The 115,343-nt window shown below is 45.5% G+C and carries 119 protein-coding genes (2 of these 119 only partly in view); 17 read left to right on the forward strand and 102 right to left on the reverse strand.

Features of this window, described 5'->3' with window-relative positions:
- The 5 genes from HFA01_RS14455 to HFA01_RS14475 form a co-directional block, all read right to left on the reverse strand.
- Positions 1-646, reverse strand: partial view of a sodium:solute symporter family protein gene (locus HFA01_RS14455; protein WP_146817466.1) — the 5' portion only. Its footprint begins 1,016 nt before the window's first position; only the first 646 of its 1,662 coding nucleotides appear in the window; the start codon lies at positions 644-646; its stop codon lies off the left edge, out of view.
- 15 nt (positions 647-661) lie between these two features.
- Positions 662-958, reverse strand: a complete 297-nt coding sequence (locus tag HFA01_RS14460) for a DUF4212 domain-containing protein (RefSeq protein WP_146817711.1) — start codon at positions 956-958, stop codon at positions 662-664.
- Between the two features lie 27 nt (positions 959-985).
- The gene (locus tag HFA01_RS14465) at positions 986-1,171 is read right to left on the reverse strand and encodes a hypothetical protein (RefSeq protein WP_146817468.1); all 186 of its coding nucleotides are present in this window, start codon (positions 1,169-1,171) and stop codon (positions 986-988) included.
- 220 nt (positions 1,172-1,391) lie between these two features.
- On the reverse strand, positions 1,392-2,213 hold the full coding sequence (locus tag HFA01_RS14470; RefSeq protein ID WP_146817470.1) for a peptidoglycan-binding protein: 822 nt from the start codon (positions 2,211-2,213) through the stop codon (positions 1,392-1,394).
- Positions 2,214-2,261: 48 nt separating this feature from the next.
- The gene (locus HFA01_RS14475) at positions 2,262-2,633 is read right to left on the reverse strand and encodes a cbb3-type cytochrome c oxidase subunit I (RefSeq protein ID WP_146817472.1); all 372 of its coding nucleotides are present in this window, start codon (positions 2,631-2,633) and stop codon (positions 2,262-2,264) included.
- A 116-nt stretch (positions 2,634-2,749) separates the two neighbouring features.
- Between HFA01_RS14475 and HFA01_RS14480 the strand changes: the two genes are divergently transcribed.
- Complete coding sequence (locus tag HFA01_RS14480; RefSeq protein ID WP_146817474.1) at positions 2,750-3,472, forward strand: DsbA family oxidoreductase; 723 nt, start codon at positions 2,750-2,752, stop codon at positions 3,470-3,472.
- A 68-nt stretch (positions 3,473-3,540) separates the two neighbouring features.
- Here the strand turns inward: HFA01_RS14480 and HFA01_RS14485 are convergent, their stop codons facing one another.
- Together HFA01_RS14485 and HFA01_RS14490 are read right to left on the reverse strand one after the other, a co-directional pair.
- Positions 3,541-3,993, reverse strand: coding sequence for a LysO family transporter (locus HFA01_RS14485; RefSeq protein WP_146817476.1), 453 nt, complete (start codon positions 3,991-3,993; stop codon positions 3,541-3,543).
- Between the two features lie 3 nt (positions 3,994-3,996).
- Entirely contained in the window at positions 3,997-4,806 is an 810-nt protein-coding gene (locus tag HFA01_RS14490) for a DUF3100 domain-containing protein (RefSeq protein WP_146817477.1), read from the reverse strand.
- A 149-nt stretch (positions 4,807-4,955) separates the two neighbouring features.
- On the opposite strand from HFA01_RS14490, the gene HFA01_RS14495 reads away from it, so the two are divergent.
- Positions 4,956-6,377 (forward strand): hypothetical protein, encoded by a 1,422-nt coding sequence (locus tag HFA01_RS14495; protein ID WP_146817479.1) that lies wholly within the window; start codon positions 4,956-4,958, stop codon positions 6,375-6,377.
- Between the two features lie 247 nt (positions 6,378-6,624).
- Entirely contained in the window at positions 6,625-7,995 is a 1,371-nt protein-coding gene (locus HFA01_RS14500; RefSeq protein WP_146817481.1) for an LVIVD repeat-containing protein, read from the forward strand.
- 158 nt (positions 7,996-8,153) lie between these two features.
- Here the strand turns inward: HFA01_RS14500 and HFA01_RS14505 are convergent, their stop codons facing one another.
- From HFA01_RS14505 to HFA01_RS14545, 9 genes are all read right to left on the reverse strand, one after another.
- The gene (locus tag HFA01_RS14505; RefSeq protein WP_146817483.1) at positions 8,154-10,106 is read right to left on the reverse strand and encodes a beta-galactosidase; all 1,953 of its coding nucleotides are present in this window, start codon (positions 10,104-10,106) and stop codon (positions 8,154-8,156) included.
- Positions 10,107-11,057 (reverse strand): aldose epimerase family protein, encoded by a 951-nt coding sequence (locus tag HFA01_RS14510; RefSeq protein ID WP_146817485.1) that lies wholly within the window; start codon positions 11,055-11,057, stop codon positions 10,107-10,109. It lies immediately after the preceding gene.
- A gap of 14 nt (positions 11,058-11,071) precedes the next feature.
- Positions 11,072-12,580: a UDP-glucose--hexose-1-phosphate uridylyltransferase gene (galT, locus tag HFA01_RS14515; protein ID WP_146817487.1), complete on the reverse strand. Its 1,509-nt coding sequence runs from the start codon at positions 12,578-12,580 to the stop codon at positions 11,072-11,074.
- 15 nt (positions 12,581-12,595) lie between these two features.
- On the reverse strand, positions 12,596-13,585 hold the full coding sequence (galE, locus tag HFA01_RS14520) for a UDP-glucose 4-epimerase GalE (protein WP_146817489.1): 990 nt from the start codon (positions 13,583-13,585) through the stop codon (positions 12,596-12,598).
- Positions 13,582-14,754, reverse strand: a complete 1,173-nt coding sequence (locus HFA01_RS14525; RefSeq protein WP_146817491.1) for a galactokinase — start codon at positions 14,752-14,754, stop codon at positions 13,582-13,584. The genes galE and HFA01_RS14525 overlap by 4 nt, the downstream gene beginning before the upstream one ends.
- Positions 14,755-14,771: 17 nt before the next feature.
- Positions 14,772-16,988, reverse strand: coding sequence for an alpha-galactosidase (locus HFA01_RS14530; RefSeq protein WP_246139340.1), 2,217 nt, complete (start codon positions 16,986-16,988; stop codon positions 14,772-14,774).
- Positions 16,989-17,003: 15 nt separating this feature from the next.
- Complete coding sequence (locus tag HFA01_RS14535; RefSeq protein ID WP_146817493.1) at positions 17,004-17,834, reverse strand: carbohydrate ABC transporter permease; 831 nt, start codon at positions 17,832-17,834, stop codon at positions 17,004-17,006.
- A complete protein-coding gene (locus HFA01_RS14540; RefSeq protein WP_246139341.1) occupies positions 17,831-18,796 on the reverse strand; it encodes a carbohydrate ABC transporter permease in 966 nt (321 codons plus the stop codon). Before HFA01_RS14540 ends, HFA01_RS14535 begins: the two co-directional genes overlap by 4 nt.
- A 457-nt stretch (positions 18,797-19,253) precedes the next feature.
- Positions 19,254-20,567: an ABC transporter substrate-binding protein gene (locus tag HFA01_RS14545; RefSeq protein WP_146817495.1), complete on the reverse strand. Its 1,314-nt coding sequence runs from the start codon at positions 20,565-20,567 to the stop codon at positions 19,254-19,256.
- A 249-nt stretch (positions 20,568-20,816) separates the two neighbouring features.
- On the opposite strand from HFA01_RS14545, the gene HFA01_RS14550 reads away from it, so the two are divergent.
- On the forward strand, positions 20,817-22,028 hold the full coding sequence (locus HFA01_RS14550) for an ROK family transcriptional regulator (protein ID WP_146817497.1): 1,212 nt from the start codon (positions 20,817-20,819) through the stop codon (positions 22,026-22,028).
- A gap of 42 nt (positions 22,029-22,070) precedes the next feature.
- On the opposite strand, the gene HFA01_RS14555 is transcribed toward HFA01_RS14550, so the two are convergent.
- Complete coding sequence (locus HFA01_RS14555; protein ID WP_146817499.1) at positions 22,071-22,442, reverse strand: hypothetical protein; 372 nt, start codon at positions 22,440-22,442, stop codon at positions 22,071-22,073.
- A 224-nt stretch (positions 22,443-22,666) separates the two neighbouring features.
- Here HFA01_RS14555 and HFA01_RS14560 point away from each other — a divergent pair, with 224 nt between their 5' ends.
- On the forward strand, positions 22,667-23,602 hold the full coding sequence (locus HFA01_RS14560) for an LCP family glycopolymer transferase (protein WP_146817501.1): 936 nt from the start codon (positions 22,667-22,669) through the stop codon (positions 23,600-23,602).
- Between the two features lie 62 nt (positions 23,603-23,664).
- Here the strand turns inward: HFA01_RS14560 and HFA01_RS14565 are convergent, their stop codons facing one another.
- The 15 genes from HFA01_RS14565 to HFA01_RS14635 form a co-directional block, all read right to left on the reverse strand.
- Positions 23,665-24,078, reverse strand: a complete 414-nt coding sequence (locus tag HFA01_RS14565) for a hypothetical protein (RefSeq protein ID WP_146817503.1) — start codon at positions 24,076-24,078, stop codon at positions 23,665-23,667.
- Positions 24,079-24,235: 157 nt separating this feature from the next.
- Positions 24,236-25,174 (reverse strand): formimidoylglutamase, encoded by a 939-nt coding sequence (gene hutG / locus HFA01_RS14570; protein ID WP_246139342.1) that lies wholly within the window; start codon positions 25,172-25,174, stop codon positions 24,236-24,238.
- The gene (hutI, locus tag HFA01_RS14575; RefSeq protein ID WP_146817507.1) at positions 25,137-26,417 is read right to left on the reverse strand and encodes an imidazolonepropionase; all 1,281 of its coding nucleotides are present in this window, start codon (positions 26,415-26,417) and stop codon (positions 25,137-25,139) included. Before hutI ends, hutG begins: the two co-directional genes overlap by 38 nt.
- The gene (gene hutU, locus HFA01_RS14580) at positions 26,417-28,081 is read right to left on the reverse strand and encodes a urocanate hydratase (RefSeq protein WP_146817509.1); all 1,665 of its coding nucleotides are present in this window, start codon (positions 28,079-28,081) and stop codon (positions 26,417-26,419) included. The genes hutI and hutU overlap by 1 nt, the downstream gene beginning before the upstream one ends.
- Positions 28,065-29,606, reverse strand: a complete 1,542-nt coding sequence (hutH, locus tag HFA01_RS14585) for a histidine ammonia-lyase (protein ID WP_146817512.1) — start codon at positions 29,604-29,606, stop codon at positions 28,065-28,067. Before hutH ends, hutU begins: the two co-directional genes overlap by 17 nt.
- Before the next feature lie 119 nt (positions 29,607-29,725).
- Positions 29,726-30,163, reverse strand: coding sequence for a histidine utilization transcription antiterminator HutP (gene hutP / locus HFA01_RS14590; protein ID WP_146817514.1), 438 nt, complete (start codon positions 30,161-30,163; stop codon positions 29,726-29,728).
- Between the two features lie 100 nt (positions 30,164-30,263).
- A complete protein-coding gene (locus tag HFA01_RS14595; protein ID WP_146817516.1) occupies positions 30,264-30,959 on the reverse strand; it encodes a YesL family protein in 696 nt (231 codons plus the stop codon).
- Positions 30,960-31,167: 208 nt separating this feature from the next.
- On the reverse strand, positions 31,168-32,136 hold the full coding sequence (locus HFA01_RS14600) for a sugar phosphate isomerase/epimerase family protein (protein ID WP_089652018.1): 969 nt from the start codon (positions 32,134-32,136) through the stop codon (positions 31,168-31,170).
- A gap of 22 nt (positions 32,137-32,158) precedes the next feature.
- Positions 32,159-33,196 carry a Gfo/Idh/MocA family protein gene (locus HFA01_RS14605; RefSeq protein WP_146817518.1) on the reverse strand — a complete coding sequence of 346 codons (1,038 nt, stop codon included), beginning with the start codon at positions 33,194-33,196 and terminating at the stop codon, positions 32,159-32,161.
- A complete protein-coding gene (locus HFA01_RS14610; RefSeq protein WP_146817520.1) occupies positions 33,193-34,233 on the reverse strand; it encodes a Gfo/Idh/MocA family protein in 1,041 nt (346 codons plus the stop codon). The genes HFA01_RS14605 and HFA01_RS14610 overlap by 4 nt, the downstream gene beginning before the upstream one ends.
- Before the next feature lie 14 nt (positions 34,234-34,247).
- Positions 34,248-34,970, reverse strand: a complete 723-nt coding sequence (locus HFA01_RS14615) for a ThuA domain-containing protein (RefSeq protein WP_146817522.1) — start codon at positions 34,968-34,970, stop codon at positions 34,248-34,250.
- A gap of 49 nt (positions 34,971-35,019) precedes the next feature.
- On the reverse strand, positions 35,020-36,060 hold the full coding sequence (locus HFA01_RS14620) for a LacI family DNA-binding transcriptional regulator (RefSeq protein WP_146817524.1): 1,041 nt from the start codon (positions 36,058-36,060) through the stop codon (positions 35,020-35,022).
- A 106-nt stretch (positions 36,061-36,166) separates the two neighbouring features.
- Entirely contained in the window at positions 36,167-36,991 is an 825-nt protein-coding gene (locus HFA01_RS14625; protein ID WP_146817526.1) for a carbohydrate ABC transporter permease, read from the reverse strand.
- Entirely contained in the window at positions 36,991-37,851 is an 861-nt protein-coding gene (locus HFA01_RS14630; protein WP_089652024.1) for a carbohydrate ABC transporter permease, read from the reverse strand. The genes HFA01_RS14625 and HFA01_RS14630 overlap by 1 nt, the downstream gene beginning before the upstream one ends.
- 176 nt (positions 37,852-38,027) lie before the next feature.
- Complete coding sequence (locus tag HFA01_RS14635) at positions 38,028-39,335, reverse strand: ABC transporter substrate-binding protein (RefSeq protein ID WP_146817528.1); 1,308 nt, start codon at positions 39,333-39,335, stop codon at positions 38,028-38,030.
- 365 nt (positions 39,336-39,700) lie between these two features.
- On the opposite strand from HFA01_RS14635, the gene HFA01_RS14640 reads away from it, so the two are divergent.
- Positions 39,701-40,138: an Hsp20/alpha crystallin family protein gene (locus HFA01_RS14640; RefSeq protein WP_146817530.1), complete on the forward strand. Its 438-nt coding sequence runs from the start codon at positions 39,701-39,703 to the stop codon at positions 40,136-40,138.
- Here HFA01_RS14640 and HFA01_RS14645 read toward each other — a convergent pair.
- Positions 40,132-40,548, reverse strand: a complete 417-nt coding sequence (locus tag HFA01_RS14645; RefSeq protein ID WP_146817532.1) for an Hsp20/alpha crystallin family protein — start codon at positions 40,546-40,548, stop codon at positions 40,132-40,134. The two genes, HFA01_RS14640 and HFA01_RS14645, sit on opposite strands and share 7 nt — an antisense overlap.
- A gap of 43 nt (positions 40,549-40,591) precedes the next feature.
- Here HFA01_RS14645 and HFA01_RS14650 point away from each other — a divergent pair, with 43 nt between their 5' ends.
- From HFA01_RS14650 to HFA01_RS14660, 3 genes are read left to right on the forward strand one after another with little or no spacing between them, the layout of a single operon-like run.
- A complete protein-coding gene (locus HFA01_RS14650; protein ID WP_146817534.1) occupies positions 40,592-40,789 on the forward strand; it encodes a hypothetical protein in 198 nt (65 codons plus the stop codon).
- Between the two features lie 5 nt (positions 40,790-40,794).
- Positions 40,795-41,118, forward strand: a complete 324-nt coding sequence (locus tag HFA01_RS14655; protein WP_146817536.1) for a hypothetical protein — start codon at positions 40,795-40,797, stop codon at positions 41,116-41,118.
- Between the two features lies 1 nt (position 41,119).
- Positions 41,120-41,410, forward strand: coding sequence for a hypothetical protein (locus HFA01_RS14660; protein WP_146817538.1), 291 nt, complete (start codon positions 41,120-41,122; stop codon positions 41,408-41,410).
- Here HFA01_RS14660 and HFA01_RS14665 read toward each other — a convergent pair.
- From HFA01_RS14665 to HFA01_RS14675, 3 genes are read right to left on the reverse strand one after another with little or no spacing between them, the layout of a single operon-like run.
- Positions 41,395-41,613 (reverse strand): hypothetical protein, encoded by a 219-nt coding sequence (locus tag HFA01_RS14665; RefSeq protein WP_146817540.1) that lies wholly within the window; start codon positions 41,611-41,613, stop codon positions 41,395-41,397. The genes HFA01_RS14660 and HFA01_RS14665 overlap by 16 nt on opposite strands.
- 47 nt (positions 41,614-41,660) lie before the next feature.
- Entirely contained in the window at positions 41,661-41,906 is a 246-nt protein-coding gene (locus HFA01_RS14670; RefSeq protein WP_146817542.1) for a hypothetical protein, read from the reverse strand.
- Between the two features lie 36 nt (positions 41,907-41,942).
- Entirely contained in the window at positions 41,943-42,140 is a 198-nt protein-coding gene (locus tag HFA01_RS14675) for a hypothetical protein (protein WP_146817544.1), read from the reverse strand.
- A 212-nt stretch (positions 42,141-42,352) separates the two neighbouring features.
- Here HFA01_RS14675 and HFA01_RS14680 point away from each other — a divergent pair, with 212 nt between their 5' ends.
- Both HFA01_RS14680 and HFA01_RS14685 read left to right on the forward strand, forming a co-directional pair.
- Complete coding sequence (locus tag HFA01_RS14680; RefSeq protein WP_146817546.1) at positions 42,353-43,117, forward strand: sugar phosphate isomerase/epimerase family protein; 765 nt, start codon at positions 42,353-42,355, stop codon at positions 43,115-43,117.
- 50 nt (positions 43,118-43,167) lie between these two features.
- Positions 43,168-43,701 (forward strand): phosphatase PAP2 family protein, encoded by a 534-nt coding sequence (locus HFA01_RS14685; protein WP_146817548.1) that lies wholly within the window; start codon positions 43,168-43,170, stop codon positions 43,699-43,701.
- Positions 43,702-43,716: 15 nt separating this feature from the next.
- On the opposite strand, the gene HFA01_RS14690 is transcribed toward HFA01_RS14685, so the two are convergent.
- Positions 43,717-44,046: a helix-turn-helix domain-containing protein gene (locus HFA01_RS14690; RefSeq protein WP_089652036.1), complete on the reverse strand. Its 330-nt coding sequence runs from the start codon at positions 44,044-44,046 to the stop codon at positions 43,717-43,719.
- A gap of 310 nt (positions 44,047-44,356) precedes the next feature.
- Between HFA01_RS14690 and HFA01_RS14695 the strand changes: the two genes are divergently transcribed.
- Positions 44,357-45,079, forward strand: coding sequence for a CBS domain-containing protein (locus HFA01_RS14695; protein WP_146817550.1), 723 nt, complete (start codon positions 44,357-44,359; stop codon positions 45,077-45,079).
- Positions 45,080-45,169: 90 nt separating this feature from the next.
- Positions 45,170-45,526, forward strand: coding sequence for a PilZ domain-containing protein (locus HFA01_RS14700; protein WP_146817552.1), 357 nt, complete (start codon positions 45,170-45,172; stop codon positions 45,524-45,526).
- Positions 45,527-45,668: 142 nt separating this feature from the next.
- Here the strand turns inward: HFA01_RS14700 and HFA01_RS14705 are convergent, their stop codons facing one another.
- The 3 genes from HFA01_RS14705 to HFA01_RS14715 all read right to left on the reverse strand — a co-directional run bounded on the left by HFA01_RS14705 (position 45,669) and on the right by HFA01_RS14715 (position 51,123).
- Positions 45,669-48,746: an efflux RND transporter permease subunit gene (locus HFA01_RS14705; RefSeq protein WP_146817554.1), complete on the reverse strand. Its 3,078-nt coding sequence runs from the start codon at positions 48,744-48,746 to the stop codon at positions 45,669-45,671.
- Entirely contained in the window at positions 48,746-50,080 is a 1,335-nt protein-coding gene (locus tag HFA01_RS14710) for an efflux RND transporter periplasmic adaptor subunit (RefSeq protein ID WP_146817556.1), read from the reverse strand. The genes HFA01_RS14705 and HFA01_RS14710 overlap by 1 nt, the downstream gene beginning before the upstream one ends.
- A 422-nt stretch (positions 50,081-50,502) precedes the next feature.
- Positions 50,503-51,123, reverse strand: coding sequence for a hypothetical protein (locus HFA01_RS14715; RefSeq protein WP_146817558.1), 621 nt, complete (start codon positions 51,121-51,123; stop codon positions 50,503-50,505).
- Between the two features lie 209 nt (positions 51,124-51,332).
- Here HFA01_RS14715 and HFA01_RS14720 point away from each other — a divergent pair, with 209 nt between their 5' ends.
- Complete coding sequence (locus HFA01_RS14720) at positions 51,333-51,512, forward strand: YjfB family protein (RefSeq protein WP_146817560.1); 180 nt, start codon at positions 51,333-51,335, stop codon at positions 51,510-51,512.
- 236 nt (positions 51,513-51,748) lie between these two features.
- On the opposite strand, the gene HFA01_RS14725 is transcribed toward HFA01_RS14720, so the two are convergent.
- Both HFA01_RS14725 and fabZ read right to left on the reverse strand, forming a co-directional pair.
- Positions 51,749-52,036 (reverse strand): hypothetical protein, encoded by a 288-nt coding sequence (locus HFA01_RS14725; protein ID WP_146817562.1) that lies wholly within the window; start codon positions 52,034-52,036, stop codon positions 51,749-51,751.
- Positions 52,037-52,343: 307 nt separating this feature from the next.
- Positions 52,344-52,766 (reverse strand): 3-hydroxyacyl-ACP dehydratase FabZ, encoded by a 423-nt coding sequence (gene fabZ, locus HFA01_RS14730; RefSeq protein ID WP_146817564.1) that lies wholly within the window; start codon positions 52,764-52,766, stop codon positions 52,344-52,346.
- A gap of 145 nt (positions 52,767-52,911) precedes the next feature.
- Between fabZ and HFA01_RS14735 the strand changes: the two genes are divergently transcribed.
- Positions 52,912-53,058 carry a lmo0937 family membrane protein gene (locus HFA01_RS14735; protein ID WP_115823967.1) on the forward strand — a complete coding sequence of 49 codons (147 nt, stop codon included), beginning with the start codon at positions 52,912-52,914 and terminating at the stop codon, positions 53,056-53,058.
- Between the two features lie 44 nt (positions 53,059-53,102).
- On the opposite strand, the gene HFA01_RS14740 is transcribed toward HFA01_RS14735, so the two are convergent.
- From HFA01_RS14740 to rpoE, 49 genes are all read right to left on the reverse strand, one after another.
- On the reverse strand, positions 53,103-54,197 hold the full coding sequence (locus HFA01_RS14740; protein ID WP_146817566.1) for a class I SAM-dependent methyltransferase: 1,095 nt from the start codon (positions 54,195-54,197) through the stop codon (positions 53,103-53,105).
- Positions 54,194-55,525, reverse strand: a complete 1,332-nt coding sequence (locus HFA01_RS14745) for an FAD-dependent oxidoreductase (protein ID WP_146817568.1) — start codon at positions 55,523-55,525, stop codon at positions 54,194-54,196. Before HFA01_RS14745 ends, HFA01_RS14740 begins: the two co-directional genes overlap by 4 nt.
- Before the next feature lie 283 nt (positions 55,526-55,808).
- Positions 55,809-56,144, reverse strand: a complete 336-nt coding sequence (locus HFA01_RS14750; RefSeq protein WP_146817570.1) for a DNA-directed RNA polymerase subunit beta — start codon at positions 56,142-56,144, stop codon at positions 55,809-55,811.
- Between the two features lie 21 nt (positions 56,145-56,165).
- Complete coding sequence (locus HFA01_RS14755; protein WP_146817572.1) at positions 56,166-56,987, reverse strand: flagellar hook-basal body protein; 822 nt, start codon at positions 56,985-56,987, stop codon at positions 56,166-56,168.
- 17 nt (positions 56,988-57,004) lie between these two features.
- Positions 57,005-57,829 (reverse strand): flagellar hook-basal body protein, encoded by an 825-nt coding sequence (locus HFA01_RS14760; RefSeq protein ID WP_146817574.1) that lies wholly within the window; start codon positions 57,827-57,829, stop codon positions 57,005-57,007.
- 30 nt (positions 57,830-57,859) lie between these two features.
- Positions 57,860-58,858, reverse strand: a complete 999-nt coding sequence (locus HFA01_RS14765; protein ID WP_146817576.1) for a rod shape-determining protein — start codon at positions 58,856-58,858, stop codon at positions 57,860-57,862.
- Between the two features lie 255 nt (positions 58,859-59,113).
- On the reverse strand, positions 59,114-59,395 hold the full coding sequence (spoIIID, locus tag HFA01_RS14770; RefSeq protein ID WP_146817578.1) for a sporulation transcriptional regulator SpoIIID: 282 nt from the start codon (positions 59,393-59,395) through the stop codon (positions 59,114-59,116).
- 342 nt (positions 59,396-59,737) lie between these two features.
- Positions 59,738-60,676 carry a stage II sporulation protein SpoIIQ gene (spoIIQ, locus tag HFA01_RS14775; RefSeq protein ID WP_146817581.1) on the reverse strand — a complete coding sequence of 313 codons (939 nt, stop codon included), beginning with the start codon at positions 60,674-60,676 and terminating at the stop codon, positions 59,738-59,740.
- A gap of 597 nt (positions 60,677-61,273) precedes the next feature.
- Positions 61,274-62,299 carry a stage II sporulation protein D gene (gene spoIID / locus HFA01_RS14780; RefSeq protein ID WP_146817583.1) on the reverse strand — a complete coding sequence of 342 codons (1,026 nt, stop codon included), beginning with the start codon at positions 62,297-62,299 and terminating at the stop codon, positions 61,274-61,276.
- A gap of 127 nt (positions 62,300-62,426) precedes the next feature.
- Positions 62,427-63,737, reverse strand: a complete 1,311-nt coding sequence (murA, locus tag HFA01_RS14785; RefSeq protein ID WP_146817585.1) for a UDP-N-acetylglucosamine 1-carboxyvinyltransferase — start codon at positions 63,735-63,737, stop codon at positions 62,427-62,429.
- A 34-nt stretch (positions 63,738-63,771) separates the two neighbouring features.
- Complete coding sequence (locus tag HFA01_RS14790) at positions 63,772-64,479, reverse strand: YwmB family TATA-box binding protein (protein WP_167506254.1); 708 nt, start codon at positions 64,477-64,479, stop codon at positions 63,772-63,774.
- Between the two features lie 102 nt (positions 64,480-64,581).
- Complete coding sequence (locus HFA01_RS14795) at positions 64,582-64,815, reverse strand: DUF1146 family protein (protein ID WP_146817589.1); 234 nt, start codon at positions 64,813-64,815, stop codon at positions 64,582-64,584.
- A 205-nt stretch (positions 64,816-65,020) separates the two neighbouring features.
- On the reverse strand, positions 65,021-65,425 hold the full coding sequence (locus HFA01_RS14800; protein WP_146817591.1) for a F0F1 ATP synthase subunit epsilon: 405 nt from the start codon (positions 65,423-65,425) through the stop codon (positions 65,021-65,023).
- Between the two features lie 72 nt (positions 65,426-65,497).
- Complete coding sequence (gene atpD, locus HFA01_RS14805; protein ID WP_146817593.1) at positions 65,498-66,907, reverse strand: F0F1 ATP synthase subunit beta; 1,410 nt, start codon at positions 66,905-66,907, stop codon at positions 65,498-65,500.
- A 41-nt stretch (positions 66,908-66,948) separates the two neighbouring features.
- Complete coding sequence (locus HFA01_RS14810; RefSeq protein WP_146817595.1) at positions 66,949-67,812, reverse strand: F0F1 ATP synthase subunit gamma; 864 nt, start codon at positions 67,810-67,812, stop codon at positions 66,949-66,951.
- A gap of 33 nt (positions 67,813-67,845) precedes the next feature.
- Positions 67,846-69,354 (reverse strand): F0F1 ATP synthase subunit alpha, encoded by a 1,509-nt coding sequence (gene atpA / locus HFA01_RS14815; protein WP_146817597.1) that lies wholly within the window; start codon positions 69,352-69,354, stop codon positions 67,846-67,848.
- Between the two features lie 15 nt (positions 69,355-69,369).
- Positions 69,370-69,918, reverse strand: a complete 549-nt coding sequence (locus tag HFA01_RS14820; protein WP_146817599.1) for a F0F1 ATP synthase subunit delta — start codon at positions 69,916-69,918, stop codon at positions 69,370-69,372.
- Positions 69,915-70,436 carry a F0F1 ATP synthase subunit B gene (atpF, locus tag HFA01_RS14825; protein ID WP_089652062.1) on the reverse strand — a complete coding sequence of 174 codons (522 nt, stop codon included), beginning with the start codon at positions 70,434-70,436 and terminating at the stop codon, positions 69,915-69,917. The genes HFA01_RS14820 and atpF overlap by 4 nt, the downstream gene beginning before the upstream one ends.
- Positions 70,437-70,667: 231 nt before the next feature.
- Positions 70,668-70,880 carry a F0F1 ATP synthase subunit C gene (atpE, locus tag HFA01_RS14830; RefSeq protein ID WP_014644824.1) on the reverse strand — a complete coding sequence of 71 codons (213 nt, stop codon included), beginning with the start codon at positions 70,878-70,880 and terminating at the stop codon, positions 70,668-70,670.
- 50 nt (positions 70,881-70,930) lie between these two features.
- Positions 70,931-71,653, reverse strand: a complete 723-nt coding sequence (gene atpB, locus HFA01_RS14835) for a F0F1 ATP synthase subunit A (RefSeq protein ID WP_089652063.1) — start codon at positions 71,651-71,653, stop codon at positions 70,931-70,933.
- Positions 71,654-71,677: 24 nt separating this feature from the next.
- Positions 71,678-72,046 (reverse strand): ATP synthase subunit I, encoded by a 369-nt coding sequence (locus tag HFA01_RS14840; RefSeq protein ID WP_146817601.1) that lies wholly within the window; start codon positions 72,044-72,046, stop codon positions 71,678-71,680.
- A gap of 1 nt (position 72,047) precedes the next feature.
- Positions 72,048-72,266 (reverse strand): AtpZ/AtpI family protein, encoded by a 219-nt coding sequence (locus HFA01_RS14845; RefSeq protein WP_146817603.1) that lies wholly within the window; start codon positions 72,264-72,266, stop codon positions 72,048-72,050.
- A 294-nt stretch (positions 72,267-72,560) separates the two neighbouring features.
- Complete coding sequence (locus HFA01_RS14850; RefSeq protein WP_146817605.1) at positions 72,561-74,720, reverse strand: S8 family serine peptidase; 2,160 nt, start codon at positions 74,718-74,720, stop codon at positions 72,561-72,563.
- Between the two features lie 60 nt (positions 74,721-74,780).
- Positions 74,781-74,915 carry a hypothetical protein gene (locus tag HFA01_RS19170; RefSeq protein ID WP_281290516.1) on the reverse strand — a complete coding sequence of 45 codons (135 nt, stop codon included), beginning with the start codon at positions 74,913-74,915 and terminating at the stop codon, positions 74,781-74,783.
- A gap of 111 nt (positions 74,916-75,026) precedes the next feature.
- Positions 75,027-76,175 carry a non-hydrolyzing UDP-N-acetylglucosamine 2-epimerase gene (wecB, locus tag HFA01_RS14855; RefSeq protein ID WP_146817607.1) on the reverse strand — a complete coding sequence of 383 codons (1,149 nt, stop codon included), beginning with the start codon at positions 76,173-76,175 and terminating at the stop codon, positions 75,027-75,029.
- A 30-nt stretch (positions 76,176-76,205) separates the two neighbouring features.
- Positions 76,206-76,838, reverse strand: coding sequence for a uracil phosphoribosyltransferase (upp, locus tag HFA01_RS14860; protein WP_146817609.1), 633 nt, complete (start codon positions 76,836-76,838; stop codon positions 76,206-76,208).
- A gap of 424 nt (positions 76,839-77,262) precedes the next feature.
- Positions 77,263-78,519, reverse strand: a complete 1,257-nt coding sequence (gene glyA / locus HFA01_RS14865) for a serine hydroxymethyltransferase (RefSeq protein WP_146817611.1) — start codon at positions 78,517-78,519, stop codon at positions 77,263-77,265.
- 23 nt (positions 78,520-78,542) lie between these two features.
- Complete coding sequence (locus HFA01_RS14870; protein WP_146817613.1) at positions 78,543-79,106, reverse strand: TIGR01440 family protein; 564 nt, start codon at positions 79,104-79,106, stop codon at positions 78,543-78,545.
- A gap of 157 nt (positions 79,107-79,263) precedes the next feature.
- Positions 79,264-79,704: a ribose 5-phosphate isomerase B gene (rpiB, locus tag HFA01_RS14875; RefSeq protein WP_146817615.1), complete on the reverse strand. Its 441-nt coding sequence runs from the start codon at positions 79,702-79,704 to the stop codon at positions 79,264-79,266.
- A gap of 266 nt (positions 79,705-79,970) precedes the next feature.
- A complete protein-coding gene (locus tag HFA01_RS14880) occupies positions 79,971-80,579 on the reverse strand; it encodes a low molecular weight protein arginine phosphatase (RefSeq protein WP_146817617.1) in 609 nt (202 codons plus the stop codon).
- 71 nt (positions 80,580-80,650) lie between these two features.
- Positions 80,651-81,178, reverse strand: a complete 528-nt coding sequence (locus HFA01_RS14885) for a manganese efflux pump MntP (protein ID WP_307725376.1) — start codon at positions 81,176-81,178, stop codon at positions 80,651-80,653.
- Positions 81,179-81,247: 69 nt separating this feature from the next.
- Entirely contained in the window at positions 81,248-82,288 is a 1,041-nt protein-coding gene (locus tag HFA01_RS14890) for an L-threonylcarbamoyladenylate synthase (protein ID WP_146817621.1), read from the reverse strand.
- Between the two features lie 223 nt (positions 82,289-82,511).
- On the reverse strand, positions 82,512-82,823 hold the full coding sequence (locus tag HFA01_RS14895) for a hypothetical protein (RefSeq protein ID WP_146817623.1): 312 nt from the start codon (positions 82,821-82,823) through the stop codon (positions 82,512-82,514).
- A gap of 54 nt (positions 82,824-82,877) precedes the next feature.
- Positions 82,878-83,474, reverse strand: a complete 597-nt coding sequence (spoIIR, locus tag HFA01_RS14900; RefSeq protein ID WP_146817625.1) for a stage II sporulation protein R — start codon at positions 83,472-83,474, stop codon at positions 82,878-82,880.
- 88 nt (positions 83,475-83,562) lie between these two features.
- Entirely contained in the window at positions 83,563-84,423 is an 861-nt protein-coding gene (prmC, locus tag HFA01_RS14905) for a peptide chain release factor N(5)-glutamine methyltransferase (protein WP_146817717.1), read from the reverse strand.
- A 1-nt stretch (position 84,424) separates the two neighbouring features.
- Positions 84,425-85,495 carry a peptide chain release factor 1 gene (prfA, locus tag HFA01_RS14910; RefSeq protein ID WP_146817628.1) on the reverse strand — a complete coding sequence of 357 codons (1,071 nt, stop codon included), beginning with the start codon at positions 85,493-85,495 and terminating at the stop codon, positions 84,425-84,427.
- A 207-nt stretch (positions 85,496-85,702) separates the two neighbouring features.
- A complete protein-coding gene (locus HFA01_RS14915; protein WP_146817630.1) occupies positions 85,703-86,104 on the reverse strand; it encodes an LptM family lipoprotein in 402 nt (133 codons plus the stop codon).
- 947 nt (positions 86,105-87,051) lie between these two features.
- Complete coding sequence (locus tag HFA01_RS14920) at positions 87,052-87,342, reverse strand: four-helix bundle copper-binding protein (RefSeq protein WP_146817632.1); 291 nt, start codon at positions 87,340-87,342, stop codon at positions 87,052-87,054.
- Positions 87,343-87,357: 15 nt separating this feature from the next.
- Positions 87,358-88,044 (reverse strand): Na-translocating system protein MpsC family protein, encoded by a 687-nt coding sequence (locus tag HFA01_RS14925; RefSeq protein ID WP_146817634.1) that lies wholly within the window; start codon positions 88,042-88,044, stop codon positions 87,358-87,360.
- A 705-nt stretch (positions 88,045-88,749) separates the two neighbouring features.
- Complete coding sequence (locus tag HFA01_RS14930) at positions 88,750-89,373, reverse strand: thymidine kinase (RefSeq protein ID WP_146817719.1); 624 nt, start codon at positions 89,371-89,373, stop codon at positions 88,750-88,752.
- A gap of 301 nt (positions 89,374-89,674) precedes the next feature.
- The gene (locus HFA01_RS14935; RefSeq protein ID WP_089654859.1) at positions 89,675-89,920 is read right to left on the reverse strand and encodes a type B 50S ribosomal protein L31; all 246 of its coding nucleotides are present in this window, start codon (positions 89,918-89,920) and stop codon (positions 89,675-89,677) included.
- A 177-nt stretch (positions 89,921-90,097) separates the two neighbouring features.
- Entirely contained in the window at positions 90,098-91,384 is a 1,287-nt protein-coding gene (rho, locus tag HFA01_RS14940) for a transcription termination factor Rho (protein ID WP_146817636.1), read from the reverse strand.
- 456 nt (positions 91,385-91,840) lie between these two features.
- Positions 91,841-92,809, reverse strand: coding sequence for a class II fructose-bisphosphatase (glpX, locus tag HFA01_RS14945; RefSeq protein ID WP_089654857.1), 969 nt, complete (start codon positions 92,807-92,809; stop codon positions 91,841-91,843).
- A gap of 57 nt (positions 92,810-92,866) precedes the next feature.
- Positions 92,867-94,153: a UDP-N-acetylglucosamine 1-carboxyvinyltransferase gene (gene murA / locus HFA01_RS14950; protein WP_146817638.1), complete on the reverse strand. Its 1,287-nt coding sequence runs from the start codon at positions 94,151-94,153 to the stop codon at positions 92,867-92,869.
- Between the two features lie 67 nt (positions 94,154-94,220).
- Positions 94,221-94,862: a fructose-6-phosphate aldolase gene (fsa, locus tag HFA01_RS14955; protein ID WP_146817640.1), complete on the reverse strand. Its 642-nt coding sequence runs from the start codon at positions 94,860-94,862 to the stop codon at positions 94,221-94,223.
- Between the two features lie 121 nt (positions 94,863-94,983).
- Positions 94,984-95,847, reverse strand: a complete 864-nt coding sequence (fba, locus tag HFA01_RS14960) for a class II fructose-1,6-bisphosphate aldolase (RefSeq protein WP_146817642.1) — start codon at positions 95,845-95,847, stop codon at positions 94,984-94,986.
- 158 nt (positions 95,848-96,005) lie between these two features.
- A complete protein-coding gene (locus HFA01_RS14965; protein WP_146817644.1) occupies positions 96,006-96,377 on the reverse strand; it encodes a response regulator in 372 nt (123 codons plus the stop codon).
- 392 nt (positions 96,378-96,769) lie between these two features.
- Entirely contained in the window at positions 96,770-98,374 is a 1,605-nt protein-coding gene (gene pyrG, locus HFA01_RS14970; RefSeq protein WP_146817646.1) for a CTP synthase, read from the reverse strand.
- Positions 98,375-98,684: 310 nt separating this feature from the next.
- A complete protein-coding gene (gene rpoE / locus HFA01_RS14975; RefSeq protein ID WP_146817648.1) occupies positions 98,685-99,224 on the reverse strand; it encodes a DNA-directed RNA polymerase subunit delta in 540 nt (179 codons plus the stop codon).
- 251 nt (positions 99,225-99,475) lie between these two features.
- On the opposite strand from rpoE, the gene HFA01_RS14980 reads away from it, so the two are divergent.
- Entirely contained in the window at positions 99,476-99,790 is a 315-nt protein-coding gene (locus tag HFA01_RS14980) for a hypothetical protein (protein WP_146817650.1), read from the forward strand.
- A 141-nt stretch (positions 99,791-99,931) separates the two neighbouring features.
- On the opposite strand, the gene icmF is transcribed toward HFA01_RS14980, so the two are convergent.
- The 8 genes from icmF to HFA01_RS15020 form a co-directional block, all read right to left on the reverse strand.
- Positions 99,932-103,177, reverse strand: a complete 3,246-nt coding sequence (icmF, locus tag HFA01_RS14985) for a fused isobutyryl-CoA mutase/GTPase IcmF (protein WP_146817652.1) — start codon at positions 103,175-103,177, stop codon at positions 99,932-99,934.
- A 15-nt stretch (positions 103,178-103,192) separates the two neighbouring features.
- On the reverse strand, positions 103,193-103,819 hold the full coding sequence (locus HFA01_RS14990; RefSeq protein WP_146817654.1) for a TetR/AcrR family transcriptional regulator: 627 nt from the start codon (positions 103,817-103,819) through the stop codon (positions 103,193-103,195).
- Between the two features lie 2 nt (positions 103,820-103,821).
- Positions 103,822-104,760 carry a methylmalonyl Co-A mutase-associated GTPase MeaB gene (gene meaB, locus HFA01_RS14995; RefSeq protein ID WP_146817657.1) on the reverse strand — a complete coding sequence of 313 codons (939 nt, stop codon included), beginning with the start codon at positions 104,758-104,760 and terminating at the stop codon, positions 103,822-103,824.
- 12 nt (positions 104,761-104,772) lie between these two features.
- Positions 104,773-105,912: an acyl-CoA dehydrogenase gene (locus HFA01_RS15000; protein ID WP_146817659.1), complete on the reverse strand. Its 1,140-nt coding sequence runs from the start codon at positions 105,910-105,912 to the stop codon at positions 104,773-104,775.
- 12 nt (positions 105,913-105,924) lie between these two features.
- The gene (locus tag HFA01_RS15005) at positions 105,925-107,070 is read right to left on the reverse strand and encodes an acyl-CoA dehydrogenase (protein ID WP_146817661.1); all 1,146 of its coding nucleotides are present in this window, start codon (positions 107,068-107,070) and stop codon (positions 105,925-105,927) included.
- A 21-nt stretch (positions 107,071-107,091) separates the two neighbouring features.
- Positions 107,092-107,943 carry a 3-hydroxybutyryl-CoA dehydrogenase gene (locus HFA01_RS15010; RefSeq protein WP_146817663.1) on the reverse strand — a complete coding sequence of 284 codons (852 nt, stop codon included), beginning with the start codon at positions 107,941-107,943 and terminating at the stop codon, positions 107,092-107,094.
- Positions 107,944-107,956: 13 nt separating this feature from the next.
- Positions 107,957-109,144 carry an acetyl-CoA C-acetyltransferase gene (locus HFA01_RS15015; protein WP_146817666.1) on the reverse strand — a complete coding sequence of 396 codons (1,188 nt, stop codon included), beginning with the start codon at positions 109,142-109,144 and terminating at the stop codon, positions 107,957-107,959.
- 172 nt (positions 109,145-109,316) lie between these two features.
- A complete protein-coding gene (locus HFA01_RS15020; RefSeq protein ID WP_146817668.1) occupies positions 109,317-111,449 on the reverse strand; it encodes a heterodisulfide reductase-related iron-sulfur binding cluster in 2,133 nt (710 codons plus the stop codon).
- A gap of 211 nt (positions 111,450-111,660) precedes the next feature.
- Here HFA01_RS15020 and cls point away from each other — a divergent pair, with 211 nt between their 5' ends.
- Positions 111,661-112,845, forward strand: a complete 1,185-nt coding sequence (cls, locus tag HFA01_RS15025) for a cardiolipin synthase (protein ID WP_146817670.1) — start codon at positions 111,661-111,663, stop codon at positions 112,843-112,845.
- A gap of 4 nt (positions 112,846-112,849) precedes the next feature.
- On the opposite strand, the gene HFA01_RS15030 is transcribed toward cls, so the two are convergent.
- From HFA01_RS15030 to HFA01_RS15040, 3 genes are all read right to left on the reverse strand, one after another.
- Positions 112,850-113,029 carry a XapX domain-containing protein gene (locus HFA01_RS15030; protein ID WP_146817672.1) on the reverse strand — a complete coding sequence of 60 codons (180 nt, stop codon included), beginning with the start codon at positions 113,027-113,029 and terminating at the stop codon, positions 112,850-112,852.
- 308 nt (positions 113,030-113,337) lie between these two features.
- Complete coding sequence (gene argS, locus HFA01_RS15035) at positions 113,338-115,005, reverse strand: arginine--tRNA ligase (RefSeq protein WP_146817675.1); 1,668 nt, start codon at positions 115,003-115,005, stop codon at positions 113,338-113,340.
- Positions 115,002-115,343 carry the 3' portion of a YwiB family protein gene (locus HFA01_RS15040; RefSeq protein WP_146817678.1) on the reverse strand. Its footprint extends 99 nt past the window's final position, so the window shows 342 of its 441 coding nt (coding positions 100-441); the start codon falls outside the window, past its right edge; its stop codon occupies positions 115,002-115,004. The genes argS and HFA01_RS15040 overlap by 4 nt, the downstream gene beginning before the upstream one ends.

Below are 115,343 nucleotides of genomic sequence, written 5' to 3' on the forward strand. Positions count from 1 at the left end.
AAACGACGTCTCCGTAAGAAATCCAAGGAACAGGATTCTGCGTCAGCTGCAGCGACATGAAGATGACCGGAATCAAATACGCGATGATCAAGACCAAGTATTGGGCGACCTGTGTCCAGGTGATCCCCTTCATTCCTCCCATCGCTGAGTAAAAGGCGATCAACACAACGCCGATTAACGTTCCGATCACGGTGTCCACTTCAAACAGACGTCCGATAACCACGCCCGATCCGGACAGTTGTCCTACCGAGTAGGTGAAACTGATGATGATTGTTGCTACAGCGGCAATCAATCGTGCGGTGTTGCTGCGGTAACGGTCACCAATGAATTCCGGCACCGTGTACCGTCCATATTTTCTTAACTGTGGAGCTAAAAGGAACGTAAGCAGCAAATACCCGCCTGTCCATCCCATAATGTATGCGAGTCCATCGTATCCAAGAATCATGACCGTACCGGCGAGGCCGATGAATGAAGCTGCACTCATCCAATCCGCTCCAATGGCCATCCCATTGTAAACGGGCGGCACCCCGCGGCCGGCAACGTAGAAATCTGATGTAGCCCTTGCTTTATTGTAGACAGCGATACCTATGTACAATGCAAAAGTAGCAACAATTAAAGCAAGGGAGACTATAAACTGTGCGTCCATATTTCTCCCCCTATCTTATTGGTTAACCGCTTGATTTTGATTGGAATCTTCTTTTGGTATTAAACCGAATTTTTTATCGACGACATCACTGATGAGGGCATTGAAGAAAAGAAGTGCGATAAACGTAATGATCGCGCCCTGTGCTCCCATGTAATAAGGAAGGGGGATGCCCATCACTGTAAAGGACTGAAGACTTTCGGCGAAAAGAACCACACCGAAAGAAACGATTGCCCCAATGGCAAGGTAGATGATAATCAAAGTCGTCCGTAGACGGAAATAGGCTTTCGCCTTCTGTGGATCCATCTTCTTCATATTCATAAACGTTCACCTCCCTTCGCATTATCCTCTTAAGTTAAAAATGAACTGCACGGTTTCCCAGAAAGGCATCGGTACCATCATGATTTTGACAAGAGCGACACCTAAGAGCGCAATGAACGGAACCGCCAGTAAAAACGGCTTCTTTTTTTTCAGTGCGAAAACGACAGAAAGTACGGTGATGACGGAAAGAATAATAGGAATCAGCAACGACTCTACCCTCCTTTTTGTAAGCGTTAACATAAGTGCGTAAAAATTTTTTAGAATATTTAGATTAAATTGAATATTACAACTTGTATTATTCTAAAATTCTCATAAATTGTCAACAGGTAAGATATGATTAGACAATCTTCGAGGATTTGTATGGTGTTTCCTTGCGTTCGGTCGATTTCCATCCACTTCTCAGCGATGTTATTAAAAAACCAGCACCCTAAGAAGGATGCTGATTTCCAAACAACTTCCGCCATGTGCGGGGCCCGACGACACCGTCAATTTCAAGACGATGCTGTTGCTGGAATGCGCAAACGGCCTCTTCTGTTAATGGACCAAAATGACCGTCATCCGTTGTTCCTACCGCCCCTTGGATTCGTTTGACCACTGATCCTTTCGCGCCGAAGTGAACGGGTGATCCGGGATAGGTGCGCGCGTGGAGCCTGTTTGTCGTTATCGGGCCTGCGCTGCCGTCCACTTCCAGTCCTTCCTGATGTTGAAAAGCGATGACCGCTTGTTTTGTTCGCGGCCCATAAATGCCATCAATCGGTCCTGGATTGTAGCCTAATTTCTGCAGCTTTCTTTGAAGGTCACGGACATCCTGGGATTTTTCCGTCCATTCGAGATGGGCATAATCTTTGAAGCTGGACCAGTCTCCGCCCCACTGAAAACCGAGTGACTTAGCGATACCCGCTACGTGGCGCCAATCCTTATTCACGGTCCAGAGCGCTTTTTTTCCATCTGAGCTGAGAAGGAAAAAGTCGACCGCTCTCCCGCTGTGATGATTGCTTTTCCCTGGTTTGGCGTAGGTGACGATGTTCCCGCTGTGTCCGTACCTTTTACCATTCCAGTAATAATCCGGGCGGCCTTGTCCATACAAGTGGGCCTGCTCCTCATACGTTCGGTAGCCGGAGGAAATTTGGACAAATATCCCTTCCGTATAGGCTTGGTCGATCATTTCCTCGACCTTTTCTTTCACAATCGGCTGGACGCTTCCCATTTTATTCAGACTTCGTTGTTTTAACGTTTCTACAGCGATCATTAAACATCCCTCCCTGCTTCTATAATCGAAGCGGAGAGGGATTTGGTGTCAGGAAGCTTTCAAGTTTTTCAACACATTGAATACAAAGAAAAAAATGCCGAGGGATGTCACCGTGGCACCGGTGGCCACTAGTGGCAGCAGGGCTTCATTTTTAAAAGCGATGACAAAAAACAGGCCGAGCATCATGATCGGAAGACCGACGTTATGAAGCCAGAAATGAATTTTTCCAGATAACGATTCCGCAAGTGCAGGAAAAAGGTGATATAAAATACCAGCTAGGGTGAGGGCGGTCCATCCGAGTAAATTGATATGGACGTGCACCGGTGTCAGCGCATAGTCATGCGCACTCGACATGTAGTAACCGACAGCGATTCCAATAGCAAAATAGACGGCTGAAATTTTGATCAACGTAATGCCCATAAAGTCCAACCTCCTTTTTTCCCATATATACGCTGGCTGTCTCTCAAACAGAATCATGGAATTCCGTCGGTAAGCATCGTAAAATGGAGGAGAATCTAATGAAGAGGTGAACGTCAATGAAAATAGAAATTTGGTCAGATTTCGTCTGTCCTTTTTGTTATATCGGAAAGCGCAGACTAGAAGAAGCACTGGAACATTTCCCTGGCAAACAGGTGGATGTCGTGTATAAAAGTTTTGAACTGGATCCGAATGCAGAGCGGAACACGGGGAGAAATATGCATGAGAAGCTTGCCGCTAAATACGGCCGGTCTCTGGAAGAGGCGCGTGAGATGACACAGAACATGACCGAGCAGGCGAAAATGGTCGGTCTCGATTTCCGTTTTGACTCAGTCGTGCCGACAAACACGTTCGATGCCCATCGCGTATCTCAACTCGCCAATGAAAAAGGATTAGGCAATGCCTTTGCTGAGCGCTTTTTCAAGGCGGTTCTGACAGACGGTAAAGATGTCGGGGATCATGAAACGATCACAGCACTTGCTGTCGAAGTCGGACTTGATCGTGATGCGGTGGTCTCTGTTCTTGAGGGATCTGCTTATACGGAAGCGGTTCGCCGCGAAGAAGCAGAAGCACAGCAGATTGGTGTACAAGGCGTACCGTTTTTCGTCATCAACCGGAAGTATGCCGTTTCCGGCGCTCAGCCGACGGAAGTATTCGTTCAGGGGCTTGAAAAAGCTTTTGCTGAAGAAGAAAAGACGCCTGCATTCGAGGATTTATCCAGTGAGAGCGGCGCGGCTTGTACAGAAGATGGTTGTGAAGTACCTGGGGAAGAAAATAAATAGAAGAAAAGCCGCGGGATTGTCTCCCGCGGCTTTTTTGTGATTTTATAAGGCGTTAGAGCACTATCTTTTTATATGATTCCCTGAAATTTCAATATCGCTTCTGCAATAAGTGCAGAGCCTAAGAACGTGCCTAGCATGACACAAACGGCAACCACGATGCTTCGCCAGCCAAGTTTGACAAAGTCTGTCCAGGAGCGGCCGATGGCGATTCCTGCATAAGCAAGGATCGGTGTCGTCAATGCAAGCAGCTCCACCTCACTTGTTGCGGTTACGATGTAGTCGGATCCCGGCATCCACGGCATCGAAAGGAGGACGCCAACGAGCGCAACATAAGCGATACTTGGCAGCGAACCTGGAAGCACGTCACCTAAAATTAACCCGGCGAGGCAGATGCCGATGAGAATCAGCATCCCCGGGATCGCAGCTGTTGGAAGAATTTCATAGCCAACCCAGTTTCCAATTAGTGCAACAACCCCGAAAATCCCCAGCATCAGTACCCATTCTTGTACATTTTTCAGCATCGTTTATGCCCCTTTCCTTACGCTTCTGCTGTGTTTCTTTTTTGTCATGAGTTGATACAAACGTTCTGTAAGCGGCAGTCCGATGAAGATGCTCATATACAGCCCTGTCGATAAGGATAAAAGGTTACTGGCCCCTGCAAAGGCGAGGATATCATTTTCCATCGCTGGAAAGGCCGCAACGAGCGAGCCACTGGCGGCAGCCATCATACTTCCACTCCCTATTCCAGAAGCCATGGCGAAAGACAACGGATGGAGCGGTGTCCAGGTGGCTAGAAAACCTGAGATCAACCCCATAAATACAGCTCCGAACACGGTACCGAATATGTAAATCGCCATGACTCCGCGCCCTTCAGGAGAGTTGAAACCATACTTGTCCATAATTAATCCTACGTTCGGTTCGCGTGCGACGGAGTGGGCCATCCCGATGCTTTCACGTTTCAACCCAAGCCAGACGGCTACAGGCAAGGCGATTAGAATCGTCCCGAGGTTCCCGAATTCCTGTAAAAGTAAAGCTGGTCCCGCTTCAATGATCTGCGGAAGTGAAGGACCGATAATGACACCGATTTTCGCAATGAGAACCGTGACGCCAAGCACGATGAGCGGTTCCGCATTTTTCGACTGTTTCTCTTTGATCACTGGTGTGAAGAATAAAACAAGACCAATAATGATGGCATAAAGCATCGGTAATAAAAGTACCACACCAGGACCGACATTGAAGGAGTGTGTGCCGATGATTTCCGTAACGAGAACGATCGCAAGCACCACCGCATGCAGCCTCCAATCTTTCCAAATGTTCGTCAGTTGTTGTTTCATTGGTGATCCCCCCTAAAAAATAAATAATACTAATCATTATAATGTTCAGAAAATTTATTTCAAGGTCAATTTTTGACAAAAACAGAGCTCCGCGTTTCACCCCTCTGGAACTGATTGAATAGCCTATGTAAAAAAGAGGAGGCATTTTTATGGAATTGACAATGTCTCATTGGATTTACGGGCTGTTCACCCTTCTCATCATCTTGACGATGATTTTTCGTAAAGGGGTGGTGCTCCCCACTTTACTTGGTACTTTTTTAGTCGCCTGGATGTTTAATGGGAGTTTGATCAGCGGGTTTGTCGGTGTTTTCAATGCCAACCTAGTGGCCGCCAAGGAACTGTTCAATATCTTTTTGATTATCACTTTTATGGTCGCCTTGTTGCGTTCTTTGAAAGATCTCGGGGCGGATACCCGCATGATTCAGCCGATTCAAAAAGTGATGGTCAACAGTCATGTATCGTTTTTCATTCTTGTTGCCGTCACCTATGTCATCTCTCTTTTCTTCTGGCCGACTCCTGCCGTTCCGCTCATTTGCGCCCTCCTTGTTCCTGCCGCAATCCGTACGGGACTACCTGCGATGGTGGCGGCCATGGCTGTGGCCCTTGCCGGACAGGGAATGGCGTTGTCTTCGGATTACATCATCCAGGTAGCCCCTGAGCTATCGGCAAAATCGGCAGGGATCGATACAGCAAGCGTCATGGATCAGGCACTGCTTTTATCAGTCGTGACAGGTGTCGTTGCCATTGGTCTCGCTTATCTTTTAAACAGGAAAAGCTTCCGTTCCAAAGATGACCCTCAAAACCAACAGGAAATCGTTCAAATGCAGGGACTGAAAGAAACAGGGGAAGCGAAAAGCTCACGCGTTCATGCCTGGAGCAAAATATTCGCCGTCCTCGTCCCACTATCCATGCTTGCTGTAATGATCTATATGGTCTCTACCAAGCTCAGTTCAGGAGGGATGGGCGGATTTGAAGGAGGAGACGGAGCGGCTTTTATCGGAGGCGTCGCTGTGGTTTTATTGTTGCTTTCCAGCTTGGCTTTCGGAATGCAGAAAGCGCTTGATGATGTGAGCACACACATTACGGAAGGTTTCGTATTCGCCTTTAAAGCGATGGGGCCTGTGATTCCGATCGCTGGTTTCTTTTTTCTTGGCAGTGGGGATTTCGCCAAAGATATTCTTGTCCTGCCAGCTGAAGCGACCCCTTCCTTCCTCTTTGATCTCGTCCAATCAAGTCAGGATTACTTGCCGCAAAGTGCTTTTTTGACCGCTTTTAGTATTTTGATTATCGGAATTATTACAGGATTAGACGGCTCCGGTTTCTCAGGACTTCCGCTTACCGGTGCTTTGTCTGCCTCGCTCGCTAACGGAACAATCGACGCTTCCACCCTTGCTGCCATCGGACAGATGGGGTCCATCTGGACAGGAGGCGGGACCATCATCGCCTGGTCCTCCTTGATTGCGATCGCCGGATTTTGCGGCGTACCCGTCATGGATCTCGTCCGGAAAAACTTCATCCCCGTCATCCTCGGATTAATCGTCTCCACCCTCGTTGCCTTGCTGCTGTTTTAACTTCCTTTTTATGGTGTACCAGGTCATCCAGAATCTGGATGACCTGGTACACCATTTTTTGTAAACCTAACTTTTTCCTTATATTGAATTTTTGTTTAGGTTTCTTTAGACACACGAAAGAATAATAATGCAGGATAAATATCCCATAGAACACCTGTCCTTATGATTCATTTTTCTGAATATTAGTGAAACCGATTTCCTTACATGTTATATTTTGGTAAGTCTTTTCATTAGAGGGGGAAATTTGATGAATAAAAAACACATCGTTCTCAGTTCGGCTATGGCTGGACTTCTAGTATTTTCTGCTACACCAACTACATTTGCCCACGACATGTTTGATGATGCCTTTGTGGAAAAAGGACAGGAAGGATCTCAAGCACTTAATGAGGTTCCTGTTTTGGAAGGATCTAAAAATGTGGGAAACTGGAAGGAAGTCGGTTCCGCGCAGTTAAAACAATACGATGGGGTCCAGAATAACACCGCTGATGTTTACGCCTATGACGGTTATGCTTATGTAGGTACACATACAAGGAACGGCGGTGAAGGCGGGGTCCGTATCTTTGATTTGAAAGATCCATCCAACCCTGTGGAAATCGCCAAGTTTGCTGATGACATTCCTGGCACATGGCAGGAAAAAGTCATTGTGAAAAAAGTGAACACTGAAGAGTTCAAAGGCGATCTTGCTGTGGTTAGTGTCCAACAACTTGATCGTACAGCTCCTGAATCCAAAGGTGGCTTTCTTTTGTATGACGTATCCAATCCTGAGTCACCTAAAAAACTAGGTTTTTGGGAAATGGACAAGCGCGTTCCGGGCACCCATGAACTTTACCTTACAGTAAAAGAAGGAAAGCCTTTCGTCTTAGCGGCAAACCCTTATGCGGACTTGTTAACCCACGGAGAAGAGAAGGATTTCGCATTAGTTGATGTTAGTGACCCTTCTGCTCCGGAAACGATTTATGAATTCGACCCGCGCACCTTACCTGATGTAGACGAAGACTTCGATGGATACAACTGGCATGCTCCTGATGGAAAGACACGTCCTGTCTTTAACCACAGTACGATGACGGACAACAACGGAGATACTGCTCTTCTATCCTTCTGGGATCTCGGTACGATCATTCTCGATATCTCTGATCCTTACAATGTGAAATTCGAAGGTCGGACAGACTATGCGCCTGATGTCCAGGGCTCCGCACACTCCGCTGCCCTTGCCAAAGGCGGCAATGTCCTGATTGAGACTCGCGAAGTTTATAATCCTACGAAGGCTGGCTATGAAGAGTCCTACGGCTATACTAGAATTTTTGATATTAAAGATAAGCAGAATCCGAAGCTTCTGAGCACATTCAAAACAGAGCTCGTCGATGACGTGGAAGATGGCGTCACTTTCGCTAATACCGTCCACGATCCAAAAGTTCACGGCAACACCTTGTATCTTTCCCACTACGCAGGAGGAATCCGTGCGGTGGACATCACCGACCCTAGCAACCCAGAGCAGGTAGGTGTCTATAATCCAGCAGGCGGTTATTTCTGGGGAACGTTCGTTGATCAGAACTACGTGCTTGGATCTGATATGAACCAAGGTTTGAAAGTGCTGCAAAAGAATAATAGCGACCAGTAAAGATAAAGCCTCCTGTTCATCCAGGAGGCTTTTATCGACCAAAAATTTTTTATATCAATTAAATGCTTGATCTATCAATTAAATCTCGAATATATCGACCAAATTAACAATATATCAATTAAACAAAAAAAGTGCAGGAGTTCTCTCCTGCACTTTCCTTATCCCTTCACAATTCTACTTTCAAATGGACCCAGCTTCTCCATCCCATACGACTTTTCCTTATCACTGTGATTCATCAAGAATAGGTACGAATCCCCACCGATATGACGGCGATACACTTCCACATCACGTTCAGACTCGATCGTATCGATTCCACAGTCATTCGTCACATCGGCAGCAATTTTCTCCAAAGCCTCTTCACTCAAACCACCGCCGACGTAATAGACGCTTCCTTTTCCAAACGAGTTCTTCGTCACGGCTGCGTACCCTTTGTAAAATTGATCCTGATACGAATAGAGCGTTTCTGCTTGTTCAGGAACGAGGAGGTCGCGCCACACGGAAATGTGAGCGGGAACTTCAGCAAACGATCCTTCTCCCTGCAGTTCAAGCTGGTGCGCGGCGGTTAAAGATTCAATTTCCTCCACGCGAGCACCGATCAACTCACGGACTGGGCCTGGCAGAACTTCGCCAAGTCGGATGTTGTTGTCCCTGCCTTTCAATCCGGCACGGTAGGAAAAGATGACCGTGCCGCCTTCGTCTGCAAAGGTTCGGAGACGACTGGCAAGCGTATCGTCCATCAGCTGCATGACAGGGACCAGTACGACTTTATATGTACTGAGATCACGGGTTGCCGGGATGACATCGATGTTCGTATTTTTCCGGTAAAACGGGCGGTATAATCGCAGCAATTCTGCGTTGAAATCGAAGTCTTTGCTCTGGATCTGCGAACGCCATGACCAGATGTTGTCATAATCATAGAGAACCGCAACGTCAGAGTTTATTTCCGCATTCAACAACTCTTCGTGCTCTTTGATTTCGTTGAAAAGAGATTGGACCTCTTTATATTTGCGGCCATATACGTTGTCATGATCCACCACACCGTAACAAAACTGCTCGGCACCTTTCGTCATGCCACGCCAGCGGAAGTAGAGCATATTGGAACAGCCATGTGCGAACGCTTGATAGGACCACATTTTCGCCTGGTTCGGACGTGGCAGGTAGCCGATGACATCATGACCCTGAGCTCCCATCAGTTCTTCGACAATCCAATAATTCTGGTCCAATAAACCACGGTTGAAATCGTGCGTCATGGCAATCGCTTCTGGAGGGATCGGTTTTTCGAGTCCGCCCCATACCGGATAGTTATCATAGGACACGAAATCCATTGGCTTCACATTTTCTTCGTGGTCGAACCACTTATCGAAAAACCCGCCGGACACGTTTGTGGTCACTGTCTGATGGCTTCCTTTATGTTCATTGACAATCGCCGTCATTTCGTGCGTAAATCCGTTGACAGAAGAGGAACGAAAACGTGCCCACTCCAGTTTCAATGTCGGATTGTGAGTCGTTACCGTCGGCTTTGGAATCGGGATTTCAGAGAAGTCGTTATACGTCTGTCCCCAGAAAATCGTTCCCCACTCGTCATTCAGCTGTCCTACACTGTCGTATTTGTTTTCCAAATACTGATGAAACGCGGCATAACACTGGTCACAGTAGCACATGTCGCTTCCTTCATGACCGAATTCGTTATCAATCTGCCAGGAGACGATGGCTTCTTCGTCTTTATAGTGCTGGACGAGTTGTTTCGTAATTCCTGCTGCGTACTGACGGTATTTGTCAGAGTTGAAGCAGTATTGGCGGCGACCGCCAAACACTCTCTTGTTACCGTTTTCATTTTCAGACAAAATGGATGGATGTTTCTGAGCGAGCCAGGCTGGGAATGTCGCTGTCGGTGTCCCGAACATGACATCAAGGCCGTGCTGTTTCGCTTTTTCAATCACATGATCGAAGTAGGAAAAGTCAAAGGCCCCTTCCTCTTTTTCCATGAGATGCCACGCAAATTCTCCAATCCGGATGATGTTGGCACCCATGTCTTTGATGCCTTGAAGGTCTTCCCCCATCATTTCTTCCGGCCAGTGTTCCGGATAGTAATCGACACCTAAATACGTCATTTATAAGCCTCCTGTCTCGATGTTCAATGTCCACGTATAAGAGCCGTGGGCCGGGATGTAGGATACTTTGCCGATTTTTTCAGCAAGATACACATCGTCGTACACGCCGGTGCATGGTTCCAATGCAATATTGTGCTCGCCACGGTAGCCGCCACGCGTTTTCCAAACGCCGAGATACGGCACCTTGTTCTCAGGGAAACGATACGTCAATTTCCTGTTCAAGTTGGGTTGGACGAGCGAGCACCATCCTTTAGAGAGCGGCTCTGTGAAATAAAATTTCTCTGCTGTCCCTTCCTCCATCGGCTCAAGTTCGCTCAGGTCAATTTTATTCCCTGTTTTCGCTGATTCCGTCTCCGGATAATCATGTGTTTTCCCCCAGTCACCGAGGTGCTGGGATCCTTTTTCAACATTCATCACCTGCTTCAAGTCTTCCGGGACTTCGATAGCTGTATGTTCATCCAGGTTGAGCAGCGCATGTGGTGTCCAAATGAATGGAAAAGGCTCATCACTCTTGTTGATTGCTTCATATTTGATTGTCACACCATCGCCATGAAGGCAGATTTTCTTTTTCAATACATAAGGAAATTCCGGACTGTGAACTTCCAGGGAAACACCGTCATGGGTGGCTTTGTATTCCCACGGCAGTGTCCATACTTCTCCGTGATCAGGGACCTCTTTCCAGTTGGTCGGGTGGGGACCTTTGTCGATTCCAGGAAACATTTCGTCAAATCCGCTGGAATCATAGTTGGAAAAATCCGCTCCATATGGCGGGATTTCGAGGTTCGGACGATCGGTCTGATACAGCCATTCATAATCGGATTCTTTATCAAAGAAACTGACCATCTTCCCCCCGTATCCCGGCAGGATTACCGCTCTTACACTCTCATTTTCCAGTACAACGGCATCCAGACTCTTGAATTTCGTCTTCTGGTACGTACACACATCGACCATTGGTCACCGCCTCCTTAACCTAATTGTTTCATGAAACGCTGGAACGCTTCCTTCCCTACTTCTGTACGTTTGAACACCCCTGCATGTTCCAAAACTGTTGAAAAACGTCGTCCGATTTCTTCTTGCAATTGTTCCCAGACAGCTTGTTCTGTCGTTGTATCCCATTCGATTTGCTTCGCCCATGGCACGTGTTTTTCGACTGCTCCATCTTTTGCTGCAGCGTCTAGTTTTTCTTCTTTGATGTATCGACTGAGCTGCTCCATTTCCTCGACTAACCGTCCAGGCAGTACGGCAAGTCCCATGACTTCAATGAGGCCGATATTTTCCTTTTTGATATGATGCACTTCTTCGTGTGGATGGAAGATGCCGAGCGGATGCGCTTCGTTCGTCCGGTTGTTTCTGAGGACGAGATCAAGCTCATATTGTCCATCTTTGTATCGGGCAATCGGGGTTACCGTGTTATGAGGATCCCCCTCCGTTTCTGCGAGAACCTCCACTTTTTTATCCGAGTAATTCCGCCACGACTGTAAAATGACATCTCCGAGTTCCGATACCCGGTGACGGTCCTCGCCTCGCAAGCGTATGACAGACATCGGCCAGCGGACAATTCCTGCCTCGATATCTTTGAATCTCGGAATATCGAAGGTTTCTTCCACTGGCGCTTTCGCCATCGGGAATTCATGGTGCCCCCCCTGGAAGTGGTCGTGACTCAGAATCGATCCGCCCACGATTGGTAAATCGGCATTGGAACCGACGAAATAGTGGGGCAGTTGATCGGTAAAATCAAGGAGACGATCAAAGCCTTCCTTGGAAACCTTCATTGGACGGTGTTCCCGTGATAAAACGATTGCATGCTCGTTGTAATACACATACGGGGAATACTGCAGGAACCAGTGCTCACCTTCGAGATCAACCGGAATGATCCGGTGGTTGTCCCGTGCCGGGTGATCGAGCCTGCCGGCGTATCCGACATTCTCCTTACATAGCAGACAATCCGGATAAGATGTTTGTTTCTTCGCTTTCGCCGCTGCAATCGCTTTTGGATCTTTTTCTGGTTTGGATAGATTGATCGTAATCTCTAAATCTCCATATTCTGTGTGGCTAAACCAGTGCTTGTTTTTAGCGATGCGGTCTGTGCGGATGTAATGGGAGTCCTTGGATAGTTGATAAAAATAATCCGTCGCTGCCTGCGGTCCTTCTTTCTCGAATTTGTAGTAAAAATCCCGGTTTACCTCTGAGGGACGCGGTACGAGAATATCCATGATCTTCGCATCAAAGAGATCCCGGTCCGTGACGGTATCTTCTTCGATGATCCTTTTTTCGACCGCATAAGAAAGCATGCGATCAAGGATGGCGACGGGAGTTGTATAGTCTTGACCTTCAGGAGAAACTTCTGCGGAAGCGCCTTCAATCTGGAATAAATGGAAAAGACGGTTCCGTACATAATCAACGTCCCATACGGAGATCATGCTTTTGCTCAGGCCGTACTGAATGAGATGTTCGATGTCTTGATAAATCGTCATACCTTCACCGCCCTTCTACTCTTCGTACCCATGTGGATGTTCTTGAAACCACTTCCATGCGGATTCTATCATCTTTTCGACCTCTGGAAATTCAGGTTTCCATCCAAGCTCTTTCCTCGCTTTTTCAGAGGAGGCGACGAGCTGCGCCGGGTCGCCGGAACGTTTCGGCGCAACTTCTGCCGGAACCGGATGCCCAGTAACTTTCCGAACCGCTTCGATGATTTCTTTCACACTGAAGCCTTGCCCGTTGCCAAGGTTGTAAATGGCGCTTGCGCCTCCTTTATCCAAGCGATCGATCGCCTGCAGATGAGCAGTCACCAAATCTTCGACGTGAATGTAATCACGGATACACGTACCGTCTGCAGTCGGATAGTCGTCACCGAAAATCATGATTTTCTCCCTTTTACCGAGAGCCACTTGTAAAACAATTGGAATGAGGTGCGTTTCCGGACGATGATCTTCTCCGATCCGCCCTTTCACGTCCGCTCCTGCCACATTGAAATAACGTAGGACCGTGTACTGAATGCTATAAGCCTGTTCGGCCCACTTGAGCATTCTTTCAATGGCAAGTTTCGTTTCCCCGTAAGGATTGGTCGGCTCTGTTGGATCGTTTTCCTGAATCGGAATCTTTTCCGGTTCTCCATATACAGCGGCCGTTGAAGAAAAGACGATCCGTTTTACGTCATGGGCGGCCATCGTCTTCAAAAGCGAGGTGGCTCCTCCAACGTTGTTATCATAATATTGAAGAGGTTTTTCCACACTTTCTCCGACAAGAGAATCGGCAGCAAAATGGAGCACGGAGTCGATGGGGTTTTCTTTGAATACAGAGTTCAAGAACGCCTCATCACGCAAGTCTCCATCATAGAGTTTTGCCCCATCAATCACCGCAGGACGATGACCTGCCTGAAGGTTATCCACGACGATGACATTTTCGCCCCGGTCCAGGAGCTGTGCTACCGCGTGACTTCCGATATATCCCGCTCCCCCGCATACAAGTACAGTCATATTTTCTCCTCCTCCAACCGTTTCGCTCCATCACCGATTTCTACGACATAAAAGTCGGCTTCTAAACCGGTTTGTTCCTGATAGCGTTGTCCGACCGCTTCGATGAAATCATCCACATGCGTTTGTTTGACGATGCTGATCGTACAACCACCGAACCCGGCCCCTGTCATGCGGGATCCGACAGCTCCTTCATCCCAGGCCGCTTCAACGAGGGCATCCAGTTCTTTTCCTGTGACCTCATAATCATCTCTCAGTGATACATGAGAAGCATTCATCAATTTCCCGAACCCTTCGATATCTCCGGCATTCAACTGATGAACCGCTTCAATTGTGCGTTCATTTTCATAGACCGCATGTTTTGCGCGCTTCCGAACGGTCGCATCTTTCATGATTGATTTGTGTGTTTCAAAATCATCAACGCTCAAGTCTCCTAAACTACGAATAGAAGCGACTTGCTTCAATTGCTTCAGGGCCTGTTCGCATTCCTCTCTACGCTCGTTATATTTGGAATCCGCAAGACCGCGTCGTTTATTCGTATTCGCAATGATCAACGTATGATTTCGGAGTCGAACAGGCGTGTACTGATAGTCCAGGGTGTCACAGTTCAAAAGCAGAGCATGATCGCTTTTTCCCATTCCGATCGCGAACTGATCCATGATGCCGCAGTTGACGCCGACAAATTCGTTTTCTGCTCGTTGAGCAAGCTGAACCATTTTCACACGGTCCATCGATAAATCAAACAATTCTTCCAGCACAACGCCAGTAACAAGTTCTATAGATGCAGAGGAGGAAAGGCCGGCGCCGTTCGGAATATTGCCGTAAAAAGCAAGATCGAGTCCTGAATCGATGTCGTAACCGGCTTTTCGAAAAACATCAATGACGCCTTTCGGATAATTGGCCCAATCATGATCTTTCTCATATACTAGTCCTTCTAGATGAGATTCTACAATTCCTTTGTCTGGAAAGTTCATAGAATAAAATCGAAGCTTTTGATCATCTCTTTTTCTTGCTGCGACATACGTTCCTAGACTCAGCGCACACGGAAACACATGACCTCCGTTGTAGTCTGTGTGCTCACCGATCAAGTTCACACGACCTGGAGCGAAAAACGTCTGCGCTTCCTGTCCTCCGCTGAATTTCTCATCAAAAACGGAAAGTAAATCTTCCATTTCTATTCCCTCCTTCTTCATTTTTTCTCTTTGATAACGAAAAGCTGAGATTGGTGATCCCCGCTGCGTTCTGCTTTTGCATGATTCGCTCCATTGAACTCCACACCAAGGGGGAGTCCACGATACATCAGTTCGTCACCATAAAATGTAGTGGATGTCCCCTCAATTTCGTACCGTTTCTCAGGATCCAGACCGCGCAGTTTTACAACCTGGTCGTTCTTCGAATTAGGGAAGTACTGGGCACGGTACCAGCCTACGACCGCCTGGGATTTTTCTTCTGAGACGACCATCCAGGCCGTATCCTGATTTTTAAATGGATCGGCCAACCGATAAAACGTACCGGGATGAATCAAACGACGAAGCGATTGAAATTCGGTGATTTGTTCTTTTACGATGGCCTTTTCTTCCTCCGTCAATTGGCTGGGATCGAATTCATAGCCGAACGTCCCGAAGTAGGCGACATCGGCACGGAACTTCAAAGGCGTGTTCCGATACGTCTGGTGATTCGGTACCGCGGAGACATGCGATCCCATGCTGCATAGGGGGTAGGCAAGAGACGTGCCGTATTGGATCTTCAACCGTTCAACGGCATCGGTATCGTCACTCGTCCATGCTTGCGGAGCATAATAAAGAAGCCCGGCATCAAAACGTCCGCCTCCGCCCGCACAAGACTCGAACAATACACCCGGATACTTAACCGTCAAACGCTCATACAACTCATAGACTCCGAGAATGTACTGGTGAAAAAAGTTGACCTGGTCATCCAGATATTGGGAATAAGGTTCGGTGATGTTGCGGTTCATGTCCCATTTGATGTAGTCGAGTTCGGTTTCGTCAATGAGTGCACACATCCGTTCAAACAGGTAATCGACAACCTGAGGGTTGGCGAAATCAAGCACTTTTTGGTTTCTTTCCAACGTTTGATGTCTGTGCGGTGGACCAACGACCCATTCCGGGTGCATTTTCATCCGTTCACTTTCAGGACTGATCATCTCCGGTTCAAACCAGAGTCCGAATTGAAGTCCTTTCGCTTTTACTTTTTTCGCAAGCGTTCCAATCCCGTTGGGGAGTTTCTTTTCATCGACAAACCAGTCGCCAAGCGAAGTGGTATCATCATTGCGTTCTCCAAACCAGCCGTCATCAAGAACAAACAGCTCGACTCCGAGATCCCGCGCTTCATCTGTAAAACGATCCAATTTTTCTTCATTAAAATCGAAGTAAGTGGCTTCCCAGTTGTTGATTAGAATCGGACGATCTTTTTTCATCCAACGAGGTGCAATCAAATGGTTGCGGTGCAAGTCATGAAACGACTGGCTCATTTCATTCAAGCCATTTTCGGTATAGGTCAAAATCACTTCCGGGTTTTGAAAGCTTTCCCCCTGCGCTAATTTCCATTGAAAAGCCTGTGGATGGATCCCCATCGACAAGCGTGTCGTATTATAATGATCGACCTCAGCCTGAGCGAGGAAATTCCCACTGTAGACGAACTGCATGGCCATCGCCTCTCCGCTGTCTTCGGTCGCCTCCTTCCTTTTCAAGGCGAGAAAAGGATTGTGCTGATGCGAGCTCGCTCCGCGCACACTTCCGATCGATGAAACGCCTGGCGTTAATTCTCTCCTCTCGATATGTCGTTCCCGGGCCCATGCGCCTGACAGATGAACCATTTCATAATCCGCATCAGGGAGGTCGATGGAAGCAGACATGGAATGCTTCAAGATCACCGACTCTTCCCCGTAATTGGTGAGGCGATTACTTCTTGTGAGGACAGGCAGATCACGGAAGATGGTGTACATGAGCTCCCACTCCACCTGTGATTGGTCATCTACGAGCGTCATGACAAGGGTTTCTGCTTCTGATGCTTCAGCAAAAGTTGCTGGAAGACCTTCTAACTTCGGTTTCCCTTTGATCGTTTGGTGATGTTTATAGTGAAAATCAGCGACGGACGCGCCCTTATTTTCTTCTAAAATGAGCGCAGGCGTGCGAAAGTCTCCTTTTCCGTAAACTGGTGCTTCCTGCCTGACGGTTTCCAATGAAAAACCAAGGTCCCCTTCGAACGCATGTGTCGTCGAAGGGTTGTTATTTTCATAGTCTTGAAAATGACGGAAATCCCGGTCACGGAGTGCTTTGCCATAGTAGAGATGGCCGAGCTGTCCGTTTTTCATGACGTGGAAGATATAACTGATCCGTCCGTTGGTTAGATGAAATTGTTGCGTTTCTTCATTAATACAGATCAACGGCTGCTCCTCCTTCTACTCTTTGACAGATCCACCAAGAATTCCGGAAATGAACTGCTTTTGCAACAACAAGAAGAAAATCATGATCGGCAATGTAGAAAGCGTCGTTCCCATCATGACCTGCCCGTAGTCGATCCGTGACATTCCGACAAGACTTGAGAGGGCGACCGGCAAGGTGTACATTTCCTGTGACTGCAGGACGACGAGCGGCCAAATGAAGTTGTTCCACTGGAACATGAACAAGAAAATCGCAACAGCAGCGAGCGCAGGACGCATCACTGGAAGGACGATGCGGAAGAAAATATGAAACTCTCCGGCCCCATCGACACGCGCAGCTTCAAGCAAAGAATCCGGAATGGACTGCATGTTCTGTCTCATTAGGAAAATGGCGAATGGATAAGCCACCTGCGGAAGGATCACCGCCTGGAACGTGTTCAACCAGCCGACACTTCCGAAGATTTCGAACAAAGGAATCAACGTCACGTGATATGGAATCATGATCGCGACAAGCAGCATGAAGAAAATGGCGTTACGTCCTTTGAATTGGAACTTCGCAAAGGCGTAGCCCGCCGCCGTACAAACGATAGCGGAAATCGCAGTAAACGTCAGCGTAATGAACAAGGAGTTTCCCATCACGCGGATGATGCCAATGTTTTCATTCAGATTTTTAAAGTTCTCCCATCCATAATCACCAGGGAGGAAGTTCGGTGGAACCTTGAAAATCTCTCCTGACGGGTTCGTCGCCCCGACAAACATCCAATAGAACGGGAAAACGGAGATGATGACCCCTATGAATAAGAAAGCGTATAGGAGTGTCTTTTTAAGCGGACTAATCTGTTGCTTCATTTATCTTCACCTGCCCATTTCATTTGTGCCCAGGAAAGGACCCCGATGATTAATACAAGAACGTAAGCAATGGCGGATGCGTAACCGAAATCAAAGTATCGGAAGCCATTTTGATACAAATAAAGCGTGATCGTCAGTGTGGCATTGTTTGGACCACCCTGCGTAAGAATGTAGGGCTCATCGAACAACTGCAGCGTACCGATCGTGGATAATACGAAAGTGAACAAGAAGATCGGCTTCAATTGTGGCACGGTAATGTAAAAGAACTGACGGACCTTCCCTGCCCCGTCCATCTCTGCGGCTTCATAAAGCGATCCAGGGATGTTTTGGAGACCGGCAAGGAAAATGACCATATTATACCCGGTCCAGCGCCATGTGATGGCTGCCATCAAAGCGACTTTTGCCCAGAATGGATCGGACAACCAGGCAATTGCCTCAATACCAAACAATGAAAGGACATAGTTGGCAAGGCCGTAGTTTTCATCAAGAATGATCATGAAGATGATCGAAGATGCGACCAATGCTGTAATCGCAGGCATGAAGAAAGCGATCCGGAAGAAGCTCTTCATTTTTACCAGTTGCGAATTAAGCGCCACCGCAATGACAACAGCTAAGAACAACTGGATCGGTACTTGGATAAGCAAAATGAGGAACGTATTTCCGAGGGCTTTGTAAAATAAGGTGTCCTGGAACAATCGAATGTAGTTATCCAGTCCAACAAATTCATACCCTGATCCTGCACGCGTTTGAAAACTTAATAATAAAGACGAAATGACTGGATAAACGGTAAAGATCAAGAAGAATGTAACGGCTGGAAGGATGAATAAGTACGGCACTGTTTTCGGTGTAATCCATTTCTTACGGGATTTCTTTTTTTGATTGGACGGACCTGGTTTCTTAGATGGCTGTTTGTTCGTTTCATGGTTAGAGTTTGCCATCTGTTCAGCATTCGGTTGACTCACAATGTTCTACCCCCTCAAAGATATTGGCTAGCAATAAAAGCGCTTTCATTTTAGGCTTCAGACTTTGTTAATTAATTTAATTTACTTAATAGTAACATAGCTTTATGTGTTTGTCTGCTCCATTTTCAGAAAAATTACATTCATTTTCACTTCTATAAATGCTTCCCATTGTGGAAGTGTGGGAGGTCAGCTTCTACCCTAGGTGGATTTGGATTCTGTAAGCTTGATAGAGAAGGCTTTATGCTTATAACAGCAGCATAGTGGAAGCTGTCCCTCTTAGCGTCAGGGATTTGTTTATCCCCCGTGACGCTCAATACGGTAAACGAAACGCCGAAACATCTCGAACCTGTGCCTTCAACAATCCTTTCTAATCCTTTAATAAAGGCATAAAACAAAAAGGTCGATCCCCACTTTGGGAGATCGACCTTTTTTCGTTCTATTTTTTATAGGGAGTCCATTAGTTTGCACTGCGTCCTGTTTCACTTTCAAGCTTGTCCGCTGCGTTTTGAAGCGCTTCTTCAATCGGCGTGCCGTCAAGCAGGATGGATGCTTGTGTATCAGACATCGTATCGAACGCACGTGCATAATCAGCCGTGTAATTGGCTACAGGAATATCGGATACTTCATCCGCGAACAGTTGGAAAACAGGTTGGTTGTTAAAGAATTCGGATTCTTGGCTGAAGTAATCTTCTTCATACGTTGTTTCTAAAGATGGGAAGATTCCTTTTTCTTTAAGTGCCTTCATTTGTGGATCTACTTCTGTTGTGAAATACTCCACGAATGCATAGGCTGCACTTTCATTGTCTGTAGAAGATGGAATCACTAAGTCTGATCCACCAAGGTTGGCTGCACGGTTGCCACCTTCTTCAAATGCCGGCAAGTAGAAGACATCCCAGTTTCCACTTTGATCAGGGGCCTGATCCATGATCGTTCCGGAATACCATACACCAAATGGAACAGTTGCCACTTCGCCGTTAACCGTTGCAGATACGACACCATCCCATCCGTTGTTGTTCAGGACAAGGTCTTCATCATGCAAACGTTGGATCACATCAAAGGCTTTTTGTGATTCTTCGGAAGCCACATCAATGTTGCCTTCCTCGTCAAAGTAAAAAGCTCCTTGCTGGTTCAGCATCATACGGTAAAGCGCATCGTCCGCTGCAACATCGATTGGAACCATTTTTGTTCCTGTTGCTTCTTGAATGGTTTTACCTGCTTCAATGTAGTCATCCCACGTTTTGATATCCTCTGGGTTTACGCCTGCTTCTTCAAAAATATCTGTACGATAGAATACACCTGCAGGTCCTACGTCCCAAGGAGCTGCGAAAAATTCGCCGTCTTCATTTTGTGTTACCGACTTTTTATACTCTCCAAAATTATCTGCGTGCTCATCGTAACCAAGCTCAGAAAGGTTAGCGATTGCATCCGGGAATTGATTCTGATAGTTGGCTAGACGATCGGATTCAACCATGACTACGTCCGGAAGTCCATTCCCGCCGGAAGCTAGTCCTACGGTTAACTTTTCATAAACATCCAAACGTCCGATATCTTCCACATTCACTTCAACATCCGGGTATTGTTCTTTGAATCCGTCAACCGCAAGTTCCATCGATTCCGCAGCTACGTTCCAGCCCCAAACGGTAATTTCACCGGATGGGTCTCCGCTTTCGCCACTCTCTCCAGAGGATTCTCCTCCTGTTTCACCGGAACAAGCAGCCAGCCCACCAGCCACAAGGCCTACCAAAAGAAAACTCTTCAACCAATTTTTCATTCTGTCTTCCTCCCCCTTATTTGATAGCGTTTTCAAAACTTAATAAAATAAATTAACTAACTAGTTATAAGGTAGCATAGAACCATACAAATGAAAAGAGTTTTTTCAAAATTAACTCTTTTGAAAAGAGAACTGTTCTATAATAGATGCCGCGAGGCCAGTGTTTACGTCAGGAACTTAATAAAATAAATTTAATAAGTATCATTTTATGGTAAAATGGAAGCAGTACACCATAGTTGGAGGAATCGTATGAGCACGCACTATACTAGAGGCAGTTTTCAGTTGATGAAATCAATGAATCGCTCCATTATTTTGAATATGATCCGTGAGCATGGCCCGATCTCCCGTGCGGATATCGCGAAGCAGTCGAGATTGACTCCGCCCACAGTGAGCAATATTGTTAAAGAACTTATCCAAACCCAATTTGTCATTGAAACCACCCAGGGGCAGTCTAAGGGTGGGCGTAAACCTACATTGCTTGAAATTAACGCGGATCACTTTTACATTATCGGCGTCGATGTTGGAACCTTCCATATGAACTTTGTCGTTACGAATTTATATGGGGAACTGAAGGATGCCGCGAAAAAAGAGATCCCTTCTTATCCTTCGAAAGAGGATATTCTAGAAACAATGAAAAGCGGCATTCGCGAATTTTTCACATCAGGTAAATGCGATCCAAATAAATTTCTCGGTATCGGAATCGGGATGCATGGGATTGTGGATCCGATTGAAGGAGTCTCTCGTTTCGCTCCATCCTTCCAGCTCTACGATATCCCGATAAAAGCGGAGCTAGAAAACGAGTTTGATATGATCGTCAAAGTGGAGAATGATGCAAAGGCGATGACCCTTGGGGAATATTGGTTCGGCAACGGAAACGATGCGGATAACATGGTCGGTGTCAACGTCGGGAACGGAATCGGCGCAGGGATGATGATCAAAGGACAGCTTTTTCACGGAGAAAACAACATTGCAGGAGAAATCGGTCACATCACCATTGACCTTTCCGGACCGAAATGTACGTGTGGGAATTATGGGTGTCTGCAGACGCTTGCTGCCGGTCCAGCCATTGCAGAAAGAGCGCGCAAAGAATTGAAAACAGGAAAGCCCTCCATGATCCGGGACCTTGTGGATCATGATTTTGAAAAAGTGGACGGCAAGCTTGTGTATGAGGCGGCCTGCGAAGGGGACGAGTTCAGCATTGAACTTTTGAATCAGACAGGCAGGTTTCTCGGCATCGGCTTGACCAACTTAATTCATACCTTGAACCCAAAACGGATTATTATCGGTGGGGGCGTTTCGAAAGCCGGGGATTTTCTGATGGATGGAATCAAAGAAACGATCCATTCCCGGGGACTGACAAGTAAAGCGAAGGAAACGCATATCGTTTTATCTAAATTAGAAGAGCACGCCTCAGCGATCGGGGCTTGCGTATTGATATTAGAAGAATTTTTCTCGAGATAAGAAAAAGCCAGCCGGCAGTGTGAAACTGTCGACTGGCTCTTTTTATGGGTTCATTTGCATCTGCAGGACCATTCCCTCTAACACGTGGATGTTCCTTGCATTGTACCGGATTCCTTTGTAATCAAAAACGAGAATCTGGCTATCTTTCACATTGAGGAGTTCTCCATAGTTTTTTTCGGCCACGATTTTTTGATAGCTGATGGTGGCGATGACATTTTTCCGAGCCAGATACACCTTCATTCCGTTCAATTGCGAACGGATTTTTTTGTCCGGCGGCTCTTCATCATAAAAATAAACAAAATGCAGTTCATTCTCCGTAGAGGATGTAAACTGTTGGATCGACCTCTGTGTCGCATTCTGTGCACATCCCACTAAAAGCCCCAAAACGAGCAACAGCCCCAACCACTTTCTCAATTTACATTCCTCCAAAAGAATAGCTTATACCACTATATGCCGAACCTCTCCCCCGTACCACACCTTCCAGAAAATAACGTACCAGGTCATCCATATTCTGGATGACCTGGTACACCAATCATTTACAATTACATTCCATGTGTCCTTCTCTTTTTAGGAGAGTTTTTACATGTATCTACAAAAATCGTATAATAGGATAGTAGTTTATAGAAAGAGGTGGGTGAATGGAACGCAGGGAGCTTAAGAGAAAGAAAAGACGTAAACGCAGACGTTGGAAAGTCCTCCTATTTGTAGTAGCACTCATATTTTTAATCGGAGGCGTTTATTTATATACCATCTATAACGAAGTTCGTACGACAGTGAACCAGGATTTACATGAAGATGTCACATCCATCGATACCAAACAAACCAAAGAAAAAGTAGATAATAAGGAACCGTTGAACATTCTCCTTCTCGGGGTTGATGAAAGGGAGAATGATGTCGGTCGTTCTGATACGATGATTGTCATGACTCTTGATCCGAACAATGACCAAATGCAAATGGTCAGTATTCCAAGGGATACGTACGCAGAAATTGCCGGTGATGGCCGGAAGACAAGAATCAACCATGCCTACGCTTACGGGGGTAGTGACATGGCCGTAAACACAGTTGAAAACTTCCTTGATATTGAACTGGATTATTACATCCGGGTCAATATGGAAGGTTTATCTCAAGTTGTCGATGCTGTGAATGGAATCACGGTAAATAACGACCGTGCGTTCACCTCAGGTAATTTTAATTTCAAAGAAGGCGAAATTAACCTGGACGGTCGTGAAGCGCTCGCTTTCGTGCGCATGCGTAAGAATGATCCGAATGGAGACTTAGGACGTAATGAACGACAACGCCAGGTCATCCAGGGAATTATTGATAAAGGAGCGCGTCTTGACGCTGTAAACAAAGTTGGTGACGTCATGGATGTACTCGGAGACAATGTGAGCACAAACATGCAGTTCGCAGATATGCGCAGGCTCGTTACCAATTACAGCAGTGCCCGCAAAAATTCGACCACCTATCAAATGGAGGGAGAAAACTTCCGGGCGAATGGCATGTATTTGATTGACATGCCGGAAGAAGAAATTCAAAAAACGCATAATATGATTGTTAATTTTGGTTCTGAATAATACAAAGCCCCCTTCTCGTCACTTGAGAAGGGGGCTTTTCATTTGGCGACAGGACGTCCGGCTTAGGCGGCATCCTGGTCTTCCTTTTTATTTGCTGAATATTTTTTTATGGCTCGGATGATCCCAATGAAAACAAAATAGATACCACAAAACAGGAAGAAACCAAGCACGCTTACAACGGCATCAGCAAACTCCATGTTTCCACTACCGGTGATTTTCTGCTGAATCTCAACCGCAAAAACAAAGACAAGCACCATTGCAAAAGTAAATAAAAACGAAATCGCGGTTATGCTCCATTTTGCTAAGGCATGGAAAAGAATATCTACAAAAATAAGGCCGATGATTCCAAGAATCCCAATAACCCAGAAGTGGAGATCCTTATCAGACAAATTCCACCCCATCATCACCGTGAATTTCAAAATGACGTCATGCCAAACATTGACCACATCAGCCAACAATAAAATAATTTCTCTCATTGCTAGTCTCTCATTCTCCCATCTCTAAATCTAAAACCAATCCCAAGAATAAACTAAAAATACCATAAGGATACTCACTTGTATATGGTTTCTTACAAATACTGTTAGACCTGGTCATCCATGAAATGGATGACCAGGTCTAACAGTTATTTCCATATCACACATACATGTACCGCATCATAACATGTGCGGCAAGCCTGCTCGTCATATCTCTGAAGTCTTTGGTAGGGTCAACTTCTACGATATCCATCCCTTTGACCAGAGGGTGCCTGGAAGCAATAGATACACTGTTTAGCAGCTCTCTCGACGTCAATCCTCCCGGCCCAATAGCAGGACACCCCGGGGCATACGCCTGATCAACCGCATCCATATCCACAGACAAATAAATGCAGTCGCACATATTTTCCAATATCTGTATGACCTGGTCTGTTAGATTATGGATGCCTTTCTCTTCGACGTCGGCCATGGTGTAGGTGTGGATTTTGTGGTCGCGAGCGTAATCTGAGTAGGCTTTGGCATTGGAGAAGTCACGGATGCCTATTTGGACGAGATCTTCTCCCCGGATGACTCCTTCTTCAATTAAACTACGAAACGGGGTTCCGTTTGTCCGTCCGCCATCTTCCACATTTCGCAAATCATGGTGAGCATCCCACTGGATGACGCCGATTCTCCCGTATTTCTCGTGAAAGGCGGAAATACTAGGGAAACTTACTCCATGGTCCCCGCCAAGCATGATGTATTTGGAACAAGCTTCGGTGTCGATCATTTCTTTGACACTCGTCTTCAACCGCTTCCGTGTTTCTTCATTATCCGTGGGATGCACCGGGACGTCCCCAAAATCCAACAACTGCACATCTTCATAGCTTTTATCTTTCTCCCCTGAATACGTACTGTAAGCCCCGAGCGCCCTTCTAATCGACCCCGGGGCTTCCGATGCGCCTGACAATGAAATAGAAGTTTTAGATAAAGGCAGGCCGATAAGCCCTATATCCCCGGTTTTCCCAGGCTCGTAATCCGAAACCGTTTCATCAACTTTCGTCGTATGACGATCTTTGAATCTAGCATCCCTGCCCGGGTTGAGGTACTGAAAAGACACGGGCGCCCCTCCTCTCCCACACCTTTCTTCCACTCTTCCATACAGCCTTGGCATGGTTCGCCGCATAGTGATACGGGATGTATTTATAATTCGGAACGTCCCACAAAACAACATCCGCTTTTCTCCCCACACACAAACATCCGGCAACATCTCCTCTACCAATCGCATGGGCGGCATTGACCGTGACACTATTCCATATCTCCTCCGGGGTCATTCTCATTTTCAATGCGGCAAGCGACATAATCATCTGCAGGTTGTAGGTCACACAACTGCCCGGATTGAAATCAGTGGCCAGGGCGACGGCCGCTCCGCTGTCAATCATTTTTCTAGCATTCGCGTAATGGTCTTTTCCTAAGTAAAAGGTTGTTCCCGGAAGCAGCACAGCGACCGTGTCGCCATCAGCAAGGCTGTCGATTCCCTCATCAGAAGCGGCAACTAGATGATCGGCTGATGCCGCTGCCATAGATACGGCAAGTTCTGTTCCTCCGAGCGGATCGATTTCATCGGCATGAATCTTCGTTTGGAATCCAAGTTCCTGAGAAGCTTTCATGAAACGACGGGACTGCTCAATGGTAAAGACCCCCGTTTCACAGAAAATATCCGTGAACTCCGCCAACCCTTCCTCACTGATTTCAGGAAGCAGGCGGATCATTTCATCAAGAAATGCTTCTTCCTTCCCTTTGTACTCCGGTGGGATCGCATGAGGACCTAGAAAAGTCGAAACTAAATCAAGCAGGCTTTCTTCATTCAATCGTTTGACGACACGCAGTTGTTTCAACTCTGACTCACGCTCAAGCCCATAGCCGCTCTTCGCTTCAAGCGTCGTCACCCCGTGGGACGCGATCTGTTCCAACGTCTGTTTTGCTTTTTCATAAAGATCCGTTTCACTCTCCGCCCGCGTCGCTTCCACTGTGGATAAAATCCCGCCCCCTTGCTGCAAAATCTCCAAATAAGGCACACCGGCCTGCTTCAGCGCCAGCTCATTTTCCCGTGAACCTCCGAAGACGAGATGCGTGTGTGGATCGACGAGACCAGGTGTTACAGTTTTTTCCATAGCATCAACCCGCTCGCTGGCTTTTAGTTTCTGCGCTTCTTCGTTTGTGCCGATCCAGGCGACTTTGCCATCTTCAAAAGCGAGGGCCATGTTTTCCTTCACGTCCAACTGTTTCATGGCATCTCCTTTTAACGGACCTTCGGCAGGTAAAATCAATTGCCCAATATTTTCAATCAGCGTATCGTACATCACTGCTCCCTCCTCTTCATTGGAATATCAATCTCATGCTTATCCGCTTCTTCCATTGCTTTCTCATAACCCGCATCAGCGTGACGAAGAATGCCCATGCCAGGGTCTGTCGTGAGGACACGTTCCAACCTTTCTTCAGCAAGGTCTGTGCCATCAGCTACAACGACCATTCCTGCATGAAGGGAGTAGCCCATTCCGACACCACCGCCATGATGGAACGAAATCCACGAGCCGCCAGCCGCTGTATTGATGAGCGCGTTCAGCACCGCCCAGTCTCCGACCGCATCACTGCCATCCAGCATTGATTCCGTTTCTCTGTTTGGGGAGGCGACCGATCCACAATCCAGATGATCCCTTCCGATCACCACGGGCGCACTCAATTCACCTTTTCTCACGAGCTCATTAATCGCCATCCCCATCTTCTTCCGCTCCCCATATCCGAGCCAGCAAATCCTTGAAGGAAGGCCTTGAAACTGGACTTTTTCCTGTGCCATGTCAATCCACCTCAACAGCTTCTCATTTTCAGGAAAAAGTTCTTTGATGAGCTGGTCAGTGCGGTAGATATCTTTCGGATCACCGGACAAAGCGGCCCAGCGGAAGGGTCCTTTCCCTTCACAAAACAATGGACGTATATAAGAAGGAACGAAGCCAGGAAAATCGAACGCGTCCTTTACGCCTTCCTCTAGTGCGACCTGGCGGATATTGTTCCCGTAATCAAAAACGATGCTGCCTTTCCTTTGGAACTGAAGCATGAGTTCTACATGTTTGGCCATGGATTTTGATGAAAGACGCACATATTCGTCAGGATTCTTTTTCCTTAAAACGGCTGCTTCTTCTAGAGAATATCCCACAGGCACATAACCATTCAGAGGATCATGGGCAGATGTTTGATCTGTGACAATATCGATCTCCAGTCCATTTTGTAAAAGTCGTTCATGCATTTCTGCCGCGTTTCCTAAGAGAGCGATTGAAAGAGCCTCCCCATTTGCCTTCGCTTCTTTTGCCCATAAAACCGCCTCTTCCATAGACGCTGTGCTCACATCACAGTAGCCGGACTGAAGGCGCTTTGAAATCCGCTCAGAGTCCACTTCCACCGCAATGACGACTCCACCGTTCATCGTGACCGCAAGCGGTTGAGCCCCTCCCATACCTCCAAGGCCTGCGGTCAGTGTGATCGTTCCTTTCAAAGAGCCTCCAAAATGTTTTTCAGCAAGGGATGCGAAGGTTTCATACGTCCCTTGCAGAATGCCTTGTGACCCAATATAGATCCAGCTTCCTGCGGTCATTTGGCCGTACATCATCAGCCCTTTTTGATCAAGCTCATGGAAATGCTGCCAGTTCGCCCATTTCGGGACCAGCACGGAATTCGAAAGCAGCACCCTCGGCGCGTTCTCATGCGTTTTAAAAACGCCCACTGGCTTCCCGGACTGGACGAGCATTGTTTCGTCCTTTTCCAGACGCTTCAACGTTGCGACGATTGCATCAAACGCTTCCCAGTTCCGCGCCGCTTTTCCAATGCCGCCATAGACGACGAGCTCTTCCGGTATTTCTGCGACCTCTGGATCAAGGTTATTGCAGAGCATCCTTAAAACCGCCTCCTGCTCCCACCCTTTACATTCCAACTGCACGCCAGTTTTGGCTTTCACTTTACGAGTTGTCGACATAAGTTTCTCCTCCTTCATGAACGGATCGCCATTTTTTCCAATCAAAAGCACTCTCCTTCAACCATTTCTCTGCGTTTTCGATATCCTTAGAAAACACCCGGTCCTGCGTCACTTTCGGCACAACACTCCTTGCAGATTTCCAAAGATCCTGGGCAAGGACCGATGCCCGCTCAATCCCCCTAAGTTCCAGCGCCTGCAGACTGCAGATCAACTCGATCGCTATAACTTTTGTCGCGTTGTCGATGACCATGGCTGCGTGCCGCGCTGCTGTGGTGCCCATGCTCACATGATCTTCCTGATTCGCAGACGATGGAATCGAATCGACGCTAGCGGGGTGGGCGAGTGTTTTATTTTCAGAAACTAACGATGCAGCGACGTACTGAACAATCATCAAGCCTGACTCCAAACCCGGATTGGCACTGAGAAACGGGGGGAAGTCGTTCAACTGCGGGTTGACGAGCCGTTCGATCCGGCGCTCAGAAATATTAGCCAGTTCACTGATCGCTATTTTTAAAAAGTCCATCGCAAAAGCGATTGGCTGGCCGTGGAAGTTGCCACCGGACACGACTACTTTTCCACCTTCTAAAAGCAGAGGATTGTCCGTCGCCGCATTCATTTCAATCGTCAATTTTTCCCGGACGTAATGCAGCGTCTGCCATGTCGCCCCGTGCACTTGTGGAATACATCGTAAGGAATAAGCGTCCTGTACCCTTTTTTCTCCTTGAAAAGTGACGAGATGGCTACCGTTTATTAGATGCCGCATCCGCTCAGCCACCGCCATTTGTTCCGGGTAGCCGCGCGCTTCATGGATGCTCGGGTGAAAAGCATCACGAATGCCCTCCAGCGCCTGCAACGTAAGACTTGCCACCCAGTCACACTGCAAAGCCAGCCGCTCTGCTTCGATGTAATTGATGACTCCGACTGCCGTCATCGCCTGCGTTCCGTTAATAAGCGCAAGCCCTTCTTTTGCTTTCAACGATAATGGCTTCAAGGACAGCCGCTGCAATATATCTTTTGTTGTATGTCGATCTCCTTCGTAAAAAACTTCCCCTTCTCCCATCAGGACGAGCGCCAGATGGGCGAGCGGAGCCAAGTCCCCGGAAGCCCCGAGTGATCCTTTTGACGGAATGACCGGATGGACGTGAAGGTTTACGAGATCGCAAAGTCTCTGAACGATGACTTCCCGGACGCCCGAATAGCCTTTCATGAGAGCATTCAACCGGAGCACCATCATGGCACGGCTCACTTTTTCAGAAAAAGGTTCCCCCACTCCGCACGCATGCGAACGAATCAGATGGTGCTGCAGGCTGTCGACGTCTTCCGCAGCAATTCGGACATCACTCAATTTTCCGAACCCTGTGTTGATGCCGTACACCGAGTGCCCTCTCGTCACGATTTCCTCTACGGTTTCTCTGCTTGCCCGGACATCGATCAGGCTCGTTTTGGATAAGCCGATTTTGGCATTTTCAAAGCATATTCCCTTCATTTGCTCGATGGATAAGTCTCTTCCATTCAGTTCGATCATCCACAATCCCCCTTTCACACGAAAAGATTCTGGTGGATTTTCTACAAAAAGAGGCGACAATGGCATGGGAAATACCATTGTCGCCCCCTCATCGCTCATGACTATAGGCCACCTATTCTTTATATATGATTGATACCGAGTCCAAATGTCTCATGTTCCAAACCTTTTACCGGCGCCCCAATCGTCCCGTAAAAAGCGACGGCGATCCACTCGCCTTCTCCGGATCTGTCATAAGGCTTTCCACGCACGACGGCAAAGCGAAGCCCAACGGTCCGCATCATATTGCCCACTCCGATTTGTCCGCGCGTCACGCCCTGCAAAGATTCTAAGATCGCATGATAAAGGGCATGCGTCTCCCTGTAGATGTTTTCTGCGATGATCCCATTCCGTTTAGCAGCGGTTTCGACTGCCGCAATCACTTTTTGCACCTCCATGGAACCCGCTTTCCCTTGGCAGTAATCCACCTGTTCAAATGCCGGACCAAAAAGCTCCATTTCGGTTTCATTCAAGGAAGCGAGCAACATCGCAAGTTTTCCTATTTTCACCGTCTGGGTCATACCATCTCCACCCTACTCATCACTAATAACTACTTAAATTGTAACCGCTTTCTTAAATGTCCGCAATACAAAAAAGATGACCTCATCCAAATGGACCAGGTCATACAGTATTTTCCATATTATTCAATTTCAAATACAGCCTGTAGTAGGCGGAGAAAGCGAGAAAGGCGATGATGGATCCGGTGAAGATTGGGATGATCAGCGGGAAGATGTACAGACTGACGGCCAGAATGAATCCTGAACTGATGGCGACTGTCAAAAACAACACCGGACTGACAAATGTAAGCATCAACGCTTTTTTCAGTGCCGCTCCTACTTTTAAATCAAAATGGACGAGCGTGCTGAACGTGTTAATCGTGTAAACAAACAGCAGTATTCCCAAGATCAGAAACAGATTCATAAGCAGGGAACTTGTCGTAGAAAAATAATAAAGATCAACGGCGAGCACACTCCACAGAAGAGTAAGAACGATTCCAGCCTTCATGCTGTTTTTGTAATTCTCTTTATAATAGCTGAGGTATGACCGGTCAGCCGTCTCTTTATGATCCTTCCTCACCCAGTCACGTGCTTTCGCAAACATGGCAGTTGTGGCAGGGAAAAAGATGAAAGGCAGCAAAAGGACAAGCGGTGGCAGCAAATACCACAATTCCCTTACGTCTCCGATGTTCAATAAGCTCAACAATAATAGCGCCACAGGCAAATTGAACAACACCCACTGAAGGTTGGTTAATGCAAATTTACTGATCCACTCGCTGACGGCATAAAGGCCGCCTCTGATTCCTGATGACTGTTTCATAATCTTCCCCTTCCTAATTAGAAAAGCGCAAGCGCCCCGTAAGACACGACACGCATAAGCAAAACGGCTGTAGGAAGGTGATTTTTCCTTCCAACAGACGATTTGCTTATGTCGCGAGTGCCTGGGCGCTGGAGCTGGCCCACACTTCTGTGATCCATAGTAAATATAAAAACCCCTCAAAAGTCAGAGGGGTTTTGCTGTTTCCAAATTAAGCCCACCACATCTCCGTTGCCGGTTCTTCAATCAGCACGGACTTCAAGTTTTTCACGGCTTGATTGAATCCTTCGTTGATCGACATGATCGGATCTTCGTGCTCGATACTGACGACATGATCGTAGCCGTACGTACGAAGAGCACTGATGATATTAGACCATTCTTCAATTCCGTGACCGTAACCGACGGAGCGGAAACTCCAGGCGCGTGTCTGCACGTTTCCGTAATTCTGCATGTCTGTCAAACCGTACATGTTCACGTTATCCTGATCGATGTACGTGTCTTTCGCATGGAAGTGATGGATCGCATTTTCTTTACCCAAAATCTTGATCGCTGCTACTGGATCGATGCCCTGCCACCAAAGGTGACTTGGATCAAGGTTCGCCCCGATGGCGTCACTTGTCGCTTCACGAAGCTTCAACATCGTATAAGGCGTGTGGACAAGGAATCCTGCGTGCAGTTCAAGACCGACTTTTACATTATGTTCTTCGGCAAACTTCCCTTGCTCTTTCCAATAAGGGATCAGTTTTTCGTTCCACTGCCATTCTAACACATCTGAATATTCTGGTGGCCATGGAGTAACCGGCCAGTTCGGAGCCGTATCGTTTTCATGCCCGCCTGGTGTACCTGAGAAAGTATTCACGACAGGGACATCCATCAAGCTTGCTAGTCTCACTGATTTTACAAACGCTTCATGAGACTCTTCAGCGAAGGCTTTATCCGGTGAAACCGGGTTGCCGTGACAGCTGAAAGCACTGATGGTAAGCCCGCGGTCATGAACTTTCTTTAAGTACTCGTTTCGTTTCTCTTCACTTTCAAGGAGCTCATCTACGTTACAGTGAGCATTGCCAGGGTAGCCGCCTGTCCCGATTTCGACCGCTTTCAAGCCTGCTTCTTTCGCGTGGTCCAACATTTCTTCAAAGGATTTATCGGAAAATAATACAGTAAAAACGCCTAATTTCATGAACAATCTCCTCCTGCTAGGTTTATAGTTTCACACTTGTTCCTGTTTCACTGCTTTGATAGATGGCTTCCATCAATTTCGTCACTTTCAGCGCCTGTTCCGGCTTCACGACTAATTCGTCATTTCCTAAACAGCTGTCGATAAAGTTTTCCGCCTGAGCAAGACCAGGGGTAGGCTCGCCTTCACGGATTTTCGCTGTACTATCAAGCAGTGCCCCGTATTTCGCTTGATAGAGTTCAAAAGGATAGACGCTGAGTCCACCGTCGACACCAGAGATCGAAAGCGAAGTATGGTCTTCCTTGATGTTAGCCGCCCATGAGCATTCAAACTGCAAGGACACTCCGTTTTCAAACGTAATGTAACTCGTCACATGATCATCAACGTTGAACGATTCATGATCGAATGCTCCCCAGTCGTTCACCTGTCCTGGAGTCTTGCTTAAACGGTCATACGTGCGCCCCATCACTTCGACAGGTTTTGGGTCATCCAGAAGCCAAAGCGCAAGGTCGAGCAAATGACAGCCGAAATCGATCAAACTGCCGCCGCCTTGCAAATCTTTATTCGTGAATACACCCCAACCTGGAACCTTACGGCGTCGCATCGCTTGTACTCTCGTTACGAGAGGATCTCCAATTTCATTATGAAGGATCGCTTTTTTAGCCAGCTGTGCTTCCGGTGTGTAGCGGTAGTGGTAAGCGATTGATAAAAGGCGGTCATTTTTCTCTGCCGCTTCCATCATCGCTTCGCATTCTTCTGTCGTAATCGCCATCGGCTTCTCACATAACACGTGGACACCAGCTTCAAGGGCGGCAATGGAAATCTCCGCATGAAACTTGTTCGGCGTACAAATCGTGACCGCATCGACTTTTGCGAACATATCTTTATAATCTTTGAAAACGTAGGGAATCTGATGGGCTTCGGCTACTTCTTCCGCTCGTTGTTCATTCACATCCTGAACAGCCGTCAGCTCCACTTTGTCTTTTAAATCAAGGAAAGAGGGAATATGCCGTCCTTGGGCAATTCCCCCTACTCCGATGATTCCCATTTTCAGACGTGTCATTTGGTGACTTTCTCCAGGCTGCTGATCTGTCTCGTTTCGCCTGAGCGGAGGGCACCGAGGATGACTTCCAGTGATTTCATACCTTCTTCTCCGGTGATCAGAGGCTCGGTATCATTCACAATGCTGTCAACGAAGTGGTCGATGACGTGAGAATTGCTTTGTCCGCCTTCTTCATTGGATTGAATCTTCCCTAGCTGATAATTGACGATATCGCCATTTGTATATTGAGCAATCAAGGAGTATTCGGGATCGTCTTCAAGGCGAAGCGTTCCTTTTTCCCCATAGATCACTGTCGAATTGTCTTCATTCGGGTTGTATGCCCAGCTTGCTGCCATCGTTCCGACAACGCCAGATTGAGAGCGTAGAATGCAGACAGCATTATCATCAACCGTAATGTCTTTCTTCGCATTGTTCTCGACAAAGCCTGCGACATCGACGAATTCTTCACCAAGGATGTAGCGGAGCAGGTCTGCTTTATGTACTCCTAAATCTCCCATGGCACCGATGAACGCCTGATCCTTCTTGAAGAACCAGCTGTCTTCCCCTTCAGCACTCCATCCTTCTGGTCCACCGTGACCGAAGGCTGTACGGAAGCTGTAGACTTTTCCAATAGCGCCTGATTCAATCAGTTCTTTCGCTTTCACGTGTGAAGGAACGAAACGCTGGTTGTGGGCGATCATCAATTTCTTACCGTTCTTTTCAGCCGCTTGAATCATTTCTTCCGCTTCTTCTTTAGAGGTTGCCATCGGCTTTTCACAAAGGACATGGGCACCGGCATTCAGTGCAGCAATGGAGACGGGTGCATGCAAATAGTTCGGCAGGCAAACGCTTACCGCATCCACTTCTTCTTTCTTTAACAGCTCTTCATAATCTGTGTAAAGAGTTGCCCCGTGCACTTGCGCTACTTCTCTTGCACGTTCTTCAACAATGTCACATACGGCTGTGACTTCAACATTTTTATTCGCTACGTATTCGGGAAGGTGACGGTTTTGAGCAATACTTCCGCATCCAATTACAGCAATTTTCAATTGTGTCATAGTAAAAAGCTCCTTTATGATTTAGTTGAAATTTCTTCTAAAGGTTGAGCATTTCCGTACACAGGTGTCGGCGTTTCTGTGTTCTTCGCCCATTTCACACCATTACGGATGACGGTTTGTACTTCTTTGTTGTAATAGGTCGGGTACGTTTCATGTCCCGGACGGAAATAAAAGACCTTCCCTCTTCCACGACGGAAAGTAGCCCCACTACGGAACACTTCTCCACCTTCAAACCAGCTGACGAAAATCAATTCTTCAGGTGTCGGGATATCAAAATGTTCGCCATACATTTCTTCTTTTTCAATTTCGATGAACTCGCCGATGCCTTCGGTGATCGGATGACTTGGATCAACGACCCAGATGCGTTCTTTCTCATCTGCTTCACGCCACTTCAAATCACAGGACGTGCCCATCAACTTTTTGAACGGCTTAGAAAAGTGAGCAGAGTGAAGAACGACAAGTCCCATGCCTTCAAGTACGCGCTGCTTTACTTTTTCCGCAATTTCATCCCGCACTTCATCATGGGCTTTATGTCCCCACCAAACGAGTACATCCGTTTCTGCAAGCACTTCATCGGTCAAACCATGCTCTTCCTCATCCAATGTCGCTGTCTTTACATTCTCATGATCCTCCCCAAGAAAATCCGCGATCGCACTATGAATGCCCTCTGGGTATATATCAGCAACGACCTGGTTTTCTTTTTCGTGACGGTTTTCATTCCATACTAGTACGTTCATGTTCATTCCCCTTTTCTTTATAAATAAGCGCTTTCTTTCTGAGAAAAAATTAATCTGCTTGTTTGATTGGTTTCCTAGGATGGCAGGAATCCCGTTCTACGATGACCGTAGGAATGATCACGCTTTTTTTGATCATATCCGGCCGGTTCAATAAATCGATCAAGCTTCTTGCTGATTCATGGCCCAATTGAAACGACTGTGTATCTACTGTTGTTAATGCGGGATTGGATAAACGGGCAATCATCGTGTTGTTGAACCCGACAATGCTCATATCCTCCGGCAGATTCAAACCTTTGGAGGTCAAAGCTCTCATGACGGTCAAAGCATTATAATCATCGGTGATGACAAGGCCTGTCGGTGGATCCTTTACCTGCAGCAGTTCCTCCACCACTTGATCGGCATCCGCCAGTCCCGATTGGATATTTTTTTGTAAATTCTTGTCTTCCTCTAAATGACCATTCGCCAAAGCTTGTCGAAATCCTTCTAAACGGTCCCTGGCCACTTCGAAATGATAGTCGCCTCCGATAAAGCCGATTCTCTCATGACCCAGTTGAATCAAATAATCCGTCACTTCTTTACTTGCGAGGATGTTGTCGTTATCCACAAACATCGTTTCACCTGCTCGATTCACAGGTTTTCCAACCATCACGAAAGGGAAATTGCACTCCCGCAAGTATGGGACGACTTGATCATCTTCACGGGAATACAAGACGATGACACCATCGACCCGCTTTCCTTGCACCATTTTGACAACTTCTTTGAAGATCGCTTCTTCCGTATTGCCTGTTGTCAAATAAATGCTGTAATCCTCTTCATGACATGCATCACTGATTCCCCTCAACAGTTCTGAGAAAAAGGGGTTATCAAAAGAGTGGACGGTAGAAACTTTGGTTACAATGCCGATCGTCTGCGTTGATTGGCTGACGAGGACGCGGCCATTGTAATTGATGTGATACCCCAGTTCCTCCATCACTTTTCTCACTTTCCGTTTCGTCCGTTCGCTGATTCGCGGACTATCGGAGATGACTCTGGATACCGTAGAAGGAGCGACATTCGCAACTCTCGCCACATCTTTAATCGTGACAGACACGCCCATCGCCTCCTTTCCTCTATTCATCTTTCATTTTCTAATTCAAACCCATTCGATGGATCGGAATGACCGATCACTCGCCCCTCTTATAGAAGGGATGAAAAGCTTATTTGACCGCACCTTCGGATACGCCATTGATGATTTGTTTTTGGGCGAAAAAGTATCCGATGATGACCGGAAGGATGGCAATCGTCAGACCTGCAAGTGCCAGATGCCATTGTTTCGTGTATTGACCGAAGAAGTAGAACATCTTCAATGGAATCGTCGCATTGGATTCACTCAATACAAGGGAAGGCAATAGGTAATCGTTCCAGATCCAAATAACGTTCAAGATCGCCACGGTTACGGATATTGGCTTCAACAATGGGAAAATGATGTACCAGAACGTTTGGAAACGGTTCGCTCCATCGATGATAGCCGCTTCGTCCATGGATTTAGAAATCCCTGTCATCGCACCGTGATAAAGGAAGATCGACAAACTACAACCGAAACCAAGGTACATGAAGATCAATCCACCAGCGTTCAACATGTCCGCTTGGCCGAAAATAGAGACGAGTGGAATCATGACCGACTGGAACGGGATCAACATCGCAGCAACGAAGATGAAGAAAATAACGCCGCTGAGTTTACTTTTGTTCCTGGCTAGTGCATATCCCGCCATGGAAGAAAACAGGATGATGATCGCGATACTCAAACCTGTAATCAAAACCGAGTTGAACAGTGACTTCAAGAAAGCCAAATCAATGAAAGCTTCTACAAAGTTTGCGAATACGACTTCTTCAGGGAACCCTAGAACACCAGAAAAGATATCACGCTTTGTTTTGAATGCATTGACGATCATCAAATAGAAAGGCGCAATCCAGATGAGACCAAGCAGAAGGCCGAGAATTTCGATGGAAATTAAATTCCGTTTTTCTTTATTCTTATTCATTACATCTCAACCTCCCGTTTCTTGTTGTAATACACTTGCGTCAATGCTATGACAGCAACGATCAAGAAAAAGATAACAGCTTTAGCCTGAGCGTAAGCCATTTGATTATCAGAGAACGCGGTACGTACAATTTCCATTGCTACCATCTGCGTCGAGTTGAATGGTCCGCCGTTTGTCAGGGACAAGTTCTGGTCATAGATCTTGAAGGCCATGGAAAGCGTTAAGAACATACTAACCGTAAATGCCGGGGCAACGAGCGGGAACGTGATGTTTTTGAAGCGTTGGAAGCTGCTTGCTCCGTCAATCTTCGCTGCTTCAATCAACTCTTTCGGAATGTTTTCAAGGTAAGCAATGTAAATGATCATGATATACCCAGCCATCTGCCATGCGGTCAGGATGACAAGGCCCCAGAAACCAGTGTTCGTCGTAGACAGCCAACCGTTCAATCCTTCAATTCCTGTAAGACCGGCAATATCTCCGAATACACTGATGAAAATGAACTGCCAGATAAACCCTAAAATCAGACCACCGATCAAGTTCGGCATAAAGAAGACGGTACGCAGAAGGTTGCCTGACTTGATGTTACGAGTAACAAGAAGAGCCAGTCCAAGACCCATGATGTTCAAGAGAATGACGGTTACCACAGCGAATTTAACCGTGAACCAGATCGAATCCATGAATTCACTTTCCTGGAAAAGGTTAATGTAATTCTCAAAACCTATGAATGCATTTGCTGTAATCCCGTTCCAATCCGTGAAGGAATAGAAGAGACCATATAAGAAAGGAATGACAACGACTATACCAAGACCCATGATCACCGGCGTCAGGAACAGCCAGAAAGATAAACTTCGATTCTGCATGTATTACTCCTCCAATACTTTAAGCGGGACGAACCGCACGTTATGATATCGATTTCATATGATTGGATAAAACATCCCATCTATTAACATACTTACCTATTTAAATATCCTAATAGAGGGGATCTTTTATAGTACCAGTAAGGGCAGCAAGCCCTTACTGGTTCCAATTCTACTGCTTATTGACGAGCATCTTCCCAAGCTTGAGTCGCTCTTTGTTCTACTTCTTCCCAGCTGATGTCTCCAGCAAGGTATTCTTGTACAGCTACTCCGAATGCGTCTTCAGTCCAGCCAGTCGGCGCTCCAAGGAAGACCCATCCAAGCGTGTTGCCTTCGTTTGCATACTCATAGATTTCCTGAGAAATCGGATCTGCAATTTCCTGATCTTCATAACCTTCGTAAGCAGGAATGAACTTGAATTCTTCTGTTACGAATTGCTTTCCTTTTTCAGATGTGTACATCCAATCTAAGAAATCCTTACTTGCTTGTACAACTTCATCTTCAGACTCTTTGTTCACAACCCAGTAGTTCGGTACACCAACAGGGATGCTTCCTTCGTAACCTTCTACAGGAATTGGAAGAAGGCCGACGTTGTTCTCAGCAAATTCAGGATCCATGGATTCAACTGTGTTGTAAACCCAGTTCCCTTGCTGAATCATCGCCACTTTACCAAGAGAGAAGTTTTCTTCAACCTGTTGAGAGTAGTCAAGGCTCAGTGTCGGTTGAACAGAGTACTCATTTTGAAGGTCTACGAAACGCTTCATTTGGTCACCCATCTGGAACTCAATCGTATCCGCTTCATAAGCTTCCATGATGTCATTGTTAAATTCATCTGCAATATACGCATTGGCTAAGTGGTTACCGATGACCCACTTCTCTTTAGCCGGGAAGGCGAAAGGTGCATCGATTCCAAGCTCACCTTTTTGATCTTCCAACGTTTGAACAGCTTCTTCTAGAGCTTCAAATGTTGTGATTTCATCCGCATTGATTCCTGCTTCTTCAAAAACTTTCTTGTTATAAAGAAGGCCGTATCCTTCTTGGTTGAAAGGAAGCCCTAACACTTGATCATTACGAGATACGCCGGAAAGTGTACCTTCTAGAGCTGCGTTTGCTGCATCTGTATCAGAAAGGTCGGCTAAGTATTGCTCATACTCATCGACGTCTGTCGGTCCACCGACGTTGAAGATGTCAGGCTCTTCACCAGAAGAGAAAGATGTCTTCAGTGATGCACCGTAGTCGTTTCCTCCACCAACGGTTTTAACATTGATGTTCACGTCCGGGTTTTCTTCTTCGTACATGGAGACAAGCTCTTCAAACTGGTCTTTGAATTCTACTTTAAACTGAAAAACATCGACGGTAACGGCATCGCCTGAAGCATTGTCGTCTGAACTACTGCTGTCGTCGGATCCAAATGAACAACCAGAAAGAGCTACAGTAGACGCTAACAGTGCTGTCGCAATCCCAGAATAAAACTTGTTTCTTTTCATCTCATCCACCCCTATTTTTTTATCAATCATTGAATCCGCTTACATACCACATCTAAGAAAAGAGTTTTCCAACTTGTGAAACCTACGCGCATACGTTTGCGCAAATGGCAGTTAAAAAACTCATCAGCTTGTCCACAATGAGTATAAAAAGAGCTATTAATTAAGATGTGAATACGTTTGCACAAAATCCATTGATTAATGAAGTTGAGTAAATCATAACACGGGGGGCATACAAATACAACACCATTTTTCAAATAATTCTCCAAATAGACAGTGTTTCCATAGATTCGTTTTTTCCTGCCTTTTATGTGTCGTGTCATGAACTTACGTGATTCCACATACTTTGTAAGAGTGAGGTGAAAGAAATGAAGAAAAAGAATGGTCCGATCAATTGGGAGGCTTTTTCAGAAAATGTAGAGAAGGTATTAGGGGAAGATTTCTGGAACGACATGCATCATGTCATTCCCAAGCGCGGTCCTTCTTACGACTTTTTTGAAACAAAAGATCAGGCTGTCCTTGTTATTGAACTGCCCGGCCTAACAAAGAGTGACCCGGTCTATCTAACCCAGGAGGGCACTTCTATGATTATCAGAGGGGAGATTACTCCCAATTACCCAGTAGCGGAAGAAGATTTAATTCATAACGAACGAATGAAAGGAAGCTTTAAACGTGTCATCCCCGTCCCCTTCCATTATACAGCGGAAGATATCGTGACCGCCTACAAAGACGGTCTTTTGACCGTCACCATTTTTAAACGACAGAAAAACAGGGACATTCCGATTGAATTAGAAGACCATCAATAATGCAAAAAGATTTCTTTTTCATCGGAGCTCTTTTTTTGTAAACGAACTTCAATTGCGCCGTTCTGGTATTGGGCATATCCATTTCTTCTACTCGTCTGAACGGGCAGAGCAATCTCCATCCGATCAGCCCAAATCCCGCTTACAAACAGCTTCCCGCTTCCAACACTCAATCTGATCTCTTCTACATCCACTTCATAAGGAACGGGGATGGTGACGACTACTTCCCTCATCAGTTCCACCACTTTATAGTCACTGCTCGGTTGGTTCGTCTTCTGCTGATCTTTTGGTGTCAAAGCATCCTGGATCGACTTTTGTACGAAATCATTCATTTTCCCCATATCCATGAAATCATCAGGAAGAAAAGAACTCTCTTTCCCCAAAGGATTAAACCAATTCTTAATGTCTTTCATGCTTATCTTTTCCTTTCATACATTAGTGATAGGAGGTGATGATATGAGTCATATTCAATTTAAGAATTTATCCGTTGACCAAATCAGTGCCACATCGGGAATCTTTTCAGGAACAAACCTCCAATCTGGATTTAAAGCCGTGCAACAGAGCTGGGAAGGAAACGGAAGAATCATTGGTCACAAAAACACCCTTCAACACAATAAACATTTAGTCATCAAACGGCCTTCTAAAAGAGTGTAAACGTTATGTTCTTTAAAAAACGTCGTCACAAGCAAACGGATATTGATGATCTTGTAAAAGAAATACATGAATTAAAACAAGTCATCCAAGGGATGCAGGGGAAGCATGTGGAATACCATATTCATTTTGACCAAGTGGATATCCATGATCCCAACCTTGAGCAGCTGACGTTCCAGTTGGACCATCTAGATATCGATGAATTGAGTGGAGCCCTTAACATGGGGAACAATTTCGGTGTGAATGTTAAACCGAAGAATTCTTCCCGTCCAGAACTTAGTCGAACGGACAATGGTTTAAAGTTCAGCTTCAAATCAAAGGAGGATTCCTAATATGGCCGGTTTATCTCCTTATTTTTTTATAGGAAACATAAGGATTGGAACCATTGAAAATGCCTCCTGTTTGAACATGGGAAACAATATCCCGACAGGATTTGAGAGTCACCAAAAACATAACCAAGGGTTTGGGAACGTATTTGGTGACGGCAATACTCTTGAAGGGTTACGTTCTATTTTAAGTGATTCTGCCATCCTTGATCTAATGTCACAGGAAAACGACCAGGAAATTCCAGAGTGGGTGCAAAAACTAATAGAAAAGAAAATGGAGAATCATCCTGTAGAATGATCGGCTCCATTCTCCTCTTTTGATGGACGTACCATTTTCGTGATCGGCATATCGATTTCATCATTATCATGAATGACATTGACATTATAAGAAATGATATTCCCTTCCCCTACGACTGTACCAAGGGCCGCATTCTGCTTTTCCTGTGTTTCCCAATGAGTTTGAGTATTCGGACCAACAAATATGCCGGAGTTATTCGTCATATGGTTGACATAGATGGAATCAAACCGAATATCGATTCTAATTCCTCCTATACCTGGACGTTTGGTTGAGGGTTGCTGACGGTAGGGTTAACGATTGGTGTATCATTAACATCATTATCAATAATGGTATTCACATTATTGGTCGCAATGAAAAAGCCAACGGGAATTCCTGCAGCATTATTGTTCTTCCCTTGCCAGGACCAATCCGGCTGATTATTTTGCCCTGTAGATATGATTCCATTTTCAGTAATCGAGTTGACAGCAATTTGATTGAAGACGACGGATACGGGCATTCCTATTCACCTCACCTTTTCTTCTGATATCCTATTCTAGAACATTTGGAATGTGCCTTTTTCGGACAAACCTACTTCTCCTCCATGCTTCCCGTAACACTCAAAACACAAATCAATCTCAAGGAGCGATCCATCTGTAACTGTACACACTTCATAGTCACGAAGTTCTTTTTTACACTTCCAACAAACGCTGTGAATTTCATTCATTTCCTGCATCGTCTCTTTCCAGTCCATTCGTATTCCACCTTTAGTTGTTTAGTTATAGCGTCATCTTACGCGGTCCGTAAACACTTTCAAAGTCAGTAAATCGTCCAATTCCCTCTACCTTTGATTGTCACTTTTCTACTTTCTACTGGTTATTTTTCATTTTTGGAAGGGAATTCGACAATGGAAATCTAATCTTGATAAGTGGAGTAGAAAATGAGGATGAAAGGAAAGGGATCCATATGAATACACCTATACCTATCGCAGTACAGCTGTACACCTTACGAAATGAAACGGCCACAGACTTCGCCGGCACGTTAAGGAAAGTTGCCGATTTAGGCTTTGATGCCGTGGAGTTTGCCGGTTTTGGTGACATGACCGCTTCCGAGGTCAAACGTTTATTAGATGAACTTGGCTTAAAAGCCGCTTCCAGCCATGTCCCTTTAGAAGAACTGAAGAACAATCTTCCCCAGGTCATTGAGGATCAAAAAACGATTGGAAGTGAATATGTAGTTTGTCCGTACATCGAGGAACGAAGCGAATCTGATTATGTGCATTTAATTGAGGATTTGAAAAAAATCGGTGATGAATGCCGTCAACATGGGCTTACTTTGTGCTATCATAATCATGACTTCGAATTAGATCCGCTGCCAGACGGAAGAAAACCACTGGACGCGATCCTTGAGGAAACAGATGAGAACCAAGTCCAGGCGGAGTTTGATATCTACTGGCTTCAAAAGGCAGGCGACCAACCTTCTGCATGGATCGACCGCTATCAGGGGCGTACGCCATTGATTCATTTGAAGGACATGACCCTTGATGAAGAACAATACTTTGCGGAGCTCGGGACAGGCGGCGTTGATTTGGATACCGTGTTTGTCCTTGGCGAAAAAGCCGGGGTGAAGTATTGGATCGTCGAGCAGGATGAAAGCCGACGCACTCCTTTAGAAAGCTTGGAGATCAGTATGAATTACTTAAAAGAGAAGTTTCCTCAACTGAATAAATAAGCAGAAGGGCGTGAGTTCCTCACGCTCCTTCTTTATGTAAGGAGATACAAATGGACAACGGACTTGTATTATGGATTTATGATTTTTCTGAAGCCGAATGGGTGGATGCACTCATGGTCTTCTTATCATCATGGGGATACAAAGCGATGATTGCTTTATTCTTTTTATTGACTTTGGCTAAAAAGACTCGGAAGCTCGGAATTGCAGCCATAGCTGCATCTTTGATGGGACTAGTCATCAGCAGGGCTATTCGCTGGATCGCGCCTAGGGAAAGACCTTTCGTAGCCCTTGAAGAGATCACGCCCTTGATCGAAAAAGAAGCAAGTGCTTCTTTTCCCAGTGAGCAAGCATTATTTGTCGGCATCTTTATCGCCTTGGTGTGGATGATCGGAAGCAGATTTAGATGGATCGGGGTTCTTCTTGGTTTGATTATTCTTATTTCAAGAGTATATCTAGGTCATCATTATGTTTCAGATGTGCTGATCGGGGTTGGTTTAGGTGGGTTTCTTTTCGCCACCCTCTACAACTTATCCAACACCCAGCAGTGTTTGCGGTTAGAAAAAGAGAAAAGCCTCACCTCTTAAAAAAGAGTCAGGCTTTTATTTATTCTGGTGGATTCTCCATTTATTAAACTCCAGATATTCACGGAATTGTTCTTTAGAGATCCCTGAATTCATCGCTTCTTGAACCAAATTCATCCAATCCTTGTCCAGCGTTTCATCCTGAGGTTCATTTTCTCCGTGGAGTAAAAAGTTGATGGAAACGTCTAGTTCCTGAGATATTTTAGTCAAGAACTGAATGGAAGGGTTGGTCTGGATATTCCGCTCAATCGAACTCAAATAAGATTTTGCGACTCCCGCCCTTTCGGCCAATTCAGATAGCGACATATGTCGGTCTTTGCGAATTTTTTGAATGCGTTCACCGATCATGATCTCACCTTCTTTCCTATTGATTTGAGTATAGCACAGATTGAACAACCGTTCTATTTAAAGCACGAAAAATCAATACGGAGTCCTATGTATGCTTTGGTTTTCCCCATTATGTATACTTCCTATTCCCTATCTTTTATTATCGTCCAATCCTACCAATTATTTAGTGAAAGTTTTACTTTAACGAACGGTTTTCAGCTTTAGTTCAATAGATGGCAGATCAAATTTAGATTAAAATGAATCACTTTCGTGCAGGATTCACACACTAACTGTAAAAATGAGTGAGAATTCTTAGGAAAAGGTGAACAAGATGAATGACATTGTGGAGCAGTTTGAAATTACATTCAACCAAATCCATCAACATTTGAAAGAACTGAATGCCTTCCCGAAAAATGATAATTTCGTGGAGCTACTTCAGCGTTCCAAACTGAAGCATAGCGTCATCCGTGTCCACTTCGATCAGTTGAAACAGTATGCGAAACTCAGAAATGCCATCGTCCACGAGCGCATCAGTGGAGATTATTATATTGCCACCCCTCATGAGGATGTCGTAAAGGCTTTGCAACGAATTAAACGAACGCTTGACCAACCGCCTGAAGCCCTGGAATTCGCTACTCGTTCCGTCCTTTATTTTAAAGAAGACACAGCTCTTAGTCATGTGATGGAGGCTTTCGATCAGCATGGCATCTCTCAATTTCCAATTTATACGAAAGAACGTGCCTTCTCAGGATTACTTACGAATGACGGCATCGTCCGCTGGTTATCACAAAATCATAAAAACGGTAGAATCGCTCTTGAAGACGTTTGCGCTTCAGACGTCCTCCCCGTTGAAAAGGATCGCAGTGTGGAATTTTTAAAAGCAAGTGCTACTGTATTTGATTTAGAAGAGCGGTTTGAGAGAAGTTTGAATGAAAACCGGAAACTGAAAGCCGTCATTTTAACTGAATCAGGAAGTCCTGATGACTTGCCCGTGGGAATAGTCACCACCTGGGATTTGATTAAAGTGGACAGACGCGAGAGCGATGAAGATTAGATTTTTTTAAGTTAAAAAGCTAAATGATTGAACCTTCACTCTTGAAAGGATATGATAAAACCATCATAGTTTAGGAAGAGGGATGAAAGCATGAACGAACGCAGACATGAACCCTTCCGGTATCCATTCCAAACACCTCTCCCTGGTTTTTACAACAAGAAATTAAGCAGTCATGTGTCAGGTCCTATGGAAGTTAAAGACATCAGTATGAACGGATTACGCTTTTCTTGTGATTCTCAACCTGGACTGTCTATGAAAGATGAGTTGTTTCTCACCTTCATTTATGAAAATAAGACATTCACAGCTGAAGGACGACTCATATGGATGAAAACGGAAGAGCAGCGCATGACGTGTGGAGTACACGTGTTTGAATTTCCAGATCAATTAAAACAGATCATAGAAAAGCTTGGAGGATCCCTTGAGGCTGTTCAGAATGATCCAATGTAAACGAAGTCTCCGGGATGGGGGCTTTTTTAGTTTGCAAAAAATTGATTGGTGTCTTTTTCTTCCATTCCCTTATTACTTTGTAAAAAAATGGTGTACCAGGTCATCCAATATTTGGATGACCTGGTACACCAAAAAATGTAAGTTACTCTTTTTGGGCTCTCTTTCGGAAGAAGCCTGTGATTTTGTTGGATAGGTCGTCAAAGTATGTGTAGACGACCGGAATGAGTACAAGCGTGAAGAAGCTTGATACGGTCAGGCCGAAGATGATGGTGACCGCTAGAGGTTGTTGAGCTTCTGCTCCCCGCCCAATGCCGATGGCTAATGGGACCATGCCGAGCACGGTCGTCAACGTTGTCATCAGGATGGGACGCAGACGGTTAGGTCCTGCCTCTAAAATGGCTTCATAACGATCGTACGATTTCCGTCTAAGGATGTTGATGTAGTCGACCAATACAATGGCGTTGTTTACGACAATCCCCGCCAGCATAATGATTCCAACAAAGGCCGGTAAGCTGAATGGCAGCCCAGTTACAAATAAACCGCCTGAGATTCCGATAATAGTGGCCGGTAAAGAAAACATGATAATAAATGGGAACAAAAAGTTCTCAAATTGAATCGCCATGACGGCATAAACGAGAAAGATTGAGAAAATCAAGGCAAGAGACAAGTCCCCGAAAGCTTCCTGCATATCCTGTGCCTGTCCTCCTATTGTGTAGGAGTAGCCATCAGGAAAATTAAGGCGCTCGAGCTCTGCCCTTACTTCTTCCGTCGCCGTGCCTAGATCAATATTAGAAATTTCTGCTTCCACATTCACTTGTGGCTGTTGATTTTGACGGAGTAAAGACACAGGACCTTGAACTTGGTTCAACTCCGCAATAGTCGCAAGTGGGATGAGTGACCCATTCGGGGTCTGAACGGACATCCCTTCTAAATCTGCAATGGTCTGACGCTTCTCTTCAGGAAGAATAAAGCGCACATCAATTTCATCCGTTCCATTCCGATACCGCGTCGCCACCTGACCATTGAAACCAATCTGCACCTGGCTGATGACTTGTTGTTCTGTCAGGCCATATTGCGAGGCTTTATCCTGATTCACTTCAATCTGCATTTCAGGACGTCCCTCATCCGTTGAGGACGTAGCATTTTGCACCCCGTCGATCTCATTCATTAAATAAGCGACTTGACCCGCAAGCTCATCCAATACTTCATATTCCCCACCATTGATTTGCACTTGCAATGGTGCACCCGTTCCGAGGCCTGCATCCAACTCACTCACTTCTATTTCAGCACCTGGGATGCCCGCGAGTGAATCACTCAATTCTTCCATAACGGTTTGGGTCGTTTTTTCCCGCTCGGAAGGTTCGACAAGCTGAATCGTATAGGAAGCAAAGTCAGAGGATCCGTTGCCTATACTTCCCATTGATCCTCCCCCGATAGAAAGGTAACTCACATCTATGATTTCACTATAGTTCTCAATCTCTGCGTCAATTTCTTCTGTAAGAGCTTCCGTTTCCTCAAGAGATGTCCCTTCAGGCATGTTGACTCGAACTTCCACCTGTCCTTGATCGGAAGGAGGAATGAACTCTGTTCCAATCAAAGGAATGAGAGCTACACTCCCTGCAATGAGGGCAAAGGTAATCGCAATCGTCGTTTTCCTGAATTTCAATACCCACCTTAACACCGAACGGTAGCCATCATTCACTTTTTCTAAGAAGCGGTCAAACCAGTACCGGCGTCCTTCTTCTTTCAAAGATTTTGTTAAAAGTTTCGAAGACAGCATGGGAATTAAAGTGACAGAAACCGCTAAGGAAGCAATCAGCGCAAACATGATCGTCAACGCAAGCGGTGTGAACAATTCAGATGCGATGCCCTCAACGAATATGATTGGTAAAAAAACAACGAGTGTCGTTGTCGCTGAGGCAACAACTGCGGGTGCAAGCTCTGAGGCTCCTTGTTTAGCCGCTTCCACCATGGAATAGCCCCGCTGGCGATAACTGACGATGTTCTCTAAGATGACAATGGAACTGTCGACCATCATTCCAATACCGAGGGCAAGTCCCCCCATGGTAAGCACGTTTAAGGTCTCACCTGTGAAATACATCAAGGTAAACGTTGAAATGATGGCAATCGGGATCGACAACCCAATCACGAGCGTCGCGCGTACACTTTTCAAAAACAGAAGCAAGACTAAGACGGAAAAAATACCGCCGAGGATGATGTTCAATACGACGCTGTTGATCGATATTTTAATGAACTCGGATGTATCTAAAACGATGCTTGTGCCCACACCATCGGGCAGGTCTGATTTCAGCTCATCCATCGCTTCCCGTACGTTATCAGCGGTTTCAACGGTGTTGGCATCCGTCTTCTTCAGAATGGAAAGCACGACAGAAGACGAACCATTCACCTTGCTGATGGTGTTGGAATTGGTAAGCGTTTCGTTCACTTCCGCAATTTGACCAAGGGTCACTTGCGCCCCTGTCGGAGATTGAATCCTTGTTTCTCTCACATCTTCCACTGAATTGAATTCCCCATCAATCCGGATCTGCAAGTCCTTCTGCCCTTTCTCGATGGTTCCTGCTGAGGCTGATTGATTGGCCGCATTCAGCGCCTGAATCAACGTTTGGGAATCCAAGCCGTATGTAGCCATCTGAGCACGATCGACGAGGACTTGGACTTCTTTTGTCTGTCCGCCTTCAATGCTGACTGAGGCGACTCCTTCCTGCCTTTCAAGGAAAGGAACCAGCCGGTTTTCTGCTATCTTCTGGAGCTCATCCGGCGTATCGCCTGACAGACCGACCGTCATGATCGGCAGCTGTTGGGGATCAAAACGGAGGACACTTGGGTCTGATGCTCCTTCTGGTAAAAGCCCTGTCACTTGATCGACGTTTTCCCTCACTTGTAAGAGCGTGCTGTCAAGGTCCACACCTGTATTGAACTGCATAAGAACGAGTGACGCCCCGGCCTGTGATTGAGACTGGAGCACCTCGAGCCCTTCAATACTACTGACAGAAGATTCCACAGGCCTGCTGACAAGCTTTTCAACCTCTTGAGGTGCCGCGCCTTCATAGGAAGTCGACACAACCGCTATTGGCAAGTCAATTTCCGGATATAAATCAATGGTCAAACTCCGAAGAGATACAAACCCAAGACCTAGAATCGCAGCAACGATCATGATGACTCCGACAGGTCTTTTGACGGAAAGGTTCACAAGCTTCATCAGGAATCCTCCTCCATGATGGTGACTTGATCCCCGTCTGACAAGGTCAGCTGTCCTGTCGTAATCACCGTCGCATCTTCAGGAAGGTTCCCGGAAACCGCTGTGAAATCCGACTGAGATTCTAAAACGGAAACGAGAACCTGGACGGCTTTTTCATCCACCACTTGATAAACGAATGTTTCATCATTCTGTTCTACAAGACTGTCTGTAGGGACAATAAGCGTATTTTCCACCACATTTTCAGGAAGTAAAAAAGTGGCCATCATCCCTGGTTTAATCTTTTCGTCCCCATTCCCTATCGTCGCTTCAACGGGGTATAGGCCAGTATCATCCGGAACGGAAGAGACGTAACTGACGGTTGAGGTCACCTGCTCTTCCAGGGAAGGAAGGTCGACAGTTAGCTCCGCTTCTTTTTCAAAAAGCGAAAGTTGATCAGCGGTGACAGAAGCTGTGATCGTCATGGGATCCAGGCTAACAATCGTGGCAAGTGGCTGTTGGTTGCTTACCATATCCCCTTCACTTGCATTCAATGTCGACACTTCGCCTGACGTAGGTGCAGTGATCGCTTCATTCTCGGCTTGCTCCTGAGCCTGGTTCAACTGAACATTCGCTTGTTCCACCTGAAGCTCCGCCTGCTCAACGGCTACACGGGCCTGCTCCAATTGTTGTTCCGCTTGATCGACTTGCGCCTCTGCTTGTGCTACTGCAGACGAAGACTGGGGCTGCTTCCCTTGTAACTGCTGGTATTGAGCATACGCTTGATCTGCGCGGTTTTTCGCTTGTTGGTAGAGCGCATCGGGAATCGTACCTTCATCAGCCAATTTTTTCGTTTCATCAGCCAGTTGCTTCGCTTGTTCGTATTGTTGCTTGGCTGCTTCTGCTGCCTGAGCCGTTTGACTTGCCTGCGACTGCGAGGCCTGTTCAGCAAGATCGACCTGCTCCTTTGCATTCTCAACACCTTCGGCCGCCTGCTCTTTCGATACTTGAGCATTTTCAAGCTGCGTTTGTGCTTGTCGGAGGGCGATTTGCTGCAATTCTACCTGATTATCTACATTGCCTCCTGGACGAACGACGGCTATGGTTTCTCCTTTTTCTACTCTGTCCCCTTTAGCAACATTCAAGGTCGCTAATTCTCCTGGGGTTTCAGGCAGGACAGGGGAAGTGTCGGCAGCGGTCGCCCGGGCCACCAGTTTACGTTCCACAACAAAATCCTCTTTTTTCACGGACTCCACTTTGACCGGCGTGATCCGGTCCTCTATTTCCTCATTGGTTTCTTCCTGGTTACAAGCGGTTACAAAGAAGAGCACCATGAACATGAAAATCAACCGTTTCATCTAAGACTTCCTCTCCATATCAGACTCTCGTAAATCTCCCGAACTGTTATCTATAACCTTCTTTATTTTTCCCCTCAACCGGTGAGAGGATACCCATTCAGACGTACTGACCATGTAGTCATAATTACGATTAATGTTACTAAATCGCGATTTGTAATGCAACTTGTAGTATTCCTACGAAAATGACAAAATTGTGACTAATTTTGGAAGTAAACGACTTCCATACCTGACACCGCAATGGCTATTCAGGGTACCGAGTACGGCCGTGTAAATAGCTGTACCTATCCCACCCTATAAAGAAGTGGAACCAGGTACGAATATCTTCCTGTTCTAAAACTCGTACGAACGATTTATTAAATGAACGAATGAAAAAGTGCACAAAAAAAGCTGAACCTGTTGAATCAGGTTCAGCCTTTTATTTTTTACTGCAGGTTATTACCAAGCTGGGCAACCATCAAGTCCAGCTTCTTGACTTTCGGGAGCTCGTAGCCCGGGAAACGTTCGTCAAAGTGAGCAAAAGCGGGGGCTAATGCTTCATCTTCAAGGAGTTCCTCATAAGTTCGGAACGTATGTTGGTACTGTCCGATATAACGCTTCATCTTCTTATCAAAGCCTGATAAGTGATAGGTGGATGAGTAATCGAAGGCTTTGACAATATCACTATCGTACGTTGGGAAACTCGGGTTAATGGTATGCAGCATAGAAGCAGCTAATGGAAATTGCATCGTCGGGTTTCCTTTGTGATTTTTCACCTCGTAAAGACTTTTCGTAATGTGGACGATGTTCGGGCGTTCATATCCACGTTGTTCTTCCATGAGTTTGAAATAATACGTTTCAAACTCTTTCGTCAGACTTGGATTGTCGAGACGGAAGAAGTGCCGAAAGATGAATTGATAGAGCGTGTCGTCAGGTACATAAGTATCCTGAAAGACCGTATGAAGATAGAGATACACGTCCAATTTTTCGAGTGGGATCCGGTTCACCACTTTTTCATAGTCTTCCAAGATCAAATCTTTCAGGTCGTTTGCCGTTCTGTATTTCATCAATAATCACCTCTATTCGCTTATTCCACACATGAGAAACCTGAAAACGCCTGATTGTAAATTTTTAATGAATATTTCTATTTCCATTTTACATAAGATTCTAACGTTTTCAAAAGGTTTTCAAACTTCCGGACTAAGATATCGTTCGTCCGCAATCTTGCTTTAGTTTATAAAGAACCAACCGATGGTATAAGAAAAGGAGGGATAAGATGGACATCGCAGCACTATCCATGGCTATGAGTACGACAAGCCTTAAACAACAATCCAGTCTAGCTTTAATGGATAAAGTAAAAGGAGATGCAGAAGAAAAGGGGAACCAAATGGTTGAAATGCTTAAACAATCCGTTCCTCATCCTGATCTCGGTAACCGGATTGATTTGAGAGGATAAAAAGGGAGAGACAGTAGAGACCTCTTACTGTCTCTCTTTAAGGGGTGGTTTACGTCGGACAACGCCTGGCTATGAGTGGTTTCATTTTATTTATGGTTGGAATAGGCCTCTACCTTCTCCAACCCCTCTATGTTTTGAGGTTCCTCGTCCCAGTGTTTACAATTGGGGGAGTATGTATGATAGCTATTTCCACCTTTCTTTCCATGAAAAAAAGCCGCTGAAAAGGCGGCTTTCTTTTATTCATTATTATCTTCGTCTTCTGTAGCACCATCATCTGTCATACCGTCTTCCCCGTTTTCACCATCTGTCATATCATCTTGTTCTTTTTCTTCTTCGTTCATGTCGCCTTCTTCATCCATACCGTCTTCTTCCATGTTGTCCTCTTCGTTGTTGTTCTCTTCTTCCATATTTTCTTCTTCTTCCATGTTGTTTTCTTCTTCTTGAGGCTCTTCTTCAGAAGCACATGCTCCTAGTAGGGATACAGCAAAAAACGCGACCAACAGTTTCATAAGTAATGCTTTCATTGGTGTTTCCTCCTTTTAATGATTTCCCAAACTATTATGTCCATATCCTGTAAGTTCATCCATATATACTAAATTTTTTTCTTTCTCCTTTCCCAACTCCCCGTTCAGTGTATGTGAGAAACAAACCCCTTTACCAAATTGGATTACCCCCCTAAGGCGTCAGCTTAAGGAGACTCTACGCGCTCATACGGAAAGCGAGTTGTTCCCCGCAACCACATCCACTCAACAAAAGTCTTGAAATCAGGTCCTCTACCATCCAGCCATATATAAAAAAAGAACGCAGCGGCTGCTACGTTCTCTTTCTTGGTTATTTCAAAGCAAACATAATTTCTGCTTCACATGCAATTTCTCCATCGACGGAGGCTGTTGCTTTTCCTTTTCCTATAGGACCTTTCAAACGAACGATTTCCACTTCCAATTTCAAGCGGTCACCAGGCTTTACTTGACGTTTGAAACGGCACTTGTCAATTCCTGTGAAAAAGGCAAGCTTGCCCTGGTTTTCTTCTTTTTTCAGCATGGCTACAGCTCCCATTTGGGCCATCGCTTCTGTGATCAGCACCCCCGGCATGACAGGGTAATCTGGGAAGTGTCCCTGGAAGAAGGGTTCGTTCATTGTTACATTCTTGTATCCCACTGCGCGCTCACCTTCTACAATCTCTTCTACTTGGTCAATCAGTAGAAATGGATAACGGTGTGGGATGATTTCTTTGATTTGTTGTATGTCTAGCATGATCAGGCTCCTTTCCTATTCCATGCTTTCATTATAAAAGAAGCACAAGCCAGGGACAAAGTTTTTTCTGAGGCCTCGTTTCAAACGAGTGATTCAGGGAAAATATACAAATAAGTTTACCTATTACAAAAAGGAGGCCACTGCAATGCTCTGGACCATTTTAATTATTATCCTCGTTCTATGGCTGTTAGGCTTACTAGGCGGGATTGCCGGGAATTTGATTCATATTCTTCTTGTGGTAGCTCTCGTTGTTCTCATCGTCCGTCTTGTACAAGGGCGTGGGCGCCTATAGCCGAATGAAAGAAACCGCTATGGAGGCCTCCATAGCGGTTTTATTTATGAACTCCGTGTCAATTCATTCGTAGAAGAAGTGCTGGTCGAAAGGGTTTGTTCACTACTTCCTGCCATTTGCGTATGTTTCATTTCCCTTACAGGACTTGTCGGGCTCAACCAAAACGTGTACCATGATCCTTCTTTAATAATCGGATCAAGGTCAAACATTTCATATTTGCAGTTTTGAGAGATCTCTTTCAACTCTCCCTTGTTTGGTAAGGCAAATAGGTTGGAGTGAGCGACAAAGAAGCTGTTAAATGCTGAGGAGAACGCCTCTCCATGTTCCGTTTCATTGATTGGTGTAATAACAGATATCAGTCCTTGTTTACTTACATAGGTGTGAAGGTGGTTCAATAGCCCCCTGCGGTCTTCTGGATGGATATAGTGAAAAATGTTATGCAGGAGAACAAGATCCACCTTCTCACCATCCCGAGGTTTCCACTCGTTAATGTCTCCAACTTCAAAGCTGATGTTCGGATAACCCTCTGATAAGGTACGCGCTTTTTCAATGACCTTCTGATTGATATCTACCCCAATCATTTCGAGGTGTGGATATTCCATGGCCAGCTTCCTTAAGTAACCCCCATATCCACAACCTAAATCTACGACAGAAGTCACCTTTTTATCTTTGATCATTCGCTTAATTTTCTTAATAGCAAAATGCTCGAGGAGTGCGGAAGTCTCTGCTACCACTTCTCCATGGCGTTCATGATTGAATTCTGCCCGTTCTTGGGATTTCATGATGTCTGGATATTTCAACAATGTCGGCAGGTGTAATTCCATCATTTCTTTTAATAAAGCTTTAACGCCAGGTGACTGGTCGTCTCCCATCAAACTTGCGCATTTTCTCTTTGATGTTCGATAGCGGTTGTTCGGACGTTTTTTCAAATGCTTGACGGCCACCCCTACCTTTACCCAGGAGGCAAGCAGGTCATATGGGTAACCCGTTTTCTCACTGATTGCTTCAACCGTCCTTGCTGTCTTGAATTCATCAAAAAGACCGAGTTCTGACCCCACATAAGCGTGCCAGCTTGGCAAAAACGATTCGTTCTTTTTCATCCATTTCCTTGCCTGCATCGCTGTTACCCATTCATTCATGATATCCTTCCTTTCTCGTTTCTTTTCCAAGGATAATCTTCCGCTTCGGAAAAGAGATACTGACGCTGTTTCTGATCTGATACCCTTTTTCTTCTTGGTGGAAGCATACTGCCTTGGACGGCTCTGTCCACTAAAGTGAAATCCCATTTTCCGAGTCCTGAAATGTTCAGCATTTGTTTGACGTGAAGCTGGTCATCATCATAAATCCTTTGAACAGCTTTCATTCGGAACTTCCTCCACCATTCGTATTGGAACGAATACACGAGAGCGGATAAATGACTCAAGTTGAGTAAAAATTCTACGCGGGGTCTGCGAATATCTTCATAATAGTGAAGGTAATCTGTGTAGTTTTTCCCCTCTTCCTTACACCAGGCCAGAAGCTCTCCTAAAACATCCGCATCCTGTATGGCAAGATTCATCCCTTCTCCGGCCATGGGGTGAACGGTGTGTGCAGCGTCTCCAAGAATAGCTACATTTCCGGAATAATAACGATCGACATGATACGTAAACGGAATCATCAGCTGAACCGTTTTCCAATCTTCAATGGTCCGCACCCCTTCTGCAAGCTCAGGTTCTAGTTCACTATAAGCTTGATAGAGAGACTCCAAGCCTTTTTCCTGAATTCTTTTATACTCGCCTGCTTTGATTAAAAATACGGTCCGTACTTCATTATCAGGTAGAGGAAATAATCCTAAAAAGCAGCTGGATGTTGTAATGATCTTCCCTTTTGTAAATGATTCTGGCCGGGGAATAGTCACCGTCAGAAAATGGTGGTTGTAGTCCTTTCTTTTCACGTGGACATTCATCGCATCACGGGTGGGTGAGCTTCGTCCCTCTGCCCCTATGTACACTTGAGCCTGGACGTAGAATGTCTCCTTTTTACGCTTTACTTTTGCCATCCCTTTTTCAAAACCCGTGAACCGGGCTCCAGGCAGGTAATGAAAAAATTCATCATACTCCTTGCCCTTATTCCTGAGAATCTCTTTCGTTTTTTCATGCGGCACCATCAAGGCGTGATCGTAGATGCTTGCTACACGGCTGTAACTAAGCTCTGTCAGGTTGATTTCTTCAGGCGTACTGCCACGGTTGCGTTGAACTTCCTGAAAACGGAGCTGGTCGATCACATGACCATTCTCTTCCACTTCGTCCAAAACGCCCAATCTTTCAAGAATAGCTAATGTCTTCGGTTGCAAAAGTTCACCTTTATATACAGGAGATTCCCTTTTGAGCTGCTCCGCTATGACCACATGCACACCGCGGCTCGCTAGTTTCGCTGCAAGAGCAAGTCCTCCTACACCACCACCCGCAATAAATACATCTGCCTTCATGATTATGATCCCTCCCCGCTGCTTTGTCCTCTGTACGGGTGTAATTCCCTATTCCCTGTCTTGAAAACATCCGATGCTTTGATCAACGGGTACCCCATTGATGAATATCCGTACCTGGCACGCTGTTGGTAGTGAGCGGTGCCAGGCACCTTCAGCCGTAAGTAAGGTGCCAGACTTTGTGTTCAGAAAATCACTAATGAAACCAAAAAGAACACGAGCCGTAACGGCTCGTGTTCTGCATATTAAATAGGCTTATATCATAGAATGAAGTACAAGCTTGAGGTTATTCAGTTTTCGTAACAATATCCCAAATATGGCGCCATGTATCCACTTCAAGCGCGTCTGTCGGGTTGCCATCACCAATAACTCCATATCCGACCATCAATCCAATCAGTAAGGCAGCCACACTGAAAAGAAGGACAAGGATGATACGCAGCCATATCGGCAGGACACGTCGCCGTCCTTTTTTCGGAGCTTTCTCTTTAACTTCCGATTTCTGTTTCTTGGACGATGCTTTCGCAGGCTTCTGCTTCGTGGCTTCATCTAAAGCTTGACGCTTTTTTTCTCTTTCCTGATCTTTATTTAGCTTTTTGCCTTTTGAATTAGGATCTATTGCCATGGTCCGTCAAACTCCTTACGTTTATGATCTCAGTTGACTCACAAGCCCCATCATTTGATCACCTGTAGATATGGATTTTGCGTTAAATTGATAGGCACGCTGAGCCATCAGCATTTCTGTCATTTGCTTGGCTACATCCACGTTCGATGTTTCAAGCACCTGGGACTGCATATTTACATCTCCAGCGAGCACATCTCCCATAATTCCATCCTCTTCTGCTTCATCAGGAATACGGAAACGATTCGCACCTACCGATTCTAACATACGTGGCCGGACAGCTTCACTAACTTCCAATGCACCTTCAATCACTTGGTTTTGATCTCTTGTGACGAGAATCCTTCCATTCGAATCAATGTTGATGTCTTGAAAGTTGTCTTCTAGTATAATATTTTCGCCGTCCGCTCCGATGACAGGATGACCATTTGCCTCTGTCAGCACTAGTTGCCCATCATCAACCGGGTTCAAATAGAAGTTTCCTGCACGGGTGAAGTGAACTTCCTCTCCCTGTTCTGTCGTGACTCGAACGTTGAACATATGTCGGTCTTCCAATAAAGCTACATCCAGTTCCCGGCCGGTGTTTTTCAAGTTGCCCTGAGTCAGATCAAGGTTTGTGTGGCCAAGCTTTGCTCCCGTACCCATTCGGATGGTTTCCGGTGTCTGCCGTCCGACCTCTGCATCAGTATGAGACTGGTTATCGATTTGTTGATACAATAATGAAGAAAAATCGGCGCTGCGGCTTTTGTATCCTGTCGTTTCACTGTTGGACAAGTTGTTTCCGACAAGATCCAGCTTCTTCTGCAGCTGTCCCATCGTTACAGCCGATTGGATCATTGAACGATTCATGAACGTTGCCACACTCCTTAACTAATTCTTCCGATTTCCGTCACTGCTTTTTGCATGCTTTGATCATAAGCTTTTAAGACACGCTGGTTCATTTCAAACGAACGGTATGTATTCATCATTTCAGTCATGGTTCTATTCGGATCAACATTGGAACGCTCCAGATGGTGTTGACGAATCGAGTAACCCACTCCATCTTCCGCTCCAGGGTTCACGATGAGGTTCCCTTCTTCAGAAAGGCGAAATAGACCGTTCCCTTCTTTCACCATTTGAGAAGCATCCGGCGTGTAAGACAACCCAAGTACGAAAGCTTGTCCATCGACGGTAAGCTCTCCATCTTGTGAAACATCAAACTCCATGCCACCCGTATTTATCGGATCTCCGTTTCTATCCAAAACATAATACCCGAGGTTCGTCGTCAAAAACCCTTCGCCATCTACAGTAAAGTTCCCATTCCGTGTGTACCGCTCTTCTCCATCCTCATTCTGGACACGAAAAAAAAGGGAACCGGATTCGTCAGGTACCTCATTTTGTACAAGGGCAAGGTCTGTCCCCACCCCTGTTTCTTTCAGATCTCCTTGAACAAACGAAGGAACGGCTTCCTGCATATACACCCCTGTGTTAAGGGATCCTACATGTCCGCCATCAGGTATTTTGAATCCATTCTTCGTCGGAATCGTCTTGCTTCCCATCCGCTCTATTAATAGCTCTGGAAAAGCACGCATCGTCCCCTGGTCTGCTTTGTAGCCTGGTGTGTAGGCGTTCGCCATATTATTCGACAACGTTTCCTGCATCCTCTGGTTGGCCATCATACCTGCTGCTGCTGTGTAAAATCCCCTTAACAAGGTGTCTTCACTCCTTCCGACCTATCTAAACTAGAGTTTCGTTGAAATACGCTCATCTATATTCTCAAGCATAATGCCTGTACCTGTAGCCACACAATCCATCGGGGATTCAGCCACAAGGACAGGAACTTTCAGCTCTTCAGCAAGCAGTTGGTCAATGCCATGTAGAAGAGCACCGCCGCCTGTCATGATGACTCCACGGTCAATGATATCCGCAGACAGTTCAGGTGGAGTGCGCTCCAGCACTTGTTTCGCTGCTTGAATGATGACCTGTACAGACTCACGTAAAGATCTTTCAATTTCTTCAGAATTGACGGAGATCGTCCGTGGTAATCCCGACACCATATCTCGGCCGCGGATTTCAATTTCCTCATTTCTTGAACCAGGGAAAACCGTGGCCACGCTGATTTTGATATCTTCAGCTGTCCGCTCTCCGATCAACAGTTTATACTCTTTTTTAATGTATTGTAGAATCTCATGATCAAACTTATCACCGGCCATTTTAATGGAAGAAGCCGTAACAATATCACCCATGGACAAAACAGCGACATCCGTTGTGCCACCTCCGATATCGACAACCATGTTCCCGCTTGGTTGGAAGATATCCATTCCGGCACCAATCGCTGCTACCTTAGGCTCTTCTTCTAAATATACTTTTTTACCACCGGATTTCTCAGCCGCTTCTTTGATCGCTTTTTGCTCCACTTTCGTAATGTTCGTCGGGCAACAGATCAACATGCGCGGTTTTGATAAGAATCCTCTCACGTTCGTTTTTTGGATAAAGTGCTTCAACATCGCCTCAGTAACGTCAAAATCTGCAATGACACCGTCCTTCAAAGGTCGGATGGCTTCAATGTTGCCTGGCGTACGTCCGACCATCCGGCGGGCCTCTTCACCTACCTCCAGTACCTTCCCAGTATTACGGTCCATGGCAACCACAGACGGTTCGTTCAATACAATTCCTTTACCTTTTACGTGGATGAGTACGTTCGCTGTACCCAGGTCAATTCCTATATCTCTCGCAAACATGTTCTGTAGATCCTCCCTATTGTAAAAAACATAATCCTAGTAACGTGCAGGGCCCTCGTAATCCGTTACGTTACAACGGCAATGGAGATCAATCTCCTTCAACTTATATTTCCCTATTGTTTCAAGTTCTATTTTCGATTTAAATCATGCACATCTAGTTCTTTATTCTATCACAAAATTACGACATCCGTCTCTTGAGAGATGAAAAAAGTTACCAAATATCGAGGGAATGTGACAAAGGGAGGAAAACAGTGTTCATGCGAGAGGTTGAACAGGTTGATCATCCACCAATTGGGCTTTGTACTTTCTCCTGGTTGCTTCTCCACCTCTGAGGTGGCGGATTTCTTTATGGTGGTCGAGGATCTTCTTCACTTCCTTGGCAAGTTCGGGATTCACTTCCGGAAGTCTTTCCGTCAAGTCTTTGTGGACCGTACTTTTAGAAACTCCAAATTCTTTGGCAATGACTCTTACCGTTTTTTTCGTTTCAATAATGTGCTCTCCAATCTTGATGGTCCTCTCTTTGATGTAATCATGCACTCCACTCGCCTCCTGTGATTGACTATCCAAGGGGGTGGGATTCTTAGGAAAGCGGTTCTATTATGTTGTGTGGGTGTTTACTCTGGAAGTTAAATCATGCTGGATCACCCTGGATGTTACCGAGTGCTCGGTTATCCTCATTGTATTAATAAAAGTTCTAAGATATGCCAGATGATGCATGGGCCGATGTGATTTCTTGTAATTTCATGCTCGATACACTTCACAGAAAACCATTTCTTCATCTTATGTAACACAAACAGCCCTACATGCTTAAACGCATAACCCTAATAAACACCTACCTGATTTAACCAAATAAAAAAATGAGGGCAGAACCCTCATTTTTTAAGTCTGTGTGGTAGAGATGGAAGAGGCACTATCTTCATCTGGTGTTTGCTCTTCATCTTCAGAACCAGCTGGATCTTCATCCGTATTCAATTCTTCCTCTGTAGACTGCTCTGCATCGTCAGAAGGTTGTTCGGCATCATCAGAAGATTGCTCTGTACCTTCAGCAGGCTCTTCGCCATCTTCTTGTGGCTCTTCAGCTGGAGCGTCTTCTTCCTGAGCTTCTTGTCCAGCATTCTCAATGATTTTACTCATTGGCTGACCGAAAAACTCTTCAGGGTTGACAGGCTGTCCATCACTGCGTACTTCAAAGTGTACGTGGACACCACTCGCTTGTCCGAAGGAGTTCTTACCTGCAGAACCAAGAACTTCACCTTGGGCTACATCGGATCCTGCTAATACATCGACATCTTCTAAACTAGCATACACAGTTGAAATGTTTTCATCGTGTGTGATTTCAATAACATTGCCGTATAGCGGATCTTCTTTAACTTCTGTAACTGTTCCTGACAAAGCTGCTGTCACTTCGAAAGCTTCTCCATCTTCTCTAGTAATGTCTACGCCTTCACTTTGGTAGTACTTATTGTTGTATAGGACCAGTGCACTTTCTTGATCTTGCTCGGAAGCGTTGTAATCATAGAATTTAGTGACAATGGATGCTGCCTTTTCGTCAGCTACAGGCATTTCCAAGTTTTCCTGATGTTCCATGACTGGTACAGTATCTTTCTCATTATCTGCCGTCAAAAACTCATCCTGGACTTTGGAATCTGGTTGCTCTGCGATTTGGTCTTCCAAATCACTGGCTCCCTGCTGATACCAGAACACTCCGACAAGTACTAATGCAGCCACTGACAAATACAATGCTGGGTACAACCACTTCTTGCGCATCAAGCGTTTGAACTTTAATTTAGTCACGCTTTTCTTACCTTCTTCTTTCATGTTCATCACCTCAAAAACCATTCTGAACACTTCTTTGGGATTATATACATTCGCAGGAAAAAATTTATAAATCATAGAGTGCTTGTTCAAGAATCGCTCCCCGAGATAACCGGAGTTCGTTTGCCAGATTGAGCGTAGGGGAAGTGGCGAGCTTCCCAACCACCCCATTCGATGTATGTGAGAAACGAATCCCTTCACCAAGCTGGATTGTCTTCCGCTATCCCAATTGTTAAAAGCATAAAACGCTCTGTATCAAGCTTTTAGAGTTCAAGTACCTAGGCATGGGCGTTTTAATCTTATACTCCAATCAAACAGAATAGCTGTTTTTTTCTGGAAGTGGTTTCGAGACACTGATATAGCAAAGGGGCGGAGGGGAATGGCGAGACTCCTACCTTAAGTGTTCAGGCGCCTCGATCAGCGGCGTATGGACTGGACTGAGCTGGCGGAGATAAAGGAAACACGTAGAACGGAGTGATTCGATGTTGACTTATCGTACAGAAACGAGGGAAGTCTCGAAACTGAGCCTTCAAGAAACCTACCATATTGTTGCATGAAATCAGTTTGAACAACGAAAAAAGAGCTGCCCTGGGCAGCTCTTTAGTTTACGGTGTCTTCTTTTTCAATGGTTAAGGAAGCCGTTTGTGTGCTTATTGGTGCAATTTCTGTATCTTGATAATAGTGATGGATAATTTCTTTGTAATCTTTCCCTGATTTTGCCATGCCATTGGCCCCGTACTGACTCATTCCTACGCCATGACCATAACCCCTCGTTGTGAAGATGACATGGTCCCCTTTTTGCTTAATACTGAAATCACTGGAGGGCAGGCCGATTTTTTCACGAATTTCTCTTCCAGAAAATGTATGATCACCGAAATGAACTTCGTCCACCCGGTTTCCTTCTGTCTTCGTCATTGTTGACTGTTGGATTCCTGCACCTATGCTTACTCCCAAGGTCTGCTCAAGCTCTGCAACGGTGATGATTTTTTGATCGGCGAACTTAGGTGATTCCTGATCCCATGGACTTTCCACACTTTGAAGGTATGGAATATCATGCTCCCAATAATCTCCTGCGTTTTCTGTGTAGCCGTTGCTCGTTGAAAAGAAAGCTGCTGTAATCGGCTGTTGTTCATACGTAATGATTTCACCTTTTGTGGCATTGACAGCTGCTGTGATTTTTTTCATGTTTTCTTCATATTTGTCTTTCCATTGACTTCGTAGTTGTTCTTCATCTTTATACACTTGATGGCTGACCGTATCGGTAACATCTGCTTCTGCCGACACTTTTTCACCTTGAACTAAGTGACGGGTAATGTACGTTCTTGCAGCAAGGGCCTGGGCTTTGAGTGCTTCCATTTCGAAATTTACAGGCATTTCAGAAGCAACGACACGAGCAACATAACTTTCTAAAGGAACTTCTTCAATCTCTTTTGTCGTGCTACGTAATACGTTGACCGCAAATGGAGAGTCCTCCACGCTAGCAGCTTCTTCTGTTTGCGGGGTTTCCGTCACTTCTTCCGTACCCCCGGAATTCGTAAATGGGACGACGATCATCGTTGGTAGGATCAGTATTATTGTGAATAAACCACATACAGCAAGTATTCCGATTCTATTGTTTTTTCTCATCCGCATCCTCCTGGTTACAAAGTAAATCCCTCTACTAAAAATGTATCCAGAAATAGAAGATGATAGAACTAAAAAAGCTTACCTATTTCAAAAATATTGAAACAGGCAAGCTAAAAAGATGTATATATTATAATGTCGATACTGATTCGCTTGGTTCGTGATCTTCTGAATATACTTCTTCTTCTCTGACACGCTCAATATCAGCGCCTAGGGTAGCTAATTTCTCAGCAAAATCCACATATCCACGATCCAGATGCTTAAGCTCCGTCACTCTTGTATAACCGTCAGCCACTAATCCGGCTAGAATCAATGCAGCTCCGGCTCTCAAGTCGGTTGCGGCAACTTCTGCACCTTGTAAGGAAGATGGTCCTTCTACAATGACACTGCGACCTTCAATTTTCAAATTCGCGTTCATACGACGGAATTCTTCGACATGCATAAAGCGATTTTCAAATACCGTCTCTGTAATGACACTCGTACCTGCTGCATTCAGCATGAGAGCCATCATTTGAGATTGCATGTCTGTCGGGAAGCCAGGGTGTGGCATCGTTTTAATGTCTGTTGCTTGAAGAATATCTGGACCAATGACACGCAGTCCATTCTCTTCTTCTTGAATGATGACGCCCATCTCTTCCATTTTAGACACAAGGGGACGTAGGTGTTCATGCATCGCACCTTGTACGAGAACATTCCCTCCGGTAATCGCTGCAGCTACCATGAATGTACCTGCTTCGATACGGTCTGGGATAATGGTATGAGTCGTACCAACAAGTTTCTCTACACCCTCGATGCGGATTGTTTCTGTCCCTGCACCAACGATGTTTGCACCCATTTTATTCAAATAGTTTGCAAGGTCGACAATTTCCGGTTCTTTCGCACAATTCTCAAGAATCGTTCTTCCTTCTGCAAGAGCTGCAGCCATCATGACGTTTTCCGTTGCACCAACACTAGGAACATCGAAGTAAATTTTTGCACCTTTTAATCGGCCTTTCACTTCTGCTTCAACATAGCCGTTTCCAACGGTTACTTCAGCTCCCATTGCCTCGAAGCCTTTCAAGTGCTGATCAATCGGACGTGAACCGATCGCACATCCTCCTGGCATAGCAACCTTAGCATGGCCATACCGGGCCAAAAGTGGTCCCAATACAAGAACAGAGGCGCGCATTTTCCTTACATATTCAATTGGTGCTTCTGTTTCCAATTCACTAGAAGCATCTACCGTGACTGTGTTACCCACCATATTTACATCTGCATTCATATGTCGGATCACTTCATTGATCGTATATACATCAGCTAATGCGGGTACTTCGTGCAGTACGCTTTTTCCTTCACTTGCAATAATACTTGCTGCGATGACAGGCAGTACGGCATTCTTGGCACCTTCTGCTTTGACGGTACCATTCAGCTGCCTCCCACCACGGACGATGATTTTTTCCAAGGTTCATTCTCCTCCGCGTCCATATTCACTATTATTAATATTCAGCAGTTATTATGGGTGTGCCAATCGTGATGTTTGTCTCCCCGCCCAAAGTTCGGGTCGCGAATTGAACGTTCATTATTCGATCCCCAGCATCAATGGCCTGATCCCACTTTTGGGTGTATCCGGTCCTGCTCGTCCAACCGTTCTCGTCGATTTCATCTATTGTTGTTATGTCGAAAGCTTGTTTGAATTTTTTATACACTAAAACATCATCAATAATACCACTAAATTTGGTCTTAATACAAGAGAAATTAGTGACATTTTCTGAGAAAAATCGACGAGATATCTCATTCATGCTTGTTTGATTAATGTTTGTTAATGAAGGTGTTCCCTGTCCTTCTGTGGTATAAACCACTTCCACATCGCTCCACGCATTTTTTGGAACAATCATACTAAAACTTTCGATGATTTGTTCGTTTTTATGACTGTTTTTGACAGTGTACTTTACCGCATTGACCGTGATCTCTTCCCTAACGACAGAATCAGACCAAAACTCTAAGAGATCCTTTTTCAACCGGTCTGCCTTTTTTCTAGACACCTTTTCTTTCATCGTTATCGTCCAGCCACTCACTTCAAGCTGCTTATCCGCAGCAAATGACGAAAACTCCATGAGTGTTTCTTGAGCCTCTGTCATTTCCTGTGGATAAGCACCTGTTCCTATAATAAATAGAGCAATTATTCCAGCCAAAACACTTTTCATTTTGAATGCCTCCCCAAGCATTTTCTTACTATAAGTTTGACCTGAGAAGGGGACATTCATACGATACATTTCCTAACAACTTTAGACATTTGTCTTCCGTCATTAAAATAAATAAATGAGGCTGTTAGACCATTTAATAAAATCAAGAAAGAAATTGCTCACCGTTGTACCTAAAGCGATGGTAACTATAATCAGCAATGCTCTTGCTTCAAAGACTTTGTTTTTCCTGAAGAATGCATCAAAGTTGATGGACTGTAATACCCTCCAGGTGATAATAATAAAGATCAAATGCGAGGTCATGCTAAGAATTGCTTCTTCCGCAAAGTATTGTTCCATAGGTGCTGCTCCTTCCCTGAGGTATGTCGAGATTCCTCATCTCTTCATCAAAAGTTCAAGATAAATTGACAAAAGAGGGAATATTCTACTCCATTTCCCGGGCAATAATAGATATTTCACATCATTTAGACGAGACTATCCAAAATTCGCTGACGAAAAAAACTGGTATTTTTCACAAAAAAACTGCTCTCATAAAGAAAGCAGTTTAAAAGTTGTTCTCATAAACATTCAAGCGATTCAAGGCACGCTTGAGTGCCATTTCAGCCCGTTGGAAATCAATGTCGGCTTGTTTGTCCTGAAGGCGACGTTCGGCACGTTCTTTGGCCATACGGGCACGATCGATATCAATATCCGCTGGCTTTTCAGCAGATTGAGCAAGAATCGTGACTTTGTCTGGACGAACTTCCAGGAAACCGCCGCTTACCGCGATACGATCTGATCTTCCTTCCCCTTTAAGACGAACAGCACTGATCGTCAAAGGAGCGACCATCGGGATGTGGCCAGGAAGAATTCCAAGTTCACCGCTTTCCGCCTTACAGCTTACCATTTCAAATGCATCTTCCAACACCGGGCCATCAGGAGTGACTACACTCACCGTCAGTGTGCTCATTCGTATTCCTCCTTGGCTGATCATGAAGAGGAAGAGGAACTTTATTCAAGTCCCTCTATCCACCAGACCTGTTTATTGCATTTGTTTTGATTTTTCAACGACTTCTTCGATTCGTCCGACTAGACGGAACGCATCTTCCGGAATATCGTCATATTTGCCGTCAAGGATTTCCTTGAAGCCTTTAACTGTTTCTGAAACAGGTACATAAGAACCAGGCTGGCCAGTGAACTGTTCAGCAACGTGGAAATTCTGAGAAAGGAAGAATTGTACACGACGTGCACGGGAAACCGTCAATTTATCCTCATCAGAAAGCTCATCCATACCTAGAATCGCGATGATATCCTGAAGCTCTTTGTAGCGTTGAAGCGTACGCTGAACCTCGCGGGCGATTTCATAGTGCTCATCGCCTACAATTTCAGGGTCTAGAGCACGAGATGTGGAAGCAAGTGGGTCCACGGCAGGGTAGATCCCTTGTTCAGATAGCTTACGCTCAAGGTTTGTGGTTGCATCCAAGTGAGCGAAGGTTGTCGCTGGCGCCGGGTCCGTATAGTCATCGGCAGGTACATAAATGGCCTGGATGGAAGTAACGGATCCTTTGTCTGTCGATGTGATTCGCTCCTGAAGCTGACCCATTTCTGTAGCAAGTGTCGGCTGATAACCAACGGCTGATGGCATACGTCCAAGTAGGGCAGAAACTTCAAGACCACCTTGAGTGAATCGGAAGATGTTATCGATAAAGAATAGAACGTCCTGTCCTTCTTCATCACGGAAGTATTCGGCCATAGTTAGTCCAGATAGGGCCACACGCATACGTGCACCAGGCGGCTCGTTCATCTGTCCGAATACCATGGCTGTCTTCTTGATAACTCCGGAGTCAGTCATTTCATAGTACAGGTCGTTTCCTTCACGTGTACGTTCACCAACACCTGCGAATACGGAAATACCTCCGTGCTCTTGGGCGATGTTGTTGATCAATTCCTGGATCAGTACGGTTTTACCTACTCCGGCACCACCGAACAAACCGATCTTACCACCTTTTACATAAGGGGCTAGAAGGTCTACAACTTTAATTCCTGTTTCTAGAATTTCAGTTTCTGTAGCCAGGTTTTCAAATTTAGGAGCTTCACGGTGAATCGGGTCACGACGGACATCACCGATTGGCTCATCAAGGTCGATCGTGTCGCCTTCTACGTTAAATACACGTCCAAGCGTTACTTCTCCTACAGGTACAGAAATCGGGCTACCTGTATCCGTAACTGCAGTACCACGCATGACACCATCCGTAGATGACATGGCAACGGTACGAACGGTATTGTCACCCAAGTGAAGGGCAACTTCCAATGTAAGGTCGACGCTCTTTTCGTTTTCGTTTTTCGCTTCGTAACTTACGTGTAATGCGTTATTAAGATCAGGGAGATGTCCATCATCGAACGTTACGTCAACAACGGGTCCCATGATTTGGGTCACGCGTCCATTACTCATCGATTTCCCTCCTAACTTACTGTTCAAAAATCCGAGAGATCCTATTCGAGGGCAGCTGCACCGCCGACAATTTCGGTAATCTCCTGGGTAATAGCAGCCTGACGGGCACGGTTGTAAGAAAGAGTAAGATCTCCGATCAAATCATCAGCATTATCTGTCGCACTCTTCATTGCCGTCATACGTGCTGCATGCTCACTGGCCTTACTATCGAGTAAAGCGCCATAAATCAAGCTCTCAGCGTATTGAGGAAGCAAGACTTCCAAAATCTCTTCTTGGTTCGGCTCATACTCATACGAACTTTGGCTCGCTTTGCCCTCTTTATTGAAATCTGTCAGTGGAAGAATTTTCTTCTCTGTCACTTCTTGGGTGATGGCACTGACATAATGGTTGTAATAGATATAAAGCTGATCTATTCTCTCATCTGTGTACAGCTGTACCGTATCGGAAGCGATATCTTTGATATCAGAGAAATCTGGTTGATCAGATATTCCTGTGATATCCATATCGACAGGCATATTTCGTTTACGGAAAAAGTCACGCCCGATACGTCCGATGGTAATCAGGGTGTATTCTTCCGCTGACGTATGGTTGCTTCTGATCTGCTGGTACACCTTACGAAGAACGCTGCTGTTAAATGCTCCCGCAAGTCCACGGTCAGAAGTGATCACAAGATACCCTGTCTTTTTGACATCGCGGGCCTCGAGCATCGGGTGACTCGCATCTCCACCACCTTGGGCGATACTTGCCACAACCTCCTGGATCTTCTCGCTGTAAGGAACAAATTTCTTTGCATTCTGCTCGGCACGGTTAAGCTTGGAGGCAGATACCATCTGCATTGCTTTCGTGATTTGTTTCGTCTTTTTTGTTGACGTAATCCGACCTTTAATATCTCTAAGGGATGCCACGCTGTTTCACCACCCTTTCTAGCTATGATTCATTTATTCAGAAACGACAAACGTTTTCTTGAATTCTTTCACAGCACCACTCATATCTTCATCGTCTGCAAGCTTGCCTGTCTCACGGATTTGAGCCAGAAGCTCTTTACGGTTGTTATCCAACCAGTTATGGAATTCAGATTCGAAGCGAGTGATATCTGCGACTGGAATTTCATCTAAGAATCCTTTTGTCAGTGCGTAAATGATCATGACTTGTTTCTCAACGGCTAGTGGTTGGTGAAGACCTTGTTTCAAGATTTCAACCGTACGAGCACCACGGTTCAATTTGGCCTGAGTGGATTTATCCAGATCAGAACCGAACTGAGCGAATGCCTCCAATTCACGATAGGAAGCCAAGTCAAGTCTAAGCGTACCAGCGACCTTCTTCATCGCTTTGATTTGTGCGGAACCACCAACACGGGATACAGAAAGACCTGCGTTGATTGCTGGACGTACACCGGAGAAGAATAAATCAGACTGCAAGAATATCTGACCATCGGTAATGGAAATTACGTTTGTCGGAATATATGCAGAGATATCTCCTGCTTGTGTTTCTACGAAAGGAAGTGCAGTCAGGGAACCTCCGCCTTTCGCATCACTAAGTTTCGCTGCACGCTCTAGCAAACGAGAGTGTAGGTAGAATACGTCACCTGGGAAGGCTTCACGGCCTGGAGGACGACGCAGAAGTAGAGAAAGTTCACGGTAGGCAGCCGCCTGTTTAGAAAGGTCATCATAAACGACCAATACGTGTTTGCCGTTGTACATGAAGTCCTCACCCATGGATACACCTGCATATGGTGCAAGGTATAGTAGTGGAGCAGGCTGAGAAGCACTTGCCGTTACTACAATCGTATAATCAAGCGCACCGTGACGACGTAGAGTTTCTACTGTTCCACGAACCGTTGATTCTTTTTGACCGATCGCTACATAGATACATACCATATCCTGGTCATGCTGGTTCAAGATCGCATCGATGGCAACAGATGTTTTACCTGTCTGACGGTCACCGATAATCAACTCACGTTGTCCACGTCCAATCGGTACAAGAGCATCGATGGCTTTGATACCTGTTTGAAGTGGCTCATCAACGGATTTACGATCCATTACCCCTGGTGCCGGAGATTCGATTGGGCGTGTTTTTGTCGTTTCAATCGGTCCGCGTCCATCGACTGGTTGTCCGAGTGGGTTTACGACACGACCAAGCATTTCTTCCCCGACGGGTACTTGCATGATTCGTCCTGTACGACGTACTTCGTCGCCTTCTTTAATATCTGTATATGGTCCTAGAATGACAAGACCAACATTACTCTCTTCCAAGTTTTGTGCCAATCCCATGACACCATTAGAGAATTCAACGAGCTCACCAGCCATGACATTATCAAGACCATGAGCACGGGCAATACCGTCACCAACTTCGATTACGGTTCCCACATCATTGACTTCTATATCTGATTCATAGTTTTCAATTTGCTGCTTAATCAGCGCACTGATCTCTTCAGCTTTGATGCTCATGCCATTTCACCCCTATCATCTATTGTTCGCAGAAACTAACTTACGCTCTATGCGGCGAAGTTTTCCACTGACAGAACCATCAAATATGCGATTACCGACTCTCAGGCGAAGGCCGCCAAGGATGGAAGGGTCTACGATATTCGTAAGGTTCAAGGATTGTTTACCTACTTTTGGTGCAAATGTTTCTGAAATGCGTTGTTTTTCAGCTTCAGAAAGTTCCCTTACAGAGTAAACATCCGCATCTGCAATGCCTTTGGCATCGTTCATCATTTCGATATAAAATCCGATCATATCAATTATGATATCCTCACGATGCCTTTCCACTAACAGTTTTAAAGTATTGACGATTTCAGAAGAAAAAGACTGAAACGAATCGCCGACCAACTTTTTCTTCTGTTCCATGGAGAACCGTGGGTGGTTCAGGAATGAGATGATTTCCTTGTTGCCGCGAAAAACATCACGTAGAGTTACCAATTCGGATTCAAATTGTTCTAGTTTCGACTTTTCTTTTCCAAGTTGAAAAAGTGCGTCTGCATAGCGTTTAGCAATGATAGTTTGACTCATCGCTCTTCGCCTGCCTCATCGATATATTGGTTGATCAGCGCCTCTTGATCCTTTTGGGAAAGTTCTTTTTCAATCACTTTCGATGCAATCATGACAGACATAGTTGCCACTTGATCTTTAAGGGCTTGGACAGCTTTTTCTTTCTCCTGCTCGATTTCCTGACGAGCAGATTCCTTGATGCGTTCAGCTTCAGCACGTGCTGACTCGAGAATATCTCTTTCTTGCTGGCCTGCTGTTTTACGAGCATCCTCAATGATATTCTGTGCATCCTGGCGTGTCGCTTTCAACTCTTCAGAAGCTTCACGCTGCATGCGCTGCGCTTCTTCACGACTTTTTTCGGCCGTGTTGATTTCATTTGCTACGTAATCTTCACGTTCTTTCATCATGTTCATCAATGGTCCCCATGCGAACTTACCTAAAAGAGCAAGTAGACCAAGGAAGAAAACAAGCTGAATGATCATGTCACCTATGTTAAGTCCTCCAGCTCCGAGGACCAGACTCTCTGTGAATCCTTGCACAGTTTTCACTCCTCTCCACACCATCTCGTAACAGGTTTACACTTCATTAATTCCGCAGCCCTTCATTGATGCTAGGGCTAGACAAGCGAAAAACCCGGCTTCCGCTGCAAATACAGCTTCCGTCGAAGTTTTCTTACCGTGACTTTCGGGTATAAAGTTTTCGTAAGGTATAAAGGAAAGGCGAAGATCGATGGAGTTGAACTTCGCCAAAAGCGTATATGCTCGTCCTAATTATTGTCCCATTACGATGAATGCAATAACAACGCCGATGATAGGAATCGCCTCTACTAGGGCAACACCGATGAACATTGTTGTTTGAAGTGCACTGCGCAATTCTGGTTGACGCGCAATCCCTTCTACTGTACGACTAACAATCAAACCGTTACCAATACCAGCACCTAGTGCCGCTAAACCTACTGCAATTGCAGCTGCTAAAAGACCCATAATGAAAATCCTCCTCAATATTTTTAAAAAAATTATTATAATGCTTTATATTAATGGTCTTCGCTCACCTTGTGAGACAAGTAAACCATCGTTAACATAACAAAAATAAACGCCTGGATGAAACCAATGAAAGTACTAAAGCCCATCCATGCAATCATCGGAACGGTCGCTCCGATAAATCCTCCTACGCCAGTCGCTGCAAGTCCAACGAGTAAGCTTAATAGGATTTCACCTGCGTAAATGTTCCCGTATAGACGCAGACCAAGAGTCAACGTATTTGAGAACTCTTCAATAATCTTGAATGGTAGCAAGAATGGCAATGGACGTACAAATCCTTTTGCATATTCTCTACCTCCCCGCAGTTTCACTCCATAATAATGGGACAATACGACGACTAGTGTCGCGAGTGTCAAAGTGATTCCCGGATCAGCTGTCGGTGATTTCCACCATAGTGTGTGTCCAACAACACCGTTGGTGACAACCCCGAGCATGTTCGCTACGAAAATGTAGGCGAATAATGTCAGTCCCAGCGGTAAAAAGAGCCTACCTGTTCTCCAATCCATGTTGGAACCGATAATTCCTTTAATGAAATCGATCAGCCATTCCATGAAATTTTGAAAACCTGTCGGATATCGCTGCATGTTTCTTGTCGCCGCTACGCCGAGGATGAATACGATCAATGACGCGACAAACATCATCAGAACGTTTGATAAGTTGAAATCCAACCAAGAGATTCCAAACGCATCCTCCCACATCGGTGCTTCGTGATTCAAACTGTTCACCTACCTTCCATCATGCTAAACTGTTGATTTATTGAACAGATAATCTATTAAAATGACAATATAGGCTGCCATTAAGCCCAAAACTACTGAAATCAAATGGAAATATTCTTCAAACTGAAGGGCAATGACTACGGCTAATGCGCCGGAAGCCAATCGCGTAAACGTACCAATTCCTCTTACGGAGCGGTTATCTGCGGAAGCTTCGCCAAGCTTGCGGATCTTTCTTTGCATGAGCCAGAGGTTGTAGAAACTCAATGCACTTCCTAACAGAAGTCCGAGGAAAATCGGTTGCCAAGGGGTGATACCCCAACCAAGTACAAATAAAGCCAGAAGATAGAACATCCATTTTCGCTGACGGGTCATCATCTGTTGATATCCTTGCATGTCAATCGTCTCCCGTGTACGTTCGTACTAAATGAATGGTCCCATATGTACCTGCACCTAACCCGAGGAGTAATCCTATGATTAAGAAAATGGGTTCCGTGGAATAGTGACTATCGATCCATTTCCCGAGGTAAACGCCGGCTAAAGGGCCGCCTGCGAGTTGGGATGTGATCATGCTGGTTAAAGCCATTGCTTTGAAGGGTGGTTCGGTCTGTTTCATCCGTTCTTCCTCCACAATTTTCTAGTGGCTGAAAACCTTGTATGTCACCTATGAAAACCTTATCATTCCACACTATGTAAGAATACAATAGGGGTGGTTTGATGTCAATGAGTTTGTGAGTAAAAGTACAAATGACAGACAAAATTCGATCACATTTTCGTCACATTTACGTCGAATTTACACTACAAACCAATATGTGGGACACAATACAGATATTATCTATTTTGATCACCCGTTTTACATAGAATATCTTCGCTCACAAAAAAACGCCGCGCTTCCAGGCACAGCGTTTTTTTACCGTCTTCCTTCTATATAAATAGGAAACGGGTAGATCGATTCTTTTTTATCCGTATCAACAGTGACGATGGCGAGATAACTTCCTTCTAAGTTCAGGTCATCGATATTCACTTCACCTTTAATCAGACCGGATTGCAAATCCTTTACATCTAATAGAGTACCTGCGGTTAACATCGTACCCGCCCGGTATAAATCGACTCTCAAATGATCCACATCTTCTGCTAAGTGGAAACGATAAGCAGCCTGCCGATCGTTTTGCCAGGAAGTCTCCAGTTCAAACCCTGAGACAATTTCATAACTTGAAGTTTCTTTCACATACACATACGGGACGCTGTACATATTTACTCCCTCTTGAACTTTAAGGAAGCCCTCGTGAACCCCCTCATCTAAAAAAGCAGCAGATACACGGAGTTCCACTGACAGTTCTTTCGCTTTTCCTGGTTCAATCTTTGCCGACATTGGAACCGTCCAGGAAACTCCACTTTCCATTACCGGCTTTTCAATGGAAATGGTGACAGGTACATCTTTCAAGTTTCTTAGCGTTAAAGGCAATTGTTTTCTATAAATTCGATCTTCAATTTTCCCAAATGAGAGGGAGCTTTGCTCAATAAGCAATTCCGGCTCCAGAGCTTCATTAAGGTCTACATAACCAGCCCCTTGCTCTGTGGGTGGAAAAGGTTGTTTATCTGTCCCTATTAAATCCGCTGTACTTGTAAGCGCCTGTTTGATTTCTGCAGGGGTCCAATTCGGATGAGCCTCTTTTATTAAGGCGGCCATTCCGGCCACATGAGGAGCAGCCATACTTGTGCCTTGTAACGATTGATATCCACCTGGAACTGTACTATATATATCAACCCCGGGAGCCAGAATATCCGGTTTGATTTCCCAATTCGTTGTGACTGGCCCTCTCGAACTGAAGGGAGCAACCTGATCACCTAAAGAAACATTTATTGTCTCGACCCATTGATTTTGTTGTATGACTTTTTCCTTCAACCAATGTCCTGCTTCATTCGAAAGAGAGGCTACAGGGATCGGCAGTTTCACTCCATCTAATCCTCCCTGAAAATTTCCTTTTTCATTATTGAAGATGAGTACAGCAACCGCACCTTTTTGGTAGGCCTTTAAAGCCTTATGACTGAAAGGGATGCCCCCTCTTTCAAACAAGACGATTTTCCCACGTACATCACCATACTCAGCCTCCCCCGTTCCTGCATAAGTGACGGGATATTTTTTGGCTAATTCCCATGGAACAGATCCAGACATTGTTTGAATCAAAACCTTCTCCCTTTCACCTGGTACTTTTAGAACAGGGGCCTTCATAGATAAAGCTGAAGCCCCTACTGTGATGGCATCCGAAGAAGTAGCTGGTGAGCCAATTGTCCAGCCATTCGGTCCAGAATTGCCCGCCGCTACGACAACGACTGTCCCTAACTCTACAGCTTTATTGACCGCATGGGTGGTTGGCCAGTCCGGCCCATTGACGTCGTTCCCTAAAGAAAGGTTGATGACATCCATTCCGTCCTTAACCGCTTCCTCTATGGCTGCAATCACTTGTACAGATGACCCTACTCCTCCAGGCCCTAAAGCCCGATAGGCATAAAGATCGGCATCTGGTGCTATTCCTTTCATTTTTCCATCTGCCCCTACAACACCTGCGACATGCGTGCCGTGAATCGTCGCCCCTTCCTCTACGGTTTCCATGGGATCGTCGTCAAAATCAACCGTGTCATAACCACCCTTGTAATTCTCTTTTAAATCCGGGTGATTGTAGTCAATCCCTGTATCTATAATCCCCACCTTAACGCCTTTGCCTGTTTGTGGATGGCGCATATGGTTTCTAATGACTTCTGTAGAAAAAAGTGGACCTTTCTCCACTTCTAGCGCTTCATAGGTGTGGACAGGGTGCTGGTTTTTTACAGCTTCCATCCTTGCCACTTTTTCCAGTTCTTCTGCCGTCCCTCTAATCGCTACTCCATAAAAAATCGTGTCGTAACTTGTCACCACTTCAAGTCTTGGTAGTCTTCGCCCTACTTCTTTCAGGAAACGCTCTGGTGATTCGTCCAGTTCGACAATGATGGTAACTTCATCGTTCGGTTCAGGAGCACTGAATCCGGTCAATAAAAATAAGCATGTGAAAAAAATAATCCCATATCGCATAAGCTTGTGCTCCTTTTTCCATAGCATTTGTCATAGCTACACGTTTATGCGTGATGAGCGTTAGGGTCGGCTGGCGTTTCCAACTTTATCAGTGGGTTTTAAGCTTTTATCGGCAAGCACCTGGTATGAATCAACGACTTTCGGTTTTTGATTGGTGACTTCAATGTTTTCATCAGGATCACCTAGAAGACGCATAAAGGAAACTGCCTAAATGTCTCGTAACTTAGCCTTCATTATTCACTAGCTATTGCGATATTAAAGCAAAAAAGGACGGGGTCTTGGTGACCTCGTCCTTTAGGGAGATTCTTATATAATTTCAAATGGTGCTGGTTTGTCTTCACGATGTTTAAAGAAATATCGAATCGCCTCTGCAATGCGGGCAGAAGCTTGCCCATCGCCATACGGGTTAGAGGCTTGAGCCATCGCTTCATGTTTTTTGTCATCCGATAACAATTCATGAGCGAGATGGAAGATATGATCCTCTTCTGTTCCTGCAAGCTTCAATGTACCTGCCTCAATTCCCTCCGGACGTTCTGTCGTGTCACGAAGGACAAGGACAGGGACACCCAGTGAAGGTGCTTCTTCCTGCACGCCGCCTGAATCAGTCAAAATGAGGTGTGCTCTTGAAGCGAAATTGTGAAAATCGATAACATCAAGCGGTTCGATCAGCTTGATTCGATCGTCATTCCCTAAGATTTCGTCCGCTGTTTCTTTAACCACCGGATTTAAATGAACCGGGTAGACCACTTGAATGTCATTATGTTCCTGTACAAGACGCTTGATGGCCCGGAACATCTGCTTCATATTGTTCCCAAGGTTTTCACGACGGTGTGCCGTCATCAGAACAAGGCGTTTATCCCCTACTTCATCAAGCACTTCAGACGCATAATCTTCCGCTACCGTGGTCTGTAAAGCATCAATCGCTGTATTCCCGGTAACAAAGATATTGTCTTCCGACTTATTTTCAGCAAGAAGATTGTCTCTTGATTTATTCGTCGGTGCAAAATGAAGGTCCGCCATAACACCGGTCAATTGGCGATTCATTTCTTCAGGGAACGGTGAGTACTTATTCCAAGTACGTAGTCCAGCTTCCACATGCCCGACAGGAATTTGGTTATAGTAAGCAGCCAAGGAAGCGGCAAAGGTTGTTGTTGTATCCCCATGGACAAGCACAACATCCGGTTTCGTTTCCTTCATCACTTCGTCTAAACCTTCCAAAGCACGTGTCGTCACTTGAGCAAGTGACTGGCGGGCTTTCATAATATCCAGGTCAAAATCAGGTTCGATATCAAAGATGTTCAACACTTGATCTAACATCTCTCTGTGTTGGGCGGTTACTGCAACGATTGGCTCAAACTGTTCCGTACGTTTTTTTAATTCAAGGACGAGCGGTGCCATTTTTATAGCTTCCGGTCTTGTCCCAAATATCGTCATTACTTTAATGCGTTCTGTCATGAGTGCTCCTCCTTTAATGAGGAAGTGGTTTTATTTGGTTCCGTACAAGCGGTCTCCTGCATCTCCTAAACCTGGTACGATATATCCCTTTTCGTTCAATTTCTCATCAAGAGCGGCAAGATATATGTCCACATCAGGGTGTTCTTTCTGTACAGCTTCTACACCTTCAGGGGCAGCTACTAGACACATTAAACGAATTTGTCGTGCTCCACGTTTCTTCAAGGAGTGGATTGCTTCATTGGCTGATCCGCCTGTCGCAAGCATCGGATCGATGACAATCAGTTCACGTTCTTCAATATCACTTGGAAGCTTCACATAATATTCGACGGGCTGCAATGTTTCTGGATCGCGGTAAAGTCCAACGTGTCCAATTTTAGCAGCTGGAATCAATTGGATAATTCCATCTACCATACCAAGCCCGGCTCTTAGAATAGGAACAAGTCCGATCTTTTTACCTGTCAGTACTTTTGCCTTCGCATCCTGTACGACTGGTGTATCGATAGACACTTCTTCCAATGGAAGATCTCGGGTGATCTCAAAGGCCATAAGTGCTGCTACTTCATCTACTAATTCACGGAAGTCTTTCGTCCCTGTCTCTTTTTTACGTATGTACGTCAACTTATGTTGAATCAATGGGTGATCCAGTACATAAACGTTTGCCATTGCCATTCACTCCTTCTGAAAATTTACATCCTTTAAATTGTACAGAAAAAGAAACCTCTCCGCAACCTTTGACCGTATTACGAATTATTACAGAATTGCTCCCTTTTCTTGAAGACTCAGTTTCGAGATGTTTGTGCGGTAGTTTGGGGCTGCGGGGGATGACTCGCTTTCCGCGGAATCGCCCTGGTAGACACGACTGGCATAAGCAGAATAGCAATGGAATAAAAAGCACATTCCGTTGCTATTCTGCTTATGACGCGAGTGTCTGGGCGATGGAGCTGGACGAGTAGCTTCCCAGCCACCCCTGACGCTAATCCCAAGCAACGAACCCCGAAACATCTCTAAATCAAGCCTTACACAACCCTGCCAGATCCTTTAATAAGAGCCACTAGATTGATCTAGTGGCTCTTGGTAGTTCCATTTATTAAATGGAAGAGAAGTTGAGTGTCTGATATAGAGGGAAGCGGGACGTTAATTCGCGTACACGTTTTTCCGCTTCTTTCATTTTCGCTTCATCTTCATGATGATCTAGAGTGAAGGCGATCAGATCTGCAATTTCCTCCATTTCCGCTTCCTTGAAGCCACGGCTCGTAACAGCCGCTGTACCGATACGGATTCCGCTTGTGACAAACGGGCTTTCAGGGTCGAACGGGATGGCGTTTTTATTTGTCGTAATACCGATATCGTCTAAAGCTTTTTCTACTACTTTGCCGGTCAAGCCTTTGCTGCGTAAGTCAAGTAAGAGTAAGTGGTTGTCTGTGCCACCAGAAACAAGATCGACCCCTTTTTCAACAAGGGATTCGCCCAATTGCTTCGCATTGGCGATGATTTGTCGGGAATATGTCTTGAATTCTGGTTGCAAGGCTTCCTTAAAGGAAACGGCTTTAGCTGCAATGATGTGCATTAAAGGACCACCTTGCATTCCTGGGAACACCGTCTTGTCGATCTTCTTAGCGAAAGATTCTTCACAAAGAATCATTCCACCACGAGGACCACGCAATGTTTTATGGGTCGTTGTCGTGACAAAATGAGCGTGAGGTACAGGATTCGGGTGTAGCCCTGTAGCCACCAGCCCTGCGATATGTGCCATGTCGACCATAAGATAAGCTCCGACCTCATCAGCGACTTCACGGAATCTAGCAAAATCAATTTCTCTCGGGTAAGCGCTGGCCCCTGCAACGATTAATTTAGGTTGCACTTCTTTGGCTTTTTGAAGCACAGCATCATAATCAATCGTTTCATCTTTCTCGTCCACACCGTACTCTTCAAAATTGTACAACTTACCACTGAAGTTAACGGGGCTACCATGGGTCAAGTGACCGCCGTGATTCAAATTCATACCGAGCACCGTATCACCATGTTCAAGCACGGTGAAATAAACAGCCATATTCGCTTGTGCACCAGAGTGCGGCTGAACGTTTGCATGATCGGCACCAAACAGTTCTTTCGCGCGGTCACGGGCTAAGTTTTCAACAACGTCTACGTGTTCACAACCCCCGTAGTAACGACGGCCCGGATAGCCTTCCGCATATTTATTCGTAAGCACAGAACCCATCGTTTCCATCACTGCTTCTGAAACGAAGTTTTCTGAAGCAATCAATTCAATATTATCCTGTTGGCGTTGTCTTTCATCTTGAACGGCTGCAAAAATTTCTGCATCTGCTGATTTTACATGATTCATGGTCTAGCTTCCCCTTTCCATTCCTAATGATCACAAGAACCTGCTTCTTCTTGACTTACATAAACCGCACGTGCCCCACCAATGAGAGGAGGTCGGGTTTTCGCTGCCGTAATATGGGCGTGGCCGATATTTTTTTGAGACATTCGAAGCGGAACAGCTACACGCTTTAAATGCATACCGATGAGTGTGTCACCGATATCCAGTCCACCTTTGGCTTCGATCCTCTCCACAAGCACTGGATCTTTCATATGCTTATAAGCGAAGGAGGCCATCGATCCACCCGCGGTCGGAACAGGAATAGCAGAGACTTCTGTCAAACCTTGTTCTTCCATCACGGACCGATCGACAACTAATGAACGATTCAAATGTTCACAGCATTGGAATGCGAGATGAACGCCGGAGCGCTCCGAAAGATTTTGCAGTTCACTATAAACCACTTCAGCAATGGCTTCACTTCCTGAAGTACCAATTCTTTCCCCTGCAATTTCACTTGTGGAACAACCAATGACAAAAACACCCGATTGAAGGCTGCCTGTATCCATAAGTTGATCAACCACAGACCGGACATCCGTTTGAATCTTCTCCATATCCATCACCATCCTACCTCCTCTATATGTCAGCACAAATAGGGGAATACACCCTATACGCGGCTTGTTTTTACAAAAAAAGGAGAAGCATCAGGCTCCTCCTTCAATTGTCAGCATCAGCTATTAAAAAACTTCAGCTTTTCTATATCCCATTGTATTACTTATTTTCATATTCGGCAATCTTACTTACACGTCTTTCGTGGCGACCTGCTTCAAAATCTGTAGAGACCCATGTTCTCGCGATTTCTCGTGCTAAACCTGGTCCAATGACACGTTCGCCCATACATAGAATGTTCGAGTCGTTATGTTCACGGGTGACTTTAGCAGTGAAGAGGTCATGCACCAATGCAGCACGAATTCCTTTCACTTTATTAGCCGAGATCGACATCCCAATTCCAGTTCCACAGATGAGGATCGCTTTATCAAATTCTCCGTTTGCTACACGTTCTGCTGCTGGGATTGCGTAGTCTGGATAATCGACGGAATCTTCACAATCACACCCGATGTCTTCGAATTCTACTTCAAGTTCATTTAAAACGTCTGCTACTTCTCTCCGTAAGTTCACTCCGCCATGGTCGGAGGCAAGGATCACTTTCATCTATAGACACTCCCGTCTTCTAATATCAATCTTATCGTGACAGTTTCCCTTTCCCCTGTCAACGCTCTCCATCGACTCCTTCCATCTATCTATTTTTATATGTATTAACTGAACCGTGAAAGAGTAGATTTTGTTATTACTGGAAGAGACGCGGGGAGGTTATTAAAAAGATAAAAAACCCAGAGAGACTTCTGGGTTTTAGGTATGTATGAATGATGTCATAAAAACAGTGGGGCGACGAGGGTGATCCGCTTTAAGAAACCGGTTTATTCCTCGTCGCGAAGCTTCTCTACGAGACGTTCAATGTAGTGATTAAGCTCATCACGGGTATTCCGATAAATAGGGATATTCCCGCCGAAAGGGTCTATGATATTCAAGTCTGGCAGTTCTTTTTCCCTCTGTTCAATTTCTTTGATTTCGTCCTCAAGTTCCTCGAATAATTTTTGCTCGATTTCTTGATCGTCGACTTTGTCTTTATATTTATTTATGATAGACAAACGTTTCTCTTCAAAGGCTGCATAAAGGTTCTTTAGATGCTGCCATTGACTTTCATCTACCAGGACATATTCCTTAAGCGTGTAATATTTTTCTTGATCGTCCGGGTATTGGAGTGCGAGGGTTTGTTTATGGCGATCTGTCATAGTTAGTACAAGGTCCGCCCATTCTAGCAAATCTTGGTCAATAGGCCTTGTTTGATGGTTCAGATCTAAATCAATTTCCCTAAGAACGAGTTCCGAATTCTTCGCCAAAGGTTCTCCTTTTCCTGCGAAAATACCAGCGGATTGAACATTTCCTTCTACAAGCTTCGATTTGAGCAGCGCTTCAGCCATCGGGCTTCGGCATGTATTTCCAGTACAGACAAATAATATATTCATAGCCAATCTTCCCCTCATCGATAGTCCATTTTCTCTATAGTACCATAGGTATAGATTAGACGGAAAACTTGTCAGAAAATGGCGTTCAAACCTAAAGCACATAAAATGCTTCCTCCAAGAAGTTCACTGTAAGTGCCAAGTAAACCTCCCGCTCTACGACCAATAATGAAGCCTGTCCACGTCAGTGCCATACTGAATACACCAAAGGAAAAGACAGATATAAACATTTCTGCTTCCCTTAACCCTAAACTGAATCCGACTGGAAAGCTGTCAATGCTTACACTCAGTGCGAATAACCACATTCCGATGCCCGTCATTCGATAGGAAACCGAGTGCTTTTCTGTGAACGAAGCAAAAACTGCATAGGCACCTAGGCCGAACAGCATAACTCCTCCTGACAACTCAGCCCATTCAGCCGCACTATCAGACAGCCATTTACCAAGTAAGATTCCCAATCCTGGCATGACCATATGAAAGACCCCGATGACAATCCCAATGAAGAAAGCGTGCCTTAACCTTACTGCTTGTAACCCCATCCCTAAAGACACAGAGAATGCATCCAGACCTAAAGCAATCGATAACAAAATTAGTGATGTCATATGCTCCAACTGAAACTTCCCCTCCCCGGACATGCTATATCATCGTATGCATGAGAGGAGGAGCGTATGTCAGCAGGTCTGGATTTTTTTGACTGCGGCTTTATTCAATCGGTTCATAATCGCCGCTCCAACACCTTCTTCAGAAAAAGTTTCACATAGAATCAAGTCTACATCCGACTTCTTGAATTCTCTTAAAGCTCCATAAAGTTTTTCTGCTACTTGATCAAGCTGAAATCTTGAACCACATCTTATAAGAGGAAGATGGTCGAGTTTTTCTGCTAATTCATCACTTGCAATGACTCCGACTCTGTTTCCATCTCCCTTTAATTGATGAAGCTGTTCAACAAAGAACTCATCCGTGCCATCCACCAGCCAGAGCGGGGATTCAGGTGCATAGTGTGTGTACTTCATCCCAGGTGATTTTGGCTTCTGTTTTTCATCAGCCAGAGCGGGATCTACCATGACTATTGGGAGATACTTTTCTAAACCTTCCTTTGTTACCCCTCCAGGCCTTAAAATGATAGGGATTTCAGTCGTGCAGTCGACAACAGTCGATTCCACTCCGACCCCAGTTGAACCTCCATCCAGGATGCCTGCAATTCTCCCATCCAAATCTTGATAGACGTGATCGGCCGCTGTGGGGCTTGGTCGACCTGATCGATTGGCACTCGGTGCCGCTAATGGTCTCCCAGTTTTACGAAGCAAGGTTAGAGCAAGTGGATGGTCCGGCATTCGAATTCCAATTGTGGATAAGCCCGCCGTCACATTTTCAGCGGCTGTCCCATTGCTCTTAAGAACAAGCGTCAACGGCCCAGGCCAGAATTCGTCCATCAGCTTCTTTGCCACAGGGGGAATCTCTGAAACAAGTTGACTCACTTGATCCTCATCTGCCACATGAACAATCAAAGGATTATCTGCTGGTCGACCTTTAGCTTCAAAAATCCGCTGTACAGCCGCTTCTTCCGTTGCATCTGCACCTAAACCGTAGACCGTCTCTGTCGGAAAAGCGACTACCTGATTTTCCCTCAAAAGAGCCGCGGCTTCTTGAACTTGAGCATCCAGATCACTTGAGTTTTTGCTTTGTTTCCACCATTTCGTTTCCATCCTCATCGTACGTACCCCTTTATTCCGTATCTTGTGTTAGTGTCTATTATGATTAATTCTACAAAATATCGCAAATTTAGACATTATTCACAAGATGTCCTCAAGTTATCCACAATTTTACCCACATATCCAAAGATTCCGTTAGTAAATTTGAGAGATAAAAATTCTTATTCACAAGTTATTAACAAATAACACCCTTTTTGTGAATAAATAAGCGACTTATACACAATTAACTGTGATTAACTTCATAAACCCACAATCTTTTTTCGACATCCTTTTTCTTGAACTGTTGATGTTGTAAAAGGAAGTCAAGCGTGTCTGAATGACTTTCCACATGCAGTTCTTTTAACCCGACTTTTTCCACATAAGTCTGTATCACTTCGAATACTTCTAAAATCCTACCTGGAGAAATATGATCTTTCACTTGAAGCTGTTCAAGCTTGCCGGCTCCCTTGGATAGTTGGATCAGCCGAAACGACCCAATTGGCTGGTCGGCTTTTTTCAATTGATACAATTCATCTTCTACTTGTTCGATATACATAATAGAATCCACACCCCTTTGTTTCACTCTATGAAAAGGGATGTGGATTGTATGCTAGGAAAAGATGCTTTCCCATATTTTTACGACAAAGAATTGTACTTCTTCTTGCTCTTCTTTCTCTACTTCCTCTTCCGTCACTTCTTCCGCTTCTGCTACACTCGTCCCATTTGAGAAATCAAGGAAACATAGAGGCGGAAACAAGACACACCACCAATTATCACCATTTCCTTCTCCCAATGTGATAAGAATCGCTTCATATTCTCCAGCTGGATAAACAAAAGAACCATACAACTTTGTAGGAAATTGGACAGTGGAATCATAATCAACGGTGTAATCCTGTTCGATCCCTTCCTTTTCCAAAGTTTCCCCTACAATCTCTTGAAGCTCTGGCAGACGGTTCTGAATCAATTCCCTCGCTGCTTCAATCGAAGTCAATTCAGCTACCCATTCGGTGATTTGTGCATTGACCTCGTCTCTAACCATACGTTTGACTTTTTGATCTGCTTGATCATTACTATCCGCTAATATACGAAGACGGATGGCTTCATCCGGGATAACTTGAAATTCAGGCTGTGCTTTCGATTGTTGTCCCCAAGGGAGGACCGTAATAATAATAGATAAAGATAATAATAAGAGCCAACTGTTTTTCATTTTCTTTTCCTCCCTGTCCCTCTACTAGTCGCTAGTATGGACAGGAAGCATAGAGTTTAAACCATAAATCTATCAATCTTGTATTTCATCATCTGGAAAAGGCAAAGACCATGCGATCCTTCCCGTTAATATCCTGCCGCACCTCTGTAAAGAGTTCGGGAAGGAGGGCATCGAAGAGCGCTGTTACCGATTCCCCCTGCTCATGACCAATTTCAAAAGCGATACATTTCGGCTTTTTTTTCATATGTGTAACCTGGGTGAGGATCGTCTTATATGCGGCCAATCCTTCTTCCTCCGCAAATAAAGCCATCCCTGGATCAAAATCCACCACGGTATCATCCATTTGTTCTTTTTCAGAATGAGCGATATAAGGAGGATTAGAAACAATGACATCGAAGGACTCTTCAACCAGCGATTCAAGAAAATCCCCTTGATAAAATCGAACATCTGTCCCGTGCTGAGCGGCATTTTTTTCAGCTATCCTGAGGGCTTCTTCTGATAGATCCACACCTCTTACATCACTGCCCGGAAGTTCAGCCGCAAGCGTAATGGCTATGACACCACTTCCTGTTCCAAGGTCGACGATCTTAGGAGCTTTCAAATTTTTTGCACGGATAAAATCTATAACCCCGAGGACGAGCTCTTCGGTTTCAGGACGTGGGATCAGGACATCTTTATTGACTTGAAATTCCCGCCCATAAAAATGACCAATCCCTGTAAGATGCTGGACAGGCACCCCTGTGTCCACATGTTGCCGGACAGATTGCACGAAATCCCTTTTCACTTCCTCAGGCATCGGTTCATTGTCATAAGCAAGCAGTTGGGAGGGGGTCCAATTCAAAAAATGTTCCAGTAATAAATCAGCCACCCTCGGTTCCCGTTGATGTTGTTGTAAAAAAAGAGAAGCCCAGCGGCGGGCTTCCCGAATCGACGTAAAAGTAGGCTGCATACTATTCACCAATCTGCTCCATTTTTTTCGTTTGCTCTTCAATCAACAGAGCATCAATGATTTCATCCATATTTCCTTGAAGAATCTGATCAAGCTTCTGTAACGTCAAACCGATCCGGTGATCCGTGACACGTGTTTGCGGGAAGTTATACGTACGGATTCGCTCGGAGCGGTCTCCTGTACCTACAGCAGACTTACGGTTTTCATCGTATTCTGCCTGAGCTTCCTGCTGAAACTTATCATAAACACGAGCACGAAGAACTTTCATCGCCTTCTCTTTGTTCTTAATTTGTGATTTTTCGTCCTGACAAGATACAACGGTACCCGTCGGTTCGTGAGTCAGACGTACAGCGGACATGGTCGTGTTAACACTTTGACCCCCTGGACCACTTGATGCGAAGGTATCGACTCGAATATCCTTATCATGCAGCTCCACTTCGACTTCTTCCGCTTCAGGCATAACAACAACAGTGGCGGTAGAAGTATGAATGCGTCCCCCTGATTCCGTTTCAGGTACACGCTGGACGCGGTGAGCACCGTTTTCGAACTTCAGCTTGGAATAAGCCATGTTCCCCGACACCATAAAGATGATTTCTTTATAGCCACCGACGTCGCTCGCATTCGCTTCAATGACTTCCGTTTTCCACCCTTGCGCCTCTGCATAGCGTGCGTACATGCGATAAAGATCACCGGCAAATAGAGCCGCTTCATCTCCACCCGCTGCACCACGCACTTCCATGATTACGTTTTTATCATCATTTGGGTCTTTCGGAAGCATGAGCACTTTCAAACGTTCCTCAAGGTCTTGTTTGCGGGTGGATAATTCATGAATTTCTTCTTTGACCATTTCAACCATATCCGCATCCATTTTGTCATCAAGCATGGCTTTGGCATCATCCAGCTGCTCTGTCACTTCTTTATACTCACGATAAGCCTCAACTGTTTCCTGCAGTCCAGATTGTTCTTTGGAATACTCACGTAGTTTATTGGTATCAGAAATAATTTCAGGATCACTAAGTAATTCGTTCAACTTTTCATAACGATCTTCTAATGTTTGTAAACGTTCGATCAATGGTATGCACCTCTTTCTCCATAACATTCTAATTATATTATAGAGAGGTCATGGTTACAACCGCTCGACCCATTCCTCAGTAAAGATGATCTCACGGAATTTGTTTTGGTCCCCCAGCCTTTTCATAGAGTAGGAAAAGGGAAACAACTTTCTCCCGCAGGAGCTTAGTCATTCCCCCATCTATAGGTTGGACACCATCCGGAAAAGTTATTTGATCTTCACGTGAATGTCATAACGGGGGACAGCCTGGTAAACAGCTTCTTGGATTTGATCTTTCCAATCAGCTCTCTCTTCTTTGGAAAGGTCCTCATCCCCTTCGATGTGTACCGTCACCCATGCTTGGTTAGCCTCAAGGGTAACCCTCTTCACTTCGACCCCGGAAAGCTGCTGGGCTGCTGCTTTCATATTCTCCCTATCCTGTTTGAGGCCCCACGTATGGCCGACTTTATTCATGGAACGTGGACTCTCCTGTCCGCGAGTCACTTCATTATTGTAGCCCATGTTCTCTACATCATCCCGGCTTGTCATGCCTTGGTATTTTTCTCCCTGCAACCCGCACGCACTTAACAAAAAGACAGCCATACCTGCCATTAGTAAGAATCGTCTCATCTCTTGCACCTCTTCTCTTTTTACCGTTATTGTCTCCGAAACCACTCCACTTATGCTCCATTCGTTATTCAACATAATGGCAGGATTGTGTAAGACTGAGTTTCGAGGCTTTTGTGGGGGCTTAGGGGCTCCGGGAAAAGGTTCGCTTTCCGTGGGCGAGTGATGAGCCACGCCGCTATAAGGTCGTTTTATCCAAAGATCCTACATGAATAAGCAAACAGGGTCTGGGAAACGTCCGCATGAAAAGCGAATGGAGGCACGAACATGTGTGTTTTTCTACTGACTGATCCAAAACACTGCGAATCATCGTTTCCCTGACCCCGTATCCATGGCCAGGAAGTGTCATCCATTATTTCAACCAATACAGGCTTCCTTTAAGGGAGCGCGGTATGTGCTCACCTCGCTCCCGCGGAAAGCGAGCTAATCCCCGCAGCCCCCATCCACTCAACAAAAATCTTGAAACGGAGTCTTCCACAAACGGGAGCGTTAGTGAATGACGCGTAAAAAAACCAAGCGGGAGGGCCGCTTGGTTTGGGAATTACTCTTGGATGAGTAAGTGATATTTCTTTGGAATGATATCTTCCTCTTTAATTTTTTTCAAGTACTCTTCAGCCTCTGAATAATTTTCAAAGACCAAGTCCTTGTTATCTTTCCTAAATTCGATAACGATACGGTCGCTATCTAATCCAACTATACGATACAGAGCGCATACTCCTTTCGTTGAGCATAATCAGCTCGGAAAACACAAAAAAGCCGAAAAGTATCCACTTGTGGAAAGAAAGATACTTTTCGGCTTTTGTCTAGCTCTATTGTCCAGATCAATGATACCGAATACTATATAAAAATGTTATCATCGTTCAATGGTTAAGCACGTGTAAGGATCAAACATCTCCGTTTCATCCCAAGTACTATTATAGTACAGAATCGATCAAATGAAAACAGGTCCATTACACTGATTTTTTCATGTCCTTTTGCTGCGGAAAGATTTGGTGGCTTTCAAGCTCTTCACATAAGCGGACATACTCCAAACACATAAGATAGACTCTGTCGTTTTCCACTTTTCCGAGAGTTAAGCATTCTTCTGCTGCCTCCCTGCAAACCCCAGCACATGAAGCGGCCATTTCATCCATAAGCGGGCTGTTTTTCTGGACAGTTTCCACAGCATATTTATAAGCATTCATACATTCTTCAAGCAAAAGTGTTTTCTCCAGCAGCTTGGTGTTTTTTTCGCCGACCATTCTACATCCCCCTCTTTATGGTTTCAAAATCAGAACCATATAACTTCGGTCCTTACTGAAATCCCAGTCTACAAAGACATCTTCTACGCTTGCGCCAAGAATCGTTTCGAAAGACGCATGATTTAAAAGCCTTTTTTCCAGCCTCCGTTTGGAAATTTTCAAGGGCTGCTCATACCCTGCATTGATCATTTCCTTTTCAATGGCCACCAATATTCCATTCCGCTCGATCAGTAGTGTCCGATCATTTAGCAGAAATGATCGGATAGAAGCAGGTGTTTTTTCTGCTTTCCTGCTTAGTATTTCCACTTCTTCATGGACAGCGTCTTTGTGTTCATAAGATTTCAATCCGTCATCGTCTTCAGGGTTGTCCGTGGTAATCACTCCGATAAGTACACCGGTTTGTCTTGACAGAGACCAGTCGTAATACAGATTGTCGACATATATTCCCGCACTGGCGCGAAAGGTTGCTTTTATATCAGGAATCAATTCCCTCATCATGAGGTCACGTGTTTCTTCCACTTTTTTATCATTTTTCTGCCCCACTAATACCCGCTCCATTGGGGCAAGAAAATCTTTTAAGTAAATGGTGAGAAATTTCCCTTCAATGGAGACGAAAACAGAAGAGGGTCCTTTTCCAAAGTGGTCACGTAACAGCTTACCAATATAGCTCGACATTTCTGATTGAATGGATCGCTTATCCATCCTTATCCCCCCAGACCAAACGTTTATCTACACTTAAAGTATCACATAACACCATATTTTAAACGGAACCGAGCACATCGAGTAAACAAGACAGCACATTCATACAAATAACTGGGAGGAATGTGTAAGACTCAGTTTCGAAATGTTTCCGGGGTTCGTTGCCCTGTTAGGCGTCAGGGGTGGCTGGGAAGCAACTCGCTTTCCTGTGGGGGAGCGCCGAGCTTCCTTGGACTCCGTCATCCGGGATCTCGCCTATCTCTTTCTCCCACGGGAGTCTCGCAGCTTCCCAACCACCCCATTCGTTGAGTGTGAAAAACGAACCCCTACACTTAGAAGGAGCGTCTTCAAACCTTCTTGTCCAGGAGTTATAAAGCGCACTGTAACAGCATTTCAATAAGGAGTACCACAGTCTTCTGCATTTCAACAGAGCTTGGGAACTCTGCTATTCGTGGTAGTAATTTAGACTGATATGGCAAGGGGGCGGAGGGGAATGGCGAGACTCCTGTGGGAGAAAAGTGCAGGGTGAGACCCCACAGGACACAGTCCGAGGAGGCACACCGCGCTCCCACGGAAAGCGAGTTATTCCCCGTAGTCCCCATCCACTTAACAAATATCTCGATACTGAGTCTTCAAGAAAAGGGAGCTTCTATTTAAGAATAGTGAAAAAGAAAAAGACAGCTGGAGATCAGCTGTCTGAGTAGTGGTTTATGTTGTTTTTTCAGCGTAAACCTTTTTCACTTCCTGTTGCCTGGGCTTGTTCGGTACGTCGTGATGATGGCGGCAACGCGGTTCGTATGATTCCGATGCACCGACTAAGATGATTGGATCGTCATAGGAAGCGGGCGCCCCATCGATCAAGCGTTGAGTACGGCTGGCCGGTGAACCACAGACAGGGCAGATGGCGTTTAACTTCGTAACACTTTCACTCAGCGCCATCATTTCAGGCATTTTACCAAAAGGTTCACCTCTGAAGTCGGTATCCAGTCCAGCGACGATGACGCGTATGCCTTTGTCTGCCAAACACTCCACGACCTCTACAATATGCTCGTCAAAAAACTGCATTTCATCGATTCCTACGACATCCACTTCATCCGTCACATGCTGAAGGATATCCAGCGAGCTTTTTACAGGACGAGCCATCACAGAAGTGCCATTATGAGATACAACCGCATCTTCTTTGTACCGGTCATCAATCGCAGGTTTATAAACGCGGACGGTCAAATTACCGAATGTCGCACGCCTGACACGACGGATCAACTCCTCTGATTTCCCGCTGAACATACTTCCGCAGATGAGTTCAACCCACCCACTTTGTTTCATTACATACACGTCTACTGTCGCTCCCTTCTCACTCAATCAAGCTTCACATATGGGGGGATCATCCGGTATCCTCCCCTTTATTTCAACAAAAAAGAGCTCCCTTGATGGCGCCAATCGAACGGCGGCTTTAATCACCAAGGACAGCTCCCCTTATTGATAAGTCCTTTAAAGAGTATCATTCAGTGCCTTTGTAACAAAGGCTTTCTTTCATACCCCTATTTTTTGACAAAAAAACAGGCAAACATCTGAGACAATTTGCCTGTTTTTGTTCAAAATGATGAAGCCCCTCCCAAAAGAGAGGGTATCATAATTATGAAAGGTTATATTTCTTCTTGAAGCGATCCACACGGCCGCCAGCTTTATCAGCTTTCTGCTTACCTGTGTAGAACGGGTGAGACGCAGAACTAATCTCTACGCGGATCAATGGATACGTGTTTCCATCTTCCCACTCGATTGTTTCTTCAGAAGACTTAGTAGACCCTGTTAGAAACTTGAAATTAGAACTTGTGTCTAGGAATACAACTTTACGGTATTCTGGATGAATTCCTGCTTTCATGTTCTTCCACTCCTTTTTGCCCTGAGTCCTTTGGAAACAGAGTTATTGTAAGAGCCGTCGAAGGTTCGTGATAACACCTTGTACTGAAACTCACATAGAATGATTATAACAGGGGCTCCCCCCTGATGCAACATCCAGTTTCAAGAAACAGACAATCGATCTTACCATAAAATCTTTTTAACGGCGGGTAGCTGTTGCTTTCCCTTTCATGTCTTTATCCATGAGGTCGAAAAATTCATCATTATTTTTCGATGCTCTCAAGCGACGCAGGAACCTGTCCGTGAAGTCCTGCGAATCAGACATCGATTTCCGGATGGCCCAGATTTTATCCAGGTGTGTTTGAGGAAGAAGCAATTCTTCTTTTCTTGTTCCTGAACGAAGAATATCAATGGCAGGGAAGATCCGTCGCTCCGCAAGACTGCGATCAAGATGCAGCTCCATGTTTCCTGTCCCCTTGAATTCTTCATAAATGACATCATCCATACGCGAACCTGTATCCACAAGGGCGGTTGCAAGAATCGTCAAGCTCCCCCCTTCTTCGATGTTACGCGCAGCACCAAAGAACCGTTTCGGACGGTGGAAGGCAGCTGGGTCGATTCCTCCTGACAATGTACGTCCACTTGGAGGGATGACCAGGTTGTAAGCACGGGCTAAACGAGTGATGCTGTCCATGAGAACAATGACATCGCGTTTGTGCTCAACGATACGCATCGCTCTTTCCAATACTAATTCAGAAACCTTGATGTGGTTTTCAGGAACTTCATCAAACGTGGAGCTCACAACATCCACATCCGGAGCTACCGAGCGTTCGATATCCGTCACCTCTTCCGGTCGTTCATCAACAAGCAAAATGATGAGCTTTGCGTCGGGGTGATTCGTAGAGATGCTGTTGGCCATTTGTTTTAAAAGCATCGTCTTTCCTGCTTTTGGTGGAGCGACAATCAGTCCACGCTGACCGTAACCAACGGGCGACATCAAATCCATAATTCGTGTCGATAGCTTTTTCGTCTCCGTTTCAAGCTTCATTTGACGATCCGGATACAATGGGGTCAATGCAGGGAAATGTACTCTTTCCTTTGCAGAATCTGGGTCCTCCCCGTTTACAGCATCGACGTGTAGAAGACCGTAATAACGTTCATTTTCTTTCGGTGGCCGTACCTTACCAGATACCTTGTCCCCATTTCTTAAATCGAAACGACGGATTTGTGAGGCCGAAATGTAAATATCCTCTGCACTTGGAGAATAGTTGATCGGTCTTAAAAATCCGAATCCTTCTGAAGGAATAATTTCAAGGATCCCGTCCATGAAAAGGAAACCATCTTTTTCAGCCTGTGCTTTTAAAATCGCAAAGATCAATTCGCGTTTTGTCAGTTTTGCATAGTAAGAGACTTTATACTGTCTAGCTTTCGCATAAAGCCCTTTCAATGTCATTGTTTCTAAATTGGAGATTGTTAAATCCGCCACGTGATCACCACTTTTTATTAGTTTTTCTTTATTTTCGAGTCATGCAGACGAACGCATAAAAGTTTTTATGGGACGTCATGTATTTCACACTCCTAGTGATGGATGGTGAAAATCCGGGTCATGACATTCTTTTTACATATAAATTTGTAACTTCTCTAAAGGATTTATTGAATGGTCCTGCTTAAATAGAAGATCTGCTTCCTAACAAAGGATCATATCCTACAGCAGAACTTTTGGTTAGAAGAATGAGAAGAAGTTAAGTGAAGTCGGAAAATAGAAGCATAAGGAGACGGGTGTCGTTATCTTCTATCCTAATCAAACAATCTTTATTGTACTCCTGTCTTTCTACAGTTTCAATGCTATTTTATGAAATGTTTTTCGAAGGTGGGCTTTTGTAGATGAAGAGGAAGCTGGTTTGACCACAGCTTCCTCTCTCTTTGATGAAGGGTGTTTACTTTATGGTTTCATGACTAGGTTTGGCTTTTTCTTCAGGCTGTGGTCTCCGTCGATAAAACGGACGGTTCCTGATTTCGCCCGCATGACTAACGTTTGCGTCGTTGCTTTTTGACCTTTAAACTGAACGCCTTTGAGAAGTTCTCCATCGGTGACACCGGTGGCTGCAAAGATGGCATCATCCCCTCCACAAAAATCTTCCATGTAAAGGACTTTGTCGACATCTTCAATCCCCATCTGTTCACAACGGAGACGTTCCTCGTCATTAGCAGGGAGAAGCTTGCCCTGGATTTCGCCTCCCAGGCATTTTAGACCGACCGCTGCGAGTACTCCCTCCGGAGCGCCGCCAATTCCAAACAAAATATCTACACCTGTATGATCAAAGGCTGTATTGATCGCTGCGGCGACATCTCCGTCAGGGATCAGCTTGATTCTTGCTCCCGCCTCACGGATCTCCTCAATGATCCCCTGGTGGCGTTCGCGATTCAAGACGACGGCAACGACATCTTCCACATCTTTCTTTTTCGCCTCAGCAACGGCTTGCAGATTTTCTGCAATGGAGGCATTGATATCCACTTTCCCTACAGCCTCCGGACCGACAGCTATTTTATTCATATACATGTCAGGGGCATGCAAAAGCTGCTTATGATCAGCGATCGCTATGACAGCAAGGGCATTCCACGTCCCTTGAGCTACGATGTTTGTCCCTTCAAGTGGATCCACAGCGACATCGACTCTTGCTCCGTACCCGTTGCCGAGCTTTTCACCGATATAAAGCATAGGCGCTTCATCCATTTCCCCTTCTCCGATCACGACTGTCCCTTTCATCGGGATCGTATCAAACACATCGCGCATGGCCGAGGTCGCCGCATCATCGGCTTCCTCTTTCTTTCCTCTTCCCATCCAACGCGCAGATGATAATGCAGCTGCTTCGGTGACTCTTACTAATTCCATCGATAGACTTCTTTCCATGGTGATCTCCCCAATCATTCAATGATTTTTCCTCATCTCCCCATGGAAAACATGAACCTATGAATTTTGGAATTGCTCGATTTCTTCGTCTGACATCTCCTCATACCAGACTTTTGCACCTAGATCGATCAGCTTGTTCGTAATGTTTTCATATCCTCGTTCAATGTGGTCGACACCTGTAATCTCGGTGACACCTTCAGCCATCAACCCAGCTATGACCAAAGCTGCTCCTGCACGAAGGTCTGTCGCTTTCACCTTCGCTCCTTGCAACTTAGAAGGACCTGTCACAATAGCAGAACCGCCTTCGACTTTAATTGAAGCATTCATACGCCTCAATTCATCGACATGCTTGAAACGGGCCTGATAAATGGTATCTGTGACGACACCTGTGCCCTGAGTCTGTGTGAGTAAAGAAGTAAACGGCTGCTGTAGATCTGTAGGAAAGCCTGGATAAACGAGTGTCTTAATATCGACGCTTCTCAAGTCTTTGCCTGGCTTAACATACAGCTGCTCATCATTTTCCTCGATGGTGACTCCCATCTCCCTCAATTTCGCCAGGAGCGACTCCAGGTGTTGCGGGATGACGTTATCGATGATCATCTCCTCACCTTGAGCAGCCGCCATAATCGTGTACGTGCCTGCTTCAATCCGGTCCGGGATAATCGTGTGAAGACACCCTTTCAGTGTATCCACACCTTCAATACGAATGACGTCTGTTCCTGCCCCTTTGATTTTAGCCCCCATACTTGTCAAAAGGGTGGCTACATCAATGATTTCTGGTTCTTTCGCCGCATTTTCAATGACCGTCTTCCCTTTTGCACGGACGGCCGCAAGCATGATATTGATGGTTGCTCCGACACTGACGACATCTAAATAAATACGGGCACCCTTGAGTTCTCTGGCACGAAGATAGATCGCACCTTGTTCATTTGTCACTTTGGCACCAAGAGCTTCAAACCCTTTAATGTGCTGATCGATCGGCCTAGGCCCTAAATGACAGCCGCCTGGCAATCCGATGACAGCCTTGTTAAAGCGGCCAAGCATCGCTCCCATAAAATAATAGGAAGCGCGAAGCTTTTTTACTTTCCCATTCGGCAAGGGCATGTCGACCATTTCAGATGGATCGATATGTACGGTTCTTCCGTCTTTCCGTACCGAGCCACCAATCTCTTCTAGCAAGTCCGACAAGATCCCGACATCAGAAATGTCCGGAAGACCTTCAATTGTCACAGGGCTTTCTGCCAAAATCGCCGCCGGCAGCAAGGCGACAGCACTGTTTTTAGCACCGCTGACCCGTACCTGTCCACGCAATGGTCTTCCGCCTTCCACTAATAGTTTATGCATGTAAAACTCCTCGCTTTAAGGTGAAGATTATGATTTTAGTATGTGCAATATTTTCCAAAACACACGACTATTTTTGATTATTCCAGTCATTCAAGAATTTTTCAATCCCCTGATCTGTTAATGGGTGTTTAACAATCTGACTCAGTACTTTAAAAGGAATCGTAGCAATATGGGCCCCGTGTATAGCCGCTTCGGTTACGTGAACGGGGTGACGGACAGAGGCAGCAATGATTTGTGTGTCAATGGCATGGCGGTCAAAGATCTCTGAGATCTGTGCCACCAGTTCCATCCCATTATGGCCAATATCATCCAGCCTTCCAAGGAATGGTGATACATAGGAGGCACCGGCACGGGCAGCCATCAACGCTTGATTGGCGGAGAAAATCAACGTTACATTTGTTTTAATGTTCAAGTCACTGAAAGCTTTCACTGCTTTCAAACCTTCCAACGTCATCGGTACCTTCACTGTAATATTCGGGGCGATCGCAGCAAGTTCCTTCCCTTCCTGAATCATCCCCTCCGCGTCTTCAGAGATAACCTCCGCACTGACAGAACCATCGACTTCATCCGTGATTTCTTTCAGCCGATCATGAAAAGATACTCCTTCTTTCGCTACGAGGCTCGGGTTTGTCGTTACACCCGCTAAGAGCCCCAATGCATTCGCTTCCCGAATATCTTCTATGTTTGCCGTATCAATGAAAAATTTCATATCCCCACTCCTCTTCGCTTCATTTTATTGCTCCAAGTTGATGAAAAAAGTCGAATGATGGCGTTTTCACACATGATGAAAAGGAAACCGCTACAGGGTAGCGGCTTCCTTTAAACTATTTTTACGCTTTTTGAGAAGATCCGAATTCACGCATCTTACCAATAACCGTTTCCTTGATCGCATCACGACCAGGTCCAAGATATTTACGTGGGTCGTACTGTTCAGGCTGTTCAGCAAGAATCTGGCGTACGGCTTTACCTTGAGCCATTTGGTTTTCCGTGTTTACGTTAATTTTAGCTGTACCGAAAGAAATAGCTTTCTTGATATCAGCTGTTGGGATTCCTGTACCACCGTGAAGAACAAGAGGCTTGTCAACAAGTCCCATGATTTCTTCCATGCGGTCAAAGCCAAGGTTCGGCTCACCTTTGTAAGGTCCGTGTACAGAACCAAGTGCTGGTGCGAAGACGTCAACGTTTGTTTCGTCGACCAATTGCTTACACTCAGAAGGGATTGCGTATGCTGCTTCCGCATCGTCAACGATGATGTCGTCTTCTTGTCCACCTACACGGCCAAGCTCTGCTTCAACAGATACACCATGGATGTGTGCAAGTTCAACAACTTTGCGGGTAACTGCAATATTTTCTTCAAGTGGATCGTGGGAAGCATCGATCATTACAGAAGTGAATCCAGCATGGATTGCTTCTGCACATTTTTCAAAGCTTGAACCATGGTCCAAGTGAATCGCAACAGGTACCGTTGTACCATAAGACTTCATAAGTGCTTTTACCATGTCGACAACAACGTTGAAGCCGCCCATGTAACGTGCTGCACCTTCAGATACACCCAGGATTACTGGAGACTGCTCTTCTTCAGCAGCCTGAAGAATCGCTTGAGCATATTCTAAGTTATTAAGGTTGAACTGACCTACGCCGTAGCGTTCTTCCTTAGCTTTTTCTAGCATTTCTTTCATTGATACTAGTGGCATGAAAGAATCCTCCTTTAGTTAGCGTACTGCATTGTATTTACAAGTCTGTTTCCATACGAAAACACACCATGTAAGTTTGGTTACAGTAATAGAATACCAATACCCTTTCTATGGTGCAACAGCAGGAGAATTATATAGCGCTTACATCAAGAAAAAAGTCATGAACGGCTGTGAACAAGGGTTCCATTAACCATTTCTTTCAATTTATGGATGTCAAAGGGCTTAGTTATGATATCTGTCACAAAAGGAAATTCCACTTCCTTCTCAATCGACTCTTTGGATGCCCCCGTAATGATGATGACGGGAGAGTCAAAATGCATCTCTTCTAAGTAGAGCAAAACTTCCTTGCCATGCATAACGGGAAGATTATAATCCATAATGATGAGATCCAGATCCTGTTCTTCCACAAGATCACATGCTTCCCGGCCTGTTTTTGCAGCAATGGTTTCGTACCCCTCTGTTTTCAGAATCTCCTCTAATAGGAGGCGTATGCCTGGCTGGTCATCCACGATAAGGATTCGATTTGCCATGCCTATTCCCTTCCCTTCTATTCATTTTTTTAATCCCAATTCCTATCACTATCTATCTCTGTCTTTTACTTTCTATACAGTTATTCCATATTCCTGCGCACGTACGTTCTGTTTGTCAAAATTTCTGCAATTCCATCTCCTTCCATAAAAGATCCCTTCAGCGGTAGAAGAAGTTTCGAGATGTTTGTGTGGTGGGTTGGGGCTGCGGGGGTGACTCGCCACTCTCCCACAGGAAAGCGAGTAGCTTCCCCGCCACCCCTGATGCTCAATCCGGTCAAGGAACCTCGAAACCATCTTGAATTCGAGTGTTCCACAATCCTGCCGTGTACTTAAAGAATTCTAAGAAAAAGAGAGACGATCCCTCTTGTTGGGGATCGTCTCTCCAGGATAGATTATTGATTGGTTTTCATTGCCGCGCCGACGAAGCCGTGGAATAGTTCCTGTGGGCGGGTCGGGCGTGATTTGAATTCTGGGTGGAACTGGCTGGCTACGAACCATGGGTGATCTTCCACCTCGATGATTTCAACTAGACGGCCGTCCGGGCTTGTACCAGAGAATTTAAATCCTGCCGCTTCCATTTGTTCACGGTAATGATTGTTGAATTCGAAACGGTGACGGTGTCGCTCGTATACAACTTCTTCTCCGTATGCTTCCATCGCTTTGGTTCCTGGTTGCAGGCGGGATGGATAGATACCAAGACGAAGTGTACCACCAAGATCAGACACTTCTTTTTGTTCTGGAAGAAGGTCGATAATCGGGTGCTCTGTAGAAGGATCGATTTCTGCGGAATGCGCTCCTTTAAGACCAAGAACGTTACGGGCAAATTCGACCGTTGCCAGCTGCATACCAAGGCAGATTCCCAGGAATGGTACGTGGTTTTCACGTGCATATCGAATCGCATCGATTTTACCTTCGATTCCTCGGTCACCAAAACCTCCAGGAACAAGAATTCCGTCTACACCCTGCAGTTCGTCAGCAACATTTTGGGCATTCAGGTTTTCAGAGTTCACCCATTTTACATCTACATCAGAATCGTAGCTGAAGCCGGCGTGCTTCAGTGCTTCTACTACGGAAATGTAAGCATCCGGAAGCTCTACATACTTACCGACAAGCGCAATGGTTGTTTTGTGCTGAAGGTTTTTCACTTGGTCAATCAATTTGTTCCACTCTGTCATGTCTGCCGGCGGCAAATCTAAACCGAAGTGCTGACAAGTCAGCTCATCTAGCTTTTGCTCCTGCAAAGTGATCGGTACATTGTATAGGGTGTCGGCATCACGTGCTTCAATAACGGCATCTTTATTAATGTCACAGAACAGAGCGATTTTCTCTTTCATATCTTCAGAAATCGCCATTTCTGTACGAAGAACGATAACATCCGGTTGGATGCCTAGTGAGCGAAGCTCCTTAACACTGTGCTGTGTCGGTTTCGTCTTCATTTCTCCTGCTGCGTTCAAATAAGGAACAAGTGTACAATGCAGGTACATCACATGCTCACGGCCGATGTCACTCTTGATTTGTCGAATGGCTTCAAGGAATGGAAGGGATTCAATGTCCCCGACTGTGCCGCCGATTTCCGTGATGACGACATCCGCGTTCGTTTCGTGACCAGCACGGAAGACACGTTCTTTAATTTCGTTCGTAATGTGAGGAATGACTTGGACCGTTCCTCCCAAATAATCACCACGACGCTCTTTTTTAATGACGTTGGAATAAACTTTTCCTGTCGTGACGTTGCTGAATTTATTCAGGTTGATATCAATGAAACGCTCGTAGTGACCAAGGTCAAGGTCCGTCTCTGCACCATCATCCGTTACGAAAACTTCCCCATGTTGATAAGGACTCATTGTCCCCGGATCTACGTTAATGTAAGGATCGAATTTTTGGATCGTTACCTTCATGCCTCGGTTTTTTAACAAACGACCTAAAGATGCTGCCGTAATTCCTTTTCCTAAAGATGATACGACACCGCCAGTTACGAAAATGTATTTTGTTGCCACGTTGAATCCCTCTTTCTCTATTTGTCTTATTTAGTTATTCACTAATCCTTGCGATTTGATAAGGGGCATTTACATAAAAGCACAAGCGTCCAGGATACCTCCATGGCAAAACTACATGCCAGAAAGAAAGCTTGGACGCTGAATGATACAAAAGCACAGGCGCCTTAGCCATAACCAAGGCGCCGCGTGTGATCGTATATAAAAAACAAAAAACGCTCCCCTCTCTCGGGGAGCGTTTGGAAATTTCGTTTAAGGAAATTAAAGAGCCCAAATAAGATTCTACTGATTTGACTTTTAAAAGTCAACCACCTTATTTATCTTCTTCTTCGTCGTCATCTCCAATGAAGCTGATGTCATCTTCCACGATTTCTTCCTCTTCTTCATCCAGGTCATCATCTTCATAATCACCTTCGAAGTCATCATCGTCATCAAGGTCTAAATCTTCATCTGTCAGCTCAAGATCATCCTCAAGCTCGTCCTCGTCTGCATCATCGAATTCGGACACACCCAACTCATCTTCAAGCAATTTGGATGGCTTCTTCTTCTTTTTCTTTTTACGTTTTTGTGGAAGGTTGGCAATCTCCTCTTCCATTTGCTCAACCGGGTACCACTTCTTCAATCCCCAACGGTTTGTTCCGATTGTCATGAATTGACCGTCGATATTCATGTCCGTATAGAACTGGGCGATGTATTGTTCTCTCTGTGCATCAGTAAAACCTTTCATGTCTGCGATGCGCTTGAAAATTTCGTTAAAGTCAATCGCTTCACGTTCTTCTTCTAGGATTTTAGTAGCCAGTACAATCATGGAAGTTTCTTCAATTTGCTCTCGGCTCATTTGTTTTAAGCTCACGGTCCAGCACTCCTTTATATAAACAAAATAGAATAAGTGACCTCATGGGCATACGAATCACATTTAATCATACCATCCATTATATGAGTTGGCCTTACAAAAATCAAATAGAGTCTTCCTTACCTTTTCTAGACAAACCTACATGAATTTAAACTTTCGATATAAAATAGAGGTTAGACATAAATGTTGGTGTTCCAGCTATTTTATTTTAAAATAAAGGTAGAATTGATCGAAAGAAGGAGAGACGTACTGTGCAAAACCATCCTTTTAACTGGGTAGCCACCATTATAGCTGCTCTAGTCATAGGCATCTGGCTGTTTACAAGCTTCGGTATGATCCATGAGGAACATAAAGAAGAAGCAGAAATCACATCGAAAACTCATAATGACGACGGGTACTTTGTAGAAGTGGATAATAAGAAAATCCACGTCAAAGATACGAGTACTTGGATGCTGTTAAAAGAAGGCGAAACGTATAACCTTACTTATGAATGGTATGGAATGAAAAAACCTTATGTAACCGAAGTGAATCAGGCCCATGACGATGATCAGGTCGGCGGCCACTAAAAGAATGGCCCTCGCTAGCATTTTAGCGAGGGCTAATTATTTATATTCGCAGGTTTCAGCGGTATATTAGCGACTTTTCACTATATATTAGCAGTTTTCATCATTATATTAGCGACTTCCCTCCATATATTAGCGACTCGCCTACATATTCCTTCTATACTGCCCGCCTACTTCATAAAGCGCGTTCGTAATTTGACCGAGGCTTGCGACTTTGACGGTTTCCATCAATTCTTCAAAGATGTTTCCTCCGCTGGAAGCCACTTGCTTCAGACGCTCCAACGCTTTCCCAGCCTCTCCTTCATTGGAAGTTTGGAAGCGACGCAATTCTGTGATCTGGTGCTCTTTTTCCTCTTTAGAAGCACGAGCCAGTTCCATGGAGTCGATTTCCTCTTCAGAAGGCGGATTCGGGTTCAAGTACGTATTCACCCCAATGATCGGTAGTTCCCCGGAATGCTTTTTCCCTTCATAATACAGAGATTCTTCCTGGATCTTGCCTCGTTGATATTGGCGCTCCATCGCACCGAGAACTCCTCCACGGTCATTGATTCGTTCAAACTCCTGCAATACCGCTTCTTCAACCAGATCGGTCAGTTCTCTGATGATGTAGGACCCTTGGAGAGAGTTTTCGTTTTTCGTCAGGCCGAACTCTTTGCTGATGATCATCTGGATGGCCATCGCTCTTCGGACAGACTCCTCTGTCGGTGTCGTGATTGCTTCATCATAGGAGTTGGTATGCAAAGAGTTACAGTTATCCTGGATGGCAATCAGTGCCTGCAGTGTTGTACGGATGTCGTTGAAGTCAATTTCTTGAGCGTGCAGGGAACGGCCGGACGTTTGAATGTGATACTTCAACTTCTGGCTTCGCTCGTTAGCTCCGTATTTATCCCGCATGACGATGGCCCAAATCCGGCGGGCTACACGGCCAAGTACGGTATATTCTGGATCCAGACCGTTGGAGAAGAAGAACGACAGGTTTGGTGCGAACTTATTGATATCCATCCCTCTGCTCAAGTAGTACTCAACATAGGTGAATCCGTTGGCTAGCGTAAAGGCAAGCTGTGTAATCGGGTTCGCTCCTGCTTCTGCGATATGATAGCCGGATATGGAAACAGAATAATAATTACGGACTTCGTTGTCGATGAAGTATTGCTGAATATCTCCCATCATACGAAGCGCGAATTCTGTAGAGAAGATACATGTGTTCTGTCCTTGATCTTCTTTTAAAATATCCGCCTGGACGGTACCACGGACAACATTGATTGTCTTCGCTTTGATAGAAGACGCTTCTTCAGCGTTCGGTTCCCTGCCGTTTTCTTCCTTGAACTTTTCAAGCTGCTGATCAATGGCAGTATTGAAGAACATCGCAAGAATAATCGGTGCCGGACCGTTGATGGTCATAGAAACGGACGTGGATGGGTCAACAAGATCAAATCCATCGTACAGCTTTTTCATATCTTCAAGCGTACATATATTGACGCCACTTTCCCCGACCTTCCCGTAAATATCAGGTCGTTCATCCGGGTCCTCCCCATATAAGGTGACCGAATCGAAAGCGGTACTGAGACGCTTCGCATCGTCCCCTTCTGATAAATAGTGGAAGCGGCGGTTGGTCCTTTCCGGCGTCCCTTCTCCTGCGAACTGACGCTTCGGATCTTCCCCTTTCCGCTTGAACGGGAATACTCCGGCAGTAAAAGGAAAAGCACCCGGAACATTTTCACGTAACAGCCATGACACACGGTCGCCCCAGTCGGTATATTTCGGAAGCGCGACTTTCGGAACCTTCGTTCCGCTCAGGCTCTCCGTTGTGATATCCATCGTAATTTCCTTATCACGAACTTTGAATGTGTATGTGTCTCCACTATATCGTTCGTGAAGGGCGTCCCAGTCCTCCAACTTCTCTTTCGCATCGCGAGAAAGATGACGTTCATAATCTTCGATTAAGCGCTGAAGACTTTCTTTCGTTGCTTCATCTTCCACGAGCTTGGCGGTACCTTTCAGCTGATAGAGTTTACGCGCTTTTTCTGCCTGGTCTTCTGTTTCGTTATGGTAATTGCGTACGGCTAGCGCAAGGTCACGCAAATACTGCTTGCGCTCATTCGGAATGATCACGTTCTGCTTTTCTACTTTTTCAAGACCGGAAAAAGAGGTTTCATCCTGCCATGAAAATCTATCGTTCAGCTGATCAATGATGGCCGCAAACAGCGTGTTGGTTCCAGGGTCATTGAATTGACTTGCGATCGTCCCATAAACCGGAAACTTGCTGTCATCTTCATGGAAAAGCATATGGCTTCGCTGGTACTGCTTTTTCACCTGATTAAAAGCGTCTTCCGAACCTTTTTGTTCAAATTTATTGATGACAATAAAATCAGCAAAGTCGATCATATCGATTTTCTCAAGCTGTGATGGTGCACCGAACTCTGCAGTCATGACGTACATGGATAAGTCTGTTATATCTGTAATGGCCGCGTCACCCTGGCCGATTCCACTTGTTTCAACGATGATGAAATCGACACCAGCCGCCTTAACGACTTGAATCGCTTCTTCAACCGCTGTTGAAAGTTCGGAACGGGCATCTCTAGTTGCCAAAGATCGCATGTACACACGCGGGTTGAAAATAGCGTTCATGCGGATGCGGTCGCCGAGTAAGGCTCCGCCTGTTTTCTTTTTGGTAGGGTCGACAGATAAGATGGCGATTTTTTTATCAGGAATTTCATTGACGAAGCGGCGGATCAATTCGTCCGTGAGTGAACTCTTTCCCGCTCCCCCTGTCCCTGTAATTCCAAGAACGGGAATCGTTTTTTCCTGTATTTTCTCAACAGCACTCTCAAATGCGGCCACAGCTTCCCTTTCTTTCTTTGGCGTATTCTCAACATAAGTAATGAAGCGCGCAATGGATTGATGGTCTCCAGATGAGAGGCCTTCCACTCCTTTTTCTACATCAAGCGGTGGCAGGAAATCACACTCTTCAATCATTAAGTTGATCATACCCTGAAGCCCTAATGTACGACCATCTTCCGGCGAAAACACGCGGGCGACCCCGTACTCATGAAGCTCTTTGATTTCACGAGGGATGATGACGCCTCCCCCTCCACCGTAAACACGGATGTGGCCGGCGCCCTTCTGTTCCAGCAGATCGACCATGTACTTAAAGTATTCCACATGTCCTCCCTGGTACGATGAAATTGCGATCCCTTGGGCATCTTCCTGGATCGCCGCGTTGACCACTTCCTCAACGGAACGGTTATGGCCGAGGTGAATGACCTCTGCCCCTGTCGCCTGTAGAATCCGCCTCATAATATTGATCGATGCATCATGGCCGTCAAAGAGACTCGAGGCCGTCACGAAACGGACAGGGTTTTTCGGCTTATAGACTGTCGGTTGTTCCATATCCGATCATCCTTTCTATTGAAGTGTTTCTTCTTTATCGAGACCTTTCAATAACAATTGAATTTGCGTATTGGTGTAGCTTTCGATGGTGAACGTGCGCTGAAGAATCCAGCGGCGGAATCCCCACATCTGTCCCTGGACAAAAATATTGTTGGCGATCAGCTTGATTTCTTCCTCCGGGTGCTCTCCAGGCAGACTGTTGACGATGACTTGTTCGAGCATCGCCACCATATCGCGCTCCTTTTGCAACACGTAATCCTGAGCATCGCGCGGCAGGGACTTGACTTCCTGATACATGACGAGAACTTCATCCTGCATATCATCCATCAGTTGAAAGTAGGAGCGAATCGCATGGGTCAAACTTTGTACACTCGTCTGATGAGGATCGATCGCTTCTTCCATCCGCTCTTTGACTCGCTGGTAAATGGAGTCACAGACGAGAAACAGAACATCCTCTTTCTTTCGAATGTATTCATAGAGGGTTCCGATACTGAACCCGGAAGCCTTGGCAATTTCACGGGTCGTCGTCTTATGGAAGCCTTTTTCTATGAAAAGAGTGACCGCGCCCTTAATCATCTGATTCCTACGCTTGGAGACAAGCGCTTCATCTTTAATGGTTGAAGGTACTTGTTTTTCAGCCAAACTCACTCCCCCTTCCTTACCCATTCACGAAACCAGGATCTGGCCAGTTCATATGGATCCGCATCCGGGTTTTGAAAAGCTTCAAGCTTCTGTGTATCTTTTTCAATCTCACCTTTAACTTCCCGCCAAATTTCTTCCCGAATCAAATCGTACACTTCCAGCTGGAGCTGTTGTTTTCGACGCTCTGCCCCTTTGTTCGTCTCATACAAAAACTCCCGGTGGCTTTTCATACTTTCGTAGAGTTCCGCCATCCCTTTCGCTTCGGTTGAGATCGTTTGAACAATGGGCGGTTCCCATCCTTCCGGCTGCACGATCATCATGTATTCTTCTAGTGTGGATTTTAGTTTTCTTACTCCCGGTAAGTCTGCTTTGTTGATGATGAACAGATCTGCAATTTCCATAATTCCTGCTTTGAAAATTTGCAGGACGTCTCCACTATTCGGTGTCAGCACAAGTCCTGTCGTATCCACGACTTTCATAATATCGAGTTCGGACTGACCGACACCGACCGTTTCAACGAGAACCACATCAAATCCGTAAGCATCACATACACGGATACTGTCTTTCGTCGCCCGGGCTAAACCACCGAGGCTTCCTCTAGTGGCCATGCTTCTGATAAAGATGCCGGGGTCGAGAAAATGCTGGTTCATCCTCGTACGATCGCCAAGCAGTGCTCCTCCACTGAATGGACTGGTAGGATCGACCGCTATGACAGCGACTGTAAGGTCCTGCTGCCTTAAATAAGTGAGCAGTTGATTGATGAGCGAGCTTTTCCCCGCTCCCGGTGAACCTGTAATGCCAATGTAATGCGCCTGTTTTTGTATAGAAAAAACATCGCTCATCAGCGTGAGTTTTTCTTCATCGTCATTTTCGATCAACGTAATCGCTCGGGCCAACGCCCTCATATCCTGCTTTTGGATTCGTTCAGCCAGTGGATGCATCACACAGACCTTCTATTGGGTGACCATACGGCCGACAACGAGTCTTTGGATTTCTTGTGTTCCTTCATAGATTTGAGTGATTTTCGCATCACGCATGTAACGCTCGACAGGGTAATCTTTCGTGTAGCCATAACCCCCGTGGACCTGGACCGCTTCTGTCGTCACTTTCATCGCTGTGTCTCCTGCAAACAATTTGGCCATAGCAGAAGCCTTGGAATATGGCAGTCCCTCAGACTCTAAATAAGCGGCCTGGTAAGTAAGCAGACGAGAAGCTTCAATTTCTGTCGCCATATCAGCGAGCTTGAAAGAAATTCCCTGTAGATGAGCGATCGGCTTGCCGAACTGTTCACGCTCTTTAGCATAGTTGACGGATTCATCGAGTGCCCCCTGCGCAATTCCAACAGCCTGTGCTGCAATGCCGTTACGACCACCATCAAGGGTCATCATCGCCACTTTAAATCCTTTTCCTTCTTCGCCGAGCAGGTTTTCTTTAGGAATCTTGCAATCTTCGAAGATCAGTTCTGTCGTTGGAGACGAACGAATTCCAAGCTTTTTCTCTTTCTTGCCTGTGGTGAATCCTGGTGTATCTTTCTCCACGATAAAGGCGCTGATGCCACGATTGCCCTCATTCGGATCTGTTTTCGCAAAGACAACATAGATGTCCGCGACGCCGCCATTGGTAATCCATACCTTACTTCCGTTCAACACATAGTGGTCGCCATCAAGTTTCGCCTGCGTACGCATGGAGGAAACATCACTTCCTGCTCCCGGCTCAGATAAAGCGTAAGCTCCCAGCGCTTCTCCTGATGCGAGTTGAGTCAAATATTTTTTCTTCTGTTCTTCTGTTCCAAATTTGTAGATCGGCCAGCTTGCTAAAGAAATATGCGCTGAAAGGGTGACCCCTGTCGAAGCACAGACGCGGGAAAGTTCTTCAACTGCGATCACATAGCTGACGAAATCAGATCCGATACCGCCATATTCCTCCGGCCATGGAATCCCCGTTAAACCAAGCTCTGCCATTTTATTGAAGATTTCACGATCGAAGCGTTCCTCCTCGTCCCTTTCAGCAGCTGTTGGTTCCACTTCATTCTTTGCAAAATCGCGAACCATTTTTCTAAGCATTTCTTGTTCTTCTGTTAAAGTAAAATTCATTCTGTCATCCTCCTAGTCTCTGATCAGATGATTGCCTATGACGATTTTTTGTATTTCACTTGTACCTTCATATATTTCACAAACTTTGGCGTCCCTGAAGAAGCGCTCGACCGCATAATCTTCCGTATAACCGTATCCTCCATGGACCTGCACAGCTTCAATCGACGCTTTCACCGCTGTTTTGGATGCCATCAGTTTGGCCATTGACACTTCTTTTCCACACTTTTTGCCGGCCGCCTGCAGAGAAGCGGCGTTATAGACGAGAAGCTTCGACGCTTCTACTTCTGTCGCCATATCGGCAAGTTTGAACGATACGCCTTGCAAATGGGCGATGGGACGCCCGAACTGCTCTCGTTCTTTGGCATAGGAGACCGCATGCTCAAGCGCCGCCTCCGCAATTCCAAGGGACTGGGCGGCAATGCCGATTCGTCCGATGTTCAAATTGGCCAGCGCAATTTTATACCCTTCCCCTTCTTCTCCGAGTCGTTGGGAAACGGGAACCTCGCATTGGTCAAAGTTCAACGAAACGGTACTGGACCCGTGCAGCCCCATCTTTTTCTCTGCCTTTCCGATGGAAAAGCCAGGGGTGTCCCGCTCTACGATAAACGCACTCAATCCTCTCTTTGTTTCCACATCCGGATTCGTACGGGCGAAAACGATGAATGTATCTGCATTTCCTCCGTTGGTGATGAACACTTTAGAACCGTTGAGAATGTAATGGTCCCCTTGCTTTACTGCTCGTGTTTTCAGACTGCTCGCATCAGAACCCGCACTCGGTTCTGTCAGGGCGAATGCTCCTAAATATTCACCTGATGCCAGTTTCGGAATGTATTTGTTCTTCTGTTCTTCTGTACCGAAATACAAAATTGGATTTGTTCCAACTGAGGTGTGGACAGATAGAATGACTCCGAGCGTCGCACTCACCTTTGAAATTTCGTGAATCGCGATGATATAGGAGATGTAATCCATCTCAGCGCCGCCGTACTTCTCTGGAATAGGCACGCCCATCAACCCGAGTTCCCCCATTTTCGGAAGCAGCTCGGAAGGAAACCGATCCTCCCGTTCCATCCGCTCCACGGCAGGTGCCACCTCTTTTTCCGCAAAATCGCGGACCATTTTTCTCATCATTTCCTGTTCATCCGTGAACTGCAAATTCATTCTCGCTCTCCCCTTCACACGTTATTCGTAGGTGTAAAAACCGCGTCCAGACTTCTTCCCGAGCCAGCCTGCTTTCACGTATTTACGCAGAAGCGGACAGGGACGGTATTTGCTGTCTCCAAATCCTTCATGAAGGACTTCCATAATATATAGACACGTATCAAGACCGATAAAGTCAGCAAGCGTAAGTGGTCCCATCGGGTGATTCATCCCAAGCTTCATGACGGCATCCACATCTTCAGGAGATGCTACTCCTTCGTGAACCGTATAAATCGCTTCGTTAATCATCGGCATTAAAATTCGATTGGACACGAATCCTGGAAAGTCCTCGACTTCGACAGGGGTTTTTTCCAATTTCTTCGTCATATCTTCAATCGCCTGATACGTTTCGTCACTCGTCTGGATGGCACGAATGATTTCCACCAGCTTCATTACAGGAACAGGGTTCATGAAGTGCATGCCGATCACCTGATCTGGACGCTTAGTCGCGGCAGCAATTTCCGTAATCGGTAAGGAAGATGTATTGGTTGCCAGAATGGCATGTGCAGGAGTAATCTCATCCAGCTGTTGGAAGACGCTTACCTTCACATCCATGTTCTCAACGACCGCTTCCACGACAAGGTCACAGTCAGAGGCGTCCTTCAAGTCAGTCGTTGTCTGTAAGCGGCCATACGCCGCTTTTTGATCTTCTTCACTCATTCTTCCTTTTTCAACCGCCCGCTTCAGGCGCTTTTCAATACCCGCCAGCCCTTGATCCAGTGCATCCTGGCTCATGTCGTTCATTTTTACGTTCAATCCGGCCTGAGCAAAAACCTGAGCAATTCCCGCACCCATCTGGCCTGCCCCTATGACCATGACTTGATTGATTGTCATCCCTCATTCCTCCTTATTGTTTCGGTACCTCGATCAATACGGCGTCTCCTTGACCTCCGCCAGAACAAATCGCTGCGATTCCAAGTCCACCGCCACGGCGTTTTAATTCGTGAGCAAGGGTGAGAAGAATACGCGCACCACTGGCTCCAATCGGGTGACCCAGTGCAACAGCTCCACCATTGACGTTCACTTTATCGTGGTCAAGTCCTGCAATTTTGCCACTTGCTAAGGAAACGGCAGCAAAAGCTTCATTCACTTCAAACAGATCGATCTCTTCTATGGATTTCCCGGCTTTTTTCAACAATTTATTAATGACGAGTCCAGGCGTCTGTGGGAAGTCCTGAGCTTCCACAGCAATTTCATCGTGCGCGAGAATCGTGGCCAGTGTCTCCGCACCCAATTCTTCCGCTTTTTCGTCAGACATGAGCAGCATGGCACAAGCTCCGTCGTTGACCCCAGGGGCATTTCCTGCCGTGATCGTTCCCGTTTTATCAAAAACAGGACGAAGTTTAGCCAAAGCTTCGACCGTCGTATCTTTTCTTGGCGCCTCATCTGTATCGACAACTTTCGGATCGCCTTTTCTTTGAGGAACTTCAACTGCTGTAATTTCTTCCCCAAGCGTTCCTTCTTCTATAGCTTTCACAGCTCTCTGGTGGCTACGATACGCCCATTCATCCTGCGCTTCTCTTGTTAATTCAAATTCTTCAGCTGTCCGGTTTCCGTAGTTTCCCATATGGACATTTTCAAAGGAACATGTCAAACCATCATGCACCATCATATCTTTGACGGCGCCGTCGCCCATACGGAATCCAAAGCGTGCTTTCGGCATAAAGTAAGGCGCATTGCTCATGCTCTCCATACCACCAGCAACGATGATGTCCTCTTCCCCTAAACGGATGAACTGATCGCCCATCGTCACACTTCGCATACCAGAGGCACAAACTTTGTTTACGGTTTCTGTTTTCACATCCCAAGGAATGCCCGCTTCTCTTGAAGCCTGGCGGGAAGGCAGCTGTCCCTGACCACCCTGAAGGACAGTCCCCATAATGACTTCATCCACATGTTCTGCTTTCACGTTCGCACGTTCCAAAGCTGCTTTTATGGCGATACCTCCAAGCTGTGCAGCTGTCAAAGGTGCAAGCGATCCTCCAAGTTTTCCAAAAGGGGTACGGGCTCCAGCAACAATTACAGTTTTACGCATGTTTATTCCTCCTCTTATTGATAACGCTTTCAAAATTGACGATTGAACGCTCGCTCAAAATCGCCCCATAAGGAAAGTGTACATAAAACGCTGTACACTTTCCACAATTTTCATACTATTTTTTTCTTTTAACGGGGTTGTTCGACGGAAAAAATATTGGTCAAACGTTTGATTAAGCCGTCTTTTCTTCGGTTTTCTCAAACATGGATTTCGCTAGGATCTCAGCGATATCCATCGTGCTGACTTCCTCTTCTACTTCTTTCGCTTTCGTTCCATCGGAAAGCATCGTCAGACAGAATGGACAGCCACTGGAGATCATCGTCGGTTCGACTTCAAGCGCCTGCTCGGTTCGGGCAACGTTGACGCGGTTTCCGGATTTCTCTTCCATCCACATCATCCCGCCTCCAGCTCCACAGCACATGCCGTTGGAACGGTTACGCTTCATTTCCACCACTTCGACTCCAGGAATCATCTCTAACACTTCACGCGGTGGCTGATACACTTCGTTGTAGCGGCCGAGGTAACAGCTGTCGTGGTAAGTAATTTTCTCTTTCACGACCCCTTCTGGTTTCAAACGGCCCTCTTTCAACCATTCAGCAAGCATTTCCGTATGGTGATAAACTTCAGCTTCAAGTCCAAAGTCCGGATACTCATTTTTGAAAATGTTGTAGGCGTGCGGGTCGATTGTAATGATTTTCTTCACGTTATGTTTTTCGAATTCTTTCATGTTCTTTTCAGCTAGCTCCTGGAATAGGAATTCATTCCCCATACGGCGAGCCGTATCTCCAGAGTTTTGCTCTTTGTTACCAAGAATTGCGAATTTGATATCCGCTGCATTCATCAGTTTGGCAAAAGCCATCGCGATTTTTTGGCTGCGGTTATCGTAAGAGCCCATTGAGCTGACCCAGAATAAGTATTCGAATTCTTCTCCTGATTTTTTCAATTCTTTCACAGTAGGGATCTGAACATCCTCATCCAACTGTCTCCAGTCTTCACGTTCTTTCTTAGAAAGTCCCCACGGATTACCTTGACGTTCGATGTTCATCATCGCACGCTGTCCATCAGCGTCCATTTTTCCTTCCGTCAAAACTAAGTAACGGCGAAGGTCGATGATTTTATCGACGTGTTCGTTCATGACCGGGCAGGCATCTTCACAGTTACGGCAAGTCGTACATGCCCATAGCTCTTCTTCTGTGATGACATCTCCGATCAAACTCTTATTGTTCACTGCATCAAGCGTAGCTGCTGCTTCATCTGATCCTTGAGAGCGGGACATTTGTGCGAGCGTATTTCCTTCTGTTCCGGAAAACGCATAAGCCGGTACCCAAGGAGATTGACCAGTCACAGCCGCTCCTTTTTCTGTCAGATGATCTCTTAATTTCACAATCAGATCCATTGGCGATAGCATTTTACCGGAGCCTGATGCCGGACAGACATTGGTACAGCGTCCACATTCTACACAGGCGTAGAAATCGATCATTTGCAGTTGATTGAAGTCTTCGATTTTTCCAACTCCGAAGGATACGTCTTCTTCATCTGCATCTTCGTCGATTTCAAAATCAATCGGTTTTAGTTTTCCAGGTGGTTCTTCACGGCTCAAGAAGACGTTGACTGGTGCTGCAATTAGGTGTGCGTGTTTCGACTGAGGTACATAAACCATGAATGTAAGCAGGATGAGCAGGTGGATCCACCACATAATGAAGAACACGGTTGCAGCAGCTGCAGGAGGCAGCCAACCGAAAGCGCTTGCAATTCCGGACGCAACAGGTTCTGTCCATGCACCTTCATGGCCATGCCAGATGAGCCCCATGCCATTTCCTACAAGAACGGTGACCATCAATGTCCCAATAAAAATAAGGACAAGTCCTGCTTTGAAGCCACGCTTCAAGCGAACCAATTTCTCAATATAACGGCGGTAGAACGCCCAAATGACAGCGACAAGGATCGTCAGTGTCACAATCTCCTGAAAGAATGTAAAGCCTGGATAGAAAGGTCCTAAAGGCAGATGAGAGTCTGGAGCCAGTCCCTTCCAGATAAAGTCGATCGCCCCGAATTGGACGAGGATAAATCCATAAAACATCATGACGTGGATGATGCCCGACTTCTTATCTTTCAATAACTTCTTTTGTCCAAAAACATAAATCCAAATCTTCTGCAAACGCCTCTTCAGCTGTCTGTCATACTCGAATTTTTTCCCCAGTTTAATGTAAGCGACGCGGGTCTGAACGACACGGACGAACAAGTACAGGCCGTAGACAAGGACGCCAAGGAATAAAATCCAGTTTGCCACCAACAACGGATTCATTGGTTCTCCCCCTCTTTGTTGTTGTCGCGCGATGGCGACTTCCCTTTTCTCCGATCAGAAAATCGACAATTAATCTTATAATTTTCTGAATCTTATAGCTTTACTATAAATTATGAATGAGCATTCAGTCAACATATTTTCGTGTTTTTCCTTTTGAAACCTATAAAAACGGGGAAACTATCAGGAAGATATTTTTTAGGAGGGACGAAAGATGCTCGTCACAATCATATTATTTATCCTTTTGTTTCTATTCCTTCTTTTCATCGACTTTAGAATGGGACGGGCAAAGCACAAGAAAAACCACAGACCCATTCCCTTACCGGAAACCCTCGGCAATTACAAATTATATAAGAATGGTTCGGTTCTTTTTGAGCAGATGTTCCAGGAAATTTCTGAAGCTGAGAAACAGGTCGACATCTATTTCTACTTGATCGATAACGATTATATTAGTGAGAATTTCTTAGGTGTATTGAAGAAAAAGGCAAGAAACGGTGTTCCTGTCCGCCTGCTTGTCGACAGGCTCGGAGGGTACAAAATTAATAAGTCAGCTAGAAAGAAACTAAAAGACGCAGGGGTTGATTTCTATTTCGCCGAAACTCCCAGATTCCCCTTCTTTTTTTATCGATTAAATAGGAGAAATCATAGAAAAATTACGGTTATTGACGGAAAAGTAGGATATGTAGGTGGATTTAACATCGGAAAGAACTATATAGGGGAATCCGCAAAATTCGGAGACTGGAGAGACTATCACCTGCGTTTGACAGGCCCTGTCGTTTCAGAAATCCATAAGGTCATGCTGGATGATTGGTACCTGGCTTCAGGAGAAACACTCTCTCCTTGTGAGCCTTCTGATGACGGAAAGTATAAAATGAATATTATGGCGACCGACGGTGTCGAGCTGGAAAAAGAGTTTTCGAAGATGATTACCTCTGCCAAAAAAGAAATTCTGATCGGCTCTCCCTATTTCATTCCGACACCCAGGTTACAAAACGACTTAAAGCAGGCGATTGACCGTGGCGTTGAGCTTCACATTATGATCCCAATGAAGGCCGATCATCCATTTGTAAAGCCTGCAGCTATCCCTTATTTAAAAGAGCTTTACTATAAGGGGGCCTCCATTCGTTTGTTTGATGCAGGCTTTTACCATTCTAAAATCATCATCATTGACGGAACATTTGCCGATATTGGTACGGCCAATTTCGACCGTCGGAGCTTCTTTTTAAACAAGGAAATCAACACCTATGTATATGATGAGGACTTCATCAATGACTTGCGAGCAGCCTATTTCGAGGATGCTCGTGACGCCATTCCTTTCGACGAACACTGGCTCAAACGCCGTTCATTCACCACACGCCTGAACCAGAGAATTGCCGTATTGTTGAGACCGTTCTTGTAATCCTTTACTTGAAAAATTCAGCGAACATGGGACCCGCCCACGCCATAACTTTAAAACCGAGGTAGATCCCGATGATTCCGGCAACTCCGGCAAACGCAGGCGGAGCCGGAATCGGCAATTTGAATCCTGCGAAAACCAGTCCAACGATGAACCCTGTAATCAATGCGATAATGACTTCTTTCATCTTTTCCACAACCTTTCAATATGTAAGATCCAGTACTAGTTTTTGCTTGCATGCCCCTTGTCATGCAAGCTTCTTTTTATGTTACGAAAACCCTCCACCTAATAACACACAAAAGATTCCATATAAACTCCCTAGTGTGGAAGAGTCAGTTTCGATTCCCGCACTCCCTAAACTCACACAAACATCTCCAAATTAAGTCTTCAAGAATCCTGCCATACCCTTCAATAACATCATACCTTTTTGTGTAAATATAGAAAAAGAGCGCCCCTGCTCTATTAGCAAAGACGCCCTTTTCCTAGTATATGGAATTACATTTGGTTTGGTGCAGAAACTCCGATTAATCGAAGTGCATTGTTCAAAGTTGTACGGACAGCTTTCATCAAGGCAATTCTCGCTGCTGTCAGCTCTGGATTCTCATCGTCCAGTACTTTGACAGCATTATAAAAGCTGTGCAGGTTCGATGCGAGATCGAATGCATATTGAGTCACGCGGTGTGGCGTGCGTTTTTCTGCGGCATCTGCCACCACTTGCGGGAATTCTCCGAGACGCTTGAGAAGGTCTTCTTCTTTCTCAGCTGTGAGATAGCTTCCGTCAAATGAATCTTTCACTAGACCCTTTTCTTCTGCCTGCTTCAGCATCGTGCAAATGCGGGCATGTGCATATTGTACGTAATACACAGGGTTTTCGTTCGACTCTGAACGGGCAAGGTCCATGTCAAAGTCCAGGTGGGAATCACTGGAGCGCATGGAGAAGAAGTAACGCATGGCATCAATTCCTACCTCTTCCATCAGTTCACGAAGGGTAACCGCTTTTCCTGTACGCTTACTCATTTTCACCTTTTCGCCGTCCTGGAACAAATTCACCATTTGGATGATTTCTACTTCCAACGTATCTTTTTCGTAACCAAGCGCCTGGATGGCTGCTTTCATTCGTGGAATGTAGCCATGGTGGTCGGCTCCCCAAATGTTGATCAGTGTATCAAACCCACGATCCAATTTGTTTTTATGGTAAGCGATATCCGGCGTCAAGTACGTGTACGTTCCATCATTTTTAATGAGTACGCGATTTTTGTCATCTCCGAACTTCGTCGTTTCAAACCATGTCGCATCATCTTTTTCAAACACATAGCCTTGGTCTTTTAATACCGCCAGCGCATCTGTGATCTGATCATCGTTATAAAGGGAAGTTTCAGAGAACCACTCATCAAATGGAACACGGAATTCTTCCAGGTCTGTTTTAATTTTATCCAAAAGGAACTTCAATCCATACTCACGGAAGAACTGAAGGCGCTCTTCTTCCGCAACATCGACCCATTTTTCACCGTCTTCACTGACGAGCTTTTCAGCTAAACCGATGATATCCCGGCCGTGGTAGCCATCTTCCGGCATGCTCCACTCTTTTCCGAGGTTCTGCATATAGCGGGCTTCCAGAGATTTCGCCAGATTGGCCATTTGGTTCCCGGCATCATTAATGTAATATTCACGGGAAACATCGTATCCTGCAGCATCCAATACATTGCAAAGGGAATCACCGACAGCCGCACCACGTGCGTGACCTAAGTGAAGGGTTCCTGTCGGGTTGGCAGAGACAAACTCCACCTGGATTTTATGCCCTTCTCCACTATTGCTGCGTCCATACTCTTCTCCAGCATCCAGAATCGTAGGCACCAATTCAGTCAAATACTGATTGTTCATATAAAAGTTGATGAACCCTGGTCCGGCAATTTCAATTTTCTCAATAGACGCTTTGGACTTGTCGAACTGCTCTACGAGATCGGTCGCGATGGCACGTGGGTTCTTTTTGGCTACGCGTGCCAGCTGCATCGCCATGTTTGTGGCATAATCTCCGTGCGCTTTGTCTTTCGGCTGCTCCAGGATTACTTCAGGCATTTCTTCCTCAGATGCAAGCTCAGCAGCAAGGACTGAGCGCACAATTTCATCCTTCAGTTTCTGTTCCATTTGTTCAACGATATTCATGAATCGCTCTCCTCCTCAAACGTCAACGTCAAGCGGTGGGCTTGAGTCACTTCATGGTTTAAAGTCATGGTATAACTTAAATACAGTCGGCCCTGTGTGGATTCTTCCAAAGAACGGAATTCCACTTTATCTGTTAAGGTTTTCATATGAAAATCACCATACGTATGGTGATATAAATTTTCCGTTTCCGTGGATGTCTGGAAAACCTGGCGCATTTCCACGCCACCGCTTCGTTTGATGCTGACATGTTCCGGTTTAATCGTCACCATCGTACTGACCGGTTCTCCGTCTTCCGGGTGCTCAGTAAAGGTGAGCACTTGCGTATCGCCTCGTTTAAA

It is taken from the genome of Halobacillus faecis, from assembly GCF_007991335.1.
Taxonomy (GTDB): Bacteria; Bacillota; Bacilli; order Bacillales; family Halobacillaceae; genus Halobacillus; species Halobacillus faecis.

Bases quoted from the DNA above. Each gene is read 5' to 3' on its own strand.
- HFA01_RS14460 (WP_146817711.1), bottom strand. From the start codon at position 958: ATGAAGAAGATGGATCCACAGAAGGCGAAAGCCTATTTCCGTCTACGG.
- HFA01_RS14470 (WP_146817470.1), bottom strand. From the start codon at position 2,213: ATGATCGCTGTAGAAACGTTAAAACAACGAAGTCTGAATAAAATGGGA.
- HFA01_RS14475 (WP_146817472.1), bottom strand. From the start codon at position 2,633: ATGGGCATTACGTTGATCAAAATTTCAGCCGTCTATTTTGCTATTGGA.
- HFA01_RS14480 (WP_146817474.1), top strand. From the start codon at position 2,750: ATGAAAATAGAAATTTGGTCAGATTTCGTCTGTCCTTTTTGTTATATC.
- HFA01_RS14485 (WP_146817476.1), bottom strand. From the start codon at position 3,993: ATGCTGAAAAATGTACAAGAATGGGTACTGATGCTGGGGATTTTCGGG.
- HFA01_RS14490 (WP_146817477.1), bottom strand. From the start codon at position 4,806: ATGAAACAACAACTGACGAACATTTGGAAAGATTGGAGGCTGCATGCG.
- HFA01_RS14495 (WP_146817479.1), top strand. From the start codon at position 4,956: ATGGAATTGACAATGTCTCATTGGATTTACGGGCTGTTCACCCTTCTC.
- HFA01_RS14500 (WP_146817481.1), top strand. From the start codon at position 6,625: ATGAATAAAAAACACATCGTTCTCAGTTCGGCTATGGCTGGACTTCTA.
- HFA01_RS14505 (WP_146817483.1), bottom strand. From the start codon at position 10,106: ATGACGTATTTAGGTGTCGATTACTATCCGGAACACTGGCCGGAAGAA.
- HFA01_RS14510 (WP_146817485.1), bottom strand. From the start codon at position 11,057: ATGGTCGATGTGTGTACGTACCAGAAGACGAAATTCAAGAGTCTGGAT.
- galT (WP_146817487.1), bottom strand. From the start codon at position 12,580: ATGACGATTTATCAAGACATCGAACATCTCATTCAGTACGGCCTGAGC.
- galE (WP_146817489.1), bottom strand. From the start codon at position 13,585: ATGACTGTACTTGTATGCGGGGGAGCGGGATATATCGGAAGTCACGCG.
- HFA01_RS14525 (WP_146817491.1), bottom strand. From the start codon at position 14,754: ATGGAAGATTTACTTTCCGTTTTTGATGAGAAATTCAGCGGAGGACAG.
- HFA01_RS14535 (WP_146817493.1), bottom strand. From the start codon at position 17,834: ATGAAGCAACAGATTAGTCCGCTTAAAAAGACACTCCTATACGCTTTC.
- HFA01_RS14545 (WP_146817495.1), bottom strand. From the start codon at position 20,567: ATGAAAAATTGGTTGAAGAGTTTTCTTTTGGTAGGCCTTGTGGCTGGT.
- HFA01_RS14550 (WP_146817497.1), top strand. From the start codon at position 20,817: ATGAGCACGCACTATACTAGAGGCAGTTTTCAGTTGATGAAATCAATG.
- HFA01_RS14560 (WP_146817501.1), top strand. From the start codon at position 22,667: ATGGAACGCAGGGAGCTTAAGAGAAAGAAAAGACGTAAACGCAGACGT.
- HFA01_RS14565 (WP_146817503.1), bottom strand. From the start codon at position 24,078: ATGAGAGAAATTATTTTATTGTTGGCTGATGTGGTCAATGTTTGGCAT.
- hutI (WP_146817507.1), bottom strand. From the start codon at position 26,417: ATGTACGATACGCTGATTGAAAATATTGGGCAATTGATTTTACCTGCC.
- hutU (WP_146817509.1), bottom strand. From the start codon at position 28,081: ATGTCGACAACTCGTAAAGTGAAAGCCAAAACTGGCGTGCAGTTGGAA.
- hutH (WP_146817512.1), bottom strand. From the start codon at position 29,606: ATGATCGAACTGAATGGAAGAGACTTATCCATCGAGCAAATGAAGGGA.
- hutP (WP_146817514.1), bottom strand. From the start codon at position 30,163: ATGACCCAGACGGTGAAAATAGGAAAACTTGCGATGTTGCTCGCTTCC.
- HFA01_RS14595 (WP_146817516.1), bottom strand. From the start codon at position 30,959: ATGAAACAGTCATCAGGAATCAGAGGCGGCCTTTATGCCGTCAGCGAG.
- HFA01_RS14600 (WP_089652018.1), bottom strand. From the start codon at position 32,136: ATGAAATTAGGCGTTTTTACTGTATTATTTTCCGATAAATCCTTTGAA.
- HFA01_RS14605 (WP_146817518.1), bottom strand. From the start codon at position 33,196: ATGACACGTCTGAAAATGGGAATCATCGGAGTAGGGGGAATTGCCCAA.
- HFA01_RS14610 (WP_146817520.1), bottom strand. From the start codon at position 34,233: ATGACACAATTGAAAATTGCTGTAATTGGATGCGGAAGTATTGCTCAA.
- HFA01_RS14615 (WP_146817522.1), bottom strand. From the start codon at position 34,970: ATGAACGTACTAGTATGGAATGAAAACCGTCACGAAAAAGAAAACCAG.
- HFA01_RS14625 (WP_146817526.1), bottom strand. From the start codon at position 36,991: ATGAATAAGAATAAAGAAAAACGGAATTTAATTTCCATCGAAATTCTC.
- HFA01_RS14630 (WP_089652024.1), bottom strand. From the start codon at position 37,851: ATGCAGAATCGAAGTTTATCTTTCTGGCTGTTCCTGACGCCGGTGATC.
- HFA01_RS14635 (WP_146817528.1), bottom strand. From the start codon at position 39,335: ATGAAAAGAAACAAGTTTTATTCTGGGATTGCGACAGCACTGTTAGCG.
- HFA01_RS14640 (WP_146817530.1), top strand. From the start codon at position 39,701: ATGAAGAAAAAGAATGGTCCGATCAATTGGGAGGCTTTTTCAGAAAAT.
- HFA01_RS14645 (WP_146817532.1), bottom strand. From the start codon at position 40,548: ATGAAAGACATTAAGAATTGGTTTAATCCTTTGGGGAAAGAGAGTTCT.
- HFA01_RS14650 (WP_146817534.1), top strand. From the start codon at position 40,592: ATGAGTCATATTCAATTTAAGAATTTATCCGTTGACCAAATCAGTGCC.
- HFA01_RS14655 (WP_146817536.1), top strand. From the start codon at position 40,795: ATGTTCTTTAAAAAACGTCGTCACAAGCAAACGGATATTGATGATCTT.
- HFA01_RS14660 (WP_146817538.1), top strand. From the start codon at position 41,120: ATGGCCGGTTTATCTCCTTATTTTTTTATAGGAAACATAAGGATTGGA.
- HFA01_RS14665 (WP_146817540.1), bottom strand. From the start codon at position 41,613: ATGACGAATAACTCCGGCATATTTGTTGGTCCGAATACTCAAACTCAT.
- HFA01_RS14670 (WP_146817542.1), bottom strand. From the start codon at position 41,906: ATGCCCGTATCCGTCGTCTTCAATCAAATTGCTGTCAACTCGATTACT.
- HFA01_RS14675 (WP_146817544.1), bottom strand. From the start codon at position 42,140: ATGGACTGGAAAGAGACGATGCAGGAAATGAATGAAATTCACAGCGTT.
- HFA01_RS14680 (WP_146817546.1), top strand. From the start codon at position 42,353: ATGAATACACCTATACCTATCGCAGTACAGCTGTACACCTTACGAAAT.
- HFA01_RS14685 (WP_146817548.1), top strand. From the start codon at position 43,168: ATGGACAACGGACTTGTATTATGGATTTATGATTTTTCTGAAGCCGAA.
- HFA01_RS14690 (WP_089652036.1), bottom strand. From the start codon at position 44,046: ATGATCGGTGAACGCATTCAAAAAATTCGCAAAGACCGACATATGTCG.
- HFA01_RS14695 (WP_146817550.1), top strand. From the start codon at position 44,357: ATGAATGACATTGTGGAGCAGTTTGAAATTACATTCAACCAAATCCAT.
- HFA01_RS14700 (WP_146817552.1), top strand. From the start codon at position 45,170: ATGAACGAACGCAGACATGAACCCTTCCGGTATCCATTCCAAACACCT.
- HFA01_RS14705 (WP_146817554.1), bottom strand. From the start codon at position 48,746: ATGAAGCTTGTGAACCTTTCCGTCAAAAGACCTGTCGGAGTCATCATG.
- HFA01_RS14710 (WP_146817556.1), bottom strand. From the start codon at position 50,080: ATGAAACGGTTGATTTTCATGTTCATGGTGCTCTTCTTTGTAACCGCT.
- HFA01_RS14715 (WP_146817558.1), bottom strand. From the start codon at position 51,123: ATGAAATACAGAACGGCAAACGACCTGAAAGATTTGATCTTGGAAGAC.
- HFA01_RS14720 (WP_146817560.1), top strand. From the start codon at position 51,333: ATGGACATCGCAGCACTATCCATGGCTATGAGTACGACAAGCCTTAAA.
- HFA01_RS14725 (WP_146817562.1), bottom strand. From the start codon at position 52,036: ATGAAAGCATTACTTATGAAACTGTTGGTCGCGTTTTTTGCTGTATCC.
- fabZ (WP_146817564.1), bottom strand. From the start codon at position 52,766: ATGCTAGACATACAACAAATCAAAGAAATCATCCCACACCGTTATCCA.
- HFA01_RS14735 (WP_115823967.1), top strand. From the start codon at position 52,912: ATGCTCTGGACCATTTTAATTATTATCCTCGTTCTATGGCTGTTAGGC.
- HFA01_RS14740 (WP_146817566.1), bottom strand. From the start codon at position 54,197: ATGAATGAATGGGTAACAGCGATGCAGGCAAGGAAATGGATGAAAAAG.
- HFA01_RS14745 (WP_146817568.1), bottom strand. From the start codon at position 55,525: ATGAAGGCAGATGTATTTATTGCGGGTGGTGGTGTAGGAGGACTTGCT.
- HFA01_RS14750 (WP_146817570.1), bottom strand. From the start codon at position 56,144: ATGGCAATAGATCCTAATTCAAAAGGCAAAAAGCTAAATAAAGATCAG.
- HFA01_RS14755 (WP_146817572.1), bottom strand. From the start codon at position 56,987: ATGAATCGTTCAATGATCCAATCGGCTGTAACGATGGGACAGCTGCAG.
- HFA01_RS14765 (WP_146817576.1), bottom strand. From the start codon at position 58,858: ATGTTTGCGAGAGATATAGGAATTGACCTGGGTACAGCGAACGTACTC.
- spoIIQ (WP_146817581.1), bottom strand. From the start codon at position 60,676: ATGAAAGAAGAAGGTAAGAAAAGCGTGACTAAATTAAAGTTCAAACGC.
- spoIID (WP_146817583.1), bottom strand. From the start codon at position 62,299: ATGAGAAAAAACAATAGAATCGGAATACTTGCTGTATGTGGTTTATTC.
- HFA01_RS14790 (WP_167506254.1), bottom strand. From the start codon at position 64,479: ATGAAAAGTGTTTTGGCTGGAATAATTGCTCTATTTATTATAGGAACA.
- HFA01_RS14795 (WP_146817589.1), bottom strand. From the start codon at position 64,815: ATGGAACAATACTTTGCGGAAGAAGCAATTCTTAGCATGACCTCGCAT.
- HFA01_RS14800 (WP_146817591.1), bottom strand. From the start codon at position 65,425: ATGAGCACACTGACGGTGAGTGTAGTCACTCCTGATGGCCCGGTGTTG.
- atpD (WP_146817593.1), bottom strand. From the start codon at position 66,907: ATGAGTAATGGACGCGTGACCCAAATCATGGGACCCGTTGTTGACGTA.
- atpA (WP_146817597.1), bottom strand. From the start codon at position 69,354: ATGAGCATCAAAGCTGAAGAGATCAGTGCGCTGATTAAGCAGCAAATT.
- HFA01_RS14820 (WP_146817599.1), bottom strand. From the start codon at position 69,918: ATGAGTCAAACTATCATTGCTAAACGCTATGCAGACGCACTTTTTCAA.
- atpE (WP_014644824.1), bottom strand. From the start codon at position 70,880: ATGGGTCTTTTAGCAGCTGCAATTGCAGTAGGTTTAGCGGCACTAGGT.
- HFA01_RS14840 (WP_146817601.1), bottom strand. From the start codon at position 72,046: ATGCAAGGATATCAACAGATGATGACCCGTCAGCGAAAATGGATGTTC.
- HFA01_RS14845 (WP_146817603.1), bottom strand. From the start codon at position 72,266: ATGAAACAGACCGAACCACCCTTCAAAGCAATGGCTTTAACCAGCATG.
- HFA01_RS14850 (WP_146817605.1), bottom strand. From the start codon at position 74,720: ATGCGATATGGGATTATTTTTTTCACATGCTTATTTTTATTGACCGGA.
- HFA01_RS19170 (WP_281290516.1), bottom strand. From the start codon at position 74,915: ATGCGTCTTCTAGGTGATCCTGATGAAAACATTGAAGTCACCAATCAA.
- wecB (WP_146817607.1), bottom strand. From the start codon at position 76,175: ATGACAGAACGCATTAAAGTAATGACGATATTTGGGACAAGACCGGAA.
- upp (WP_146817609.1), bottom strand. From the start codon at position 76,838: ATGGCAAACGTTTATGTACTGGATCACCCATTGATTCAACATAAGTTG.
- glyA (WP_146817611.1), bottom strand. From the start codon at position 78,519: ATGAATCATGTAAAATCAGCAGATGCAGAAATTTTTGCAGCCGTTCAA.
- HFA01_RS14870 (WP_146817613.1), bottom strand. From the start codon at position 79,106: ATGGAGAAGATTCAAACGGATGTCCGGTCTGTGGTTGATCAACTTATG.
- rpiB (WP_146817615.1), bottom strand. From the start codon at position 79,704: ATGAAAGTGATCCTTGCCTCCGACCATGGCGGAGTGAACTTACGGAGA.
- HFA01_RS14880 (WP_146817617.1), bottom strand. From the start codon at position 80,579: ATGAATATATTATTTGTCTGTACTGGAAATACATGCCGAAGCCCGATG.
- HFA01_RS14885 (WP_307725376.1), bottom strand. From the start codon at position 81,178: ATGACATCACTAATTTTGTTATCGATTGCTTTAGGTCTGGATGCATTC.
- HFA01_RS14890 (WP_146817621.1), bottom strand. From the start codon at position 82,288: ATGAGGATGGAAACGAAATGGTGGAAACAAAGCAAAAACTCAAGTGAT.
- HFA01_RS14895 (WP_146817623.1), bottom strand. From the start codon at position 82,823: ATGTATATCGAACAAGTAGAAGATGAATTGTATCAATTGAAAAAAGCC.
- spoIIR (WP_146817625.1), bottom strand. From the start codon at position 83,474: ATGAAAAACAGTTGGCTCTTATTATTATCTTTATCTATTATTATTACG.
- prmC (WP_146817717.1), bottom strand. From the start codon at position 84,423: ATGCAGCCTACTTTTACGTCGATTCGGGAAGCCCGCCGCTGGGCTTCT.
- HFA01_RS14915 (WP_146817630.1), bottom strand. From the start codon at position 86,104: ATGAGACGATTCTTACTAATGGCAGGTATGGCTGTCTTTTTGTTAAGT.
- HFA01_RS14920 (WP_146817632.1), bottom strand. From the start codon at position 87,342: ATGGTCGGCGAAAAAAACACCAAGCTGCTGGAGAAAACACTTTTGCTT.
- HFA01_RS14925 (WP_146817634.1), bottom strand. From the start codon at position 88,044: ATGGATAAGCGATCCATTCAATCAGAAATGTCGAGCTATATTGGTAAG.
- HFA01_RS14935 (WP_089654859.1), bottom strand. From the start codon at position 89,920: ATGAAAGCAGGAATTCATCCAGAATACCGTAAAGTTGTATTCCTAGAC.
- glpX (WP_089654857.1), bottom strand. From the start codon at position 92,809: ATGGAAAGAAGTCTATCGATGGAATTAGTAAGAGTCACCGAAGCAGCT.
- murA (WP_146817638.1), bottom strand. From the start codon at position 94,153: ATGCATAAACTATTAGTGGAAGGCGGAAGACCATTGCGTGGACAGGTA.
- fsa (WP_146817640.1), bottom strand. From the start codon at position 94,862: ATGAAATTTTTCATTGATACGGCAAACATAGAAGATATTCGGGAAGCG.
- fba (WP_146817642.1), bottom strand. From the start codon at position 95,847: ATGCCACTAGTATCAATGAAAGAAATGCTAGAAAAAGCTAAGGAAGAA.
- HFA01_RS14965 (WP_146817644.1), bottom strand. From the start codon at position 96,377: ATGGCAAATCGAATCCTTATCGTGGATGACCAGCCAGGCATACGCCTC.
- icmF (WP_146817652.1), bottom strand. From the start codon at position 103,177: ATGGAACAACCGACAGTCTATAAGCCGAAAAACCCTGTCCGTTTCGTG.
- meaB (WP_146817657.1), bottom strand. From the start codon at position 104,760: ATGCATCCACTGGCTGAACGAATCCAAAAGCAGGATATGAGGGCGTTG.
- HFA01_RS15000 (WP_146817659.1), bottom strand. From the start codon at position 105,912: ATGAATTTTACTTTAACAGAAGAACAAGAAATGCTTAGAAAAATGGTT.
- HFA01_RS15005 (WP_146817661.1), bottom strand. From the start codon at position 107,070: ATGAATTTGCAGTTCACGGATGAACAGGAAATGATGAGAAAAATGGTC.
- HFA01_RS15010 (WP_146817663.1), bottom strand. From the start codon at position 107,943: ATGACAATCAATCAAGTCATGGTCATAGGGGCAGGCCAGATGGGTGCG.
- HFA01_RS15015 (WP_146817666.1), bottom strand. From the start codon at position 109,144: ATGCGTAAAACTGTAATTGTTGCTGGAGCCCGTACCCCTTTTGGAAAA.
- HFA01_RS15020 (WP_146817668.1), bottom strand. From the start codon at position 111,449: ATGAATCCGTTGTTGGTGGCAAACTGGATTTTATTCCTTGGCGTCCTT.
- cls (WP_146817670.1), top strand. From the start codon at position 111,661: ATGCTCGTCACAATCATATTATTTATCCTTTTGTTTCTATTCCTTCTT.
- HFA01_RS15030 (WP_146817672.1), bottom strand. From the start codon at position 113,029: ATGAAAGAAGTCATTATCGCATTGATTACAGGGTTCATCGTTGGACTG.
- argS (WP_146817675.1), bottom strand. From the start codon at position 115,005: ATGAATATCGTTGAACAAATGGAACAGAAACTGAAGGATGAAATTGTG.